The sequence below is a fragment of the Aliivibrio finisterrensis genome (assembly GCF_008933155.1).
GTDB lineage: Bacteria > Pseudomonadota > Gammaproteobacteria > Enterobacterales > Vibrionaceae > Aliivibrio > Aliivibrio finisterrensis.
Window position 1 is genome coordinate 173,015 of the sequence record NZ_WBVP01000005.1, and the last position, 96,711, is coordinate 269,725.

91 protein-coding genes and 1 tRNA gene are annotated in these 96,711 nt (G+C 40.0%); 61 read left to right on the top strand and 31 right to left on the bottom strand.

The genetic code is table 11. The features are described from left to right. Positions 1-128 precede the first annotated feature (128 nt). From F8B77_RS06700 to flhB, 9 genes are all read left to right on the top strand, one after another. The gene (locus tag F8B77_RS06700) at positions 129-1,349 is read left to right on the top strand and encodes a flagellar hook-length control protein FliK (RefSeq protein ID WP_151654715.1); all 1,221 of its coding nucleotides are present in this window, start codon (positions 129-131) and stop codon (positions 1,347-1,349) included. A gap of 66 nt (positions 1,350-1,415) precedes the next feature. After that, positions 1,416-1,901, top strand: a complete 486-nt coding sequence (gene fliL, locus F8B77_RS06705; RefSeq protein ID WP_151654716.1) for a flagellar basal body-associated protein FliL — start codon at positions 1,416-1,418, stop codon at positions 1,899-1,901. Positions 1,902-1,908: 7 nt separating this feature from the next. Continuing rightward, positions 1,909-2,943, top strand: coding sequence for a flagellar motor switch protein FliM (gene fliM / locus F8B77_RS06710; protein WP_130044143.1), 1,035 nt, complete (start codon positions 1,909-1,911; stop codon positions 2,941-2,943). Positions 2,944-2,964: 21 nt separating this feature from the next. Beyond that, positions 2,965-3,354 (top strand): flagellar motor switch protein FliN, encoded by a 390-nt coding sequence (fliN, locus tag F8B77_RS06715; RefSeq protein ID WP_151654717.1) that lies wholly within the window; start codon positions 2,965-2,967, stop codon positions 3,352-3,354. Positions 3,355-3,386: 32 nt separating this feature from the next. Then, positions 3,387-3,773 carry a flagellar biosynthetic protein FliO gene (gene fliO, locus F8B77_RS06720; RefSeq protein WP_130048993.1) on the top strand — a complete coding sequence of 129 codons (387 nt, stop codon included), beginning with the start codon at positions 3,387-3,389 and terminating at the stop codon, positions 3,771-3,773. After that, positions 3,760-4,629 carry a flagellar type III secretion system pore protein FliP gene (gene fliP / locus F8B77_RS06725; RefSeq protein WP_130048994.1) on the top strand — a complete coding sequence of 290 codons (870 nt, stop codon included), beginning with the start codon at positions 3,760-3,762 and terminating at the stop codon, positions 4,627-4,629. The genes fliO and fliP overlap by 14 nt, the downstream gene beginning before the upstream one ends. A 9-nt stretch (positions 4,630-4,638) precedes the next feature. Further along, complete coding sequence (gene fliQ, locus F8B77_RS06730) at positions 4,639-4,908, top strand: flagellar biosynthesis protein FliQ (RefSeq protein WP_151654718.1); 270 nt, start codon at positions 4,639-4,641, stop codon at positions 4,906-4,908. Positions 4,909-4,946: 38 nt separating this feature from the next. After that, positions 4,947-5,729: a flagellar biosynthetic protein FliR gene (gene fliR, locus F8B77_RS06735; protein ID WP_151654719.1), complete on the top strand. Its 783-nt coding sequence runs from the start codon at positions 4,947-4,949 to the stop codon at positions 5,727-5,729. Positions 5,730-5,759: 30 nt separating this feature from the next. Then, positions 5,760-6,890 carry a flagellar biosynthesis protein FlhB gene (gene flhB / locus F8B77_RS06740; RefSeq protein ID WP_151654720.1) on the top strand — a complete coding sequence of 377 codons (1,131 nt, stop codon included), beginning with the start codon at positions 5,760-5,762 and terminating at the stop codon, positions 6,888-6,890. A 31-nt stretch (positions 6,891-6,921) separates the two neighbouring features. Here the strand turns inward: flhB and F8B77_RS06745 are convergent, their stop codons facing one another. Continuing rightward, positions 6,922-7,599 (bottom strand): flagellar brake protein, encoded by a 678-nt coding sequence (locus F8B77_RS06745; protein ID WP_151654721.1) that lies wholly within the window; start codon positions 7,597-7,599, stop codon positions 6,922-6,924. 257 nt (positions 7,600-7,856) lie between these two features. Here F8B77_RS06745 and flhA point away from each other — a divergent pair, with 257 nt between their 5' ends. The 22 genes from flhA (at position 7,857) to F8B77_RS06855 (ending at position 28,716) form a co-directional block, all read left to right on the top strand. Continuing rightward, positions 7,857-9,950 (top strand): flagellar biosynthesis protein FlhA, encoded by a 2,094-nt coding sequence (gene flhA, locus F8B77_RS06750; RefSeq protein ID WP_151654722.1) that lies wholly within the window; start codon positions 7,857-7,859, stop codon positions 9,948-9,950. Between the two features lie 32 nt (positions 9,951-9,982). Beyond that, on the top strand, positions 9,983-11,491 hold the full coding sequence (flhF, locus tag F8B77_RS06755) for a flagellar biosynthesis GTPase FlhF (protein ID WP_151654723.1): 1,509 nt from the start codon (positions 9,983-9,985) through the stop codon (positions 11,489-11,491). Then, a complete protein-coding gene (locus tag F8B77_RS06760) occupies positions 11,488-12,378 on the top strand; it encodes a MinD/ParA family protein (RefSeq protein WP_151654724.1) in 891 nt (296 codons plus the stop codon). The genes flhF and F8B77_RS06760 overlap by 4 nt, the downstream gene beginning before the upstream one ends. Next, positions 12,371-13,102 carry an RNA polymerase sigma factor FliA gene (locus F8B77_RS06765; protein ID WP_151654725.1) on the top strand — a complete coding sequence of 244 codons (732 nt, stop codon included), beginning with the start codon at positions 12,371-12,373 and terminating at the stop codon, positions 13,100-13,102. The genes F8B77_RS06760 and F8B77_RS06765 overlap by 8 nt, the downstream gene beginning before the upstream one ends. A 48-nt stretch (positions 13,103-13,150) precedes the next feature. Then, complete coding sequence (cheY, locus tag F8B77_RS06770; RefSeq protein WP_151654780.1) at positions 13,151-13,519, top strand: chemotaxis response regulator CheY; 369 nt, start codon at positions 13,151-13,153, stop codon at positions 13,517-13,519. A gap of 33 nt (positions 13,520-13,552) precedes the next feature. Further along, positions 13,553-14,269 (top strand): protein phosphatase CheZ, encoded by a 717-nt coding sequence (locus F8B77_RS06775; RefSeq protein WP_151654726.1) that lies wholly within the window; start codon positions 13,553-13,555, stop codon positions 14,267-14,269. 9 nt (positions 14,270-14,278) lie between these two features. After that, positions 14,279-16,480 carry a chemotaxis protein CheA gene (locus F8B77_RS06780; RefSeq protein WP_151654727.1) on the top strand — a complete coding sequence of 734 codons (2,202 nt, stop codon included), beginning with the start codon at positions 14,279-14,281 and terminating at the stop codon, positions 16,478-16,480. 15 nt (positions 16,481-16,495) lie between these two features. After that, positions 16,496-17,629 carry a protein-glutamate methylesterase/protein-glutamine glutaminase gene (locus tag F8B77_RS06785; RefSeq protein WP_130048682.1) on the top strand — a complete coding sequence of 378 codons (1,134 nt, stop codon included), beginning with the start codon at positions 16,496-16,498 and terminating at the stop codon, positions 17,627-17,629. A 10-nt stretch (positions 17,630-17,639) separates the two neighbouring features. Further along, complete coding sequence (locus F8B77_RS06790) at positions 17,640-18,407, top strand: ParA family protein (protein ID WP_151654728.1); 768 nt, start codon at positions 17,640-17,642, stop codon at positions 18,405-18,407. Continuing rightward, complete coding sequence (locus tag F8B77_RS06795) at positions 18,407-19,528, top strand: chemotaxis protein CheW (protein WP_151654729.1); 1,122 nt, start codon at positions 18,407-18,409, stop codon at positions 19,526-19,528. The genes F8B77_RS06790 and F8B77_RS06795 overlap by 1 nt, the downstream gene beginning before the upstream one ends. Positions 19,529-19,556: 28 nt before the next feature. Beyond that, positions 19,557-20,051: a chemotaxis protein CheW gene (locus F8B77_RS06800; RefSeq protein WP_130044160.1), complete on the top strand. Its 495-nt coding sequence runs from the start codon at positions 19,557-19,559 to the stop codon at positions 20,049-20,051. Then, positions 20,051-20,512, top strand: coding sequence for a DUF2802 domain-containing protein (locus F8B77_RS06805; RefSeq protein WP_151654730.1), 462 nt, complete (start codon positions 20,051-20,053; stop codon positions 20,510-20,512). Before F8B77_RS06800 ends, F8B77_RS06805 begins: the two co-directional genes overlap by 1 nt. A gap of 286 nt (positions 20,513-20,798) precedes the next feature. After that, positions 20,799-21,413: a cytochrome c biogenesis heme-transporting ATPase CcmA gene (ccmA, locus tag F8B77_RS06810; RefSeq protein ID WP_130048686.1), complete on the top strand. Its 615-nt coding sequence runs from the start codon at positions 20,799-20,801 to the stop codon at positions 21,411-21,413. Continuing rightward, positions 21,414-22,082 (top strand): heme exporter protein CcmB, encoded by a 669-nt coding sequence (gene ccmB / locus F8B77_RS06815; protein WP_151654731.1) that lies wholly within the window; start codon positions 21,414-21,416, stop codon positions 22,080-22,082. It begins immediately after the preceding gene. 42 nt (positions 22,083-22,124) lie between these two features. After that, positions 22,125-22,877: a heme ABC transporter permease gene (locus tag F8B77_RS06820; RefSeq protein WP_130048688.1), complete on the top strand. Its 753-nt coding sequence runs from the start codon at positions 22,125-22,127 to the stop codon at positions 22,875-22,877. Positions 22,878-22,898: 21 nt separating this feature from the next. Continuing rightward, entirely contained in the window at positions 22,899-23,105 is a 207-nt protein-coding gene (gene ccmD / locus F8B77_RS06825) for a heme exporter protein CcmD (RefSeq protein ID WP_130044165.1), read from the top strand. After that, positions 23,102-23,587 (top strand): cytochrome c maturation protein CcmE, encoded by a 486-nt coding sequence (gene ccmE / locus F8B77_RS06830; protein WP_151654732.1) that lies wholly within the window; start codon positions 23,102-23,104, stop codon positions 23,585-23,587. Before ccmD ends, ccmE begins: the two co-directional genes overlap by 4 nt. Further along, positions 23,584-25,542, top strand: coding sequence for a heme lyase CcmF/NrfE family subunit (locus F8B77_RS06835; protein ID WP_151654733.1), 1,959 nt, complete (start codon positions 23,584-23,586; stop codon positions 25,540-25,542). Before ccmE ends, F8B77_RS06835 begins: the two co-directional genes overlap by 4 nt. Positions 25,543-25,545: 3 nt before the next feature. Beyond that, on the top strand, positions 25,546-26,097 hold the full coding sequence (locus tag F8B77_RS06840) for a DsbE family thiol:disulfide interchange protein (RefSeq protein WP_151654734.1): 552 nt from the start codon (positions 25,546-25,548) through the stop codon (positions 26,095-26,097). Then, positions 26,097-26,612 (top strand): cytochrome c-type biogenesis protein, encoded by a 516-nt coding sequence (locus F8B77_RS06845; RefSeq protein ID WP_151654735.1) that lies wholly within the window; start codon positions 26,097-26,099, stop codon positions 26,610-26,612. The genes F8B77_RS06840 and F8B77_RS06845 overlap by 1 nt, the downstream gene beginning before the upstream one ends. Beyond that, positions 26,609-27,823 carry a c-type cytochrome biogenesis protein CcmI gene (gene ccmI, locus F8B77_RS06850; protein ID WP_151654736.1) on the top strand — a complete coding sequence of 405 codons (1,215 nt, stop codon included), beginning with the start codon at positions 26,609-26,611 and terminating at the stop codon, positions 27,821-27,823. Before F8B77_RS06845 ends, ccmI begins: the two co-directional genes overlap by 4 nt. Positions 27,824-27,930: 107 nt before the next feature. After that, entirely contained in the window at positions 27,931-28,716 is a 786-nt protein-coding gene (locus F8B77_RS06855; protein WP_167512783.1) for an MlaA family lipoprotein, read from the top strand. Positions 28,717-28,794: 78 nt separating this feature from the next. On the opposite strand, the gene F8B77_RS06860 is transcribed toward F8B77_RS06855, so the two are convergent. Further along, entirely contained in the window at positions 28,795-30,129 is a 1,335-nt protein-coding gene (locus tag F8B77_RS06860) for an outer membrane protein transport protein (RefSeq protein WP_151654737.1), read from the bottom strand. Positions 30,130-30,668: 539 nt separating this feature from the next. After that, positions 30,669-31,907, bottom strand: coding sequence for an outer membrane protein transport protein (locus tag F8B77_RS06865; protein ID WP_151654738.1), 1,239 nt, complete (start codon positions 31,905-31,907; stop codon positions 30,669-30,671). Between the two features lie 910 nt (positions 31,908-32,817). Here F8B77_RS06865 and fadI point away from each other — a divergent pair. Then, positions 32,818-34,146: an acetyl-CoA C-acyltransferase FadI gene (fadI, locus tag F8B77_RS06870; protein ID WP_151654739.1), complete on the top strand. Its 1,329-nt coding sequence runs from the start codon at positions 32,818-32,820 to the stop codon at positions 34,144-34,146. Then, positions 34,146-36,245, top strand: a complete 2,100-nt coding sequence (gene fadJ, locus F8B77_RS06875) for a fatty acid oxidation complex subunit alpha FadJ (protein WP_151654740.1) — start codon at positions 34,146-34,148, stop codon at positions 36,243-36,245. Before fadI ends, fadJ begins: the two co-directional genes overlap by 1 nt. Positions 36,246-36,368: 123 nt before the next feature. On the opposite strand, the gene F8B77_RS06880 is transcribed toward fadJ, so the two are convergent. Further along, entirely contained in the window at positions 36,369-39,146 is a 2,778-nt protein-coding gene (locus F8B77_RS06880; protein ID WP_151654741.1) for an insulinase family protein, read from the bottom strand. 165 nt (positions 39,147-39,311) lie between these two features. Between F8B77_RS06880 and sixA the strand changes: the two genes are divergently transcribed. Then, complete coding sequence (gene sixA / locus F8B77_RS06885) at positions 39,312-39,782, top strand: phosphohistidine phosphatase SixA (RefSeq protein ID WP_151654742.1); 471 nt, start codon at positions 39,312-39,314, stop codon at positions 39,780-39,782. Between the two features lie 60 nt (positions 39,783-39,842). Here sixA and smrB read toward each other — a convergent pair whose 3' ends face one another. Then, the gene (gene smrB / locus F8B77_RS06890; RefSeq protein ID WP_130048706.1) at positions 39,843-40,376 is read right to left on the bottom strand and encodes an endonuclease SmrB; all 534 of its coding nucleotides are present in this window, start codon (positions 40,374-40,376) and stop codon (positions 39,843-39,845) included. 52 nt (positions 40,377-40,428) lie between these two features. On the opposite strand from smrB, the gene prmB reads away from it, so the two are divergent. Continuing rightward, positions 40,429-41,361 (top strand): 50S ribosomal protein L3 N(5)-glutamine methyltransferase, encoded by a 933-nt coding sequence (gene prmB / locus F8B77_RS06895; RefSeq protein WP_151654743.1) that lies wholly within the window; start codon positions 40,429-40,431, stop codon positions 41,359-41,361. Positions 41,362-41,961: 600 nt separating this feature from the next. Next, positions 41,962-43,047, top strand: a complete 1,086-nt coding sequence (gene aroC, locus F8B77_RS06900; RefSeq protein ID WP_151654744.1) for a chorismate synthase — start codon at positions 41,962-41,964, stop codon at positions 43,045-43,047. A 110-nt stretch (positions 43,048-43,157) separates the two neighbouring features. Here the strand turns inward: aroC and F8B77_RS06905 are convergent, their stop codons facing one another. Continuing rightward, positions 43,158-43,799, bottom strand: coding sequence for a trimeric intracellular cation channel family protein (locus F8B77_RS06905; protein ID WP_151654745.1), 642 nt, complete (start codon positions 43,797-43,799; stop codon positions 43,158-43,160). A gap of 105 nt (positions 43,800-43,904) precedes the next feature. Beyond that, positions 43,905-44,438 (bottom strand): MgtC/SapB family protein, encoded by a 534-nt coding sequence (locus tag F8B77_RS06910; protein WP_151654746.1) that lies wholly within the window; start codon positions 44,436-44,438, stop codon positions 43,905-43,907. Positions 44,439-44,611: 173 nt separating this feature from the next. On the opposite strand from F8B77_RS06910, the gene F8B77_RS06915 reads away from it, so the two are divergent. Together F8B77_RS06915 and F8B77_RS06920 are read left to right on the top strand one after the other, a co-directional pair. Next, positions 44,612-45,142: an elongation factor P hydroxylase gene (locus tag F8B77_RS06915; protein WP_151654747.1), complete on the top strand. Its 531-nt coding sequence runs from the start codon at positions 44,612-44,614 to the stop codon at positions 45,140-45,142. 7 nt (positions 45,143-45,149) lie between these two features. After that, positions 45,150-45,410, top strand: a complete 261-nt coding sequence (locus F8B77_RS06920; protein ID WP_151654748.1) for a YfcL family protein — start codon at positions 45,150-45,152, stop codon at positions 45,408-45,410. Positions 45,411-45,480: 70 nt separating this feature from the next. Here F8B77_RS06920 and F8B77_RS06925 read toward each other — a convergent pair whose 3' ends face one another. Then, positions 45,481-45,906, bottom strand: a complete 426-nt coding sequence (locus tag F8B77_RS06925) for an HIT domain-containing protein (RefSeq protein WP_151654749.1) — start codon at positions 45,904-45,906, stop codon at positions 45,481-45,483. 78 nt (positions 45,907-45,984) lie between these two features. Between F8B77_RS06925 and lpxM the strand changes: the two genes are divergently transcribed. Together lpxM and clcA are read left to right on the top strand one after the other, a co-directional pair. Next, positions 45,985-46,926: a lauroyl-Kdo(2)-lipid IV(A) myristoyltransferase gene (gene lpxM, locus F8B77_RS06930; RefSeq protein ID WP_151654750.1), complete on the top strand. Its 942-nt coding sequence runs from the start codon at positions 45,985-45,987 to the stop codon at positions 46,924-46,926. Between the two features lie 251 nt (positions 46,927-47,177). Then, on the top strand, positions 47,178-48,614 hold the full coding sequence (gene clcA, locus F8B77_RS06935; RefSeq protein WP_151654751.1) for a H(+)/Cl(-) exchange transporter ClcA: 1,437 nt from the start codon (positions 47,178-47,180) through the stop codon (positions 48,612-48,614). Positions 48,615-48,705: 91 nt separating this feature from the next. On the opposite strand, the gene rlmA is transcribed toward clcA, so the two are convergent. Then, positions 48,706-49,518 (bottom strand): 23S rRNA (guanine(745)-N(1))-methyltransferase, encoded by an 813-nt coding sequence (gene rlmA, locus F8B77_RS06940; protein ID WP_151654752.1) that lies wholly within the window; start codon positions 49,516-49,518, stop codon positions 48,706-48,708. A gap of 510 nt (positions 49,519-50,028) precedes the next feature. Here rlmA and F8B77_RS06945 point away from each other — a divergent pair. Further along, on the top strand, positions 50,029-50,757 hold the full coding sequence (locus tag F8B77_RS06945) for an oligogalacturonate-specific porin KdgM family protein (RefSeq protein ID WP_151654753.1): 729 nt from the start codon (positions 50,029-50,031) through the stop codon (positions 50,755-50,757). 213 nt (positions 50,758-50,970) lie between these two features. Here the strand turns inward: F8B77_RS06945 and F8B77_RS06950 are convergent, their stop codons facing one another. Both F8B77_RS06950 and F8B77_RS06955 read right to left on the bottom strand, forming a co-directional pair. After that, positions 50,971-51,471, bottom strand: coding sequence for a YfbU family protein (locus F8B77_RS06950; protein ID WP_130044192.1), 501 nt, complete (start codon positions 51,469-51,471; stop codon positions 50,971-50,973). A 103-nt stretch (positions 51,472-51,574) separates the two neighbouring features. After that, a complete protein-coding gene (locus F8B77_RS06955) occupies positions 51,575-53,329 on the bottom strand; it encodes a formate--tetrahydrofolate ligase (protein ID WP_151654754.1) in 1,755 nt (584 codons plus the stop codon). 215 nt (positions 53,330-53,544) lie between these two features. Between F8B77_RS06955 and F8B77_RS06960 the strand changes: the two genes are divergently transcribed. The 4 genes from F8B77_RS06960 to F8B77_RS06975 are packed head-to-tail and all read left to right on the top strand — an operon-like array spanning position 53,545 to position 57,267. Beyond that, positions 53,545-55,146, top strand: a complete 1,602-nt coding sequence (locus tag F8B77_RS06960) for an ATP-binding protein (RefSeq protein ID WP_151654755.1) — start codon at positions 53,545-53,547, stop codon at positions 55,144-55,146. A gap of 44 nt (positions 55,147-55,190) precedes the next feature. Continuing rightward, positions 55,191-55,865 (top strand): response regulator, encoded by a 675-nt coding sequence (locus F8B77_RS06965; protein WP_151654756.1) that lies wholly within the window; start codon positions 55,191-55,193, stop codon positions 55,863-55,865. 26 nt (positions 55,866-55,891) lie between these two features. Then, entirely contained in the window at positions 55,892-56,362 is a 471-nt protein-coding gene (gene ybaK, locus F8B77_RS06970) for a Cys-tRNA(Pro) deacylase (protein WP_130044196.1), read from the top strand. Between the two features lie 20 nt (positions 56,363-56,382). Further along, positions 56,383-57,267, top strand: a complete 885-nt coding sequence (locus F8B77_RS06975) for a patatin-like phospholipase family protein (protein ID WP_151654757.1) — start codon at positions 56,383-56,385, stop codon at positions 57,265-57,267. 90 nt (positions 57,268-57,357) lie between these two features. On the opposite strand, the gene F8B77_RS06980 is transcribed toward F8B77_RS06975, so the two are convergent. The 5 genes from F8B77_RS06980 to F8B77_RS07000 form a co-directional block, all read right to left on the bottom strand. Beyond that, complete coding sequence (locus F8B77_RS06980) at positions 57,358-58,554, bottom strand: DEAD/DEAH box helicase (protein WP_151654758.1); 1,197 nt, start codon at positions 58,552-58,554, stop codon at positions 57,358-57,360. 123 nt (positions 58,555-58,677) lie between these two features. Next, on the bottom strand, positions 58,678-60,204 hold the full coding sequence (locus F8B77_RS06985; RefSeq protein ID WP_151654759.1) for a tripartite tricarboxylate transporter permease: 1,527 nt from the start codon (positions 60,202-60,204) through the stop codon (positions 58,678-58,680). 16 nt (positions 60,205-60,220) lie between these two features. Beyond that, positions 60,221-60,721 carry a tripartite tricarboxylate transporter TctB family protein gene (locus F8B77_RS06990; protein ID WP_151654782.1) on the bottom strand — a complete coding sequence of 167 codons (501 nt, stop codon included), beginning with the start codon at positions 60,719-60,721 and terminating at the stop codon, positions 60,221-60,223. Positions 60,722-60,846: 125 nt separating this feature from the next. Beyond that, the gene (locus tag F8B77_RS06995; protein WP_151654760.1) at positions 60,847-61,824 is read right to left on the bottom strand and encodes a tripartite tricarboxylate transporter substrate binding protein; all 978 of its coding nucleotides are present in this window, start codon (positions 61,822-61,824) and stop codon (positions 60,847-60,849) included. 292 nt (positions 61,825-62,116) lie between these two features. After that, positions 62,117-64,210: a methyl-accepting chemotaxis protein gene (locus F8B77_RS07000; RefSeq protein ID WP_151654761.1), complete on the bottom strand. Its 2,094-nt coding sequence runs from the start codon at positions 64,208-64,210 to the stop codon at positions 62,117-62,119. Positions 64,211-64,517: 307 nt separating this feature from the next. Here F8B77_RS07000 and F8B77_RS07005 point away from each other — a divergent pair, with 307 nt between their 5' ends. Continuing rightward, positions 64,518-64,946 carry a hypothetical protein gene (locus F8B77_RS07005; protein WP_151654762.1) on the top strand — a complete coding sequence of 143 codons (429 nt, stop codon included), beginning with the start codon at positions 64,518-64,520 and terminating at the stop codon, positions 64,944-64,946. Between the two features lie 118 nt (positions 64,947-65,064). On the opposite strand, the gene purB is transcribed toward F8B77_RS07005, so the two are convergent. The 3 genes from purB to mnmA all read right to left on the bottom strand — a co-directional run bounded on the left by purB (position 65,065) and on the right by mnmA (position 68,256). After that, positions 65,065-66,435, bottom strand: coding sequence for an adenylosuccinate lyase (purB, locus tag F8B77_RS07010; RefSeq protein ID WP_151654763.1), 1,371 nt, complete (start codon positions 66,433-66,435; stop codon positions 65,065-65,067). 67 nt (positions 66,436-66,502) lie between these two features. Then, positions 66,503-67,120: a high frequency lysogenization protein HflD gene (hflD, locus tag F8B77_RS07015; RefSeq protein ID WP_151654764.1), complete on the bottom strand. Its 618-nt coding sequence runs from the start codon at positions 67,118-67,120 to the stop codon at positions 66,503-66,505. 11 nt (positions 67,121-67,131) lie between these two features. Then, the gene (gene mnmA, locus F8B77_RS07020) at positions 67,132-68,256 is read right to left on the bottom strand and encodes a tRNA 2-thiouridine(34) synthase MnmA (protein ID WP_130044209.1); all 1,125 of its coding nucleotides are present in this window, start codon (positions 68,254-68,256) and stop codon (positions 67,132-67,134) included. Between the two features lie 198 nt (positions 68,257-68,454). Here mnmA and F8B77_RS07025 point away from each other — a divergent pair, with 198 nt between their 5' ends. Further along, a complete protein-coding gene (locus tag F8B77_RS07025) occupies positions 68,455-68,727 on the top strand; it encodes a hypothetical protein (protein ID WP_065595803.1) in 273 nt (90 codons plus the stop codon). A gap of 94 nt (positions 68,728-68,821) precedes the next feature. Here F8B77_RS07025 and F8B77_RS07030 read toward each other — a convergent pair whose 3' ends face one another. Together F8B77_RS07030 and F8B77_RS07035 are read right to left on the bottom strand one after the other, a co-directional pair. Next, positions 68,822-68,995, bottom strand: coding sequence for a hypothetical protein (locus F8B77_RS07030; RefSeq protein WP_054776060.1), 174 nt, complete (start codon positions 68,993-68,995; stop codon positions 68,822-68,824). 102 nt (positions 68,996-69,097) lie between these two features. Beyond that, positions 69,098-69,718: a pseudouridine synthase gene (locus tag F8B77_RS07035; protein ID WP_130049184.1), complete on the bottom strand. Its 621-nt coding sequence runs from the start codon at positions 69,716-69,718 to the stop codon at positions 69,098-69,100. Between the two features lie 170 nt (positions 69,719-69,888). Between F8B77_RS07035 and F8B77_RS07040 the strand changes: the two genes are divergently transcribed. Next, positions 69,889-72,117 carry an NADP-dependent isocitrate dehydrogenase gene (locus tag F8B77_RS07040; protein WP_151654765.1) on the top strand — a complete coding sequence of 743 codons (2,229 nt, stop codon included), beginning with the start codon at positions 69,889-69,891 and terminating at the stop codon, positions 72,115-72,117. A 104-nt stretch (positions 72,118-72,221) separates the two neighbouring features. Here F8B77_RS07040 and F8B77_RS07045 read toward each other — a convergent pair whose 3' ends face one another. From F8B77_RS07045 to folD, 4 genes are all read right to left on the bottom strand, one after another. Then, positions 72,222-73,739, bottom strand: a complete 1,518-nt coding sequence (locus F8B77_RS07045; protein ID WP_151654766.1) for a SpoVR family protein — start codon at positions 73,737-73,739, stop codon at positions 72,222-72,224. Between the two features lie 9 nt (positions 73,740-73,748). Then, positions 73,749-75,017, bottom strand: coding sequence for a YeaH/YhbH family protein (locus tag F8B77_RS07050; protein WP_151654767.1), 1,269 nt, complete (start codon positions 75,015-75,017; stop codon positions 73,749-73,751). Positions 75,018-75,143: 126 nt separating this feature from the next. Continuing rightward, a complete protein-coding gene (locus tag F8B77_RS07055; RefSeq protein WP_151654768.1) occupies positions 75,144-77,078 on the bottom strand; it encodes a PrkA family serine protein kinase in 1,935 nt (644 codons plus the stop codon). A gap of 186 nt (positions 77,079-77,264) precedes the next feature. After that, the gene (folD, locus tag F8B77_RS07060) at positions 77,265-78,122 is read right to left on the bottom strand and encodes a bifunctional methylenetetrahydrofolate dehydrogenase/methenyltetrahydrofolate cyclohydrolase FolD (protein WP_151654769.1); all 858 of its coding nucleotides are present in this window, start codon (positions 78,120-78,122) and stop codon (positions 77,265-77,267) included. Between the two features lie 264 nt (positions 78,123-78,386). On the opposite strand from folD, the gene F8B77_RS07065 reads away from it, so the two are divergent. Then, positions 78,387-78,463, top strand: a tRNA-Arg gene (locus F8B77_RS07065). Positions 78,464-78,573: 110 nt separating this feature from the next. After that, positions 78,574-80,031, top strand: coding sequence for a protein adenylyltransferase SelO (locus F8B77_RS07070; RefSeq protein ID WP_151654770.1), 1,458 nt, complete (start codon positions 78,574-78,576; stop codon positions 80,029-80,031). Positions 80,032-80,068: 37 nt separating this feature from the next. On the opposite strand, the gene F8B77_RS07075 is transcribed toward F8B77_RS07070, so the two are convergent. Both F8B77_RS07075 and cspD read right to left on the bottom strand, forming a co-directional pair. Next, positions 80,069-80,611 (bottom strand): DUF4136 domain-containing protein, encoded by a 543-nt coding sequence (locus tag F8B77_RS07075; RefSeq protein ID WP_244298226.1) that lies wholly within the window; start codon positions 80,609-80,611, stop codon positions 80,069-80,071. 124 nt (positions 80,612-80,735) lie between these two features. Further along, on the bottom strand, positions 80,736-80,957 hold the full coding sequence (gene cspD / locus F8B77_RS07080; RefSeq protein WP_130044218.1) for a cold shock domain-containing protein CspD: 222 nt from the start codon (positions 80,955-80,957) through the stop codon (positions 80,736-80,738). 396 nt (positions 80,958-81,353) lie between these two features. Between cspD and clpS the strand changes: the two genes are divergently transcribed. Together clpS and clpA are read left to right on the top strand one after the other, a co-directional pair. Then, on the top strand, positions 81,354-81,674 hold the full coding sequence (clpS, locus tag F8B77_RS07085) for an ATP-dependent Clp protease adapter ClpS (RefSeq protein WP_130044219.1): 321 nt from the start codon (positions 81,354-81,356) through the stop codon (positions 81,672-81,674). Positions 81,675-81,716: 42 nt separating this feature from the next. Beyond that, positions 81,717-83,969, top strand: a complete 2,253-nt coding sequence (gene clpA / locus F8B77_RS07090; protein WP_151654772.1) for an ATP-dependent Clp protease ATP-binding subunit ClpA — start codon at positions 81,717-81,719, stop codon at positions 83,967-83,969. 93 nt (positions 83,970-84,062) lie between these two features. Here the strand turns inward: clpA and infA are convergent, their stop codons facing one another. The 3 genes from infA to aat all read right to left on the bottom strand — a co-directional run bounded on the left by infA (position 84,063) and on the right by aat (position 85,779). Then, positions 84,063-84,281 carry a translation initiation factor IF-1 gene (infA, locus tag F8B77_RS07095; protein WP_005420180.1) on the bottom strand — a complete coding sequence of 73 codons (219 nt, stop codon included), beginning with the start codon at positions 84,279-84,281 and terminating at the stop codon, positions 84,063-84,065. Between the two features lie 89 nt (positions 84,282-84,370). Continuing rightward, a complete protein-coding gene (locus F8B77_RS07100; RefSeq protein WP_151654773.1) occupies positions 84,371-85,063 on the bottom strand; it encodes an arginyltransferase in 693 nt (230 codons plus the stop codon). Between the two features lie 2 nt (positions 85,064-85,065). Beyond that, complete coding sequence (gene aat / locus F8B77_RS07105) at positions 85,066-85,779, bottom strand: leucyl/phenylalanyl-tRNA--protein transferase (RefSeq protein ID WP_130044222.1); 714 nt, start codon at positions 85,777-85,779, stop codon at positions 85,066-85,068. 197 nt (positions 85,780-85,976) lie between these two features. Here aat and aroA point away from each other — a divergent pair, with 197 nt between their 5' ends. The 7 genes from aroA (at position 85,977) to pyrF (ending at position 92,567) form a co-directional block, all read left to right on the top strand. Beyond that, complete coding sequence (gene aroA, locus F8B77_RS07110) at positions 85,977-87,257, top strand: 3-phosphoshikimate 1-carboxyvinyltransferase (RefSeq protein WP_151654774.1); 1,281 nt, start codon at positions 85,977-85,979, stop codon at positions 87,255-87,257. A gap of 158 nt (positions 87,258-87,415) precedes the next feature. After that, positions 87,416-88,090, top strand: a complete 675-nt coding sequence (gene cmk, locus F8B77_RS07115; RefSeq protein ID WP_130044224.1) for a (d)CMP kinase — start codon at positions 87,416-87,418, stop codon at positions 88,088-88,090. Between the two features lie 95 nt (positions 88,091-88,185). Further along, entirely contained in the window at positions 88,186-89,859 is a 1,674-nt protein-coding gene (gene rpsA / locus F8B77_RS07120; protein ID WP_130048233.1) for a 30S ribosomal protein S1, read from the top strand. Positions 89,860-89,918: 59 nt separating this feature from the next. After that, positions 89,919-90,200, top strand: a complete 282-nt coding sequence (gene ihfB, locus F8B77_RS07125) for an integration host factor subunit beta (protein ID WP_045102545.1) — start codon at positions 89,919-89,921, stop codon at positions 90,198-90,200. A 134-nt stretch (positions 90,201-90,334) separates the two neighbouring features. Further along, positions 90,335-90,619 (top strand): LapA family protein, encoded by a 285-nt coding sequence (locus tag F8B77_RS07130; RefSeq protein WP_130044226.1) that lies wholly within the window; start codon positions 90,335-90,337, stop codon positions 90,617-90,619. 7 nt (positions 90,620-90,626) lie between these two features. Continuing rightward, the gene (gene lapB / locus F8B77_RS07135; protein WP_151654775.1) at positions 90,627-91,796 is read left to right on the top strand and encodes a lipopolysaccharide assembly protein LapB; all 1,170 of its coding nucleotides are present in this window, start codon (positions 90,627-90,629) and stop codon (positions 91,794-91,796) included. A gap of 66 nt (positions 91,797-91,862) precedes the next feature. Next, entirely contained in the window at positions 91,863-92,567 is a 705-nt protein-coding gene (pyrF, locus tag F8B77_RS07140) for an orotidine-5'-phosphate decarboxylase (RefSeq protein ID WP_130086067.1), read from the top strand. Between the two features lie 83 nt (positions 92,568-92,650). Here the strand turns inward: pyrF and metG are convergent, their stop codons facing one another. Beyond that, positions 92,651-94,711, bottom strand: a complete 2,061-nt coding sequence (gene metG / locus F8B77_RS07145) for a methionine--tRNA ligase (protein WP_130048230.1) — start codon at positions 94,709-94,711, stop codon at positions 92,651-92,653. Between the two features lie 133 nt (positions 94,712-94,844). Here metG and apbC point away from each other — a divergent pair, with 133 nt between their 5' ends. Together apbC and udk are read left to right on the top strand one after the other, a co-directional pair. Then, positions 94,845-95,912, top strand: coding sequence for an iron-sulfur cluster carrier protein ApbC (gene apbC / locus F8B77_RS07150; protein WP_151654776.1), 1,068 nt, complete (start codon positions 94,845-94,847; stop codon positions 95,910-95,912). Between the two features lie 105 nt (positions 95,913-96,017). Further along, positions 96,018-96,665 carry a uridine kinase gene (gene udk / locus F8B77_RS07155; protein ID WP_130044231.1) on the top strand — a complete coding sequence of 216 codons (648 nt, stop codon included), beginning with the start codon at positions 96,018-96,020 and terminating at the stop codon, positions 96,663-96,665. Positions 96,666-96,711 lie beyond the last annotated feature (46 nt).

Consider the following 96,711-nt stretch of genomic DNA (forward strand, 5'->3'; position numbering starts at 1 on the left):
ATTCCCTTCTTCTTATTGTCCAGCGTTACACTAAATATAAAAGTGGCTTAATATTTGCTTTAAAATATTCAACGTTGGGCCACTACAGTGCTCGTCAAAAAATTCACACTCAATGTAGAGAATATACTATGAGCAGTCATGACTTATCCTTAAACAGTATCAATAAAACCGCACCAGTAAAAACAGATACTAAAACGGCTGCTGTAGAAAAAACAGAATCTGAAGGCTTTGTAGAAGAGCTTAAAGAAGTCATGGGATTAAAAGAAAAAGACGACGCCAAAAAAACAACGATAGACGAAAAAGGTGACGTAGAAAAAAGCGAAATGGCTGAACAATCGAAAGAGTCTGAAACTATTGAAACAAAAGAAGAAACAACAGAAGAAAAAGTAAGCCAAGGTTCTGAATTACTCTCTCGTTTAGATCAAGCGAATAGCACGTTGGTTGATAAAAAAGATGAAGCGAAAAAAGAATCATCTGACGATTCAGAACCACTAACTGATGCAGAAGTGATACTGACTCAAGCCAGTATTGCTGCTAAAGGTGAGAAAAACAGCAGTAAAACTGTAGCTGAAAAAACGGACCCTTTAAAAGAGATTCAATGGGGAAGCAGTGCTAAATCGCCAACTCAAGTAGAGGGCGAAACACAGAGCAAAGGTGAGGCATCAGGTAACAAAGAGTCAACCAAAGAATTATTAACCTCTACAGCACTTATCGGTAAGGAAAAAGCTGAAGCTGGAAAACTTGCTGAGGCAAAAAAAGCAAAGATCGATATCTCAGCACTTGGCATGACACAGATTGCTAATGGTGAAACGGTGAGTCTAACTGAAGCTAAAACGACAGATAGTTTTGCTCAGCAGCTAGCGACGGCATCAGGAGTAACAGCAACACAACAAGCAACCGCTGCTCAGAAAATGGATCCAGCAATGGCACCGCTGAATATTCGTCAAGAACAAGTCAGTGACGAAGTTGCTGAACGCATTAATATGATGATGGCAAAAAACTTAAAACATGTTGATATTCGTTTAGATCCACCAGAAATGGGACGTATGCATATTCGCCTAAACATGGGAGCAGATAGTGCAGGGGTTCAGTTTACGGTATCAAACCAACAAGCTCGTGATGCTATTGAACAAAGTTTACCGCGATTACGTGAAATGTTTGCTCAGCAAGGGATCCAATTGGCCGATACCTCAGTTCAGCAACAAAACTCTGGTGAGTCATCTCAATACGCTTATCAGAAAGAAGAGTCTTCTCGTCAAGGCTCTGGATTTAATGAAGAGTTTTCTGAAGAACAAGAGATTAACGTACAAGTACCAAAACCCAATGATGGGATTAGCTTTTACGCCTAAGAATTTTTAAAAAAAAGCATCATGATTTTAAAATAATAATTAACGATTTATCCAAGAGGAAATACAATGGCAAACCAAGGTGATGCACCTAGAAGTAAAAATAAACTCATTATTATCATCACATTGATTGTATTATTGCTTGTGGGTGGCGGTGCTGCTGCTTGGTTCTTCTTAGCGGGAGATACCAAAGAAGAGGCAACAGAACAAGACATTGCAGCATTAGAAGCTCAAATGCCAGCATTGTACTTAAACTTACCTCAGCCATTTATTTTTAATGTTACAGGCGATAAGCGTGATCGTTTAGTACAATTAAAAGTGCAAGTGATGATGCGTGGTATTGATAATGAAAGTATTACACAACAACACATCCCTTTAATTGAAAGTGCTTTATTATCGACTTTCGCTGCCGCAACGGTTGAGCAATTAAGAGAGCCTCGTGGTCGAATCGATTTACGCGAGCAGGCAACACGTGATATTCAAGATGCCTTTACTAAAATTACAGCCAAGCCTGTAGTTGAAAAAGTATTATTTACTGACTTTGTAATGCAATAGGTTCAATGTGACAGATCTATTATCCCAAGATGAAATTGATGCTCTACTCCATGGTGTAGATGACGTAGAAGATGATGTAACGGGTGGTCCTGAAGAAAACCTAGGTTCAATGAAGAACTTTGATTTCTCATCACAAGACCGAATCGTTCGTGGTCGAATGCCAACCCTAGAATTGATTAACGAACGTTTTGCTCGTCATATGCGTATTAGCTTATTTAATATGTTGAGAAAAACCGCCGAAGTATCAATTAATGGCGTATCTATGGTGAAGTTTGGTGAGTATCAAAACACACTGTATGTTCCAACTAGCTTGAATATGGTGCGTTTTCGCCCATTAAAAGGCACAGCATTAGTCACTATGGAAGCTCGATTAGTTTTCATTTTGGTAGAAAACTTCTTTGGTGGTGATGGCCGTTTCCATGCGAAAATTGAAGGCCGCGAGTTTACGCCAACCGAGCGACGTATTATTCAATTATTACTGAAAGTGATTTTTGAAGATTACAAAGAAGCATGGTCACCAGTAATGGGGGTGGAATTTGAGTATTTAGACTCAGAAGTAAACCCAACAATGGCAAACATTGTTAGTCCAACAGAAGTGATCGTTGTAAGTTCATTCCATATTGAAGTGGATGGCGGTGGTGGTGACTTCCACGTAGTCTTCCCATATTCAATGGTTGAGCCTATCCGTGAATTACTTGATGCGGGTGTTCAGAGTGACAAGATGGACACTGATGTTCGTTGGAGTAAGGCACTGCGTGATGAAATCATGGATGTGCCAGTTGAAATGAAAGTGAATCTTTTAGAGAGCCAAATTTCATTACGTGACTTAATGGATTTAGAAGCGGGCGATATTATCCCTGTTGAAATGCCAGAAGCCGCCACCGTATTTGTAGAAGAGTTGCCAACTTACCGCGGTAAAGTAGGTAAATCGAACGATAAATTAGCAGTACAGATCACAGAGAAAATCAAACGCCCAGATATGGTGAAAACGGATTTAGCCTTCCTAGGCAAAGACGTATTGTTTGATCTAGATGAAGAATAAGAGTAGAGAAGGTAGTGGATCATGGATTCAAATGAACAACAAATGGCTGACGAATGGGCAGCAGCATTAAGTGAAAGTGCAGAAGGCCAAGCGGTAACCGCACCACTGGAAGATTTAGAAACCAAAGCACCAGAGTTCAATGAAGATGAACGTCGCAAGCTTGATACGATCTTAGATATTCCTGTGACTATTTCTATGGAAGTAGGCCGTTCACATATTAGTATTCGTAACTTACTGCAATTGAACCAAGGTTCAGTCGTTGAACTTGACCGTATTGCAGGTGAATCACTGGATGTTATGGTTAATGGTACTCTTATCGCTCACGGTGAAGTGGTTGTCGTGAATGACAAATTTGGTATTCGTTTAACAGACGTTATTAGCCAAACTGAGCGTATTAAGAAACTACGTTAATCAGGAACCAATAGATGAATAAAAGGAAAGGTATGAAACAGCTATGGTTATTGGCATTGATGCCTTTTCCTTTATTTGCCGCAGATGCACCTAATGTCGATTTAGCGGCGACATTAGGCTCTTTGATTTTTGTTATCGCGCTGATTCTCTTTTTTGCTTGGCTATTAAAGAGAATGCGTTTTCCTGGTGTCACAGGATCTCCAGGTAGCAACATGAGTATTGTTAAGCAATTACCTGTGGGAACAAAAGAAAGAGTCGCAGTGGTTCAAGTTGGAGAGGAGCAGTTCCTTATTGGAATTACCTCTCAAAATATCAATATGCTAAGTAAACTTGAAAAACCGTTAGATGTCGGTGAATCGACGTTGACGCCATTTTCAACTCAACTAAGCCAACTGATGAAGAAAAATGCTAAAAACTAATTTAATTGCCGCCACTTTGGCGGTTTTTTCACTCTTATTCATGGCATCTTCGGCGTGGGCGGTAGATGACTTAGCAAGCGCTATTCCTGCAACAGCAGCCAGTGCGGAAGGCATGACTGTAACTGCTATGGAAAAGGACAGCGGAGCTTCTAAAACTATCGCTAAAGGCAGCAGTTCTGGTGGTGGGGTGCCTGCATTCACCATGACAACTAATGCTAATGGTGGTGAAGACTATTCTGTTAACCTGCAGATATTAGGGTTAATGACCATGCTAGGCTTTTTGCCTGCCATGGTTATTTTGATGACGTCGTTTACGCGTATAGTGGTGGTCATGTCGATATTACGACAAGCCATGGGTCTACAACAAACCCCATCAAACCAAGTTATCATTGGTATCGCAATGTTTTTAACCTTTTTCATTATGGCTCCAGTCTTTGATAAGGTAAATAACACCGCTATTCAGCCTTATATTAATGAAGAAATTACGGCACGTGAAGCTTTTGATGTTGCACAAGTACCAATGAAAGAGTTTATGCTGGCGCAAACGCGAGTGAAAGATCTGGAGACATTCGTCAATATGTCTGGAGTAGAGGCGCAAAACCCTGAAGATGTACCTATTACCGTTATTATTCCTGCGTTTATTACCTCAGAACTAAAAACGGCGTTTCAAATCGGTTTCATGCTTTTCTTACCTTTTTTGATTATCGATTTAGTCGTAGCCTCGGTATTAATGGCTATGGGTATGATGATGCTTTCTCCTATGATCGTATCGTTACCCTTTAAACTTATGTTATTTGTATTGGTGGATGGGTGGAACTTAATACTTTCGACACTTGCCGGAAGCTTTAGTACATAAGGAGCGAACATGACACCTGAAATGGCCATCGAGCTATTCCGTGGCGCGCTGTACATGGTACTGATCATGGTGTGCGCCATTATTATCCCAAGTTTGCTTATTGGTTTAGTGGTGGCGGTATTCCAAGCCGCGACGTCAATTAACGAACAAACGTTAAGTTTTTTGCCTCGTTTGATTGTCACCATATTAGCATTAATGCTGTTTGGTCACTGGATGACGCGAATGTTGATGGAATATTTTTACGAATTGATTGCTCGAATGCCAACAGTTCTTTATTAATCTAAATAACTTCAACTCGAGATAATTTAAGCGGACTTATGGAATACCCAAGCCAGATAGTATTAGATTTTATTGCTGCGTATTTTTGGCCTTATACTCGCATTTCAGCCATGTTAATGGTGATGTCAGTATTCGGGGCACGATTTGTGTCGCCTAGAATTCGACTCTATCTTGGCTTATCGATTACTTTTGCGGTTATGCCCGCCATTCCAGCCATGCCTCCTGAAATTCAGTTAATGTCTTTTCAAGGTTTTATGACGACAGCAGAGCAGATTATTATTGGCGTTGCTATGGGAATGGTCACCGTGTTTGTTACTCAAACTTTTGTTCTTCTTGGGCAAATTTTGGGGATGCAGTCGAGTTTAGGCTTTGCTTCAATGGTTGACCCTGCAAATGGTCAAAATACGCCATTACTTGGTCAGTTATTTATGTTTCTATCGATACTATTTTTCTTAGGAACTGATGGTCATTTAAAAATGATTAACTTTGTCGTGATAAGTTTTACTACGTTACCTGTTGGTGTCGGGAAATTGACAAGTGTCGATTATCAGTCAATGGCGGGTTGGCTTGGTATCATGATGAAAGCCGGGTTAAGTATGTCTTTATCTGGCATTATCGCTTTACTTACCGTAAACCTTTCTTTTGGTGTAATGACTCGTGCTGCACCACAGCTGAATATATTCTCATTAGGTTTTGCTTTTGCACTGTTGGTTGGTTTGTTACTGACGTCATATATTATTCTTGGTTTATTTACTCACTATGACTTGCATTGGGGCCGCGCCGAGGCACAAATATGTAGCATGATAAGGCTGGATTGCTAATGGTTAGGTTCAGACTCGTGGAGGTCAGCCATGGCTGAAAGTGACGGTCAAGAACGTACCGAAGACGCCACGGCCAAACGCTTGCAACAAGCCAAAGATAAAGGGCAGGTTGCAAGGTCAAAAGAGCTCGCTTCAGTCTCTGTTTTGGTGTGTGGTGCGGTTGCATTAATGTGGTTTGGGGAAGGCGTTGCCCAAGCACTCTTTTCTATCATGGAACGTTTCTTTTCTATTTCTAGAGAAGAGATTTATGACACTAATAAGTTACTTGAAATTGTAGGTGGTGGATTAGTCGCATTAACTTTCCCTGTTCTGCTTATACTTGTCACATTATTTGTTGCGGCCTTAATTGGTGCAGCAGGTCTTGGTGGTATTAGTTTTTCAGCAGAAGCGGCAATGCCAAAACCGTCTAAAATGAACCCGATGTCAGGCATTAAGCGAATGTTTGGCATGCAAAGTTGGGTTGAGCTTTTAAAATCGATCTTAAAAGTATCTTTAGTTAGTGGGATGGCTTTTTATCTGATTAATCAAAGTAAAGCAGATTTATTTCAGCTTAGCCTTGATACGTATCCTGCAAATATTTTTCATTCCCTTGATATCTTGCTGAACTTTATTTTATTGATCAGCTGTACCTTATTAATTGTGGTCGCGATTGATATTCCGTTTCAAATTTGGCAACACGCAAATCAGCTGAAAATGACCAAGCAAGAAATTAAGGATGAATATAAAGAGACAGAAGGTAAGCCTGAAGTTAAAGGTCGTATTCGTATGCTTCAGCGCGAGATGACACAACGACGCATGATGGCAGATGTACCCTCAGCTGATGTCATCGTGACGAACCCTGAGCACTATTCAGTGGCATTGCGCTATGATCAAAGCAAAGATGCAGCCCCTATTGTTGTGGCTAAAGGGGTCGATCACGTTGCGATGAAAATTCGAGAAATCGCAAGAGAGCACAATATTGATATTTTGCCTGCGCCACCATTGGCTCGTGCTTTATATCATTCAACAGAGTTAGAACAACAAATCCCCGATGGTCTATTTGCTGCTGTTGCTCAAATCTTAGCGTATATATTCCAGATGAAGCAATATAAGAAAAAAGGTGGAACTAAGCCTGAGCTCGATGAAAATACATTGACTATCCCAGATGAGTTGAAAAAGTAGTGAATACTAATTCGATTAGCCTTTCTTTTAGCTAGTCTATACTCCAATTTTTAAGAATAGATTGATGGTGAAGCATCTGTATGCTTGATTCATCAATACTATTTGAATCAAACATGATCCCAATTTTTGATTGTTTTTCTTTTGGGTCTACATTTTTTATGATGCCAGATACTGTAATAGAACTAACTCCACCAAGTTCAATCGTTACAGAGACCTCTTGATTAAGAAGGTTACTCGGGTTCAGTTTTGCTGGTAATGAAACAGCACAACCACCTGCTGAAAAATCAGTCATTACACCAGTTAGATTATGGCTTCCCACTGCTAAATTACATGAAAAATTGGTCTCAAGACGTTGATGAGTTCGGATCTGTCGCATGGAAATACTGCTAGGTGTATGAAGACAAATCATTTCCATAGGGCGATAAATCACAGAGTGTATCTGTGTTCTAAATGCAATAATATCACGATGCGTGGTATTGGTTATCGCTCTAAAAGTGACTTCAGATCCCTCTAGGTAAATTTTATTAAACTCTAAAGGTGGCGATATTGGGTATTCAAGAAAAACATACTGACCTTTTTTAAAGCCAATTAATGTGGATTGAACTTGAGCGGATTGACCGTTTGGGCAAGTAACCTCAAGGTTCACTCTACTTCCAATATCCATTTTATTAAGTACATTTTGATCTGTACTAAGCGATACATCAGCCATATAAGCACCAAGTAAATAAAGAAGGCTACGATTATACAAAGGAAGAAGTTAGTTGCAATAACGATTAATATTTTTCCTTAATAATTAAGTGCTTAATTCAATAGTTACCATCATTTATTAACTCGTCAGAAAATAGAACAAGTAAAGCCAAAAAAGTGACATTAACTTGGCTCGAAACTTGCTTTATTGGTAAGGTCATCCTGTTATCAGTTATTGATAATGATTCAATAATAAAGTCGAGTAAAGAAGCCGAAGTAATGAAATTTCAAATGCCACTCCCGAACAAGCTGTCTGCCTTGCAAGGTAAAACATTACCAGCTGTAGGTGCACCGATTTTAGTGCTGTCTACGCTAGCAATGGTGATCTTACCCATTCCGGCGTTCTTACTTGATTTAATGTTTACTTTTAATATCGCATTAGCAATGGTCGTGTTACTGGTTACTATCTATTCACGTAGACCTCTTGATTTTGCTGCTTTTCCTACCATTCTTTTGGTATCAACTTTACTCCGTTTAGCACTAAACGTTGCATCAACGCGAGTTGTACTTCTGCATGGACATGAAGGTCCTGGTGCAGCTGGTCATGTAATCGATGCGTTTGGTAACGTAGTTATCGGTGGTAATTACGCCGTTGGTTTGATTGTTTTCATTATCTTAATGATCATTAACTTTATGGTTGTAACCAAAGGTGCGGGACGTATTGCTGAAGTAAGTGCACGTTTTACCTTGGATGCATTGCCAGGTAAACAAATGGCGATAGATGCGGATTTGAATGCTGGATTAATCGATCAAGAGCAAGCACGAACACGTCGCTTTGAAGTAACCAAAGAAGCCGATTTTTACGGTTCAATGGACGGTGCGTCTAAATTCGTAAAAGGGGATGCCATTGCCGGTATTCTTATTCTATTTATTAACATCATCGGTGGTCTAGCCATTGGTATGAGTCAATTTGGTCTCGGTTTTGGTGAAGCAATCCAAATCTATACTTTGCTAACCATTGGTGATGGTCTAGTTGCTCAGATCCCATCGTTACTTTTGTCTATTGGTGCGGCGATAATGGTTACTCGTCAAAACACAGATGAAGATATGGGGGAACAATTAGTATTCCAACTCGTTGATAATCCAAAGGCGCTAATGGTGACCGCAGGTATTATGTTTGTGATGGGTATTGTGCCTGGGATGCCCCATTTCCCATTTATCTTACTTGCGATAATGACGGGTGCTTGGGCATATTACCTGAATAAGCAAAAAGAAAAAGAAGGTGATGATAAAAAAGCCACTCCACCAATGGAGATATCATCATCGCAACCAAAAGAGCTGTCGTGGGATGATGTTCAGCCCGTCGATGTGATTGGTCTTGAAGTTGGTTATCGCTTAATCCCAATGGTGGATAAAGAACAAGGCGGTGAATTGCTTGATCGCGTGAAAGGCGTACGTAAGAAGCTATCACAAGATTTTGGCTTTTTGGTCCCAGCAGTACATATTCGTGATAACTTAGAATTACCACCAAATGTATACCGAATTACATTAATGGGGGTCGCTGGTGGCGAAGCTGAAATTCGTCCAGATAAAGAGCTAGCGATTAATCCGGGTCAAGTGTATGGCTCTATTGAAGGTGAACCAACGTTTGATCCTGCTTTTGGTTTAGAAGCAGTATGGATTAATGGTGAACAACGAGAGCACGCACAAGCGCTTGGTTATACTGTTGTTGATGCTGCAACCGTACTTGCAACACACTTAAGCCAATTACTGACAAACAATGCAGCGCAATTACTTGGCCATGAAGAAGTTCAGAATCTGTTAGAGCTACTTTCACAAAGCTCACCTAAACTTGTAGAAGGCTTAGTTCCAGACCAATTACCATTAGGGGCTGTGGTTAAAGTACTTCAAAACTTGTTAAATGAAGCGATTCCAGTGCGTGATATTCGTACCATAGTTCAAACATTGTCGGAATATGCGCCAAAAAGTCAAGAACCTGACATTTTGACGGCGGCTGTTCGAATTTCACTGAAACGACTAATTGTTCAGGAAATCAATGGGATAGAGGCTGAAATGCCGGTGATTACACTAATTCCTGAGTTGGAACAAATATTGCATCAAACTATGCAGGCATCAGGTGGCGAGACCACAGGTATTGAACCAGGTCTAGCGGAACGTTTACAAGCTTCTTTAACTTTAGCAACTCAAGAGCAGGAGTTAAAAGGAGAAGCGGCAGTCTTATTAACTTCAGGCGTATTACGTTCAACGTTGGCTAAGTTTGTTAAGAATACGATTCCTAACTTACGAGTGCTTTCTTATCAAGAAATTCCAGATGAGAAGCAAATTAGAATTGTTCAAGCTGTTGGTAACTAATCGCGTCGACTTATTAGCGCAGGAATACGATATTGAAAATTAAACGATTTTTTGCAAAAGACATGCGTTCAGCTCTAGTTCAAGTAAAAGAAGAACTAGGAGTAGATGCAGTCATTATGTCAAATAAAAAAGTAACCGGCGGTATTGAAATCGTAGCTGCGATTGATCCGAGTGCATCATCATATTCAGCACCAGCTCCTGCATCTCGTCAAATAGCAGAAGATAAAGTGAATGTAGGCAAGGGTTCGATGACACGACGCTTTGCAAACATGATTAAACAATACGGTTCAAATGGTGCCTCAGCTGACGCTGAGCCAGTAAAAGCTGAGAGAGAAGAAGATAGCTTAGCTGCATTATTGAAACGTCAGTCGAAGTTTCAAGGACAAGCTCAACCTCAGTCTTCATCATCAAATACGAATTCTCATTCATATGGCTCATTGAATAGATCTTCAGCAAAGCTTGATACATCAGAAATGACTCGTGCGATTCAAAATAATCCTAATTTAGCGCACCTTATTTCTGATGATCCTATAAAGGGTCAAGAAGATAGAGTTCAACCTCGATTAGACCCTTCACGTTATGAAAAAGGTCGTCGTTCATTAACTGAATCAAATGAAGATTTAGAACATATGCGTTCAGAAATGTCGTCTATTCGCCGTCTTTTAGAGCATCAAGTATCAGGCTTGATGTGGCAAGAAGTAGAACGACGTGAACCACTACGCGCAATGTTAATTAAACGACTAGAAAGAATGGGTTTATCAGCAGAGCTTGCAGATCAATTAGCTTGTTACATTCCGGAAAATACACCATCAAAAGACACATGGTCAGCACTATTAAAGTTACTTGCAGAGCAAATCCCTACAGCAAAAGTAGATACCTTATCTCGTGGTGGAATTGTGGCGCTTCTTGGTCCTACTGGTGTTGGTAAAACAACCACTATTGCTAAGTTAGCAGCAAGAGCGGCAATGGAATACGGACCAGACCAAGTCGCTTTAGTCACAACGGATACTTTCCGTATTGGTGCTCAAGAACAATTGGCTATTTATGGTCGTATCATGGGTTGTCCTGTACGTATCGCAAAAGATGCTGATGAATTGGCATCGGTACTATATCAATTACGTAATCGTCGTTTAGTGTTAGTTGATACTGCAGGTATGGGACAGAGAGATGTACGATTAACCGAACAACTTGATACATTAATGGAAAACAGTGGCTCTCAGATCAGCAGCTATTTAGTGATGCCAGCGACGGCACAGCGCCAAGTACTGCAAGAGACCATTGATCACTTTAAACGTATCCCATTATCGGGTTGTATTTTAAGCAAGATTGATGAATCACTAAGTTTAGGTGAATTAATCAGCGTAACAATAGAAAATGGCTTACCAATAGCTTACATTGCAAATGGACAACGTGTACCTGAAGACATTGTTTTAGCTCAACCTAAATACTTAGTAGCAAAAGCGAATGAATTACTAGAAAAATCGACGGAAAAGGACCCTCATTTCTGGAATAGCGACATGCCAGAGGCAGACAACTTATGATTGATAATAATATATACGATCAGGCTAGTGGATTACGACGACTTACTCAACCGACAGAGACAAAAGTAGTAGCAGTAACGGGAGGCAAAGGCGGCGTAGGTAAAACAAACGTAACACTAAATTTAGCGCTATCACTTGCTCAGCAGGGAAAGAAAGTGATGGTGTTAGATGGCGATTTAGGGTTAGCTAATATTGATATAATGCTAGGTATTCGCACAAATAAAAATTTAGGTCATGTTTTAGATGGTGAGTGTGAGTTAGCAGATATTATCGTTGAAGGCCCATACGGTGTAAAACTTATTCCTGCTACTTCTGGTTCTAAATCGATGGCTGAGCTTAGTTCTGCACAACATGCGGGGCTTATCCGTGCTTTTAGTAGCTTAGAAGACGATATTGACGTGCTATTAATTGATACAGCTGCTGGTATATCGGATATGGTAACTAGCTTCTCGCGCGCAGCACAAGATGTACTTGTGGTTGTTTGCGATGAGCCTACTTCTATTACTGATGCTTACGCTCTGATTAAATTATTGAGTCGTGAACATAACGTACAGCGCTTTAAAGTGGTTGCGAATATGGTAAGAAGTTACCGAGAAGGCCGCGAACTGTTTGCTAAATTAACGTTAGTAACTGATCGTTTTTTATCTGCAAATATGGAATTGGTGGCGTGTATACCGCTTGATGAAAAAGTCAGATTATCTGTTAGAAAACAGAAAGTGGTTGTTGATGCTTACCCTCGCTCACCAGCTGCACTTGCGATGAAGTCGTTAGCAAATAAAGTGGTGACTTGGCCGGTACCAAAAGCGGCAAGTGGTCATTTAGAATTTTTTGTTGAGAAATTACTACGAACTGAAAATAGAAGTGAAGTAGAGGACGACTATGTCTGATGGCTTAACTTACGATCATAAAGGCAATGTGAATAGCCAGAAAGCATTTATAGAGCGTTATTCTGATTTAGTAAAACGCATTGCTCACCACTTAATGGCAAGATTGCCAGCAAGCGTGTTAGTCGATGACCTTATCCAGGCTGGTATGATCGGTCTGTTAGAGGCGCAACAAAATTATGACGGCAGTAAAGGTGCAAGTTTTGAAACTTACGCTGGTATCCGAATTCGAGGCTCAATGTTGGATGAAATCCGACGAGGTGACTGGGTTCCTCGCTCTGTTCATAAAAATAGTCGGATGATAAATTCAGCAATTAAAGAGCTTGAAGCTAAACTTTCTCGTGATCCGACCGATAAAGAGATAGCAGAACATCTAGAATTACCCTTAGAACAGTATTATCAGATACTTAATGATGTAAATTGCGGTAAACTAGTTGGCATGGAAGATTTAGGCGTCTCGGATGATGTAATCACAACAGAAGAACAAGCTGATGATAATATTCCATTTCAAGGTGTTGCTGACGAACACTTCAGAGTTGCTCTGGTGGAAGCGATTAAAACTCTTCCTGAAAGAGAAGCTCTGGTTTTATCTCTTTACTACGATGAAGAGTTAAACCTAAAAGAAATTGGTGCAGTTATTGGTGTTAGCGAGTCTCGCGTCAGCCAAATACACAGTCAATCAATGCAACGACTACGGGCCAAGTTATCAACTTGGACAGTAGAATAATTAAATCCCGTTACTTTGCCCTCACTGGAGGCGATTTTGAATAAAAACATGAAGATCCTTATTGTTGACGACTTCTCAACAATGCGCCGTATTGTAAAAAACTTATTACGTGACCTAGGTTTTAATAACACCCAAGAAGCGGATGATGGTTTAACAGCATTGCCAATGCTTAAAAAAGGCGGTTTCGATTTTGTAGTAACAGATTGGAACATGCCAGGGATGCAAGGGATCGATTTACTAAAGACAATTCGTGCCGATGACGAATTAAAACATTTGCCAGTGTTAATGATTACTGCTGAAGCTAAGCGTGAGCAGATAATTGAAGCGGCTCAAGCTGGTGTTAATGGTTACATTGTTAAACCATTTACTGCTGCAACATTAAAAGAGAAATTAGACAAAATTTTTGAACGTTTATAAGTAAATGTTGCTCGGTAAGGACTAGCCAATAAGATGATTTCATTAACTGACGCCAAGGAGCTTGTTGCTTTATTAGAAGCAGGCAAGCAAGAAGAAGCAGACCAGTTTGTCGCCTCATTCGCCGTTTCTAGTGAACCCCCAATGTTACAAGAAATAGGATCTTTAACTCGTGATCTTCATGAGTCATTAAAGAACTTTAAGCTTGATCATCGTGTGGTTGCTATTGCGAATGATGAGATTCCAGATGCACGCGATCGTTTGCAATATGTGATTGATAAGACTGAAATGGCAGCCAATAAAACCATGGATGCTGTCGACCGTTCATTTCCTATTGCTGACGAGTTGCATGAAGGGCTACTTCAAGTACGTCCTCAATGGAACAGCTTAATGAAAGGCAGAATTGAGCTTACTCAATTCAAAACGTTATGTCACAACATTGATGGTCTACTTACTCAAGTTGAAGGGAATAGTTCAGAACTACGTAATGAGCTGACTAACATCTTGATGGCGCAAGATTTTCAAGACCTTACCGGTCAAATTATTAAACGAGTAATTACGTTAGTTCAAGAAGTTGAAGACCGATTGGTTGATATTTTGACTTTGTTTAAAGTAGAAGAGCGACTTGGTGAACAAGACGAGCTTAATAAACCTTCCCAAGCTGAAGGTCCTATTTTAAACCCACATGAACGTGAAGATGCTGTTGCATCTCAAGATGACGTTGATGACCTATTAGCCAGTCTAGGATTTTAGAGGAACATTATGAGCTTTGAAATGGATGAAGACATCCTGCAAGATTTCTTAATTGAAGCAGGAGAAATTCTTGAGCTACTTTCTGAACAATTAGTTGAATTAGAACAACGTCCAGATGATTCTGATTTATTAAATGCTATTTTCCGTGGTTTCCATACTGTAAAAGGGGGCGCTGGCTTCCTTTCATTAACAGAACTAGTTGATGCATGTCATGGTGCTGAAAATGTGTTCGATATTCTTAGAACGGGTAAGCGTAAAGTTACTTCTGAACTAATGGACACCATTTTAGAAACTCTTGATAGCGTAAACGTAATGTTCAGCGCAGTTCAAAATGGCGAAACAGTAGAACCAGCGGAACAGCGATTGTTGGATCTGCTTCATCATTTAAGTAAGCCTGCAACCGAAGATGAAATAGCTGCTGCAACAGTAGAAGTTGCGGCTCCAGTTGTTGAAGTTGTAGTTCCTCAAGAACCTGTTGTTGAAAGTAATATTCATGATTCGGTAGATGATATTACTGAAGATGAATTTGAAAAATTACTCGATGAATTGCACGGCAAAGGTGCAGCTCCATCAAGTACTTCTTCTGCTTCGGCACCAGCAGCTTCAGCACCAGTGACTCCAGCAATGGATACAGTAGCTGATGGAGATATTACTGATGATGAATTTGAGCGTCTACTTGATGAGCTTCATGGTTCGGGTAAAAGTCCAACCAATTCAACAACAGCACCAACACCAGTAGCACCAACTGCCAATACTCAATCTGTTGATGAAGTATTGGCTGGTGATGCTGATCTTATGAGTGATGACGAGTTTGAAAAACTGTTAGATCAACTGCATGGTTCAGGTAAAGGACCAACAGATGAAGAACTTGATCAAGCAGTAAAACCAGCGGCAGCAATGGCTCCTGCAACTCCTGCAGCGGTAGTTCAAGAAGCACCAACGCGAACGACTGCTCCTGCACCAACAAGAACTCAAGCTCCAGCTCCAGAAGCAAAACCTGTAGCAAAAGCACCTGCTAAACCACAGTCTAAGCCTCAAGCGGAAAGCACCGTTCGTGTTGATACATCAACGCTTGATAACATCATGAATATGGTGGGTGAGTTAGTTCTTGTTCGTAACCGTTTAGTCAGTTTAGGTTTGAATAGCAATGACGAAGAAATGTCAAAAGCGGTTTCAAACCTTGATGTTGTTACTGCTGATATTCAAGGCGCAGTAATGAAAACTCGTATGCAACCGATCAAGAAAGTATTTGGTCGTTTCCCTCGAGTGGTACGTGATTTAGCGCGTACACTGAAAAAAGACATCGTGTTAGAAATGCGCGGTGAAGAAACAGATTTAGATAAAAACTTGGTTGAAGCGCTTGCCGATCCACTGATTCACTTAGTGCGTAACTCTGTGGATCATGGTATCGAAATGCCTGATGTACGTGAGAAATCAGGTAAAGAACGTACAGGTAAAGTGATTCTGTCTGCCTCTCAAGAAGGTGATCACATTCTACTTAGCATTATCGATGATGGTGGCGGTATGGATGCAGATAAACTTCGTGGTATCGCGGTAAATCGTGGCCTAATGGATAACGATGCAGCATCACGCTTAACCAATAAAGAGTGTTATAACTTAATTTTTGCACCAGGCTTTTCTACTAAGACTGAGATCTCAGATATCTCTGGTCGTGGTGTAGGCATGGACGTTGTGAAAACAGCGATTAATCAGTTAAATGGTTCAATCGATATCGACTCAAATATGGGTGAAGGCACTAAAATTGTCATTAAAGTGCCACTAACGTTAGCAATATTACCGACCTTAATGGTTGGCGTTGCTAATCAACCATTTGCCTTGCCATTAGCAAGTGTGAATGAAATTTTCCATCTTGATTTGTCTAAGACAAACATGGTTGATGGACAATTGACAACGATCGTGCGTGAAAAGTCGATTCCATTGTTCTTCTTACAAGATTGGTTAGTTCCTGGTTCTCGTCAAACAGAACGTACGGGATTAGGGCATGTGGTTATTATTCAATTAGGTGCTCAACGAGTTGGTTTTGTTGTAGATACCTTAATTGGTCAAGAAGAAGTGGTTATTAAGCCGCTTGATGAATTATTGCAAGGCACGCCAGGAATGGCGGGTGCGACCATTACTTCTGATGGTCATATTGCATTGATCCTTGATGTTCCAAATTTGCTTAAGCGTTACGCTGTTCGCATGCGTTAATGCACAAGGATACACATGGCAATAAAAGTATTAGTTGTAGATGATTCTAGTTTTTTTCGTCGCAGAGTAAGTGAAATCATTAATGCCGATCCTCGTCTTGAAGTTATCGACGTGGCGGTTAATGGTAAAGAAGCGGTAGAAAAAGCAAAATTATTGAAACCAGATGTCATTACGATGGATATTGAGATGCCTGTCATGGACGGCATCTCAGCAGTAAGAGAAATCATGAAGGCTTGCCCAACACCAACCTTGATGTTTTCTTCTCTTACCCATGACGGCGCAAAAGCAACATTGGATGCATTAGACGCAGGTGCTTTGGACTTCTTACCTAAGAAATTTGAAGACATCGCTCGTAATAGAGATGAAGCCGTTAGTTTATTGCAAAAGCGTATTGCTGAAATTGCTCGTAAAAAATTGTTTATGCGTCGTCCATCGGTGACAACGCAGACAACGCAAACGACAACGTCAACAGTTCGTCCTACTGTTCGTGCTACAGCATCAACGGTAGCGCCTGCTAAAAGTGTACCTGTTGCACCGGTAGCAGTCGCGCAGCGCTTTAAAGCAACCGGTAAAAAATATCAGTTAACCGCAATTGGGACTTCAACGGGAGGTCCTGTTGCATTACAAAAGATATTAACGGCAATCCCTGCTAATTACCCGCATCCGATTATTTTAGTTCAGCATATGCCTGCAACATTTACTGCAGCATTTGCGGCTCGTTTAAATAATTTGTGTAAGATCCAGGTGAAAGAAGCAGAGGATGGTGATGTATTAAAGCCAGGCTGTGCGTATCTTGCTCCGGGTGGTTTACAGATGATGGTTGATGGTCGTCCAGGCTCTTCTCGTTTGAAGATTTTAGACGGCGGTGAGCGCATGAACTACAAGCCTTGCGTGGATGTTACTTTTGGGTCTGCCGCGAAAGTGTATGGCGATAAAGTACTTTCAATGATCTTAACTGGAATGGGTGCTGATGGTCGTGAAGGCTGCCGAATGCTCAAAGCAGCAGGAGCAACCATTTGGTCTCAAGATGAGCAAAGTTGTGTTGTTTATGGCATGCCTCAAGCGATTGATAAAGCAGGCTTATCGTCAGAAAGTTTACCTCTAGAACGCGTAGCAGAAAGAATGCTCGTGGAAGTTGGATTGAAGTAGGAAAAGTATAATGGTTGTCTGGAGCATAGCGAACCAGAAAGGTGGTGTTGGTAAAACAACAACAACGATTACATTAGCTGGTTTATTGAACCAACGAAGTAAACGTGTCCTGATGGTGGATACTGATCCGCATGGGTCGTTGACTACTTATCTTGGCTATGACTCTGATGACTTGCCTTGCAGCTTATTTGAATTATTTCAACTGCCGACAATTAATAAAGCCACTGTTTCTCCGTTTGTATTAAAAAGTGACATTCCAGGGTTAGATATCATTCCAGCTCATATGTCACTAGCCACTCTTGACCGCGTAATGGGCAACCGTAGTGGGATGGGGTTAGTACTTAAAAGAGCATTGGCGGCATTAAAAGATGAATATGACTATGTATTGATTGATTGCCCTCCTATATTAGGGGTAATGATGGTTAATGCATTAGCAGCAAGTACTCGAATACTGATCCCAGTTCAAACAGAATTTCTAGCTATGAAAGGGCTAGAGCGAATGATGCGAACGTTAACGATAATGCAAAGAAATAAGCCTTCTCGTTTTGATGTTACTATTATTCCAACCATGTACGATAAGCGTACTAATGCGTCACTACAAACTTTAATGGATCTAAAGTCGACCTATTCAGATCAAGTGTGGGCATCCGCGGTGCCAATTGATACAAAGTTTAGGGACGCAAGTTTAAAAAGAATGCCGCCGTCATTTGTTTCACCCAATAGCCGTGGTGTTTTTGCATATAAAACGTTATTGAATTATCTAGAGAGATTGGCTTAATGGCTGACTTTAAAACATTTACCAGTGAAGAAGCACTTGATGATTATTTCTCATCACTGTTAGATGAAGAAGCTATTGAACTTGAACATGACGCTGAAGATAGCATTATGCCAGAGCCAGAGCCAGAGCCAGAGCCAGAGCCAGAGCCAGAGCCAGAGCCAGAGCCTATTTATTGGTACTCAGAGTCAGTAACTGTCAACACACCAGAGCCTCAATATCAACCGCAGTTCTCGCCAGTAGAGGATGATAACGACGTTTACCCGTTTGAATTACCTCAATTAGAGGACGTTCAACGATTATTAAGTCAATTAGAAAACGCACAATTAGAAGCGCAAGTTGAAATTGACGCTCTCATTTATAATGACGTACTAGTAGACACAACGGATGTTGAGTCAGCCATTGAAAAAGCTGAAACCGAAACTCAAGACGTTCTCGTTGCTTCTTCAAATATTGAAAGCGACTTGATTATTAAAGAGGAAGCTGAAGAAAAACTCGACTTATCAGCGTGGGATATTTCAGATAAAGTGAAGATTTCCTCTTCTTCTGAACCTCAGATTGGAGAAGTAGAACCCATTGTCGATAATGAGAGTGAAGAAGCTACTGAAACCCAGTTAAAAACCCAAGCAGGAAAAGCGCCACCACCAAGTGGGCTAGATTGGGAAAACGCAGAGCATCAAGAAGAATTTCAAGTCCTATTTTTTGAAGTGATGGGAGTTATGTTTGCTGTACCATTAGCGGAGTTAGGCGGTATTCACCAAATTACCGAGCTGAGTCACCTAATTGGTCGCCCGGATTGGTATCTTGGTTTGCAAACAAATAGAGAAATAAAAATTGATGCGCTTGATACTGCAAAGTGGGTGATGCCACAAAGCATCAAAGATGAAAACTATAAAGAAGATTATCAATACCTTGTTATGCTTGGTGAGAGCAAATGGGGTTTAGCGTGTAATGTGCTAGCTGGAACTGAAACCCTTACCAGTGATCGAATTCGTTGGCGAGAAACGGCAGGAAAACGTCCGTGGTTATCAGGAATGGTAAAAGAAAAGATGTGTGCCTTGATTCATGTTGAGGCGATGATTACGATGCTTAATGCCGGTTTGGACATTAAGGGAATAGAGTAAAATAACTCTAAGAGTACGAGGAAATAAAATGTCTCAGGTTAATGAAGTAGAGATCCGTAAAGATCAAGTTAATGACGAAGTATTACAGTGGGTAACGTTTCAACTAGAAGAAGAAACTTACGGTATCAATGTAATGCAAGTACGTGAAGTATTACGTCATACCGAAATTGCACCCGTTCCGGGCGCGCCAGATTACGTTCTAGGTATCATTAACCTTCGTGGTAATGTAGTCACTGTTATTGATACTCGTTCACGTTTTGGTCTAATGCAAGGTGAAATCACAGACAATACACGTATTATTGTGATCGAATCTGAGCGTCAAGTTATCGGTATCCTTGTTGATAGCGTGGCAGAAGTTGTATACTTACGTTCATCAGAGATTGACACTACGCCAAGTGTTGGTACGGAAGAAAGCGCTAAGTTCATCCAAGGCGTTAGCAACCGTGACGGCAAGTTACTTATCTTGGTTGACCTTAACAAACTTTTGTCTGAAGACGAATGGGATGACATGGCAAGCCTATAATGGTTGATATTTTAACTCAGCTCTCAGAGCTATTTGCAGCAACAGCAATGATCCTGGTACTTGTGGTTTATGTTTTATTAAACCGTAAAAACAAGCAGTTAGAATTACAATTAGCTCAAGCTCAGGCGCAAAACAAACAACTTCAAGATGAGCAACAAAAGCTACAAAAGCAATTTGTTGAATTCCGTACTGGCTCAATCAATTTGGGACAAAAAGTAGCGGATATGACTCAGTTAAGTCAACATTTTGATGATCGTTTAAATGAACTAGAAAATACAGATGCGGATAGCCGTTTGTATTCAAGAGCCAACAAATTGGTTCAGTTAGGCGCAGGAATCAATGAGTTGATGGAAGAGTGTGAGTTGCCTAAAGCAGAAGCCGAGTTAATGATGGCTTTACAAGCCAAAATAGCGGCAGGTAAAGGCTCTATGCCACCATTACGATTAGAAGACGAAGAATAACGGCTTTCTAATTTGCAGAACACATAGAAGCTCCTCATTGAGGGGCTTTTTTTTATTCACCTTATAGTATGTTGAACTGTAATTTAAAGTTAACTAACCATTAAGTAGTATATTGCTTTTGTGTGAAGCAACTTATTGATACCCATACAAATATAAGGGAATTGATAAAGTCAAACGATCGGACATACTTATTTACTTATCTATCTAAATAGATTTGTTTTATATCTAAGATTCCCCGTTTTTGCTGTGCTAGAATGCCCCTAATATTTTTCAACAATAGATACTTATGCTAGAAATTCGTAACGTTACCTGTATTCGAGATGAACGCGTTCTATTTGAACAATTGAGTTTTACTATCTCAGATGGTGAGTTAATTCAGATAGAAGGGCAAAATGGTGCAGGTAAAACAACCTTGCTTCGCATTATTGCAGGTTTAGGTTATGCGGATGAAGGCGAGATCTATTGGAAGGGTGAATCTATAAAGAAAAGTCGTGAAGAATTTCATAGCGATTTGCTTTTTTTAGGTCATCATACCGGCGTTAAACGTGAGTTAACTGCATTTGAAAACCTCACTTTTTATCAATCTATGCATAACCAATATGATGAAAATGCCATTTGGGATGCGTTAGCAAGAGTGGGTTTAGCTGGGCGTGAAGATGTTGCAGCAGGGCAATTATCTGCGGGTCAACAGCGTCGAGTTGCTTTAGCGAGACTTTGGCTTAGTAAACAAAAACTATGGATTTTAGACGAGCCTTTGACTGCGATTGATAAACAAGGGGTTAAAGTGCTTGAACAGCTATTTATGGATCACGCAAAACAAGGGGGCATTGTTTTGCTTACCACGCACCAAGATCTATTTACAGACAGTAATGAACTCAAAAAAATCAGATTAGGTGAATAGATGCTTGCTTCAATGACAACAATTATTCGACGTGAGCTATTAATTGCCTTTCGTCGTAAAGCAGATATTCTTAACCCTTTGTGGTTTTTTATTATCGTAATTACCTTATTCCCACTTAGTATTGGTCCTGAGCCAGTACTTCTAGCGCGTATTGCAGCAGGTAGTGTGTGGGTAGCCGCTTTATTATCGGCCTTACTTTCTTTAGAGCGATTGTTTCGAGACGATTTTTCAGATGGTTCATTAGAGCAGATGATGTTAATGCCAACTCCTTTGTCGGTATTAGTTTTAGCTAAAGTCTTTGCTCACTGGTTACTAACAGGTCTACCGTTAATCATTATTAGTCCATTGCTTGCCATATTGTTGTCTTTGGATTTTAATTCGTGGCTGGCTATCGTATTAACATTATTACTTGGGACGCCAACGTTAAGTTTTCTTGGTGCTGTTGGAGTGGCGTTAACCGTTGGACTACAAAAGGGTGGTGTTTTACTTAGCTTATTGATTCTACCTTTATATATCCCAGTTCTAATTTTTGCGACATCAGCAATTGATGCTGCTGGTCTCGGTATGGCTTATAATGGCCAACTAGCAATTTTAGGGGCTCTTTTTATGGGCTCCGCAACATTGACTCCATTTGCCATTAGTTCGGCACTGCGAGTGAGTGTTGAATAAATCATAATTATAATTTTATATTTGAGTAAGTGAGATAAACCAATGTGGAAATGGCTTCATCCTTACGCTAAACCAGAGAAAGCGTATCAATTAAGTACCACGCTATTGCCGTGGTTTGCGGTGATTTCAATTATCAGTTTAACCGTAGGTACCATTTGGGGACTGGCGTTTGCTCCTTCTGATTATCAGCAGGGTGATAGTTTTAGAATTATCTACATACATGTTCCTTCGGCCATTCTGTCAATGGGTGCTTATATGTCGATGGCAATTGCGGCATTTATTGGTCTCGTTTGGCAGTTGAAACTGTCAGACATGGCAGCAGCGGCAATGGCGCCGATTGGTGCTGTATTCACGTTCATTGCTTTGCTTACCGGTGCCGTTTGGGGTAAACCAATGTGGGGCGCATGGTGGGTATGGGATGCACGTTTAACGTCTGAACTGATTCTTCTTTTCTTATACCTAGGTGTAATGGCGTTATATAACGCATTTGATGATCAGCGTACTGCAGCTCGTGCCGCAGGTATTCTTGCCATTGTTGGTGTGATAAACCTACCAATTATTCACTTCTCAGTAGAGTGGTGGAATACCCTTCATCAAGGCGCAAGCATTACAAAGTTTGATAAACCTTCCATTTCTGCCGATATGTTGTGGCCTTTATTATTAAATATCATTGGCTTTGCAACTTTCTTTGGTTCTGTGACTCTTATTCGTTTTAGGAATGAAATTTTAGCAAAAGAGAGCCATCGTCCTTGGGTTAGAGCGCTAGTAGAACCAAAATCTACCGCGTCTAAATAACGAGAGAAGGGAATTATTGTTATGCATTTTGAAACTTTCAGTGATTTTTTAGCCATGGGCGGTTATGCCGTTTATGTATGGGGTGCCTTTGGTGCCACTTTTCTCTCCTTATTTTGGATTTTATTCTCTAGCTTAGGCAAGCGTCGTCAATTGCTAAAAGAGATTGAACAAAAAATGGCACGAGAAGAACGAATTAAAAAAGCAAAAACTATGGAGAACACACTATGAATCCAAGACGTAAAAAGCGCCTAGGATTGATCCTTGCTCTATTCTTTGGGGTCAGTGCAACCGTTGGTTTAATGATTTACGCATTGAATCAAAATATGGATTTATTCTATACACCAACTGAACTGGTTAATGGTAAACCTGATGGAACAAAACCAGAGCTTGGCCAGCGTCTTCGTATCGGTGGTATGGTTGTCGCAGGATCAGTAAAACGTGACAGTGATTCATTAGAAGTGTCATTCAAGGTTGCTGATATTGGCCCTGAAGTGACCGTAACTTATAATGGTATTCTTCCGGATTTATTCCGTGAAGGCCAAGGTATTGTTGCACAAGGTGTTCTTGTAGATGCAACAACGATTAAGGCTCATGAAGTATTGGCAAAACATGATGAAGAGTACATGCCACCTGAAGTTGCAGAAGCAATGAAGAAAACGCATGAACCACTTCAATACACAGAACAACAAAAACAAGGAACAGGTCAATGATCGCAGAACTCGGTCATTTTGCCTTAATTGCTTCTCTAGGACTTTCAATCCTATTGAGTATATTACCAATATATGGTGTGAGCCGTGGTAATAAAGCATTAATGCAAAGTGCAAGACCATTGTCATGGGGAATGTTCTTACTCCTTGGCTTATCATTTGGGATCTTAATGTGGGCCTTCTACATTAACGATTTCACTCTGCAATATGTAGCAAGTAACTCAAACAGCTTACTTCCTTGGTATTACCGTTTAACCGCCGTTTGGGGTGCTCACGAAGGATCTTTATTGCTTTGGGTTCTTATCCAAGCAGGTTGGACCGTTGCCGTAGCAACCTTCAGTCGTGGTATGCCACAAGAGTCGATTGCACGAGTATTAGCAGTAATGGGGTGGATTAACGTTGGTTTCCTACTTTTCATTATTCTAACGTCAAACCCATTCTTACGTACTTTGCCATTCTTCCCAATTGATGGTCGTGATTTGAACCCGCTTCTTCAAGATCCAGGTCTAATCATTCACCCACCAATGCTATACATGGGTTATGTAGGTTTCTCAGTTGCGTTCTCTTTCGCTATTGCTTCACTAATGGCGGGTCGTTTAGATACGGCTTGGGCTCGTTGGTCTCGTCCTTGGACAATCGCAGCATGGTCATTCCTAACGGTAGGTATCTCTTTAGGTTCATGGTGGGCATATTATGAACTTGGCTGGGGTGGCTGGTGGTTCTGGGATCCAGTAGAAAACGCATCATTCATGCCTTGGCTTGCTGGTACCGCACTAATGCACTCATTAGCGGTAACAGAGAAACGTGGCACCTTTAAAGCGTGGACAGTATTGCTGGCGATTTTAGCCTTCTCATTAAGTTTATTAGGCACATTCCTTGTACGTTCAGGCATCTTAGTATCGGTTCACGCCTTTGCTTCTGATCCTGCACGAGGCATGTTTATTCTTGGCTTCCTAGTCATGGTGATCGGTGGTTCATTACTGCTGTTCGCTCTAAAAGGTGCATCAGTACGAGTTCGTGGTAACTTCTCACTGTTCTCACGTGAAAATGCGTTATTAGCTAACAACATCTTATTAATGACAGCTTTAGTTGTTGTACTTGTTGGTACCTTATTACCGCTAGTACATAAACAACTTGGTTTAGGCTCAGTATCTATCGGTGCTCCGTTCTTTGATATGCTGTTTGCGTGGTTAATGATCCCATTTGCTTTCTTAATGGGTATTGGTCCTCTGATCCGTTGGAAGCGTGACAATTTAAGTCACTTAGCAAAACGCATGGTGATTACTGGTGCGATTACCATACCACTAGCCGCAATCTTCATGGTTATCTTTGCCGATAGATTCCAATTCATGCCATACCTTGGCTGGATGATGTCTATTTGGATTGTGATTTTACACGGCTTTGAATTATACGAGCGTGCAACTCATCGTCACTCATTCTCTGTAGGTATAACGAAACTGGGTCGCAGCCATTGGGCAATGATGTTTGCGCACATTGGTCTAGCCGTAAGTATTATTGGTATTGCTATGGTACAAAACTACAGCATCGAAAAAGATGTTCGTTTAGCACCAGGTGAACACATTGAAATGAACGGTTACCAGTTCTACTTTGCTGGGGTTCGTGATACTGACGGTCCTAACTACGATGGCTACACTGCTGATTTTGATATCACGTTAAACGGTAAGGCGATTAATACGCTTCATGCTGAAAAACGTTTTTACCAAACGGCAGGTTCAATGATGACAGAAGCAGCGATTGATCGTGGTTTCACTCGTGATTTATACATTGCAATGGGTGAGCGTTTAGATGACAACCGTTCATGGGCTGTACGTATTTACTACAAACCATTCGTACGTTGGATCTGGGCTGGTACATTATTTATGGCAATTGGTGGCATATTAGCATTATCTGATAAGCGCTACCGTTTCCGTAAAACAGATAAAAAACAGGAAGCTTAAATTATGAATAAGAAGTTTTTATTTGCACCTCTAGCACTGTTTTTAATTTTAGTTGCCGTGTTTGCTACTCAGTTAACACGCAACTCAAATGGTGATGATCCAACAAAGCTAGAATCAGTGTTAGTTGGTAAGCACGTACCTGAGTTTCGTTTAGAAGATTTAGCACAAGAAGGCAAACTATACGATCAAAGTATTTTTAAAGGGGAGCCTTTATTACTGAACGTATGGGCAACGTGGTGTCCAACGTGTTATGCCGAGCATCAGTACCTTAATACCCTTGCCACTCAAGGTGTTAAGATTATCGGTATGAACTACAAAGACGATAGAGCCGGTGCAATTCAATGGCTAACCGAGTTAGGTAACCCGTATTTAATCACTCTATTTGATGGTGATGGCATGCTGGGTATGGATTTAGGCGTGTACGGCGCACCTGAAACTTTCCTAATCGACAGCAACGGTATCGTTCGCTACCGCCATGTTGGCGATGTAAATGATCGCAATTGGAATGAAGTATTAAAGCCAATGTATGAGCAGCTTGTTGCGGAGGCTAAATAATGAATAGTCGCTTACGTAAATGGGGACTTCGTAGCTTTGCGGCTATCGCATTGAGTTTATTTGCGGTTCAAGCAAGTTACGCAACTATTGATTTGTATAAGTTTGATTCGCCAGAGCAAGAGCAGCAATTTAAAGAACTTGGCCAAACATTACGTTGCCCTAAATGTCAGAACAATAACATTGCTGATTCAAATGCAGAGCTTGCTCAAGACATGCGCCATAAGGTGTATGAAATGACCAAAGCCGGTAAATCAGACCAAGAAATTGTCGACTATATGATTGATCGTTACGGTAACTTTGTTACTTACGATCCACCGCTAACTGCTGGGACATTGGTTTTATGGCTAGGTCCGCTAGGTGTTCTTGTGTTTGGCTTTGGTTTTATTGTGCTTCGTAGCCGTAAATCAAAAGTGGTAACGGAAGATAATTCAGAAGAGTGGGATAACGAACATGAAGAACGTTTGAACGCCTTATTAAATGAGAATAAAAATGAAGATGGGAAGGTAAACAAATGATTTTGTTTTGGATTTCGACCTTAGCCCTAATTTTTGTTGGTGTTGTATTTATCGCGCTTCCGTTATGGAAAGCAAAAGCGCAAGACGATGATGCACGCCGAGATGAATTGAACAAAGCCTTCTATAAAGATCGCTTAGCTGAACTGAAAGAAGAAGACGCAGAAGGTCTTGTGAATAACCAAGATGAGTTAATCACAGAACTAAAGCAATCTTTGCTAGATGATATTCCCGCAACAGAGAAAGCACAACAAGACAGCTTGAATGCAAGATTATTTATCTTGCCTTCAATCATCATTTTTATTGTTATCTCGTATGGGCTGTATTTTAAATTTGGCAGCTTAGATAAAGTTGAAAAGTGGCAAGAAGTAAGTGCACGCTTACCTGAGCTATCTCAACAACTAATGAATCCAGAAGGTGTAGCGTTAAGTGACGCTGAAATGGCAAACCTGACTTTAGCATTACGTACCAAGTTGCACCATGAACCTAATGATGCAATGGGCTGGTTCTTGTTAGGTCGTATTGGTATGTCAAATCGTGATATTGATACCTCTGTGGGCGCAATGAAAAAAGCGTATGAATTAAAACCAACAGATGTTGATATCAAATTAGGCTATGCACAAGCATTAATGCTTTCAGGTGATGATGCGAAAGCGGATCAAGCCAAACAAATGCTTAAGCAAGTACTTCGTGGTGACTCGACCAATTTACGCGCTTTATCGCTACTTGCGTTCAGTTCGTTTGAACGTCAAGACTATAAAGGTGCAGTATCTGCATGGAAAGCAATGCAAATGTTGATTGGCCCTGATGACTCCCGCTATGAAATGCTAACTCGCAGTATCGAACGTGCCCAATCTAAGATGAATCCTGAAGCGAACATAGATAAGCAAGTACCTATTACTGTTAATTTAGGCAGCAATGTAACGCTACCTTCGCAAGGTGTTGTGATTGTATCGATCCATCCTGCTGATGGCTCTGCTATGCCAGTTGCTGCAGCTCGTATGCCACTTAGCCGTTTCCCGTTGAAAATCATGATGTCAGATGACAACAATATGATTGAGCAGCGTAAACTGTCTGATATGCCAAACTTTATTGTTCGAGCTCGTATCGATCAAGATGGTAACGTATCGACTAAAGAAGGCGATTGGTACGGTGAAAGTACAGTCAGCACATTAGGTGAAAATGTATCGCTTGAGATAGATAAGCAATATTAATATCTTTGAACAAGTGGCATACTACAACGGGTAAAGGCATTAAGCTTCTGCCCGTTTTTTTTGAATTAACTATAATCATATAAATAATACCAAGTCGAAGGTGTATTGTGTTGAAGAGAATAGGGATATCTTTTTCATTATTGTTTTTGATCGTAGGCTGCTCTCAAACGCCAGAACAAGATAATAATGAAGTAGAAACAACCGAAGTCGTAGAGGTAGAGCACGATGATTCTCATAGCGGTGATCCGTTAGAGGGATTCAACCGTGTAATGTGGGGGCTAAATTACGATATTTTAGACCCGTATTTAGTACGTCCTGTCTCGGTTGGTTATGTTGAATACACCCCAAGCCCAATTCGGATGGGCATAGCCAATTTCCTCGCTAATCTAAATGAGCCATCGAGCATGGTGAATAATTTACTCATGGGCAATGGCAGCGTAGCCATGGTTCACTTTAATCGATTTTGGTTAAATACAACATTAGGCTTGGTAGGCTTAATTGATATAGCCAGCGCTGCTGATATAAACAAACCAGGCAGTAAATCCTTTGGTGATGCGCTTGGTCATTATGGTGTTGGGAATGGACCGTACTTTATGCTGCCGGGTTATGGGCCTTGGACATTGCGTGAAGCAGGGGATTTTGTTGATGGCTTTTATATGCCTCTTTCTTACTTAAATTTCTGGCAAGGTCTTGGGAAATGGGGTTTAGAAGGAATGGAGTCTCGTTTTCAGTTGATCTCACAAGAGCCAATGCTAGAAGCCTCGCCTGATCCATACGCTTTAACGCGTGATGTTTACTTGCAACGCCAAGATTTTAAAGCCGAAGTTGAACCAGAAGTAGACTTAGAAGCAGAAGGTGATATTGACGATTACCTCGATGAGATAGATGAGTGATCAGCACCTTAAAGCGGTTTGAAAAAAGGCCTCAATAAAGAGGCCTAATGCAATTTCTATGTAGTCAGTCAGTTCTGATTAGAAACGGTAGTTCGCTTGAACACCTAGTAGCCATACGCTACCCGTTGTTTCGCCGTTGAAAGAACCTGCAATACCTTGTGCTTCATTATCTGATTCATAGCCACGAGATTCTGTGATAGGCGCATCTTTAGCAATGATATAAGTGAAACCAGCATCTAGTGATAGATTTTGTGACCACTCATAGCCAGCACCAATACTTAACCAAGTGCGATCCGTCTCAGGAATCGTGATAGTACGGTTTTTATCGCTAACCGCTGAGGTATCGTAAGCAATACCTGAGCGTAAGGTGATTTTTTGGTTTAGTTGGTAAGTACCACCTAGCGCGATGCGGTAGTTATCTTCCCAATGCTCTTCTTTAACCATTGTTGGCGCTTTACCATCATGGAAATCAGCTTCTAATTTTTCAAAGCTGCTCCAATCTGTCCAGTTAACGCTAGCGTGAATAGCTACGGTATCTGTTAGCTGATGAAAACTAGCTAATTCAGCTGTTGCAGGCATAATTAGTGCCATTGAACCTTGTTTTGTTAGGTTTTGGGCAGGGAACATTGCACTTAAAGGAATAAAGCCAACGCCTTCAGCATGGCCTTCAAGATCTAATTTTACTTCAGATTTATAGGTGAAACCAAGACGATTAGTTTCATTGATCTGCCAAGCTGTACCTACTTGCCAACCCAAAGCTTCATCTGTACCTTCCATGTATTTCAGAGTGGTTCCTTTTTTGATAGGTATGCCATTTAATGTGAAGTTTTGAGGAGCTGTTGCTCCAAAATGACCTTCACCCATCACATAACGAACACCACCGCCAATGCTTAATTGTGGCATCACTTGGTAAGCAATGTTTAGGTTTAGTTCTTTAGTGATGATACTTGCTGTATTACCAAAGTGGCTTGCTGCAAAGTTTTCATCAAGATCGGTTTCCATGCCGTAGTTAGTACCTAGCGCAACACCAAGAGCTAATTTTTCATTTACACGGTGTGATAGATAAAAGTTAGGGATCACAGCGCTGTGAGCGAAGTCTTCAGATGACGTATGTCCACTTTTTTGTGTTAGTGATTTAGAACCATCAACATATCCATTAACATCAACGTTAGGATCAACATAAATACCACCCACCGAAATCTGCGTACCTTCTAGGTAAGTCAGCATTGCCATGTTACGCCATTGTGCATCAGCACCGTCAGCCATTGCAGCTTCACCTGCGTACGCACGACCAAGACCAGTCGCTGAATACTCTGCCAATTGGAAGCCTGCTGCCATAGAAGTTGTGCTTGTTACTGAGCCTAATAGACCAAGTGCAATAGCAAGAGATAGGCGGTTTTTATTATTGTTCATTGATTTTTCCATATTGGTACAAGTGTACGCTGAATTTCGTGGTAATAAGTTGAAGTGGATAATACGTTCTAGAGTAAAAACTTCAAACAAAAAATTGATTTATTCGAGTTTTAAGAGCTTTTTTCTGTAAAAAGTTTCAGATTTAGCTAAATTTTCTGTATTTATCTGGTCGGATGTGTTATTTGGGCGTACAGGTGTATATCTTAAATGGTATTTGAGGGTATAAGTGTACGCTGAAAATTCAAGTAAGTTAGGGACTAGGAAGAGCAGGGTTCAGATCGCTTCGCTTGCAGGTTTCAGAGGTGATCGCTGAACGAACAGCATCAAAGAAGGTTCTCCCCCTTGGTTGATGAGTTATTGAGATCGATAAAGTAAATAGAAGGGGGAGTTAGAGGGGGTTGTTTGCTCTTATAGAGCGAAGCGTTCTAGTTAGCGCAGCGTATCGTTTCTAGTTTATATGGCATTGTTTTTAGATACGTGGCGATCAAAAAAGGCCAGCGTATGCTGACCTTTTGGTTTTACCCTTTTAAGAATAAATCTTAGAAGCTGTAGCTGTACTGAACACCAGCAAGAATTGCATCTGCGTGTGTTGTTGCTGTTAGATTCGGTGTCGGTGCTTTTGTTTCAGAAACACTAACGTCATCACCGATTAGGTAAGTGAAGCCGAAATCAACCGTGTGTTTTTTAGCAAAGTGGTAGCTGAAACCCCCAGAGAACCATTGGCGATCTGAATCAGGTACTGAGATTGATGTTAATTTATCTTGAGCTGAAGTGTCATACATGTAACCCGCACGTAATGTCCATGCATCGTTTAGGAAGTAAGTACCACCAATGGCGTAATGCATACCATCTTGCCATTCGTAGTTATTGATGTTTACACCTTCTTTAGTGTTTAGCTCATCAAATGCACTCCAACCAATCCACTGTACAGAGTAGTGAACCGCAAATTTAGTGTCTTTTATTTCGTGATAACCAGAGAACTCAGCCATACTTGGGAGTGGCATTAATAATTTTTGACCATCAATAGCATTACCACCAGCCATATTATTCATGTACATATCACCTTCAGCTTCGATCTCTGGGCTGTAGTGATACGAAAAACCAAAGCGGTTGCGTTCATCTAGTTCGTAAACTGTGCCTAAGTTCCAGCCAAGGCCAATACCATCAGCTTCAATATCTAAAGCAGTAGTGTTTCCCGTTCCTGCTAAAAGAGCCGATTCTCTTTTTAATTTCCCACTACCTTGAACGATATCTAAACCACCACCGATGCTAAATTGTTCATTGATACGGTAAGATACAGTTAATGCATAGTTAATGCTCTTGATTTCAGTGGTACCGCCATAGATGCTTGCACCATTTGTAGCACCGAAGCTATCATCAAAGTTATTAGTTGTACCAAAGTTAGAATAAATACCCGCACCAAATGCCCACTGGTCATTTAAACGGTGAACATAATAGATATTGGGTACAGGAGTACCACTGCTATTATTTTCGCTATCTAGGCTTTGTCCTGCATATTCAATATCAGTCACATCAATATCAGTTTTGATGTAGTTAACACCGCCTGAAAACTGTGATGAATCAAAAAGAGCCATGGCAGCGGCGTTACGTGACATTACTGATGCGTTATCAGCGATTACTGCATCACCAGAAAATGCACGGCCTAGGCCAGTTGCTGATTGTGCGTTTAGTTGGAAACCGGCAGCAGTAGCTTGTTGTGTTGCAAGAGTGATGGTTGCTGCTAGAAGTGTTTTTGAAAACAGACGCTTCTTATTCATAATTATTATATTCCATGTATTGTTATTTCCTTTCAATTCTGCGACTGAAAAGATTTTTTTAGTTGAGACTGAAATCTCGATGCCGAGATAATAACGATCAGATCATAGACGACAAATCCGACCACTGCTAAAAATTCATTAAAATTCGTGATCTGGTCGTGATTTGCTCGCAAATGCCGTTTCTGTTAACAATGCTAGAGTTAATGCTCTATTTTTTGTCTTGTTTTTTACTTGCCTCTTCCTTTGTAAGTCATTGATTAAGTTTAACTATTTATGTATAGCTGTTGTATTTAGAGTTTAAAATCTAAATTTGTGGTTTTCTAATGTTAAATTGATGAAAAATTTTAATTTTTTCATGGTTTTTGGGTGGTATGTTATAGGTAGGTTGTAAAGTGTTCACTGAGAGCATACTTAATTTGAATTTCATTAATTAAGCAGAAAAGTAGTAAAAGAACATAAAATTGATCTATTTCAATAAATGGATTGAGAATCACGTTATAGTTGATCTCGTTATCTGGTTGAGCAATCAACCCGTTGAGCAAGATAACATTTCCTTTTGAAGGCTGACTTTACTTTCTCCTTATCAGGTGAAACTGATTTTACAATTGGCTATTATCGTTAATTGTTTTTTATTCTGACCACATCGATTGATGTGGTTTTTTTTTATCAAAACAGTCAGTAGGTTACATTTTCATCGTTTAAATACTTATGTAGATTGGTATAACTTGGTGCTTTATTTGTCCCCTTTTTCTTATCTAATACCCTCATTTTTAACCAGTAAACAATAATTTCTGAGTGATTAATAATTCGCCGCTCACATTTCTACTATAACGCACTTCTCAAAATTAACAAATTGGTTACAATTTGAGGTCTGACCACTTATTAGGTTGATATTATGCAAGGAGATGCAATGTCAAACGCCAAATTATCAAAGACCTATCAGCCATTGACGACACGACAAGGTGATCGCATTGCGGTTGTTTCAGGTATTCGAACCCCATTTGCTAAGCAATCCACGGCTTTTATTTCTACGCCTGCGGTAGATCTCGGTAAGCTTGCCGTAAAAGCATTGATGGATAAAACAGACATAGATCCAAAATTGATTGATCAAGTTGTCTTTGGCCAAGTAGTGCAAATGCCAGAAGCTCCAAACATTGCTCGTGAAATTGTATTAGGCACAGGGATGGATATCGCAACCGATGCCTACAGTGTGACTAGAGCGTGCGCGACCAGTTTTCAAACCACGGCAAACGTAGTGGAAAGCATCATGGCTGGCACTATTGATATTGGTATTGCTGGTGGTGCAGATTCTTCTTCTGTATTGCCTATTGGGGTATCAAAAAAAATGGCCGCGACGTTGCTTGCCCTTAGCAAAACCAAAACCATAAGTCAGAAACTTTCGCTTCTTCGTACTTTATCAATGAAAGATCTTGCGCCTGTACCTCCAGCGGTAGCTGAATACTCAACAGGGATCTCGATGGGGCAAACCGCAGAGCAAATGGCGAAAACTCACGGCATAACACGTGAAGAGCAAGATGCGTTAGCGCACCGTTCGCATTCATTAGCGGCAAAAGCATGGCAAGAGGGGTTGATACAAGATGAAGTCATGACTGCTTTTCCAGAGCCGTATAAAACCTGGCTAGATCAGGATAACAATATTCGCCACGACTCAGATCTTGCAAGTTACGCCAAATTACGTCCCGCGTTTGATAGAAAATACGGTTCTGTGACTGCAGCCAACAGCACCCCCTTAACCGATGGTGGTGCAGCAATATTATTAATGAGTGAAAAGCGCGCCAAAGAACTAGGTTATGAACCGTTGGGCTATATTCGATCTTTTGCGTTTAGCGCGATAGATGTACATAACGATATGCTAATGGGACCATCTTATGCCACACCAATGGCTCTCGATAAAGCCGGTATTTCTTTATCGGATTTAACGCTTATTGATATGCACGAAGCATTTGCAGCACAAACGCTGTCGAACGTAAAAATGTTTGCATCTGATAAGTTTGCCAGAGAATGTTTAGGCAGAGATAAAGCCATTGGTGAAATAGACATGGATAAATTCAATGTGCTTGGTGGGTCAATTGCTTATGGGCATCCTTTTGCGGCAACGGGAGCCAGAATGATCATTCAAACATTGCGAGAACTAAAACGCCGCGGTGGTGGCTTTGGGTTAAATACCGCATGTGCCGCAGGTGGCCTAGGTGCCGCAATGGTTTTGGAGGCTGAATAATGACATTAGAAATAAATAACAGTGCTATTGAAGCAGTAGAAAACAGCAGTGCGTTTACTTGGTTTAAAGACGATGCCGGTATCGCTTGGCTGACGATTGATGTGCCTAATGAAAAAATGAACACACTAAAGTCAGCATTTGCAGAACAAGTGACTCAAGTACTCAATGACATAGAAGCACAACATTCAGATATTAAAGGCTTGGTCATTCAATCAGGTAAACCCGATAACTTTATTGCGGGCGCAGACATTAGCATGATAGCTAACTGTGAAAGCGCAGCAGAAGCGCAAGCGTTGGCTGAAAAAGGTCAGCAATTGTTTCAACGCATTGAAGATCTACCATTTGCTACCGTTGCCGCGATTCATGGACCTTGTCTCGGTGGTGGATTAGAGTTGGCACTGGCGTGTGATTATCGTGTGTGCAGTGATGACAATAAAACAAAATTAGGCTTGCCAGAAGTCCAATTAGGCTTGCTTCCGGGGTCTGGCGGCACACAGCGATTGCCTCGACTTATTGGGTTGCTTGCCAGTTTGGATATTATTTTAACGGGTAAGCAATTAAGACCTAAAAAAGCCCTAAAGTTAGGCGTTGTTAATGCCTCGGTACCACACACTATTTTGTCACGAACCGCCGCTGAATTTGCAGTAAAGAAAAAATCAAAAAATAAAGTAGCAACCAAAGAGTGGGGGATATCAAGAAACGCTCTTGGTCGTAATGTGATTTTCTCTCAAGCAGAAAAACAAGCGCAGAAAAAAGCACGCGGTAATTACCCTGCGATTGCGGCAATTTTAGATAGCATTAAATACGGGTTAGAAAAAGGGATTAAAAAAGGGCTTCAACGAGAAGCGGAGCAATTTGGTAAGCTTGCCATGACTCCTGAATCTGCTGCATTGCGTTCCTTATTTTTTGCAATGACAGAGATGAAGAAAGAGAAAGGCAGCGAAGCTGAGCCTAAAATCATTCATCGAGTTGGCGTACTAGGCGGTGGGTTAATGGGCGGTGGTATTGCTCATGTCTCTATTGCTAAAGCCAAAAAGAACGTCACCATCAAAGACATTAATAATGATGGCTTGCTAAATGCCTACCAGTACCATTACCAACGTTTAGATAAGTTAAGAAAACGCCGTATTATTAGTAAAGCTAAGCTGCAACAACAAATGTTGCAACTAACGGGAGTGACCGATTTTAACGGATTCAAAAAATTGGATGTGGTGGTTGAGGCCGTATTTGAAGATCTAACGCTGAAACAAGAGATGGTAAAAGCGGTGCAAGAGCAAGGAAAAGAAGACGTTATCTTTGCTACCAATACCTCTTCGCTTCCCATAGGCCAAATAGCCGAGGGTGCAGAAAAACCTGAAAACATTATTGGTCTGCACTATTTTAGCCCGGTAGAAAAAATGCCGTTGGTTGAAGTTATTCCGCATCAAACGACCAGTGATGAAACTATTTCTACCGTAGTCTCTTTAGCAAAACAACAAGGTAAAACGCCAATAGTCGTTAAAGATTGTGCTGGTTTTTATGTTAATCGGATCTTAGCGCCTTACATGAATGAAGCGGCAAGATTATTGTTGGCAGGTGAGCCGATAGAGGCCATCGATGAGGCTTTATTAGATTTTGGTTTCCCTGTTGGGCCAATTTCATTATTAGATGAGGTTGGTGTGGATATTGGCGCGAAGATCATGCCGATATTAGAAGCGGAACTGGGTGATAGGTTCCGCAGCCCTGACGTGTTCCAAACGTTAATCGATGATAAGCGTCTAGGTAAGAAAACTAAACGTGGTTTCTATGTCTACAAAGGTAAGAAGAAAGCGCCGGATCAAGATGTTTATTCACTACTTAACATTAAACCGCAATCTCAGCTAAGCAAAGATGAAATAGCCATGCGCTGTGTATTGCCTATGTTATCTGAAGCAAAACGCTGCTTAGATGAGGGCATTATTCGCTCAGAAAGAGACGGTGATATTGGCGCTATCTTTGGTATTGGTTTCCCTCCTTTCTTAGGTGGCCCATTTACTTATATGAACAGTATCGGTGAAGAAAAGCTAGTGGCGTTAATGAAGAAGTACGCTGATAAATATGGGGATAGGTTTTCTTTATAATACCAATTCAAATAGTGGTGTTTATTCTTATTAGAGATAATAAGTTCAACCTTTATTAGATGAGTTATAAGCCATCATAGTCAAAGATTATGATGGCTTTTTTTAATGTTTAAATTATTGGAATTACCCAAGATTCACGTCTTTCGCTCGCAATTGGAACTCATCAATAGAATCAATTTCTAACCCAACATCTAAGCGATCGTATTGTTCATGCTCGGTGCCTTGGCAATGCATGATTAAGCGATTCGCAGTTCTTGGTTTTAGTACGTTAACCACAAAACGCAGCATGTCAGTTCGCGTTAGCAAACTAAGTTCGTCAGCAACACGCTCTTTATGATCAAAATTTAAATCTTTATTGCCAATACAGGCCCATAAGCGCTGAGCTCGACCACGAAGATTAGTGTCGGGATCAGAGATTTGATCAATCAATCCTTGTTTACTGTTTTGCCATTGCTCTTCATTTAGCTCTAATAACACCATGTAGAAGGCGTTAAGAAACTCATCAATCGCATCTAATAATATGGCAGGAGGAGCCATCGGTGATTGAACGTATAAGATCAAGCCTGGGTGTTTGTTTAACGGTAAATTACCCGTCCCAACCATGTAGCCTAATTGCTGTTTGGTTCTAATTTCATGGAAAAAAGAAGCCGACATTAAATGGTTTGCTAACGTATAAAGCGCAAAACTGCGAGGGTCTTCTTGAGCTGATTGATAATAGACCAATAAAGCAGAATCAGAATGGTCACAAAATAGTTCACGCTGAAAGGTTCCGGATTCTCCTAACATAATCAGTGGTCGAAATGACTCTTCATAAGTTTGGTTTTGCATACGAAGTGCATTTTTTAGTGAGTTACCTAAGTCTAGAGCTTGTTGCTGTGACCAGTCACCATAGACAAACATCTCAACGTGTAACTCTGCAAACATCGCTTGAACAAAGTTAGGCAGATCATCGACCTCTATACTTTCTAATGCCTCAAGAAGGACAGGGTAAGGGGGATTGTTTGGTTGTAAAATCCCTGATAATGCATTGAAAAGTTGTGAAATAGGACGTTCTTTCGAAGCGTTGCTCCAGTGACGTATCAGTTGATTCTTAATGAAATCAAAACGATCACTACTAAACTCACGAGTAGTAAAGCGCTTTAAAATAACCTCTAATAATAAAGGCTGCTTTTGGCTAAAACCAGATAGTGCAAGAGTGACTCCACCTTGGTGACAATAGAGGTTGTAGCCCATTCCTGCAATTTCAGCTTGATAGGTTTGTTCACTCAAGGCATCCATCAGCATCTCGACACATAGGCGAGTTTTCACTATTTTTCGTGGGTCAGAAATGGAATGTGGGCTATCAATGGCAATATAAACCATGCCTTTTGGTACCCTAAATTCTTCTTCTTGCTTATGCCATAGACGAAAACCCGGTAAGTCTTCAATCAGCATTGGAAATTCGGTGGTATCTGTTAACGCTTGAGGTTCAAGATCGTAGCAAATATAAGGATTTTTCTCTGGAAGGAAAAGCTCAGGATGCGGCTCAACATTTTTCCAAAATGCCAATTGATTCTCTGTCAGTGGGTGAACTGAATAAGGGGTATGATACCACTTGTCTTTATGGTCATACTCTAACCCTTGAGCCACTAAGGTTACTCGCATTTTTTTTGGCGTCAGTTGTTCTAACAGATCTTTAATTTGCTGCTCATGGTAGCCTTCCATCATATAGTCGGCATACATAGCGTCTTCAGCATGATAGCGTTGTAAATTCATGACAAGATGGCTAACTAAATCAAGTGGCTTGCTTTTTTCTTGGAATTGAAAAGCTGACTCTAAAACGGCTTTTTTCTCACTGTATCGCCATTCATCAAAGCCTTGCTGCTTGATAAGTTCAATGTACTGATAAGTGAGTGTAATGATCTCATCAGTATGTTCGATGCCTTTTTCCGTTAAGTTATAAGCCAGAGTAAACTCGCGGAAGTTGCTACCACTCACACCACCACCAGCGGTTAGCGAATGGATATAACCGAGTTTTTTTAAATACAGCATTAAACTGCCTTCGCCTTCATAACCAAGCAGGTGACCAAGATAATTTAACGGTTTGGTTTTGTAAAAACGGTCTTGATTTGGCAAAGAAAAAGCGAGAGTTAGCTTTCGAACTTCTTTTAATGGTTCAATATTTATCCAACATGCTTGTTGGTCTTCTGTTACGTAAGCGACATCAATCGTTTTATATCCTAAATTTTGATTAGGGATGGCAGAGAAAGATTGAGTGGCTAAAAGCTCTAATTCACAAAGTGGACGATTCCCTAAAACCACAGCGGTCATTAAATCGGCAGAATAATGGTCTTGATAAAAAGCCAGCATTTCATCACGGATAGAAGAAGTGTCGTTATCGGCTAACGTATCGATGCTTCCTACTGAGAATTTAGCGAATGGATGCGCTTGATTAATGGTCTCTTTGTGTACCTGATAAATACGACGAACATCGTCTTTAAGTTTTAATTTATATTCTGAATCAACGGCTTGACGTTCTTTATCTACGGCTTCTTCGTTAAATAATGAGGCATAGAAGAACTGGCCAAAGCGATCAAGACCTTCTTCAAACGCATGGTGCGAAATTTCAAAGAAAAAAGTCGTGTGTTCAGTGCCTGTCCATGCGTTATTTGAGCCACCTTGCTGGTTAATAAATGAGTGAAACTCTCCCACTTTTGGGTATTTTTCTGTACCAAGAAACAGCATATGCTCTAAAAAGTGAGCAAGACCTGGGCGATGGTCAGGATCATCAAAGTGACCGACATTAACAGAAAGGGCGGCAGAAGAACGTGGAGCCGTATCGTCTTGAACCAGCAATACTCGCAATTTATTATCGAGTTCAATAAAACGATATTTTTTTTGATCATTTGGGCTGATATGCACAGGGTGCTCCTGTTTTAAGGCAGAGATGGGCAATTTAATACCCTCATTTTTATATTTATTTTTCTAATTATGGCGCTGAACCCACAGACTAGCAAACTCTCACTTTCCCCTTTTTGTTATTGCTTGCTACTATTGTGAGGTTAGTAATGATTTGAGAATGTATAAATGAAAGTATTCATAATGCGTCATGGCGAAGCTGAGATGTATGCGCCAAGTGATGAAGAACGTAATTTAACACCTCATGGCGAGAGTCAATCAGCCCAAATTGCACAGTGGTTAATGAAAACTCATCAAGTGCAGTTTGACTACGTATTGGTGAGCCCTTATGTACGAGCTCAACAAACATGGAATGCGATTAAGCCTATTCTTAATGTTGCCGATGCAAAGGTAGAAACGTCAGATGAAATCACACCATACGGTGATTCTGATGATGTGGTGGAATACGTGAAAGCACTAGGCAGTGTAGAAAACATAGAGAATATTTTAATTGTTTCTCATTTGCCGCTAGTGGGTTATTTGACGGCGGATTTTGTTCCGGGAATTATGCCTCCAATGTTTCCAACGTCAGCCATTTCTTGTGTTGAGTTTAGTTATTCAACAGGAAAAAGCGAACTATTGTGGTTGCAACAAGCATAACGACACGCTGTATTTCGGTATAAAAAAAGATCCCAAGCAAAAGCTTATGGGATCTTTTTTTTATCTATCAGGAATAGACAGTAAAACTAATATGGCACCTGCGCCACCAAACTCTAAAGGGGCCTGGTGAAATGCCATCACATCTGGGTGTTGAGCTAGCCACAAAGGCACTTTTTGTTTAAGAATATGTTTTCCAATTCCGTGCATAACACTGGCACAAGAAATATTCTCTTTTAAACAATAAGCAATCATTGAACCGAGTTCGCGCTTTGCTTCATCCTGTTTCATTCCGTGCATATCTAAAAAGACATCAGGGACATACACACCGCGACGTAATCGCTTCACTTCGTATTTTGATACGTCATCACGGGCATAACGAACAGGTCCATCTTCATTAAGAAGTGGCACAAATTCGTCAGAAAAGAAAAACTCTTCATTTTTCCCTTCTTTTAATGACTTTCTTTGCTGTTGTTGCTCGCTAAAGTTCTTACTCGGTTGATGGATTATGGTATCCTGTTGCAACTTTTTAGAGCCTTGTACTGCTTCACGGAACAGCGAAAGTTCGTCATCTGATAGGTGGTCGTTTTTGCTCATTTTAAGATTCCAATAATTAACAGCAGTATTATAACTTGTTTTGGGGGCAATTTTGGATAAGATTTTTGTAGAAGAGGCCGTTTCTGAGCTTCATACGTTACAAGATATGTTACGTTGGACGGTAAGCCGCTTTAATGCTGCGGGTCTTTTTTATGGTCACGGTACAGATAATGCATGGGATGAAGCGGTTCAACTTGTGCTTCCTACGCTGTATTTACCTATTGATGTTCCTGCTCATGTACGTGAATCTCGTTTAACATCAACAGAGCGTCTACGTATTGTTGAGCGTGTTGTTCGCCGTATTAATGAGCGTATCCCTACGGCTTATTTGACTAATAAAGCGTGGTTTTGTGGTCTTGAGTTTTTTGTTGATGAGCGTGTACTTGTGCCTCGCTCACCAATTGCTGAATTGATTGAAACGCAATTTGAACCATGGTTAACCGAAGATCCAACACGTATTATGGATCTATGTACGGGCAGTGGTTGTATTGCGATTGCGTGTGCTCATGCGTTCCCAAATGCAGAAGTTGATGCAATTGATATTTCTACTGATGCATTAATGGTTGCTGAGCAAAACGTTCAAGACCATGGCATGGAGCAACAAGTGTTCCCTATGCGTTCTGATCTGTTGCGTGATATTCCAAAAGATCAGTATAACTTCATTGTTTCTAACCCACCGTATGTGGATGAAGAAGACATGAACAGTTTACCTGAAGAATTTGAACACGAACCTGAGTTAGGTTTGGCTGCTGGTACTGATGGACTGAAATTAGTTCGTCGTATTCTAGCTAATGCACCAGATTACTTAATGGATAATGGTTTCTTGATTTGTGAAGTAGGTAACTCTATGGTCCACATGATGGAGCAATACCCACAAATACCATTCACTTGGATTGAGTTTGCAGAAGGTGGACACGGTGTATTTATGCTAACTAAACAGCAGCTTCTAGATTGTGCTGAAGAGTTTGTCCTATACCGCGATTAAGTCACTAAATTCGACTTATTATAATAAGCCTGATGTTCGCATCGGGCTTTTTTATATATCCTTACTTTGTGACATTGCAAAATCAAGCCGATTACGAAGGTTTTGTTGTTTTTCGCTGATGCTATTTTTACGTAATGCTTTTCTTACTAGACGGAGTAGTTTCATTTTTTTCTTAATCCTTAATGATATTTAGTAACAGGCAGGAATAATGCCAACTATTTATTGCTATCCTTACGTTAAAGTTCTCATCCATGTATCGCTTATTTTATCAATACTTTATGTCTTATTTTTAGTTTCTGGCTCATTAATGAGAAAAGTATTAATTATACGTTGTGATATTAATAACAGTAAAGAGGTGTTTTTGTAAAATGAGAGTTTTATCAGTTAAGGTTTTTTTTTGAATTAAGATCACAAATTGCCGCTTTTGACTTTTTAAATTATTTTTATGGCAAAGAAAATGATATCTAAGAGAAAGAGTGCGCTCACTAATTTAGAGAGAAACCATTACTAGGGGCTTTACTCTGATGTAGATTCAAGCCAATATGGATTGATTAAAGTTATGCTATTTATAGCCAATCAACAATATTTACAGAGGAAGTAATGGCTGGAAATTCTATTGGACAACATTTTCGAGTAACAACGTTTGGTGAAAGTCATGGCTTGGCTTTGGGCTGTATTGTGGATGGCTGCCCTCCAGGTCTGGAGTTGAGTGAAGTGGATCTGCAAATCGACTTAGATCGTCGTAAGCCGGGTACTTCAAAATACACTACTCAGCGTCGTGAAGCGGATGAAGTAAAAATTTTATCAGGTGTGTTTGAAGGCAAAACCACCGGAACGTCAATTGGGTTACTGATTGAAAACACTGATCAACGTTCTAAAGATTATTCTGAGATTAAAGATAAGTTCCGTCCGGGACACGCAGATTACACCTACCATCAGAAATATGGACAACGAGACTACCGTGGTGGTGGCCGTTCTTCTGCTCGTGAAACGGCAATGCGTGTTGCAGCTGGTGCTGTTGCTAAGAAATACTTGAAGCAAGAGTTTGGCATTGAAATTCGCGCTTACCTATCACAAATGGGCGACGTAGCGATTGATTCTGTTGATTGGAATGAAATCGAGAATAATGCGTTTTTCTGTCCTGATGCAAGCAAAGTAGAGGCCTTTGATGAGCTTATTCGTAAGCTAAAGAAAGAAGGGGACTCTATTGGCGCTAAAATTACCGTGGTCGCACAAGGTGTGCCGGTAGGGTTAGGTGAGCCTGTTTTTGATCGTTTAGATGCGGATGTTGCTCACGCTTTGATGGGTATTAATGCCGTAAAAGGGGTTGAGATTGGTGATGGTTTTGACGTTGTACAGCAGCGCGGTTCAGAGCATCGTGATCCATTAACACCTGAAGGTTTTAGCTCAAATCATGCTGGTGGTATTTTGGGTGGTATTTCATCTGGACAAGATATTGTGGCGCACATTGCCCTAAAACCAACGTCTAGTATTACGGTTCCGGGTGAAACGATAACTCGCAGCGGTGAAAAAACAGAATTGATTACCAAAGGCCGCCATGATCCTTGTGTTGGTATTCGAGCAGTACCTATTGCTGAAGCTATGCTAGCGATAGTGGTTATGGACCATTTAGTTCGTCATCGTGGTCAAAATTTTGGTGTACAAACAGAAACGCCAAAGATTTGATAAGGGATGAGGTATTAGTTTTTAGGAACGAATAATTCCACATAGAGCTAAAAGTATAGAGCCGGATTGACGATGATATCAATCTGGCTCTTTTTATTTGTATCTTATTTTTAATTTTTCTCAATCGTTTCAGGTTGATCCTCTGTGATATCTAAATGAAACACAGGTAAACACCAACCAAATTTTACTGCGGCAATACGAGCAGAAAAACCAATAACAATAGTCGCAATCGTTGTGATTAATTCATCAACACCAAAGTGAAGTAATCCTATGTATAGCACAGCGGATAGTAATGAAATTGAAGCATATAATTCTTTATGCAATACCATTGGCATCTGGCGACAGAAGAGATCACGCAGTAATCCACCAAACACGCCTGTTACAATGGCAGAAACAACGCATATTAGTGGGTGAAGCCCCATATCTAATGCCACTTGTGAGCCAATAATACTAAAAACAATTAAACCAATAGCATCTAAAAATACAAAGAAACGATGGTTTTTGGCTACCCATGGGCCGATCCATGTTGTTAATACGCCAGCAATACAGGTAATCACAAGGAATTGTGGGTTTTTCACCCAACCAACAGGGTAGTGACCAAGAAGAATATCACGAACAGTACCACCGCCAATTGCTGTTGCACTGGCAACTAACATTACACCAAACCAATCCATTTTTTTCTTACCAGCGGCTAATGCACCTGTCATTGCTTCAGCTGTGATCCCAATAATATAAAGAATTGTTAATAACATTTTCTAATACCGTGTCATATCATGATGGTCAAATAATAGGACGAGAATTTTATGGGATTAAACGAATAATGACGAATGAAAAAAACTATTCCGACATTTTTCAGATTAGTTTTTTTTATGCATTTTATCGAGGCTATGAGCCCTTGGTTTATGAGTTCTAATATTGAGTATTTTTTGATGCACGCCGCGACGAAGGCTTTTGAATGAATTTTCAAGCTTATCAATGCCGAGTAAAACAAAAAGAGCTAATAAAGTGATAATGACTGATTGCTGAATGTAGCCTAATGCAATCATCATCCCTAATGCTGCTAACACCCAAATAATGGCCGCAGAGGTTACACCATGAATTTTACCATCTAAAGTCATCATTACCCCTGCGCCAAGAAAACCAATTCCTGTAATAATTTGGCCTAGTACTCGAGCGTGATCCAGAGAGTTTACAGATAGGGACATTGCCATCGCTAAGAAAAAGTAAGTACCTGAAATAATTAGAATAGAGGTTCTTATTCCTACGGGTTTACCTCGAGTTTGCCGTTCAACGCCAATTAACAAACCATTGAAAGCACAAGCGGCAATAGCAGACCAAGAAAAAGGCCCTAAATCCAGTAATTGAGCAAGTTGTACAGTGATGTCATTCACAGGTGGTGAAACTCCAATCTAAAGGGGGAGAGATAACTTTGGAGAGTATCAGTTCACTCTTTTGACAGATAATGAATAATTTTGAGAAGGAGGATAAAAAAAATTTATCTAGATAGGCCTTTAGTATGTGGTGAGGTAGAATACGCTTCTATTATTATTGCTAAGTCTGTTGTATGCCTCACCAATATCAAGATTTAATCACTGTTTTTAATGCCACTTTTTTTGATTCGTTTAATACCAAGCTAGAATTGGGTGGTGATGAACCTATTTATCTACCAGCGGATAGTGAATTTAATTATCACCGTATTATTTTTGCGCGTGGTTTTTATCAATCAGGCATGCATGAAATTGCCCATTGGTGTGTTGCAGGTCCTGATCGTCGTCTATTGGAAGATTTTGGTTACTGGTATGAGCCTGATGGTCGAACAGAGCAAGTTCAATCAGAGTTTGAAAAAGTGGAGATCCGTCCTCAAGCCTATGAATGGATATTATCATTAAGTGCTGGGTTAAAATTTAATGTGAGTTGTGACAACTTAAATGGCGATTTTGAGCCAGATCGTTTAGCATTCATGGCTAAAGTACATAATGAAGTGATGAGCATTTTAGATAATGGATTACCTCCACGCGTAGAGGCATTATCCAACGCATTACGTGAGTTTTATCAAATAGCCCCACTTACCCAAGAACAATTTATTGTCCAATAGGAAAAAGATGATCATTGAATTTGAAGAAAAAATGCTTGAACTGATTGATGCTCGAATTGAAACTGCATCAGATGATGAGTTGTTTGCTGGTGGCTACTTACGTGGACACATTTCATTATCAGTTGCTAAGTGCGAAGAGCAAGAAATTGCTGATCTTGAGATACTAAAAGTACATATCAATGAAAGTCTTGAAGCCGCTAAATCTGAGTTATCTCCTGCTGATCGTATTATTGTAGCTGATCTATGGAATGAGCTTCAAAACGCATAATGTAAATAAGCGAAAATAAATCAAAAGGCAGTTCTGAAGAGATCTGCCTTTTTTATGGAGAGGAAAATCGTTATTGCTTGAATCCAGCCAATGCACTTAATCTATCTCGAAGTAGATCCACCAATTGAGTTTGATCTGACTGTGTTCTGATTTCTCCATTAGTATTTCCCCAAACTGGACCTGGCCATGCGATATCAGTGATAAAGCGTGCAATATGGTGAATGTGCAGCTGAGGAACTAAGTTACCTAGTGCTCCAATATTAATTTTATCTGGTGTGAAGTTATCTTCGAGCAGTTGAGCAACTGAACTTGATTCTTGAATATATTGAATTTGCTGCTCTGGGGTCATATGGTGAATTTCTTTTAAGTCTTCAATTCGAGGAACTAAAATCACCCAAGGACCGATATTTTCTTTAATGAGTAAAACAGAACATAACGGAAGATTGCCCAAAAAGATGCAATCTTGTTGCAAACGGGGGTGTAATTGAAAAGTCATTCGTATTTCCTTGGTTTCTATCAGTAATGCTTTGTTATATCATAATCGGTTAATAATAAAGAATAAGTGAAGCAATTCATGAGTGAAAAAGTTGATAAAAACGTTTATAACCCCACTTTTCAATGGGCATTTCTTCATCCTAAGTATTGGCCAACATGGTTAGGGATAGGCTTTGCTATTATTTTGGCTTTCATTCCATTTCGATTACGCGATAAGTTAGCTGCTAGTATCGTTAAGTTAGTACTTAAAAAGCCAAGTGGTGGTATTAAGCGAGCTAAGTTGAATATAGCGACCTGTTTTCCTGAAAAGTCAGAGCAAGAGCAAAAAAAACTGCTTGAAGATACTTACATCACAGGTGCACAGGTGATGCTTGGTTTTTCTGAGTTGCTTGTTCGTAGTCGTAAGCATAATGAAGGACGCGGGATTTTTGTTGGTGCAGAGAATCTATTCCCTCTGCTTGAGCAAAAAGAAAATATTATTATTTTAGCACCGCATGCTTGGGCTATTGATTTCCCTGCGATTCTTTTGGCTTCTCGTGGTTATCAAGTAACGACTATGATGAAACCTCAAAAGAACCCAATAACTGATTGGTTAATGCATGTTCAGCGTATGCAATATGGCGGTAAGATTTATGCTCGTAGTGCAGGGATTAAACCATTAATTAAAGCGATTAAAGAAGGTTATTTAGCTTATTACTTGCCTGATGAGGATCATGGTCCACAAAACAGTGTATTTGTTCCTTTCTTTGCAACACAGAAAGCGACGTTAAAAGGTTTTGGTAAACTAGCTCGTTTATCAAAAGCGAAAGTGGTTCCAATGTTGCCATCGTATAATGCAGAAACAGGGCAGTTTGAGATCATTACATTACCAGCGATTTCGGATTTTCCATCTGGTGATGAAGAGACGGATGCTCGTGCAATGAATATTGCTATTGAACAGCTGGTTACTGAGCGTCCTGAGCAATACATGTGGGTGTTAAACTTACTGCGTTCTCGACCTGACGGTAGTCGTTTATATTAACAATTAGTTATTCAAAGTATTTTTAAGCCCGTAGAATTTACCGTTCTACGGGTTTTTTATTTTAATGAACTTTGTGACGAAAAATGAAGAAGTGATTTATTTGATTTATATCAAAGGTCGATCTTGGTCATTTAATCAATCTAAGTTTTTGTAAATGGTTAGGGTCTATCCGTTGCCGAAGCGTATAATTATTTGTGTTCTTATTTTAATTACGCCGCCAATGCTCTTTATGTGCTAAGTTGATACGATAAATGCCAAAATCACCCAATTTTCGTTTTTTTCAAGGTGGGATGTTAAAGCATCGTACTACGCCAAAATGTCTAACCACACAAACTGATTATTATGCGCTGCTTTTCTTATCTGCATTAGTTGGTGGTATTGCCGGATCTGTTGTTGCTTTATTTGAAGCCTCAATTCGATTGTTCGGTGAACAGCGTCTCCAATTCATTCATTCATTTCCTTACTCTGAGTATTTAGCGCCTGTTGCTGCGGTATTAGCGGGGGCTGCGATGGCAGCTGTTGGTTTTTGGCTTACTTTTCGATTTGCACCAGAGACTGCGGGTAGTGGGATCCCTCATATTGAAGGGGCTCTTGATGGGACTCAAGAGATCCGTTGGGCTCGTGTATTGCCCATTAAATTTATTGCAGGCACATTAACGATTGGTTCAGGAATGGTGCTTGGCCGTGAAGGGCCATCAATTCAAATTGGTGGTGCTGTAGGTAGAATGATCGCATGTAAAGGTAAACGATTCAGTCATTCTTCTCATATATTAACAGCAGCAGGGGCGGCGGCAGGTTTAGCGGCGGCATTTAACGCGCCTCTTGCTGGCATTTTGTTTGTGGTTGAAGAGATGCGTCCTCAGTTTCGTTATAACATCACTTCAATAAAGTGTGTGACATTAGCCACAGCGGTAGCAACGATAGTGATGCGCTCTTTACATGGGCAAGAAGCATTTTTAACGATTCCAAGTTTTGATGTTCCACCATTACGTTCACTGATCCTTTTTGCCATTTTAGGGATTATCTTTGGCATTATTGGGGTGATTTTTAATAAATGGATTTTAAAAGGAACGAGTAAGGTTAAAGACTTCCACCAAAATAAATTGCCTCGCATTGTGCTGATGGGCGCAGCGTTTGGCGGCACTTTTGCTTTGTTGCATTTAGTGACTCCTAAACTATCTGGCAGTGGGATGGAAATCATTACTGAGATGTTTTATAGCCCAATGGCATGGATGATCATGGTTGGCTTCTTTGTATTACGAGTGATTGTTACCGTTGCTTGTTTTTCATCAGGTGCCCCGGGAGGAATTTTTGCCCCAATGTTAGCGCTAGGTACCTTACTTGGTTTATCTTATGGTGTGGTAATGTCAGTATGGTTTCCCGGTTGGATATCAAATCCCGGCGTTTATGCTATCGCAGGGATGGGAGCATTGTTTGCCGCTACAGTAAGAGCCCCTGTGACAGGTGTTATCCTTGTGGTTGAAATGACGAATAATTATCAGTTGATCTTACCGCTATTAGTGACAACACTTGGTGCGACGTTTATTGCTCAAGCATTGGGCGGGCAACCGTTATATTCTGCACTTTTAAAACAGTCTTTATTGAAAGATAAAGAGTTGAGGGCGGAGGAGAGTGGGTTGCAGAAGGTTGATCAAAGTATTGCTAATGCGAATACAGAAAATAAGTAATACCAATTCCAAGAATTATCATCTAATAAGTACCATTGGTATAACCATCTGAATTTTCATCTTTCAGATGGTTATAATAATGATAAACAGACTATGCTTTTTTATACACTCTAATCATAAAATCCGCTTTACAATCAAATTCTGACTTCTCTTGCAGCTCAGTTTTAAATTCAGCTGTTGCTTTCCAAGCAAATGGTGTCATATCTAATAAATGCAATGCTTCTAAGCCGTTCAAGCGCATATCGTAAGTTAATTTTTTCTCTTCAATAAGTTCAAAGTCAGTAAGAGCTTCTGCTGTTTCATCATGCAGGCGAACTTCACCATACACTCCTTCACGAAGTTCGAATAAATGATGGCTGGCTGGGGTAACAGTAATTAGATAGCCGCCATTTTTAATTGCGCGGTGTAATTCTTCTGCTTTACATGGTGCATAAATACGAACAACAGCATCTAGGCTTTGATCAGGGAAAGGCAAACGGTGGCTAGAGGCAACGCTAAATTGGCAATTTAGATAACGCTTGGCTGCGAACTTAATCGCGACTTTTGAAATATCCAATCCATAGATATTAGCATTTTCGCTATGTAAATATTCTGCAATTTTTGAGGTGTAATAGCCTTCACCACAACCAATATCAAGTAGGCTTGCTTCATTATTGGTCACATATTTTTGGCATAACTCGGCTACGTGTTGTTGCATAGGCTGATAATGTCCAGCCTCTAAAAAAGCACGCCTAGCTTGCATCATCTCTTTATTATCACCTGGATTTTTAGAACGCTTGTGATGAGCTGGCATTAGGTTTACATAACCTTCTTTTGCGTTGTCAAACTGATGGTTGTTTTCACAACGGTATTGATTGTTGGCAAAGCGCAACTCGTGTTGGCATAAAGGGCACTGATAAAACATAACCACACCTGAAATTAGATTGAGGCAGCAGTGTACTTCTTCATTTATCTAATAAAAAGAGCCAGCAGTGAAAATAATATCGGTGTATTTATTTTTTACCTCAAAATTAATAATGCGACTCACTTCAAATACAGTGCCTAATAGAAACTAACAAGACCTTTTTTGTTCTCTATCTAGAGTGATCTAGATCTCCCTATCTGTTAATTAGGGCGGATAAAAGTGTGATCTGACTTGGTAATAATCGAAATGTTTATAAATTATAAAATGAAATTTTACCATTAACTTATTGTTATAAAATAATTTATATTTTTTTATGTAGGCCATTTTTGAAGTTGGTCATAGTTTATTTGGTCTTTATTTTTTAGGGCGAATTAATAAAGCATAATTCATCTCAACGGATTCAGAGAAACATTTAAACGGATTACAAAATTTTTAGAGTTTGGTCTTTATGTATTGATGAACTTAATAGAAGAACCAAACCAAACAGTTTAAACATACAGGGTATATCACATGAAAAAATCAACACTAGCACTTATCGTTCCAGCAATTCTTCTTTCTGGTGCAGCAATGGCTGACTCAACTTATGTCACTGGTAACGTACAAGCACACGATAGTAACCTGCACGGTTCTGGTATGACATCTACACTAGAAGCGGGTCATACGTTTGATAATTCATTTGGTGGTTTAACACTATTAACCGAGTTTGATGGTATTCAAATAGGTTCACTAAAAGCACAAGAAGTAACGCACTCAGATGGGTCTAAATCAATGGAGAAATTTAACTCTCCAGCGTACGTAACATTAGGTGCAGAGCAATCATTCGCGATTGACGAAAACTTATGGATGGCTGTTGGTTACCACCACTTAATGGCTAACGGTAAAGAAGTACAATATCGCCCATTAGTGAAAATTGGTTATAACTTTGACAATGGTATTTCTATTTCTAACCGAACTCGTGCTCAGATTGATGCAGCAGATAAAAATGCGAATGACATGGATGTACGTTTTGATAACCGTATTGCTTATACACTACCAGATGCGGCAGTGACGTTAAGCTACAATAATGTGTATGTATTGGCTGGTGATGCTCATAATGGTGATTCACGTGATAGCTCTATGGACCACGAGCTTCGTGCTACATGGAACAAATCAGAAGGTGTTCAACCATATGTTGAGTATCGTAACCAAGCTGACAACTACAATAACGCATTCGTAATTGGTGCTTCTTACAGCTGGTAATATAGCTTTCTAAATAATGATGACACTTTCAATTCTATAAGGGGGGATTGTTAGCTGTAATTAATTAGAAAACCAAAATCCTCACTGATCCGTCAGTGGGGATTTTTTCTTTTAGATAAAAAGGTAAAAATAGTAAATTGCAGGCATAAAAAATCCCCGCTAGTGCGAGGATTTTAAATAGATTATTTATGCTTTAACTTATTTATATAGAAATTAAGCGTTAAAAATTTGCGCTAATTCAGTCGAGCATAAGTGATATTGACGTGGGCAGTTGCGCCATGTCGTTAGCATACGACGGTATTTATCCATCATCGGCATTTGACTGTTAAAGTGGTGATCGGCTTTATCAAACTGAGGGTATAAACCTTCAGAGCTTGTTAAGAAGCGAACGTAATTTACTTGTTGTGCTTCCGTAGCTACATCAAACCCTAAAAACTGAAGGCGACGAGCATCAACCTTTGCCTGACACTCAGGTACTAGCATGTTGTAAGACTCTTGCATTGCATGGTACATCTCCATGAAATCAATGATCTCACGACATTCTGCTTCTGTAATACAACCAAAATCTTTATCCAGTTCGCGGATCTGCAGTTCATAACCACGCTCAACAATTAACTGTTGGCGTTGGTATTTTGCTGCATTAGCAGGATCCATCTGTGACATTAAATAATACTGGTTTGAAAGAATTAAGCGTTGAGCATTTGTCATATCCATCAGGATAACCTCAAAAATTATAAGTAAAATTGTATAAAAAGTTGAAGCTAGATTAACAGTAAATGTAGCACATAGAATATGATCTATATTAAGTTATGTGATCTTAGCTGAGTCCGATGATGTTTCCGTCTGTATCAATGTCTAAATTCATAAAAGCAGGCTTTTCAGGTAAGCCAGGCATGGTCATCACATTGCCACACAATGCGTATATAAATCCAGCACCGGCACACAGTTTTAATTCACGAATAGGTACAATGAAATCGGTCGGTGCACCTTTAATGTTGCCATCGGTAGAAATAGAAGCGGGCGTTTTTGCCATACAAACAGCTAAAGATTGGTAACCTAATTTCTCAAACTGTTCTAATTGTTGTTGGGCTTTTTCTGATAATTCGATTCGTTCTGCACCGTAACCTTTTATTGCAACGGCATTTAACTTATCAAATAAGCTCATGTCATTTGTGTATAGTGGGGTAAATTGAGTGGTTTTTTTACAAGCTGCGATAACTTTTGAAGCGAGATCTTTTGCGCCTTCACCACCTTTTACGAATGCTTCACTGATAGAGACATCGACATTCGTTTCTGATGCTTGTGCTGAAATCCATTGTTGTAAGAAATTCAACTCTTCTTGAGTGTCTTCAGGGAAGCGGTTAATTGCTACAACAACAGGAAGACCATATTTAGCACAGTTATTAATGTGCCATTGTAAATTCTCTAGCCCTGCATTTAAGGCTTCTTGGTTTGGAGTGAATAGAGCTTTAGGCAAAGCTTGACCTGCTGATAACGGGAATAAGCCTGAGTTTGCTTTTATACCTCGAAGCGTTGCAACAAGCACTGCACAATCAGGTGCTTTTCCTGCTAATGGTGCTTTAATGTTGCAGGCTTTCTCTAAGCCCATATCTGAGCCAAAGCCACCTTCTGTAACCGTATAATCCGTTAGTTTTAAAGCGATATTATCTGCAATGATAGAGGAGTTACCATGGGCGATATTAGCAAAAGGACCCGAGTGAACAAAGGTAGGGACACCTTCTAACGTTTGCATCAAGGTTGGGTTAATAGCAAATTTCATGGTAACGGTCATTGCACCTGCGACTTGAAGATCTTCTGTAGTGATAGGTTCACCATCCAGGTTATAAGCCACGACAATACGGCCGATGCGTTGACGTAAGTCTTGAAGATCGGTTGCCAGTGCCAGAATAGCCATCAATTCAGAAGCGGCGGTAATATCAAAACCATCTTCACGTTCGTAACCATTAATGTTTTTTCCATCTTCATTTTTACCAATGGTCACCATACGAAGCGCACGATCGTTATGGTCCATTACTCGCTTCCAAACTACTCGGTTAGAGTCAATTCGTAATGCAGGAAGATCGTTCTTTTCAGAGAATAGTTCGTAACCTAGGCGTTGCTCATGGTAGATACGAGCATCAATGGCCGCAGAAGCTAAATTATGTGCCGCGGTAATCGCATGAATATCACCAGTTAGGTGTAAATTTAATTCTTCCATCGGAGCTACTTGGCTATAACCACCACCTGCAGCACCACCTTTTACACCAAATACTGGTCCCATAGACGGCTGTCGGATACAGGCACTAACGGATTCCCCTAATTTTGCTAGACCTTGAGCCAATCCAATAGTTGTTACTGTTTTTCCTTCGCCAAGCGGTGTTGGAGTAATCGCACTAACAAGAATAAGCTTACCATTTGATTTATCTTCAAGGTGTTTTAAGGCGTCAATATTGACTTTTGCTTTATAGCGACCTTGTGGGGTAATGTCATCATCATGCAGCCCTAAGTTTGACGCAATCGTTTTCATTCTGGTAAGTGTCGCAGTTTGGCAAATTTCAATATCGCTTTTCATAGTAACGGGAACCTTTTAGGGAAGAGTTAAAAATGCTGAAAAGAAGCGCGCTTTTTATACCACAGAACTTAGGTGATATTGAATTAATTCCCTAGGTTTGCTATTGAATAAATGGAAATATTTATTTGATGTGATCAAGAGTATGAACAAGGTTTAAGATTAGGTTAATGGATTGTGATACTCTTTGTTTGTCTATAGGGAAGTGTGAGGTGTGAATGTCTTGGCGTGATCTGAGTTTTCGACGTCGATTGTTAGTAGTGATGACCATTTCGGGTATCGGTAAATTACTCATTTTGTCTATTTGTGCCTTTTTGTACATCAAGCACTGGGAATCTCAAGACAGCGGAGATAAAGCATTAGGGGTTGCTCGGTTTCTTGCTCAATCGCCTATCGTTATTTCCGCCGTAGAGCAAAATTCACCGACATTAATTGAAGAGAAAATAGAGCGATTACGAACCTCTATTGGCGCTGCGTTTATCGTGGTTGGTAATAAAAAAGGAATACGTATTGCTCACCCAATTAAAGAGCGTATTGGTAAAGCGATGCAAGGTGGAGATAACCAACAAGCCTTACAGTTGGGAGAATCTTATATTTCCTATGCTAAAGGCTCCTTAGGTCATTCTGTGCGAGGCAAAACGCCAATTTTCGACCAGCAAGGTAATATTATCGGGGTAGTTTCTGTTGGTTATCTATTAACTACTATAGACAGCAAGGTATCTCATTTTCTTAGTTTCTTTCTTGGGATGGCGGTATTGGTGATTTTTGCTAATGCGATTATTGCCAACTTTATTGCAAGACGCTTTCAAAAGTCTATTTTTGGCTTTGAACCTGAAGCTTTTGGGCGTTTATACAAAGAGCAGCAAGTTACTTTGTCTACGCTACGTGAAGGCGTGTTAAGTATTGATGCCAATGGTAAGCTCAGATCTATCAATAAAAGTGCCTGTGACATATTAGGGATCGATCCTAAGCAATCGTTAAATCAGTTGTTTATTGAAGTGTTGCCAGACAGTGATTTAACTAAGCTTTTAGTAACACAGCAATCAGAACACGATATTGAACTGTTATTAAATGGTCAGGCTGTAATTGCAAATCGAGAGTTGATTAAAATGGATGGTGTCGTGATTGGCGCGGTATCCAGTTTTCGACGTAAAGATGAGATAAGTGAATTAACGACTCAGCTTTCTCAAGTCAAACAATATGCCGATTTATTGCGTTCACAAACTCATGAGCATCGAAATAAGTTAAATACAATTAGTGGGCTAATTCAGTTAGGAAAAATTGAAGAGGTGCAGCAGATCATTGGGCAAGAGAGTCAGCGTTATCAAAAACTGATTGAATTTTTACGAGAGAGTATCTCAGAACCGATGATTGCGGGTGTCTTACTTGGTAAAAGTGAACGCGCTAGAGAGCTTGGACTATTGCTTGATATTGAAGAAGGTACGCAATTAAGTGTGCTTCCTCTGCATATTCGAGCGGAGGATATGGTGACCATTATTGGAAATTTAATTGATAATGCCTTTGAGGCAACGTTAAGTAAACCCATGGGGGATTTTGCACCTATCGTGGTGAGCATTACTGATTTTGGCCAAGAAGTTATTATTGAGGTTGAAGACAAAGGATGTGGCCTACCACAGGCATTTACCTTTAAGCAGTTGACTCAAAGAGGAGTATCAACAAAATCAGATAAAGGTCGTGGTGTTGGTTTGCATTTAATTCAGCAACTAGTGGACCATTATCGTGGGGAGTTTACGGTCAGAAGTCGTGAAGGACAAGGCACATTGATGACTATTTATTTACCTAAAGAATTAAAGTCGTAGAAACGGCACTCTTATAAATATAAAAATGAACAAAAGGATATTGTGTGAGCAGTAAAATCAGTATTGTTATTGTTGAGGATGACATTGGTATTGCAGAAATACACCGTCGTAATCTCGAAAAAATTGATTCCGTCGAGGTGATTGGCATTGCTGCCAGTAAGGAAGAAGCGACTCTCTTGTTTGAGGTGCTAAATCCAGATTTGGTGTTATTGGACATTTATCTTCCTGATGGTAATGGCCTTGATATATTGCGTGAATTACGCCAGAAAGAGTCGTCCCCTGATGTAATATTAATTACCGCAGATAGAGATGTTAATACGCTGCAAGAAGCCATGCGTGGTGGTGTGGTAGATTATCTGCTAAAGCCTGTTATATTTAGTCGACTAGAAGACGCAATTAATAAATATTTAAGCCAAAAGCAGCAATTTATTAATCGTGTTGATATTGATCAAAGCATGGTAGATGCAATGTTGCACTCTACTACAGCACAGTCAGTAGCAAGGCTGCCTAAAGGCATTGATGGCGTAACCTTAGAGAAAGTTCGTCAATTATTTAGCCATGAAAAACAGTTAACTGCAGATCAGGCTGGAGAGTTAATTGGGGCAAGTCGAACAACTGCTCGCCGTTATTTAGAATATTTGATTAGCTCTGGAGAATTAAGTGCCGACCTCTCTTATGGCAGCGTTGGGCGACCAGAGCGAACATACTTTAAGGCATAGCCTATTTTTTAAGGTATTAACAACAAATGACACCAGCAACGAAATTATTAAAGAAAGCAAAAATAGATCACCAAGTGCTTGAGTACCATCATGATCCAAAAGCTCAAGCATATGGGTTAGAAGCGGCAGAAAAGCTGGGTTTGCCTCATGAAGAGGTATTTAAAACCTTAGTTGTTCAAGTGGATGAAAAAGAACTTGTTGTGGGCATTATTCCTGTTGCTGCTCATTTAAGCATGAAGTTAATCGCTAAAGCCGTTGGTGGAAAAAAAGCCAAAATGGCAGATCCCGCCTTAGTTCAAAAATCCACTGGATATGTGATGGGAGGCGTGAGTCCTCTTGGTCAGAAGAAACGATTGAAAACCGTGATCGATAATAGTGCTGAACAGTTTGAAACCATGTATGTCAGTGGTGGTAAAAGAGGGCTAGATATTGGCCTGGCTCCTAGTGCTTTACAACAAGTGTTAAACGCACAGTTTATGGATATTAAAGCAGAGTAATCATGGAAGGGAGAAGCCCTATGAAGAAAAAAACAGTATCACTTGTTCTTGGAAGTGGTGGCGCGAGAGGTCTTGCTCATATCGGCGTGATCCGCTGGTTAGAAGAACATGATTTTGAGATTGTATCTGTCTCTGGTTGTTCTATTGGTACGGTTGTTGGTGGAGTGTACGCAGCAGGAAAACTGGATGAATTTGAAGATTGGATGCGAACCATTACCAAGCTTGATATTGTTTCTTTGATGGATTTTAACTGGGGAAAAGGCGGGCTTATTAAAGGCGAGAAAGTAATGAACCGTTTGAGTGACATTCTTGGTGATTTGCATATCGAAGATTTAGCCATTCCTTATACCGCGGTAGCGGCTGATATTAGTAACGAAAAAGAAGTATGGCTGCAAAAAGGATCGTTATTGCAAGCCATTCGAGCGTCTATCTCATTGCCTTTATACTTAATGCCTATAGAGTTTAATGGCAAAACGTTAATTGATGGTGGTGTATTAAACCCAGTGCCGATTGCACCAACGTTTGGTGATCATTCGGATATCACTTTAGCGGTCAATTTAGCGGGTGAGATGACCCATAAACTTGATGATTTTGAAATTAATCAGGTGAATATTTCAGCACAAGAGCCAGAAGAAGATATGCCATTTCACCGAAAAGTCAGTGACTATTTTGGTTCGTTAACCGCAAAAACTTCAAGAATTGACTTAGGAATGTATGATATTGCCAACCAAGCATTTGATGCAATGCAGAGCACCATTGCAAGACAAAAGTTGGCCGCTTACCCGCCTGATATTACGGTTGAAATAGCGCGAGACGCGTGCGGTACTTTTGAGTTCGAACGTACGGCAGAGATGATCGATTTAGGCTATGAGAGAGCGGAACATGCTTTAAAACATTTGCTATAAGTGAACAATCGATATAAAAACGCCCAAACTTATTATTAAGCTTGGGCGTTTTTTATTTATCTTAATAAAGATGAAAACGTGATTAAGCGATTACGCTTTTGATTCTGGTTTTCTTTTTGGCTTAAAGTTCAAAATAGAAATAGGCACTTCTTTACGTGGCGCAAACCCTTCAATTTCTTTACGTACAATTAAGTGGCCAAGACGTTTTTCAATCATACATAGATTCTTAAAATCGTCTTTAGAAACAAATGAGATAGCCTCACCTTTTGCTCCCGCACGGCCAGTACGACCAATACGGTGCACATAGTCATCTGCCGGGAAAGGTAGGTCATAGTTTACTACGCGCGTTAGTTCATCAATATCAATACCACGAGCCGCAATACCAGTAGCAACTAAGTATTGTAATTTGCCTTCTTTAAAGTCATTCAGCACTTTTGCTCGTGCTTCTTGGCTTCGGCCACTGTGGAAAGCTTCAGCTCGAATATCACGTTTCTCTAACTGGCTTACTAGCTTCGCTGCACCATGCTTTGTCTCAATAAAGATCAGCGCTTGGTCCCAATTGTTTTCTTTAATTAGGTGGCTCAGTAGTGCCGATTTTTTATCTTTATCTACCGTTGTTAGCCATTGGTCAATCTGTGGTGCAGAGGTCGTTTTTGGCGAAATAGTAATTTCAATTGGGTTATTTACCGCTGTTTTTGCTAAATAACGAACTTGATCAGACAGTGTTGCTGAGAACAGCATGTTTTGGCGATCTAATGGTAAGCGCTCAATGATTTTGTTGATGTCTTCAATAAAGCCCATATCTAACATACGGTCGGCTTCATCAAGAACTAAGATCTCAATCTCATCAAAATGAATTGCACGCTGTGTGTACATATCAAGCAAACGACCCGGCGTCGCAACCAGAACATCAACCCCTTTAATTAGGCGTTCTTTTTGGTTTTTATAATCAACACCGCCATACATAGCTAATGATGCAATATCAATGTGCTTGCTGTACTTCTGAATGTTGTCTTCAACTTGAATTGCTAGCTCACGCGTTGGCGTTAAAATTAATGCACGAACACGTTTAGCTCGAACTTTAGTTTGATTTTCGCTGAGGATTTCTAAAATAGGTAATACAAAGCTAGCTGTTTTACCTGTACCTGTTTGCGCAGCAGCAATCAGGTTTTTTCCAGTAAGCGCAACGGGAATGGCTTTTTCTTGAATTGGAGTTGGGGCTTTATAACCCAGCTCGTCGATGGCTTTTAAAATTGGATCGCTTAACCCAAGTTTGGAAAATGGCATGTGAAATCTCAGATATATAAATAGAGGGCGATTGTAGCATGAAAAAAAGAAATGACAGCAGGGGAATAGGCACCAATGATCCTTTATCATTGGCGCCTATGTGTAGACGATTAAATTAATTGATTACGATTTTACCGCGAACTTAAGTCGGATAATTTTATTAACGAATGTCAGTACTATTGGAAGGATTAGTACGACGGCTGCGATTGCAGTAAAGGTAAAGGTAATTGGACGCTCCCATAAGAAACTTAACTCACCATCACTTATCATTAATGCTCGACGTAAGTTCTCTTCCATCATTCCACCCAAGATAAAGCCAAGTAATAAGGGGGCGAGGGGGAAGTTAGCTAGCCGAAGCGCAATAGCGACCATCGCAATTAAGATCATGATGAAAACATCAATTGTATTAAAAGAGACTAAATAAACCCCTGTGATTGAGAAGAATAAAACCATTGGCATCAATACGGTTCTTGGTATCGCAAGCAATTTTGAGATGTATGGAATCAAGGGTAAATTTAGGATAACCAGAACGATATTACCAAAGTACATTGAGATAATAACCGACCAGAAAATATCAGGGTGATCAACAAACAATCTTGGACCTGGCTGAATACCGTAAGCAATAAGGGCACCTAGCATGATTGCTGTCGTACCTGAACCTGGAATACCAAGAGTCAGTAGTGGAACAAATGACCCACTTGATGCGGCGTTATTTGCTGATTCAGGGGCTACCAACCCACGAATACTGCCTTTACCAAATTCTTCTTTTTTCTCTTTTGGTGCTAGATTTCGCTCCATACCGTAACTTAAAAATGCAGCAATGGTTGCGCCAGCACCCGGTAATACACCGGTAAAGAAGCCAAGAATGGATGAGCGAATCGCAACAGGCGCCACCTCTTTTACTTCTTCTTTGGTTATTTTCATGCTACCAAGATCTGACATTTTACTCTGTTCATCATCACGAGTGTCTTGCTCTGGTTTGAGTATTCCCATTAAGGTTTCCCCTAATGCGAAAGTTGCCATTGCCAGTAGTAAGAAGCTGAAACCATCCATTAAATCGGTTAAGCCGAAGGTAAATCGCTCTACACCAACCCCTTTATCGATGCCTACTGTTGAAAGCATTAAACCAAGTACAGTCATCATCCATGCTTTAATGACTTGACCTTTACCTGCAAACGCAGCAACAGCCGATAAACCGACTAACATTAGGGCAAAGTAATCGGAGGATTGAAAGCTTAACGACACTTTTGCTAGTGCTGGCGCAGCGATTAAAAGCATGATTGCAGAGAGTGTTCCGCCAGTAAAAGAGGAATAGGCCGCAAGTGCGAGAGCTTTACCTGCTTGGCCTTTTTGTGCCATTGGATAGCCATCAAAAGCTGTAACTACGGTTGATGAACAACCGGGAGCATTAATCAGTATTGACGAGGTTGAACCACCAAAAACGGCACCGTAATAAACGCCAGCCATTAAGATCATGCCTGATGCAGGGTCAAGTCCGTAACTGATAGGGATCATTAAGGCAATGGCAGAGATAGGGCCAAGGCCTGGTAACATACCAATGAATGTACCCACAAAACAGCCGATCATAACCATCATTAAATTGGTTGGCATAATCGCTGTTGATAAGCCTGCTAAAATTCCATCTAACATAATTAAGTCCTAGGGTTTACCAAGCAAGAAAAAGATAACCAGGTTCTAGATAGATATCTAAACCCTTAGTAAGAAGTAGCCAAAAGCCAGTAACAAATGGGAAGGAAGCACCAAATAATACTGGTTTGCGTCGCTCTCCTAATAAGTAGAAGCCAGCAAGCAGAAATAAACTCGTTGCTAATACAAAACCAAGCCAAGTTAATCCAATACCATACAGCACCATTAAAGTGATAAAACCAAATAAGAGTTTCCAATTAAAACCTAAAATGGCACCACTTTTCTCATCAGGTTGAGCTGAAACAATCAGTATGAGTGAGAGAAAAATGCCCGCAAAAGTGAGCATATAAGGTAAGGTTCGAGCAGTGAAGGGTTCGTATTCATCGCCGGGGAATAAAGGAATCAAACTGGTTTGGTATCCGTAGCAGAGGCAAACAAGTAGAAAAATGATAGCGCCAACACGGTCTCGGCAAAGTAGAGAAGATCTAGAGTACGGCATGAGTTCTCTCCATAAGTCCATTAAAGAAAGGTAGATTGAATCGGGTAAAGAAAGCTGCCTTGAACTAACGGTGCAAGGAGGATGTAGCAGGAACATTAATGAGTCATATCCGGGGAATCATTAATTATTCAAGACAGCTAAAGGTTTTACTTCAAGAAGCCAAGTTCACGCATTAGGTTACCCATTAGCAGTTCTTGCTCTTCAAGGAAGATATAAAAGTCTTTGTCTGCTTTGTAATTATCAATCCAACCATTACGGTCACGAACGACAGCCCATTGCTCCGTTTCATACATTTTATCAAAGGCTCCTCTGTACTCGTCGATTTTCGCTTGTGGCGTCCCAGGCGCTGCGAAGAAACCACGCCAGTTAGCAAAGACGGTGTCATTGCCGTATTCAGTCAGTGTTGGGATATCAGGTGCACTCTCTAAACGTTTTGGAGCTGTGATAGCCAGAATGCGAACTTGGCCACTTTTTGACATTTCAAGCACTTCACCTAGACCTGTTGAAAGCAGAGGTGTCTCCCCTGACAGTAAGGCAGCCATGGCTTTACCACCGGCATCATAAGCAATGTAGCGTACTTTTCTTGCATCAAATCCTTCGCCTTTAAAAGCAGCCGCCGCAACAAGGTGATCCATGCTGCCTCGTGCTGAACCGCCGGCAATTTTCACTGAGCGAGGATCTTTTTCAAAATCAGCAACGACTTGTTCCCAGCTTGTGTATTTAGAGTCTTTATTTACAACAATCGCACCGTAATCGGCAATAGTTGCTGCAATAGGCGTTAAATCACGGAATGATTGTGGAAAAATACCACTGAGAGAACGGATAACGATAGGTGTTGAGTTCACCATTAAGGTGTCAGGTTGGCGCTCTGCTGTTTCAATTAAATGTGCAATAGCTTTACCGCCGCCACCGCCAGAAAGGTTCTGATATGAGGCTTGCTCAATTATGTCTGATTTAAGCAATACATCACCGGTACCACGAGCAGTCATATCCCAACCACCTCCAGCACCACCAGGAATGATGAAGTGAATTTTTTCAAGTTCTGCCGCTATTGCTGAGCCTGAAAGTGCAAAAGAGGCTGCAATCATTGAAGCCGTGAACTGTTTTTTAAATAAAGTAAGCATGAATAACGTTTCCTTATGGTTCAAATCTCGCTGTAATTATCTTGTGAGACCTGATTGTAGAGTGAGCAACCTCTTTGGGTTGTTATCGTTCTATGTACATACTGCTTTTTCTTAGTTGTTGCGTAAATGTTATACACCTAGGTGGTTTTTGACTAGATAGAGGAGATAATGGCTATTTAGAACATAAAATGAATTTTGTTCATAAAGTTCACGCTACTTTTTGATAAAGAAAAAGCCATGCAATCGTTAAAAAGCATGGTTTAGGTAGGTTAAGACTTAGTATTGTTTAAACTTACTGAGTTTTAAAAGCGCTTAATTTCTGAGTTAATGAGTGGCTCTCTTTTGTTAGCTCAGCAGTATCATTTAATGAGTTATGCATATCTGAAAGCACTTCGTTAGCGGCTTCGTTAATGCTTGTTACATTACGATTGATCTCTTCAGAGACTGAACTTTGTTCTTCTGCCGCTGAAGCAATTTGATTATTCATATCATTTGCAACAAGAATAGCAGAGCTGATCTCTTGTAAGTTCTGTTGTGCAATTAATGTTTCTTCTCTTGTAGCTAATGCTTGTTTTTGACTGCTGTCCATTACCGTCACAATGCTTTGAGTATTTTGTTGTAGTATCACAAGCATACTATTAATTTCTTGAGTTGAGCTTTGAGTGCGGCTAGCTAGGTTACGAACTTCATCAGCCACAACAGCGAATCCACGCCCTTGCTCACCAGCACGAGCGGCTTCAATTGCAGCATTTAATGCCAGTAGATTTGTTTGTTCAGCAATTCCACCGATTTCAAGCAGGATTTTTTGGATATCATTACTTGATACGGCTAAGTTAACCACTTGCTCTTGAGCTTCATTAATGAACGATGCCAACTCTTCTACGGAAGCTGCTGCATTATTCATGATCTTTTGACCATCTTCACTGCTTGCTTGTATTTGACTTGCCGCTGTCGCAGCTTGTAATGCTGACGATGCTACTTCTTGAGCTGTTGCGCTCATCTCATTAATTGCCGTTGCTAATTGTGTTACTTCATTAACTTGGCTTTGAAGTTTTATTTGTGATTTTTCTGTTTCTGTCATGGTATTTGCCGATGACTGAGAAACTAACTCTGCGGTTTCTTTTGCATTGTGCAGTGTATTTTGAATCTTCTCAATAAAGGTATTAAACCAGAACGCCAATTGGCCGATTTCATCTTTAGAGGCAACATTAATACGTTGCGTTAAATCACCATCGCCTTGAGCAATATTTTCAAAGTGGTTGGTTAGATTAATAAGTGTTGTTCCGATACTTTTGGCAATAAAGAAAATCAGTATGATGCCAATAATAGATGACACTAGGCCACTTAATAAGCCATTAGAAAGTGCTTGTTGGCTTAGCTCATTACTAAAGTGATTAAAATCAGTAATTTCTTGTTGTAGCACTTCAGTTGGTATAGATACCATAACAATCCATGGCTTTGCGCCCGTATTGATTGTAGAAATAGCGGTTTTAAAATGTCCTATATTTTTTAGAAAAGAGGCGTTGTTGCGTGATTCTCGCTGAATATCATTCCAGTGATTTGCAAAATCATCTTTTACTTTTTCGCCAACTAGATTTTCATCTTGGCTAAAAGAAAGTAAGCGACCCTCCCAAGAGGCAATAGAAACTACAGCTCCAGGGATCCCAATGGTGTCTGCTGCTTGTTTACTAATAGCTTGAAAACTTTTGATGGACCAATCATAACCAAGAGATCCGACTATTTTGTTATTTGATCGTAATGGTAGGCTAATTGTCGTGATTAGCTCTTGGTTGCCTCTTACATTGTAATAATACGGCTCCATTACAAAGCTGTTACCTGTTTCATAAGGCGTTAAATGCCATTCATCAATACGCTCACCATTATCATTTAGTGACGTATTTTTAAAACTCTCCATTCCAAGAGCTTCAAAACTTGTGTCTGTCGGTGAGAAGAAGGGAGCAAGCACACCTTGTTTGTTAAGCGCTTTTTGAGTTAATTCAGAATCATCATAATTAAATCGGCTGTGCTCCCACACCATAAAGCCCGCAAAAACACTGTCATTTTGATTTTTTAATGAAGATGTAAATTGTCTAATTAGAAGCTGGGCATCTGCACTTGTATCATTTGATAACTCTAAAACTGATTTGAGTTGTTTTAAGTTGCTGATTACAGGGGAAAAAAGCCCATTAAGTTCTGCGCTTTGTTGATTGGCAATGGAGAGTAACTTATAGTCAATGTTATCTGAAAGCTGTGAGGATACATGCTCCGTGATGTCTTTATTAACTTTATCATAAGAAATAGTAGTAAAAAACATGGCGGTACTTAGCGTAATAAATATCGCAATTCCGGCACTAACAGCAATTCGAGTTTTGATGGATTTAAACATGATTTTTTAAATAATAAGTAAGGTTGTGTAATATATAGCGGCATTAAGTCAAATGTCATTAAGGTATTTTGTTGTTTATAGTTTGAAATAACTATTTTATGTAAGTGAAGGTAATTTATATGAATGTAATTGGTTGCCTATATTTATATCATTCATATTTTTTCGTATTACTATGTATATATTATGTGTGTATATTAAGTAATAATTTATTTAATGTGCTTTTATATATATAAAATAATGAACACTTCCCTAATGGCTTTCTGTTATTCTTATGCGGTTATAGTAACTATTTTATAGTGAGAAAAAAATGAACAAAAAATTGTTGGTACCTTTGTTGTTTTCTGTGGCTTTAATGGGGTGTGACGACGCAAATGAAGCGATTGATAAAGCACAAGAGGCTGCAAATAAAGCCGTAGATATGGCTCAAGAAAAGCTAGAGTCAGTAGATCTAGAAGCGATTAATATTGAACAATTTGGTGATGCAGCCAGCTCAGCATCTGAGCTTGCAGAGTCAATTGATGAAGCGTTAAATGCGGATTACAGTAACCCTGAAGCTCTAGTTGAAATTCAAGAGCATATTGCTAACGCATACAGTTGTTTAGTTGAGGCGTCATCAGAATCAAGTGCTGAGAAATTAGTAAATAAAGTGATGTCGACGATTTCAAACCAAGAAGCGCAGAGCTTAATTGAGAAAGGCATTGAAAGCGCAAAAGAAATGCAAGCGTGTGTGATGTAATTATACCAATCGTAGTAAAAACCGAATAAAAAAGCCCTGTAACAGTACGCTTTAAAGGCTTTTGATACAGGGCTTTTTAGTGCTTGTTAATCTATCTGGTTAAAAATAACCGTAAAGATTACAGCTTGTCAGTTAGCTCGATAGCTTGACCGATGTAGTTTGCTGGTGTCATCTCTTTTAGACGAACTTTCTCATCTTCAGGGATTTCTAAACCGTCGATGAATGCACGCATGCCTTCGCCGTCTACACGTTTACCACGAGTCAGTTCTTTTAGTTTTTCGTATGGCTTTTCGATGCCGTAACGACGCATTACTGTTTGTACAGGTTCTGCAAGAACTTCCCAGTTTTTATCTAGCTCAGCTTCAAGTGCAGCACGGTTGATCTCTAATTTGCTAATGCCTTTTAGAGTCGACGTGTATGCAATGATAGCGTAGCCACAACCAACACCTAGGTTACGAAGAACCGTTGAGTCAGTTAGGTCACGCTGCCAGCGAGATACAGGCAGTTTTTGTGCTAGGTGGCTAAAGATAGCGTTAGCAAGACCTAGGTTACCTTCAGAGTTTTCAAAATCGATTGGGTTAACTTTATGCGGCATTGTTGAAGAGCCGATTTCGCCTGCAATCGTTTTTTGTTTGAAGTGGCCAAGAGCGATGTAGCCCCATACGTCACGGTCAAAATCAAGTAGGATAGTGTTGAAACGTGCAATCGCATCAAATAGCTCAGCAATGTAATCATGCGGTTCGATTTGAGTTGTGTACGGGTTCCAGTTAACGCCTAGAGATTCAGTGATGAACTCTTCGCTAAATGCATGCCAATCAACATCTGGGTAAGCAGAAAGGTGAGCGTTATAGTTACCTACAGCACCATTGATTTTAGCTAGAATTTCAACGTTTTCGATTTGCTTGTATTGACGTTCCATACGGTATGCAACGTTAGCCATTTCTTTACCCATTGTTGATGGAGAAGCTGGCTGACCGTGTGTACGAGAAAGAAGAGGAACATCACGGTATTCGTTAGCTAATGCTTTAATAGCATCGATAACGTTACGGATTTCAGGAAGAATCACCGTATCACGTGCTTCTTTAAGCATTAGAGCGTGAGATGTGTTGTTGATGTCTTCTGAAGTACATGCAAAGTGAATGAATTCATTGATAGCATGAAGCTCAGGAACGTCAGCTACTTTTTCTTTTAGGAAATATTCAACAGCTTTAACATCGTGGTTTGTTGTGCGCTCAATGTCTTTGATACGCATAGCATCTTCTTCGCTGAAGTTTGCTGCGATGTCATCTAAGAATTGATTCGCTTCTGCGCTTAATGTAGCTACTTCCGCAATCGATTGCGCAGCTGCTAATTTTTGAAGCCAACGAACTTCAACAACAGTACGATACTTCAGTAAGCCGTACTCACTAAAGATGCTGCGTAGAGAAATTGTTTTACTTCCGTAGCGACCGTCTACAGGTGAAACAGCAGTTAATGCTGACAATTCCATGTAAATCTCCTAGATGTGTAATAAAGGTTAGTGGATAAAGCCTGCTTATTATAAACAGGCTTTAATTTTAAATTCGAGCTAAAATTATTTTTGCTTGCTCTACCATCTTTTTACGACCAAAAATTAAGTGGCGGCGTTTGCCCCCCGTTTGACGCCATAATACGGCTGAGCGAATACCAGAAAGTAATAATGCTCGAACCTTATGTTGTGTCATTGGTTGTTGTAAAATAGACGGTGTGCCAGTGACTTGAATGCGAGGTCCCATTGGGCTGATCACATCTAAGTAAATGCTGGCAATGTTGCTTAGCATTTGTTCGTCATGAATATCAAAATGTTCAAGTTGACGCTCAATGGTACTAATGCGTTCGCCAAGCTTGCTCATGCCATCGCGGTGGCCAGCAAGTTTGCGCTCTAGTGCCATTAAGCTGATCAGGTAGCGAGTTAACTCACTGCCTGATGGGGTATTGTCAAAGTCTTGAACCAGACATTCTAAACCAACGCGCAAGTTAGCTTCATTGCCGTATACGGCTAGCGTATTACTTGGGTTGGTTTCTAAAATAGATTGAATAGCAGTATCAAACGCAGCTTGATCACAGTGCCCATCTTTCGCGATTTTTTGTACTAGGCTTGCTGCTTGGCAGATGCCTGCAAATGCAATGGTTCTGTCAAATAAAGTATTCGCCACGTATTAGCTCCTTAAATACGCTCTTCAATAATACCGCCACCTAGACATACTTCGCCTAAGTAGAAAACAGCAGATTGACCAGGAGTCACTGCAATTTGCGGTTCGTCAAAAATCACTTTAATGTTTTCATCATCAACAGGGATGATCGTACAAGGGATATCGGTTTGACGGTAACGTGTTTTTACTGTGCAGCTCAATGGTGCTTTAATTACTTCGCGATCAACCCAGTGAAGTTGAGACGCTAGTAGGCCCTGAGATTTCAGTAATGGGTGATCTTTACCTTGAACGGCAATTAACACGTTACGTTTTAAATCTTTCTCACCAACAAACCATGGGTCTTCATTCCCGCCGCCGCCTTTGGTGCCGCCAATGTGTAGACCTTTACGTTGACCTAAAGTGTGATACATCAAACCTTGGTGCTGACCAATCACTTTGCCTTCAGGGGTTTCGATATTGCCTGGTTGTGCTGGTAGGTATTTACCTAAGAATTCAGTGAATTTACGCTCACCAATAAAGCAGATACCAGTAGAATCTTTTTTCTTCGCTGTGATCAAATCTTGCTCTTCAGCAATGCGGCGTACTTCTGGTTTTTCTAGTTCACCAACAGGGAATAGGCTGCGAGCAACTTGCTCAGAGCTTAATGTGTATAAGAAGTAGCTTTGATCTTTGTTTGAATCCAAACCACGTAGCATTTGTGGTTTAACACCATTTGCGATTTCTTCTGCTGTTGGGAAGGTACGACGAACGTAGTGACCCATTGCAATGAAATCAGCATCAAGTACTTCATCAGCAAACTCTAAGAAAGCTTTAAATTTGATTTCTTTGTTACATAGAATATCAGGGTTTGGCGTACGACCCGCTTTGTATTCCTCTAAGAAATATTCAAAAACGTTGTCCCAATATTCAGATGCAAAATTAATGGTGTGAAGGTGGATACCTAATTTGTCACACACCGCTTGTGCATCGGCTAAATCTTCGGCTGCTGTACAATATTCCTCGTTGTCATCTTCTTCCCAGTTTTTCATGAAAAGACCTTCAACTTGGTATCCTTGTTGCTGAAGTAGATAGGCTGATACTGAAGAATCCACACCACCGGACATACCGACGATGACTTTCTTTTGGCTGTTGTCTGACATTCTTTAACACCACTAATAAAACTTGAGGCAGATTCTAACAGAAAGAATATGCTGGTGACAGATCCGAGAGTAAAATCACATAATTATATTAATGACTTTGCTGTATATAGAGTACATATTGGGGAGCGAATTTATTATTTAAACTACTTTTTTAACCATTTATGGCATAGTAGACGAAATTATTAAGCGAGAAGTAAGATGACAGATCAACAAGACGATTTCATGACTGAAGAAACACTGATTGAAACCGTAAAGAATCAAATTGAAGATGGCAGCCCAATCGCGGTAAAAGAAACATTAATGCGCCTAGTGATGACGGGTAATCCGCGTGAAGAAGCGATTGAAATGATGGCGTGTGCACTTGCTATTGAAGTGTTTGATGTAATGAAGAATGGCGCAGAGTTTAATCAAAAGCGTTATAAAGAAAACTTAGAATCATTACCTGATATGAGCTTTATGGGCGATGAATAATCTCAATATTAATAGGCAGTAATTGTCTTTGATGTTGAAATAAAAAGGCCTGATAGTGTTGAAGCTATCAGGCCTTTTTGTATAAAGTAATACCTTAATCAGCACACCCTATTTCACCAGTTAACATACAGTTTTGCTGCTGTTTCTCTTGGTTTTTATAGTGCTCATTAGTTAATTCTGTCGAGTTAATGTCAGCTCTGTCTGCTGGAGCGCAAGCACTTAACAGCAGTACGCTAGCAATCCCTACTGCTTTAATCATAGTATTCATAATGATGCCTTTATTTTTATAATTGATGTGATCAGTCTAATTTAAAAAGCACCAAACAGGTAGCATAAATTAACGTTTCTATTACATATTAATCAATTGTTTTTAAAGTGATACTTCTTTCCATGTACCATGTTCTACATCTTTAATGGTCCAATCGCCCATTGAGTAGCGAATTAAACGCAATGTAGGAAAACCAATATGTGCTGTCATGCGTCGAACTTGACGATTACGGCCTTCAATAATCGTTATCGCAATCCACGTGGTTGGAATGGCCGCTCGAAATCGAACAGGAGGGTTGCGCTCCCATACGTCAGGCTCTGCCATTACTTCCACTTTTGCTGGAAGTGTCATGCCATCTTTTAGCTCTACACCTTGGCGAAGCTTCTCTAAATCTTCTTCAGTAGGAGCGCCTTCAACTTGTACCCAATAGGTTTTTGGCGATTTAGATTCTGGCTGAGTTAATCGCGCTTGCAGGACACCATCATTGGTCAAGATTAATAAACCTTCGCTATCGCGATCAAGGCGACCAGCAGCATAAACATCTTTTACTGAAATAAAATCTGCGAGCGTCTGGCGATGTTGGTCATCAGTAAATTGACTCAATACATCAAAAGGTTTATTAAAGATAAGGACTTTACGATCTTTTGGTGCAGGGCGTGGTTTTTGAGCCGTTTTTTTCTTAAAGGCTGGTTTTTTCCAATTAGGGGAACGCTTGAATGTCATGTTAACTACCTTGCAAAATTGTAAAGCTTTTGTGGCGTTTAGTTTTAAAGTTCGCCGCTTTTCGCTATAGTACGCGCGTGAAACAAGAGACTAATAAAAATAAAGTCGGTAAATTACAAAGCCTATTATACGTTTTGTTATGGGTTTTGTGGATTAAATAGGGAAATTAAATGACAACGCAAAAATCTACGATTATCTACACCATCACTGATGAAGCGCCAGCACTGGCGACGCATTCACTTCTTCCAATTATTCAAGCATTTGCAGCATCATCAGATATTGATGTTGATACACGCGATATTTCACTTGCGGGCCGTGTTATTGCAAACTTTCCAGAGTATCTTACAGAAGAGCAACGCATTGGTGATGCTCTTGCGGAACTGGGTGAATTAGCAAAAACACCAGAAGCAAATATCATTAAACTTCCAAATATCAGTGCATCAATTCCTCAACTTCATGCGGTAATTAAAGAGCTTCAAGCAAAAGGCTATGCTCTGCCTAACTACCCAGAAGAAGCAAAAACAGATGAAGAAAAAACCGTTAAAGCGGTTTACGATAAAATTAAAGGCTCGGCAGTAAACCCGGTACTACGTGAAGGTAACTCTGACCGCCGTGCGCCTGGTGCAGTTAAGCAATACGCTCGTAATAACCCACACTCAATGGGGGCTTGGTCTGCTGATTCTAAGTCACACGTTGCAAGCATGAGTGAAGGCGATTTTTACTCAAGTGAGCAATCAGTAACGATTGATGGTGCAACGAATGTAAGTATTGAGTTTGTGGCTGAAAATGGTGATATCACTGTTCTTAAAGAAGGGTTAGTACTAAAAGATAAAGAGATCATTGATGGCTCTTGTTTGAGTAAGAAAGCATTGGTTGAATTCTTTGAAGCGGAAACTAAAAAAGCCAAAGAAGAAGATGTGTTACTTTCTCTGCACATGAAAGCCACCATGATGAAAGTATCGGACCCAGTAATCTTTGGTCACGCTGTAAAAGTGTTCTACAAAGATGTATTTGAAAAACACGCAGCGACTTTTGAAAAATTAGGCGTTGATGCAAACAATGGTATTGGTGATGTTTACTCTAAAATCGCCTCACTGCCAGAAGCAGAAAAAACAGCGATTGAAGCGGATTTAGCTGCCGTTTATGAATACCAACCAGAACTTGCAATGGTTGATTCAGATCGTGGTATTACTAATCTCCATGTACCAAGTGATGTGATTATTGATGCTTCTATGCCGGCTGCACTACGTACTTCTGGTCGTATGTGGGGACCCGATGGTCAGCTTAAAGACACGAAAGCGATGATCCCAGATCGTTGTTATGCAGGTGTTTATCAATCTGTGATTGAATTTTGTAAAGCAAACGGTGCATTTGATCCAACAACGATGGGTTCTGTGCCAAACGTAGGCTTGATGGCTCAAAAAGCAGAAGAATACGGTTCTCATGATAAGACGTTCATTCTTCCTCAAGCAGGAACGGTACGAGTGATTGATGGTGCTGGTAACGCCTTGATTGAGCATTCTGTTGGTGAAGGTGATATCTGGCGTATGTGTCAGGCAAAAGACGCTCCAATTCAAGATTGGGTTAAATTAGCGGTAAATCGCGCTCGTGCTACAGCAACACCGGCTGTTTTCTGGCTTGATGCAAACCGTGCTCATGATGCTCAACTGATTAAGAAGGTAAATACCTACCTTGCAGATCACGATACAGCAGGTCTTGATATTCAAATCCTTTCACCTGTAGAAGCAACAGAATATACATTAGCGCGCATCATTAAAGGTGAAGATACGATCTCAGTAACAGGTAATGTGTTACGTGATTACCTAACGGATTTATTCCCAATTTTAGAGCTTGGTACATCAGCGAAAATGCTGTCTATTGTCCCTCTTATGAATGGTGGTGGTCTGTTTGAAACGGGTGCGGGCGGTTCAGCGCCAAAACACGTACAACAGTTCGAAAAAGAAAACCATTTACGTTGGGATTCTTTAGGTGAGTTCTTAGCGCTTGCTGCTTCATTTGAGCATTTAAGTGTGACAACAGGTAATGCAAAAGCACAAATCCTTGCAGACACATTAGATGCCGCAACGTCTAAATTCCTTGAAACAAATAAATCGCCATCACGTCGTGTAGGTGAGCTAGATAACCGTGGTAGTCACTTTTATCTTGCAATGTACTGGGCTCAAGAGCTTGCAGTACAAACCAAAGATGCAGAGCTTCAAGCTTACTTTGGTTCATTAGCTGAAATCTTAACGTCTAATGAAACTAATATTGTTGATGAGTTAAATGCAGCGCAAGGCGTAGCAGGGGATGTGGGAGGTTACTTCCAACCTGTTGTTGAACTAGCAGCGAAAGAAATGCGTCCAAGTGCTACATTAAATGCAGCATTAGCATCACTATAATTCATCGATTACATATAAATAGTCGGTAGATAAAATAAAGCCTTGAGATAGCGATATCTCAAGGCTTTTTCTATTTAACCGCTAGGGCGTTACTACGATTGGTATTAAATACTGGTATTGTAATAATTACGTTTTGGGCAAGAGCAGATAATTTCTGCGCGATTAAATGAAATAACCTCTTCTAGAACAACGTCAAACCCCCATAGACGGTGAAGATGCTTCATTACTTCTTCATGACCTTTATCTAAAGGGATACGGTTATGTGGAATATGACGAAGAATTAACGATCTATCCCCACGAACATCAACATTCCACACCTGAATATTGGGTTCAAGATTACTTAAGTTATATTGAGCCGCTAATTTTTCTCTGATCTCTCGATAACCACTTTCATCATGAATTGCGTTAATCTCGATATGTTTATTTTTATCATTATCTAAAATAGAAAATAGCTTAAATTCTCGAATAAGTTTCGGGGATAAATATTGGCTAATAAAGCTCTCATCTTTGAAGTTATGCATTGCAAAGTGAACCGCATCGAGCCAATCACTGCCTGCTAAATCAGGAAACCATTCCTTGTCTTCATCGGTTGGATCTTCACAAATTCGACGAATGTCTTGGAACATAGCAAAACCAAGAGCGTAAGGGTTGATACCACTGTAGTAAGGGCTGTTGTAGCTAGGCTGAGCAACGACATTTGTATGGCTGTGTAAGAACTCGAGAATAAACTTTTCAGATACTAAGCCTTCATCATAAAGATGGTTAAGAATCGTATAATGCCAAAACGTTGCCCAGCCCTCGTTCATCACTTGTGTCTGTTTTTGTGGGTAAAAATATTGACTTATCTTTCGAATAATACGAACTACTTCTCGTTGCCATGACTCCAGAAGAGGCGCATGTTTTTCAATAAAATATAGAATGTTTTCTTGTGGCTCAGAAGGAAAACGGATCTTTTCTTCGGTATTTTCTTCTTTGGCTTTTGGTACGGTTCGCCATAGGTCATTTACTTGAGACTGAAGGTAGGCTTCTCTGTCTTCTTGGCGGATTTTTTCTTCTGCAATTGAGATTTTTTCTGGGCGCTTGTATCTATCTACCCCATAATTCATCAAAGCGTGACAAGAATCGAGAATTTTTTCGACTTCATCAACCCCATACTTTTCTTCGCATTTAGAGAGATATTGTTGAGCAAAAAGTAAATAATCGACAATAGAACTCGCATCTGTCCATGTTTGAAAAAGGTAGTTGCCTTTAAAGAAAGAATTATGACCATAACAGGCGTGTGCCATGACTAAAGCTTGCATGGTAATGGTATTTTCTTCCATTAAATAAGCAATGCAGGGGGATGAGTTGATCACTATTTCATAGGCCAATCCCATTTGTCCGTGCTTGTAATTTTGTTCTGTTTGGATAAATTTTTTTCCAAATGACCAGTGATGATAATTGATAGGCATACCGACACTGGAGTAGGCATCCATCATTTGCTCGGCAGTAATGATCTCAATTTGGTTTGGATAGGTATCCAAGCGATAATGCTTAGCTACACGTTTAATCTCTACATGATACTGTTCTAGCATTTGAAAGGTCCAATCTGGCCCATCAGGTAGCTTTGTTGTCCTTTTCATTCTTGCCTCCTAAGCCAGTTGTTTTTGAAACAGCTCTCTAAATATTGGATAGATATCTTCAATTGAACGAATGTTTTTCATGGCGAAGTTATCGAACCCTTGTGTTACTTTTTCATACTCGGTCCAGAGAGTTTGATGATGACGTTTGGTGATCTCAATATAAGAGTAGTACTGACAGGTAGGTAAAATAGAAGCAGTCAGTAATTCTTTACATTTGGGTGAGTCATCAGCCCAGTTATCGCCATCTGATGCTTGAGCGGCATAGATGTTCCATTCGTTATTTGGGAAGCGCTCAGCAACAATCTTTTTCATCAGTCTAAGTGCGCTTGAAACCATGGTTCCGCCCGTTTCTTGAGAGTAAAAAAAGTCATGCTCATTAACTTCTTTTGCTTGGGTGTGATGGCGTATAAAAATCACTTCTACATTTTCATAGGTACGAGTAAGGAACAGATAAAGGAGTACATAGAAACGTTTAGCGATATCTTTGGTCGCTTGATCCATTGAGCCTGAGACATCCATTAAACAAAACATCACAGCTTGGCTTGATGGTATGGGTGTTCTTTCGTAGTTTTTATAACGTAAATCAAAAGAGTCGATATAGGGAACGTGTTTGATTTTTTCCCGTAACGCTTCTATTTCTTCCTGCATTTTTCGAATAGCAAGTGGGCGGCTAGGCTCGCTGGCTTTAATGTATTCTAACTCTTGCTCTAATTCATTTAGCAGTCTTTTTTTTCCTGCGGTCATCGCAGTACGTCGAGCAAGAGATTGCTGTAATGAACGAACAATATCGATATTAGAAGGAACCCCAGCGGTTTGATAACCAGCTCGGTGTGTTTCCCATTCAGTTATTTTTTGAACTTGGTTTTTCTCAAGATTAGGTAATTCAAGTTCTTCAAATAGAATGTCTAAGTATTCGTCTTTTGAGATCTGAAAACTAAATTCATCCTCACCTTCGCCATCTGCACTGGCATCTCCAGCACCTGCACCTCCACCATTTCCTCCTTGTGGTCGTTCAATTTTGTCACCTTTAATAAATTGATCATTACCAGGAAGAACTCGTTCACGAATGCCTCCTTGCCCTTGGTGAAAAACTGGCTCAGAAATATCCCCTTTAGGGATCGAAATGCTTTCACCGCTCTCAGTATTGGTTACTGAACGTTGATTTACAGCATCGGAAACCGCACGTTTAATTTGGTCTTTGTGGCGACGAATAAAGCGCTGTCTATTGACGGTGCTTTTCTTTTTGCCATTTAACCTTCGGTCAATAAATTGAGCCATAATATTGCCCTCCTAATTCATATCACCTCAATTAAGTTTTAATCTATTTATATAGACATCAACTTAGTCAAAATGTTATCGGTTTAGCCCATCTTGATGATGGGCTGTAACATCCTGTTATAATAATTATGACGATTTTCGAACACGTAAATACCATTCTGCTAATAGACGGACTTGTTTTTTGGTGTAGCCTTTTTCCATCATACGAGCCACGAAATCATCGTGCTTTTTCTGATCGTCAGTGGAGGTTTTTCCATTAAAGGAGATGACAGGAAGTAAATCCTCGGTGTTTGAAAACATTTTCTTTTCGATAACGACACGCAATTTTTCGTAGCTGGTCCAGGTTGGGTTTTGTCCATTATTATTGGCTTTAGCACGAAGTACAAAGTTGACGATTTCATTCCTAAAATCTTTCGGGTTGCTTATTCCTGCTGTTTTTTCAATTTTTTCGAGCTCATCATTGAGTGCTGAACGGTCAAAAAGCTGTCCTGTTTCAGGATCTCGATACTCTTGGTCTTGAATCCAAAAATCTGCATAGGTGACGTAACGGTCAAAAATGTTTTGTCCGTACTCAGAGTAAGATTCTAGGTAAGCGGTTTGAATTTCCTTACCAATAAACTCTACGTATTTAGGGACTAAGAAACCTTTAACGAACTCTGTGTATTTATCAGCAATATCTTGAGCAAATTGTTCTCGTTCAATTTGTTGTTCAATAACATAAAACAGATGAACGGGATTTGCTGCGACTTCGGTTTGGTCGAAGTTAAATACGCGTGAAAGGATCTTAAAGGCAAATCGTGTTGAAAGCCCAGACATTCCTTCATCAACTCCAGCAAAGTCACGGTATTCTTGGTAGCTTTTGGCTTTTGGATCTGTGTCTTTTAAGGTTTCACCATCATAAACGCGCATTTTAGAAAACAGTGAGGAGTTTTCGGGATCTTTAAGACGAGACAGTATCGAGAACTGAGCTAAAATATCCAAAGTACTTGGTGAGCAAGGCGCATGGAATAGTTCACTGTGTTCCAATAGCTTTTGATAGATTTTAATTTCTTCAGATACACGCAAACAATAAGGGACTTTTACGATGTAAACCCTATCTAGAAAGGCCTCATTATTTTTGTTATTTCTGAAGGTTTGCCATTCTGATTCATTCGAATGAGCTAAAATCATGCCATCAAAGGGCAGTGCAGATAAGCCTTCTGTGCCGTTGAAGTTACCTTCTTGGGTTGCTGTTAGTAGAGGATGAAGCACTTTAATTGGTGCTTTAAACATTTCTACAAACTCCATTAAGCCTTGGTTGGCTTTACACAAGGATCCTGAATAACTATAAGCATCAGGATCATCTTGTGCATAATGCTCCAATTGACGAATATCTACTTTACCAACAAGAGAGGATATATCTTGGTTGTTTTCATCTCCAGGTTCAGTTTTTGCTATCCCAATTTGCTCGAGAATTGATGGATGTATTTTGATTACTTTAAATTTAGTTATGTCGCCACCAAATTCATGTAATCTTTTTGCTGCCCATGGAGACATTATTGAGCGTAGGTTACGAGGTTCGATGCCGTATTCTTTTTTTAGTAATTCACCATCTTCTATTACATCAAACAAACAGAAAGGGTGATCATTTACAGGGCTTCGTTCTCCATTGGCACTTAATATATAAATAGGCAATTTCTGCATTAAGCTTTTTAGTTTTTCAGCAATCGATGATTTACCGCCACCTACCGGCCCTAATAAGTAGAGCACTTGTTTGCGCTCTTCAAGACCCTGAGCAGCATGCTTAAGATAAGACACAATTTGTTCAATTGGTTCTTCCATCCCGTAGAAGTCTTTAAAGCTCTCATAGCGAGAAATAACTCGGTTAGAAAAAATACGACTAAGCTGAGGATCAAGTGCAGTGTCTATGACTTCAGGTTCGCCAATCGCCATAAGGAGTCTTTCTGCTGCATTAGCATAAGCACTTTTGTCATTACTACATATGGCCAAGAAATCTTGCAGTGACATCTCTTCATCTTTTGCCGCTTCATAACGGGCTTGATAGTGGTCAAAAATACTCATATCCATTTCCTCTTGTCATCCGTTTTTTAATTTAGCTTCTATATAAGGTTAGTTACTAAACCCTTATTTTGTCCAAGAAAAAACTAAAAATAGCATGAAAATTAATCAAGAAATGTGGCAGTGCGCAGATATAAAAAAGGCGAACTTTGAAAAGTTCACCAGTTGATGATTTTATCATTAGTTCAGTTATTTACTGTGGAACTGCTCGCAGGCAAGTAATGTATTTTCAATAAGACTAGCAACTGTCATAGGACCAACGCCACCAGGAACAGGAGTAATGTAGCTTGCTTTTGTTTTTGCTACGTCGTATTCAACATCACCGATTAACTTACCTGAGTCTAAACGGTTGATACCTACATCGACTACGACAGCACCTTCTTTGATCCACTCTCCTGGGATAAAGTTTGGTTTACCAACGGCAACGACAATAAGGTCGGCTTGACGGATGTGATGCTCAAGATTTTTAGTGAATCGATGACAGGTTGTGGTTGTACAACCAGCAAGCAGCAATTCAAGCGTCATTGGACGACCAACGATGTTTGATGCGCCGACAACAACCGCATGCATTCCACGTACCTGAATATTGTAACGTTCAAGTAAGGTAATGATGCCTTTAGGTGTGCATGAACGCAATTTTGGAATGCGTTGAGAAAGTCGACCAACGTTATATGGATGAAAACCATCAACGTCTTTTTCGGGATCAATGTGCTCTAAAATTTTAGTGCTGTCCATTCCTGCTGGAAGAGGAAGTTGAACTAAAATACCATCAATCTCTGAGTCTTGATTTAGTGTGTCAATAATAGACAACAATTCAGCTTCTGTTGTGGTGGTTGGCAAATCGTAAGATTTTGAAATAAAACCAACTTCTTCACAAGCACGGCGCTTGCTTCCAACATAAACTTGAGAGGCTGGATCTTGTCCAACTAATACTACGGCTAGCCCTGGAGCACGTAATCCGGCTTCTACGCGAGCTTTAACACGAGCCCCAACTTCTGAGCGAACAGTTTGGGAGATAAGTTTTCCATCGATATTTTGAGCGGTCATAATAATCCTATACAAGGGCTTTGACTGATTGACGTTCGTATTGTCTCAGAATTAAATAGTAATAGCTAGACGCAAACGATTGCATCCCATGCTCATGAAGTCATAAAAATAACAGTATCCATAAATATGCTAGTGAGAATGAAGTTAAAGACTTATATTTAATCAAACAATAAGCAATCTGCTTTATTTTTCAGCATTCAGTAAGATAATGATAAGAAAAGGATTGATCTGTTTACGGATATTCGTATAATTCTACCCCATAGAGCGCCCTTAGCTCAGCTGGATAGAGCACCTCCCTTCTAAGGAGGTGGTCGAAGGTTCGAATCCTTCAGGGCGTACCAAATTGGAAAAGCCGCATTAACCTTATGGTTGGTGCGGCTTTTTTCATTTCTATCATATAATTTTTCAATGTGTTAGCGTTAGTTCATTACCCTGTTAATGGATTACTCTCATGTCTTTTTGGAATGCTTTTTCAATTACAACTCGTTACGCTGAATTACCTCGCAGTTTTTTTACTTATGTTCAACCAACGCCGTTGGAAAATACACGTTGGGTTATGTGGAACAGTAATCTTGCGGCACAGTTTGGTTTACCTGAAGATCCTGAGAGTAATACTGAGTTACTTCCTTCTTTTTCTGGTGAGCATGTCCCTACTGTTTTCTCTCCATTAGCAATGAAATATGCAGGCCATCAATTTGGTGGATATAACCCTGATCTTGGTGATGGGCGAGGATTATTACTTGCTGAAATTAAGGATAAAGAAGGAAACAGCTTTGACCTTCATTTAAAAGGAGCAGGGTTAACGCCTTATTCTCGATCTGGCGATGGAAGAGCAGTACTTCGATCTACTATTCGTGAATATTTGTGCAGTGAGGCTATGGCTGGGTTAAGTATCCCAACAACACGAGCATTAGGTATGATGACGAGTGATACCCCGGTCTTTAGAGAAGGCTATGAAACAGGAGCCTTACTTATCCGAATGGCTGAGACTCATGTTCGATTTGGTCATTTTGAGCATCTGTTTTATTCCAATTTATTGGCAGAGCAGAAATTATTGGCGGATAAGGTGATTGAGTGGCATTACCCTCAATGCTTAGCTGAAGATAAGCCCTATGCGGCAATGTTCGATGAAATCGCAGACAAAACAGCATATATGATTGCACATTGGCAGGCTGTTGGGTTTGCTCATGGGGTGATGAACACAGATAACATGTCGATCATTGGGCAAACGTTTGACTATGGCCCATTTGGTTTTTTAGATGATTATGAACCGAGCTATATTTGCAATCATTCAGATTACCAAGGTCGCTATGCGTTTAATCAACAACCGAGAATAGGACTATGGAATCTATCGGCATTAGCACATTCTCTTTCGTCATTGATTGAAAAATCAGATTTAGAATCCTCCTTAGAGAAGTATGAAACTCGCTTGGGTCATTATTTTAGTCAACTAATGAGAAAGAAATTGGGGTTACTTTCTAAACAAGAAGGAGATAGCCGATTATTTGAGTCGATGTTTGAATTATTGTCACAAAGCTCTGTAGATTACACACGGTTTATGAGAACGTTGTCTTATTTAGATGGTCAAGATAAGCAAACCATTATTGATTTGTTTTTAGATAGAGAGGCCGCAACACTTTGGATTGACCTATATTTGGCACGATGTGAGAAAGAAGAGAAGAGTGCTGAGATACGCGGTAAAGAAATGAGAAGGGTAAACCCTAAGTACATTCTTAGAAATTATCTTGCTCAACAAGCCATTAATAAAGCGAAAGACGGTGATTATAGTGAGATTAAGACATTATCTATGTTGCTGGCCTCTCCCTTTGATGAGCATCCTAGGTTTGAATCATACGCTCAATTACCACCTGAATGGGGAAAGAAAATGGAGATTAGTTGTTCATCTTAACTCATTGTTAATTTAATTTTTTATACACAATATAGTATTAGCTTGGATTCGAAGTTTTATTCAAGCTATGAAACATAAAGTGAAGTAATTCATCCATTGCTGTTTTACGATTATCCTCTGTGTTTGTGTAACCTTGCGCTAAGACACTCCAAGAAGAATTGATTTGGTTTGGTAGAAATACAGCAATAAATATACTGGCTTTATCCGCTTCATTCTTATTATCTAAAGGCTGTAAACCTGTCTGTAATCCTGTCTCATTTAAAATTTTCGTATCACTAATAGCACTCTCAATGCCAAGTCCATAGCCCACATAAAATTCAGCGAATGTAGGGTTGTCTGTATAAATAAATCCTTTCTCTGTTAATTCATTTTTTAGTGACTTGATGAAGCGTTGTTCAGTATTGTTTTCATTTAATGTGCTATTTAAATAATTGGCATTGATATTCGGATGCCAAGCAAATGTACGTTTGCCTGCGATGACATCATTAATGTTGCCAATGGTCACTAGATTTACAGTACTTTTTTCTTGATACGTTTCGGACACGCAGCCAGTAACAAAAGTGAGGAGTAAAAAAGACAAGAAATATTTCAAAGTGATAACCTATTTGAGGGGGAAGTAATTAGGGGTGAAGTTTTATGATTAAGATAGGTTCAAAAAAGGTGAGTAGTATTCCTCACCTTTAAGATAATGACTCGAGGTAAGGTTATTTAACCGCTTCACCTTCAAGTGGTTTAATTTCACTGGCGTGAAAACCTTTTGGCCCTTCGTGGATTTCGTAAGTAACAGATTGACCTGCCTTTAGTGTGCGGTAGCCATCCATCTCAATAGTAGAATAGTGCGCAAAAATATCACCATCTTCACCTTCAGGACAAATGAAGCCAAACCCTTTGGCGTTATTGAACCATTTTACTGTACCTGTTGCCATGCTATACATCCCTCTGCATTTTTTAATTACCTAGCATAATATTTATCAATTAAGAATCTGCTTAATTGATAACCACTACAAGTACACTGTATTAAATCTAAAGAGGGAGTCAAGAACATTTTGTTAACTTTGTTAACATTTGCGCTTAATATCATTTTTGCGATTAACATAATTATCAGTAATAACAATGTGATAAATTAAAGTGGTGTTAACTAAAAAAAGGCTCTATTCTTTAATTTGTTATCGATGATTTTCTATTCAATTAATAGGAAATTAAGTGATAAAGACTCTAAATTGACATCTTTTGTTTGATGTAACTCCTCGTCTAGATTAGGCTCAATAGTAAGGGGATACCTTGATGTATCAGAAATGCTATTTAACTAATCAGTTGTCAACATGAGTAAATTATATGAATGGATTTCTCCTGATTCAGATGTACTAGAATTGGAGAAAACAGGATTAAAACCACCAGCAATGTATAAAGTGGTTTTAAACAATGATGATTACACTCCGATGGAGTTTGTTGTCGAAGTTTTGGATAAATTTTTTTCCATGGATTTGGAAAAAGCAACACAATTAATGTTAACCGTGCATTATGAAGGGAAAGCAGTATGTGGGATTTTTACTGCTGAAGTTGCTGAAACTAAAGTTGCGCAAGTCAATACGTATTCGCGTGATAATGAGCACCCACTACTGTGTACAATGGAGCAAGTATAAGCTTGTTCGTTACACCATCTTTTGGTGTTTTGGGAGGTTCCTATGCTAAATAAAGAATTAGAAGCGAGTTTAAACAGTGCGTTTGCTCGTGCACGAGAAAAGCGTCATGAATTTATGACGGTAGAGCATTTATTACTTGCTCTATTAGAGAACCCATCAGCTCGAGAAGCTCTTTTAGCGAGCCATGCAGATTTAAAAGCATTGGCCACTGAAATTGATGAATTCATAACACAAACAACACCTTTAATTCCTGCCGATAATGAAAGTCGAGAAACACAACCAACATTAAGTTTTCAACGAGTCCTCCAACGCGCTGTTTTTCATGTTCAATCATCAGGCCGTAGTGAAGTTACTGGTGCTAATGTTCTGGTTGCTATTTTTAGTGAGCAAGAGTCACATGCCGCATACCTCCTTAAAAAGAACGACATTAGTCGATTAGATATTGTTAATTACATCTCTCATGGTGCTCCAGAGCATCGCGATGAACATACAGAATCAAATAATGTTGAAACGGCAGTAGAAGCAAGTTCAGAAGATAAATTAGAAAGTTTCGCAACGAACTTAAATCAAGTAGCGAAAAATGGAGGGATTGATCCTCTTATTGGGCGTGATCAAGAGCTTGAACGTACAATTCAAGTGCTATGCCGTCGTCGTAAAAATAACCCACTACTTGTTGGTGAAGCGGGCGTTGGTAAAACGGCTATTGCAGAAGGGCTTGCTTGGCGTATTGTTGAGGGGCAAGTTCCTGATGTAATTAAGGACTGCATTATTTATTCATTAGATATAGGTTCATTGCTTGCAGGAACGAAGTATCGTGGTGATTTTGAGAAGCGCTTTAAAGCCATCTTAAAGCAGCTTGAAAATGAAGAGCATGCGGTATTATTCATTGATGAAATACATACGATTATCGGTGCGGGTGCGGCGTCAGGCGGACAAGTTGATGCCGCTAACTTAATTAAGCCGTTATTAAGTAGTGGTAAATTGCGTTGCATTGGCTCGACGACTTATCAAGAGCACAGCTCTATTTTTGAAAAAGAGCGTGCATTAGCTCGTCGTTTCCAAAAAATAGATATTTTAGAACCATCGTTGGATGACACAACAAAGATCCTTATTGGATTGAAAAGTAAGTATGAGGAGCATCATGATGTTCGTTATACAAATAAAGCGCTTCGTGCAGCGGTTGAGTTATCAGCGAAATATATTAATGAGCGTCACTTACCAGACAAAGCGATTGATGTTATTGATGAGGCTGGGGCTCGTTGTCGTTTAACACCAGTCAGCCGTCGTAAAAAAACCATCAATGTTGCTGATATTGAGTCTATGGTTGCTAAGATGGCGCGTATTCCAGAGAAGTCGGTATCATCAAGCGATAAAGATGTTCTGAGAAAGCTGGATGATAAGCTTAAGATGTTGGTGTTTGGTCAAGATCAAGGCATCGATGCTTTATGTGAAGCGATTAAGCTAAGTCGAGCTGGTTTAGGTGCTGATAATAAACCTGTTGGTTCTTTCTTATTTGCAGGCCCTACAGGGGTTGGTAAAACAGAAGTGACGGTTCAGTTAGCCAAAGCGCTTGGTATTGAGCTTCTTCGTTTTGATATGTCTGAATACGGTGAGCGTCATACCGTGAGCCGCTTGATCGGTGCTCCCCCTGGTTATGTTGGTTACGAACAAGGTGGCCTACTGACAGATGCGGTAATTAAGCACCCACATTCTGTTGTATTATTGGATGAACTTGAAAAGGCACATCCAGATGTCTTTAACTTGTTACTTCAAGTCATGGATAACGGTACGTTAACAGATAACAACGGGCGTAAAGCGGATTTCCGAAATGTAATTTTCGTAATGACAACCAATGCAGGCGTTCAAGAAACGGTTAAGAAATCAATTGGTTTGATTCAACAAGATCATAGTACTGATGCGATGGCTGCGATTAAGAAAGTCTTTACGCCAGAGTTTAGAAACCGTTTAGATAATATTATTTGGTTTGAACACTTAAGCAAAGATGTGATTTCACTTGTTGTTGAGAAATTCATTGTCGAGCTTCAAGTACAGCTAGATGCTCGTGGTGTGTCAATGGAAGTATCAAAAGAAGCGAAAGCATGGTTAGCTGAGAAAGGATACGACAAGGCCATGGGCGCACGTCCAATGGCTAGAGTTATCCAGGAAAACTTGAAAAAACCAATGGCAAATGAGCTTTTATTTGGTGAATTAGTAGATGGTGGTACGGTTCGCGTTAAATTAAATAAAGGTGAATTAGCATTTGAATTTACCAGCGAAGCAGAAGCTGTGCATTAATTGATATCTAGATAATAAAAAACCCAGTCATTGACTGGGTTTTTTTATATTATGTTAAAGCAGACTGAAAATTAATCTGCTAAAAATGACAAATTAACGAGCACGGAAGACGATACGGCCTTTAGATAAATCGTAAGGAGTCATTTCAACTGTTACTTTGTCACCAGTAAGAATACGAATGTAGTTTTTACGCATTTTACCTGAGATGTGAGCTGTAACAACGTGACCGTTTTCTAATTCTACGCGAAACATTGTGTTTGGCAGAGTATCTAGAACCGTGCCTTGTAGTTCAATTGCGTCTTCTTTTGCCATTGAATCCTCTTTATATAGATAGCTTTGGCTGATTTTTAAGCGGCTAATAATGCCCTTAAAAATGATGTATGTAAAGTTTGGTGGGCATTTTACCCTTGCCAGACCATATTTACTAGCTTTTGGTTAGGTTTATATCGATCTTTATATTTCATTGCTGGGCAATCGTCTATTTGGTAACCAGGATAAAGCCAGTTCTTATTGAGCTCAATGCATAATTTTAACTGAATGAGTATAGATACGGTTCCAAGAGAAAGCGGGTGTAGAGGCTCAAAGAAGGTATACATAGCACTGATAGAATCGCTAAGAATGTCTGTGACAGCAATAGCAATTAGCGTGTCATTTTCATAAATATGAAGAAAGTGGTTTGGTAACCACTCGGCATGAGAAAATTCAAAGAATTGGTCTTTGTTTGCTGGGAACATACTGCCAGTTTGGTGACGAGTACTGATGTATCTGTCATATAGCTCGAACCATTCTTCATCCATCTCATTTTTTAACTTATAAGTGAATGACGATATTTTATTTAATATACGCTTTTGACTTTTGCTAGGTGCAAATTCCTTAGTATTGATGCGTAGAGGTTGGCAAGCGTTACAGGCATTGCACATTGGCTTATAAATCGTGCCTCCACTACGTCTAAATCCTAAACGAATAAGCGCCTGATAACCAAGAGGCGAATGCAGTTCTTGCTCCATTGCTACACCTAATCGTTCTTGTTGCCCCGGAAGGTAGCTGCAAGTGCCTTCCGGAGTAAGTCCGACTTGAAGAGAAAATTTACTCATGGCTACGGTTTATTCCCTATTGATTGTGGTGCATAACAGCTTGGTGCGACTAATTTGTCGGTAAGCTCTTCTAGTTTCATTTTAAATTCAGAGCGATTCATTTCAGTAGCGCCTAAACTTTCGAGGTGAGGGTTCATCATTTGGCAGTCAATGAGCTCACCACCGGCTGCGGAAAAATGCTCACAAAATTTCCATAGTGCGATTTTTGAAGCATTCGTCTTTAATGAGAACATAGATTCGCCACAAAATATCTGGCCAATCTGAAGTCCGTATAATCCCCCAATTAGTGTTTCATTTTCCCATACTTCAACAGAGTGACAATAACCTAATGCTGCTAGTTGTTTATACGCAAAGATCATTTCAGGCATAATCCAAGTTTCTTCGGGGCCTCTTGTTGATGCACATAATTCAATGATCTGTTCAGTTACTGTATTTATGGTGATGCGATAGTTGGATTTACGAAAATACTTTTTAAGACTCTTAGATGGCGAGAATTGACGAGGTAAAAAGACACCTCGAATCGAAGGACTCCACCATAAAATAGGGTCGCCTTCGCTATACCAAGGGAAAATACCGTGTTGGTAAGCATTGATAAGACGATTAGCAGATAAATCGCCTCCCATTGCAAGTAATCCATCAGGTTCGGTTAATGCACTTTCTATTGAAGGAAAAGCGCTGTGCATATCTGAATCAAGTTGTTGTAAATATATAGTCATAAATAAAAGAAATAAGTATTCATTATTTTTAAGTAAAGAGACGACATTGCCTCTGGTACAACGCTTTGGTTTTCGTTACTCTGAAGGAATGAAGAATAACAAAAAATAACAATGAAAGCTGAAACAGCTATGTCATCATGAGGTGAAATACCGAGCATAGCGTTATTATTTATTTGTATAGGAATTTTTACATAAACATGGAAAGCTTAACTCTTCAACCAATTTCCAAAATTGATGGTCAAATAAACCTACCTGGCTCAAAAAGTGTGTCCAATCGTGCATTGTTACTGGCGGCGTTGGCATCTGGAAAAACAAAACTAACCAACCTGCTTGATAGTGATGATATTCGTCATATGCTTAATGCGCTAAAAGCACTTGGTGTTGAATATACATTATCCGAAGATAAAACAGTGTGTGAAGTAACAGGCTTAGGTCGTGCTTTTGAACCCAATGAGGCATTAGAATTGTTTCTTGGTAATGCAGGAACGGCAATGCGCCCATTAGCGGCAGCGTTATGCTTAGGTAAGGGTGAGTTTGTCCTTACTGGTGAGCCTCGTATGAAAGAACGTCCAATTGGGCATCTTGTCACTGCATTAAAAGCCGCAGGCGCAGATGTTGAATATTTAGAAAATGAAAACTATCCACCGCTAAAAATAAAAGGCACAGGCCTTAGCGGAGGAACGGTTGATATTGATGGTTCAATCTCAAGCCAATTTCTAACTGCTTTTTTAATGGCTGCACCACTATCAACACAAGAGACGACCATTAATATTATTGGTGACTTGGTTTCAAAACCTTATATAGACATCACTTTGGATATAATGGCGACGTTTGGTGTTGAGATTGAAAATCAAAATTATAAAACGTTTGTTGTGCCTGCGAATCAAAAGTATGTTGCACCCGGTGACTTTCTTGTTGAAGGTGATGCATCATCAGCGTCTTATTTCTTAGCGGCGGCAGCCATTAAAGGTGGTTCAGTTAAAGTCACGGGAATTGGCAAAAAAAGCATTCAAGGCGATGTTCAGTTTGCTGATGCGTTAGCGGCTATGGGTGCTGACATTGAATGGGGTGATGATTATGTTATTGCTCGTAAAGGTGAGCTAAAAGCCGTGGATATGGATTTTAATCATATTCCTGATGCCGCGATGACAATAGCGACTGCAGCGTTATTCGCGGAGGGCACGACCTCTATTCGCAATGTATATAACTGGCGTGTAAAAGAAACAGATCGCTTAGCGGCGATGGCGACAGAATTAAGAAAAGTGGGTGCAGAAGTCGAAGAAGGTGAGGATTACATTACGATAACGCCACCGACATCATTAAAGCATGCAGCGATTGATACTTATGACGATCACCGTATGGCGATGTGTTTTTCGCTTGTGGCATTAAGTGATACACCAGTCACTATTAACGATCCGGGCTGCACATCAAAAACATTTCCAGACTATTTTGAAAAATTAAAAGAACTGAGTGTCTAATTAATTATCAATAAACAAGCTTAAGATTTGTTGATACTAGCCCTGTGTAAAAAAACACAGGGCTTTTTTAGTTTTTAATAATCTAGAGTATATAAATAATCTGACTTGGGTATAATGCGCCCGTAGAAACCAATCACAATAATTAATTGGAGAACTCCATGACAACTCATTCACCAGTCGTTACTGTTGATGGTCCAAGTGGAGCAGGTAAAGGCACATTGTGTATGTTACTTGCAGAAAAGCTAGGTTATAACTTATTAGATTCCGGTGCAATTTATCGTGTGTTAGCACTAGCTGCGATTCATCACGGAGTAGATTTAAACTCAGAAGATGGCCTTGTTCCTTTAGCCGCTAATTTAGACGTGCAATTTAAAGCGGAAGGCGAACTTGTTAAAGTCATTCTTGAAGGTGAGGATGTTTCGGCTGAACTTCGCAAAGAAGAAACAGGAATGGCGGCTTCAAAAGTTGCAGCGTTGCCACAAGTACGTGAAGCATTATTACGTCGCCAACGTGCATTTTCTGCTCAGCCTGGCCTAATTGCTGATGGCCGTGATATGGGCACAGTGGTGTTCCCAAGCGCTGAAGTGAAGATATTTTTAGATGCAAGTGCAGAAGAACGTGCGAATCGCCGTATGAAGCAGTTGCAACAGAAGGGGTTAGATGTTAAATTTGACCGTCTTTTAAGCGAAATCCAAGAACGTGATGATCGAGACCGCAATAGAGCTGTCGCGCCATTACGTCCTGCAGAAGACGCTTTAGTATTAGATTCAACTTCAATGAATATTGATGAAGTTGTCGCGCAAGCCATTACTTTTATTGAATCTAAGCTATAATGAAAACTTAGTTAGTTGCAAGGATGATAACTAACCTTACTATCAACCCCATGCGGTAGGATACCCATGGACGTTTAATATTGAAGATCAAATTAATGACTGAATCTTTTGCTCAACTCTTTGAAGAGTTTCTGAATGAAACTGAATTCCAACAAGGCAGCATCGTTAAAGGTACTGTAGTAGCTATCGAGAACGGTTTCGTTCTTGTTGACGCTGGCCTTAAGTCTGAAGCAGCTATCCCAGCTGAACAATTCAAGAACGCTGCTGGCGAACTTGAAGTTGAAGTTGGTTCTGAAGTAGACGTTGCTCTTGACGCTGTTGAAGACGGTTTCGGCGAAACTCAACTTTCTCGTGAGAAAGCGAAGCGTCACGAAGCTTGGATCCAACTTGAAAAAGCATACGAAGATGCTGAAACAGTTATGGGTGTTATCAACGGTAAAGTTAAAGGCGGCTTCACAGTTGAACTTAACGGTATCCGTGCATTCCTACCTGGTTCTCTTGTTGATGTACGTCCAGTACGTGACACTCTGCACCTTGAAGGCAAAGAGCTAGAGTTCAAAGTAATCAAACTTGACCAAAAGCGTAACAACGTTGTTGTTTCACGTCGTGCTGTTATCGAATCTGAAAACAGTGTTGAGCGTGACGAGTTACTTGCTTCTCTACAAGAAGGCATGGAAGTTAAAGGTATCGTTAAGAACCTTACTGACTACGGTGCATTCGTTGATCTAGGTGGCGTTGACGGTCTACTACACATCACAGATATGGCTTGGAAGCGTGTTAAGCACCCATCTGAGATCGTAAATGTTGGTGACGAGATCAATGTTAAAGTTCTTAAGTTCGATCGTGAGCGCACTCGTGTTTCTCTAGGTCTTAAGCAACTTGGCGAAGATCCATGGGTAGCTATCGCTAAGCGTTACCCAGAAGGTCACAAACTTTCTGGTCGTGTTACTAACCTAACTGACTACGGCTGCTTCGTTGAAATCGAAGAAGGCGTTGAAGGTCTAGTACACGTTTCTGAAATGGATTGGACTAACAAGAACATCCACCCTTCTAAAGTTGTTAATGTAGGCGACGAAGTTGAGGTTATGGTTCTTGAGATTGACGAAGAACGTCGTCGTATCTCTCTAGGTCTTAAGCAATGTAAAGCTAACCCATGGCAGACATTCGCTGAAGCGCAAGCTAAAGGCGACCACGTTACTGGTAAGATCAAATCTATCACTGACTTTGGTATCTTCATCGGTCTTGACGGCGGCATCGACGGTCTAGTTCACCTATCTGACATTTCTTGGAATGCTACAGGTGAAGACGCGGTACGTGAGTACAAGAAAGGCGACGAAATCTCTGCTGTTGTTCTAGCAGTAGATGCAGAGCGTGAGCGTATTTCTCTAGGTGTTAAACAAATGGAAGAAGACCCATTTAACAACTACCTAGCAGACAACAAGAAAGGTACTCTAGTAAACGGTACTGTTTCAGCTGTTGACGCTAAAGGCGCTACAATCACTCTTGCAGACAGCGTAGAAGGTTACATCCGTACTTCTGAGCTATCTCGCGACCGTGTTGAAGATGCATCTCTAATCTTAAGCGTTGGCGATAGCGTTGAAGCGAAGTTCACTGGTGTAGACCGTAAGAACCGCGTAGTTAACCTATCTATCAAAGCTAAAGATGAAGCTGACGAGCAAGAAGCAATGGCTTCACTGAACACTAAGTCTGAAGACGGTGGTTTCGGTAACGCAATGGCTGACGCTTTCAAAGCAGCTAAAGGCGAATAAGTAAATTTAAAGGGAGCGTAATGCTCCCTTTTCTTTCGATAACGTAGGAGAGGTCATTTATGACAAAATCTGAACTGATTGAACAACTGTGTAGTAAAAAGCCTCAACTTTCTGCTAAGCAGGTTGAAGATACAGTCAAGGAAATCCTTGAACAGATGGCAACAACGCTAGAGGGCGGTGATCGTATAGAGATTCGTGGTTTTGGTAGTTTTTCTCTACACTATCGAGAGCCTCGTTTAGGTCGTAATCCAAAAACTGGTGATAAAGTAGAATTGGACGGTAAGTTCGTTCCTCATTTTAAACCAGGTAAAGAACTGCGTGAACGTGTGAATTTCAGCTAATGTAAATTGGCATATAAAAACGGCATACTTTTTAGTATGCCGTTTTTTTATGTTCATTTTCAGTGCGTTTAGGTGTATCTTTAGAGCTGTAAAATAAGATATTGTTAGATGTTCATTAACTGGAGGGAATACCAGTGAAAATTGTTGTAGCTATTTTATTATTATCTTTATTTCTTATCTCATTAGCGGTCGGTGCACAAAACCAGATTATTGTTAATTTTAACTATTTGTTGGCACAGGGTGATTTTCAATTATCAACCTTGCTAGGAATATTCTTTGCGACTGGTTTTGGTTTAGGCTGGCTGATTTGTGGCAGTATGTATTTAAAAGTGAGTATGACGCAGCGTCGTTTACGTAAGCGTCTCGATAAACAAACTGCAGAGTTGAATAAACTGCGTTTAGATTCAACCAAAGGGTAGTGACTAAATGTTAGAACTGCTATTCCTATTATTACCTATTGCAGCCGGTTATGGTTGGTATATGGGTAATAGGAGTGCGACACAACAACGTCAAAGAGATACAAATCACCTGTCACGTCAATACGTGGCGGGTCTGAATCTATTGCTGTCTGATCAGTCAGATAAAGCAGTAGATCACTTTATCGAGCTCCTTCAGGTCGATAGCGATACGATAGATACCCATCTTGCATTAGGTAACCTTTTTAGAAGCCGTGGTGAAGTGGACCGCGCCATCAAAATTCATCAAAACCTCATCGCTCGTCCAAACTTAACGGTAGATCAACGAAATATAGCACTTCAACAACTTGCAAAAGATTATATGGTTGCTGGTATTTTGGATCGTGCCGAAAAAATATTTGAGCAGTTAGTGGACGAGCCTGATCATAAAGAAGCCGCTTTACTTCAGTTAGTTGCTATTCATCAACAAACAAGAGAATGGGAACAAGCCATTACCTTTGCTAATAGTTTAGTGAAAATGGGTAAGAAAAAGCTAAAACCCGACATTGCTCATTATTATTGTGAATTAGCAATGCAAGAGCTTGCTGATAGTAACTTAAATAAAGCAAAACAGAATTTGAAAAAAGCCTTATCTATTGATAATAACTGCGTTCGAGCATCAATAATGATGGCGAAATTATTAATAGAAGAAGAAAGCTATAAAGCGGCTGCAGCGCAATTAGAATCCGTTTTAGATCAAGATATTGATTTTATCAGTGAGGCATTGCCATTACTTGCAGAGTGTTATGAACACTTAGATAGAGAAGGTTCATTGCTTAACTTTTTAAAAGAAGCGATAGTAAAAGGCGCAGGGGCAAGTGCAGAGCTTATGCTGTCTAATTTAATAGCAAAGCATGAAGGTACAGCATTAGCTCAAGGTTATATGACTAAGCAACTGCTAAAAAATCCGACAATGAAAGGCTTCTACCGTCTTATGGGCTATCATGTTGATGAAGCTGAAGATGGTAGAGCAAAAGCCAGTTTATCGAGTTTACAAAACCTAGTTGGTGAGCAATTAAAAATGAAACCGAATTATCGTTGTTGTAAATGCGGTTTCTCTGCCCATCGATTATTTTGGCAGTGTCCATCCTGTAAAGGGTGGGGGGCAATTAAGCCTATAAAGGGTTTAGATGGTGAATAATGAAGAGGCGCTCTTAGTGCCTCTTTTTTTGAGTAAAACAAAATGAGCAATTCCAAAGGAGAGAAAATGAAAGACCAAAAGGTGATCGTTGCATTGGATTATGATAATCAAGCAGATGCATTAGCGTTTGTAGATAAAATTGATCCTAGCTCTTGCCGCTTGAAAGTGGGTAAAGAGATGTTTACTTTATTTGGCCCTGAGTTTGTAAAGGAACTTCATAAACGTGGTTTTTCTGTTTTTCTAGATTTAAAGTTCCATGATATCCCTAATACTTGTTCAAAAGCAGTGCGTGCAGCAGCTGAAATGGGTGTGTGGATGGTGAATGTTCATGCGAGTGGTGGTGAGCGTATGATGACAGCATCACGTGAAATTTTAGAACCATATGGAAAAGATCGTCCATTGCTTATTGGTGTAACTGTACTAACAAGTATGGAACAACAAGATTTAGCGGGTATTGGTTTAGATATCGCACCACAAGAACAAGTAAAACGTTTAGCGGCATTAACTAAAAATAGTGGTTTAGATGGCGTTGTATGTTCTGCACAAGAAGCTTCAATGTTGAAAGCTGACCTAGGTAAAGACTTTCAGTTAGTGACTCCTGGCATTCGTCCAGCAGGTGCTGATATCGGTGACCAAAAACGCATTATGACACCGGTTGATGCAATTACCTCTGGTTCTGATTATTTAGTGATTGGTCGCCCAATTACACAGGCAGAGAATCCATCACAAGTATTAAGTGAGATTAACCTGTCTCTAGCGTCAGTTTTATAAGTGTGTAATCGCTTATAAATAGATAAAAAAAATAGAGACCATTTGGTCTCTATTTTTGTTTGTAAGCTTCTTTTAAAAAAGAATTACATTACACGCATACCTGGTTGAGCACCTTCGTGTGGTTCAAGGATCCAAAGGTCTTTACCACCAGGGCCTGCAGCTAGGATCATGCCTTCAGACATACCAAACTTCATTTTACGAGGTTTAAGGTTAGCAACCATCACGGTTAACTTGCCTTCTAGCTCTTCAGGTTTGTATGCTGATTTGATTCCAGAGAACACTTGACGAGTCTCACCGCCAATATCCAGTTGGAATTTAAGTAGCTTGTTTGCTTTTGGCACTTCTTCACAAGAAATAATACGTGCAATGCGCATATCAACCGCTTCGAATGCATCAAACTCAATTTCATCTGCGATTGGGTCTTTATCTAGTTCAGTTTGGCTTGCTTTTTCTTTTTCCGCTTCAGCTTTCTCTTTTGCGGCCATTTCTACAGCTGCATCTTCTTTTGATTCTTCAACCATAGCTTCAACTTTCTTAGGGTCGATTCGAGCAAATAGCGCTTTAAACGTAGTGATTTCGTGAGACGTTAATGGTTGTGTAACGCCTTCCCACGTTAACGTTTCGTTTAAGAAAGCTTCAGTACGTGCAGCAAGCTCTGGCATTACAGGTTTTAGGTAAGCCATTAGGACACGGAACAAGTTAATACCTACAGAAGAAACTTCTTGTAGCTCTTGCTCTTTGCCTTCTTCTTTTGCTAATACCCAAGGTGCTTTTTCATCAATGTACTGATTTGCTTTGTCTGCAAGCGCGGTAATCTCACGAATAGCACGGCTAAATTCACGAGTTTCGTATAGCTCAGCAATACGATCAGCTGCTGCAATAAATTCATTGTAAAGCTCAGGCTCTGCAAAGTTATCTGCTAGTTTGCCATCAAAGCGTTTAGTAATGAAGCCAGCGTTACGAGAAGCTAGGTTAACAATCTTATTTACTACATCAGAGTTTACACGTTGAGTGAAGTCTTCAAGGTTTAAATCAAGATCGTCAATACGGCTATTTAGTTTAGCGGCATAGTAGTAACGTAGACACTCAGGATCTAAGTGATTTAAGTAAGTACCCGCTTTAATGAAAGTGCCTTTAGATTTAGACATTTTCGCGCCATTCACCGTAACATAACCATGGACAAATACATTGTTTGGCTTACGGAAACCTGCGCCATCAAGCATTGCAGGCCAGAATAGGCTGTGGAAATATACGATGTCTTTACCGATGAAGTGGTAAAGCTCAGTCGTGCTGTCTTTTTTCCAGTATTCATCAAAGTTTAGATCGTCACGTTTGTTACAAAGGTTTTTGAAAGAACCCATGTAGCCAATAGGAGCGTCTAACCAAACGTAGAAGAATTTATTTGTTTCACCAGGAATTTCAAAGCCAAAGTAAGGTGCATCACGAGAGATGTCCCACTGTTGTAAACCTGATTCAAACCATTCTTGCATCTTATTTGCTGTTTCTGATTGTAAAGAACCAGAGCGAGTCCATTCTTTCAGCATGCTTTCAAACTGAGGTAAGTCAAAGAAGAAATGCTCAGAATCTTTCATTACTGGAGTTGCACCAGACACTGCAGACTTAGGATTAATCAGATCAGTAGGGCTATATGTTTCGCCACAGTTATCACAGTTATCACCGTATTGTTCTTCTGCTTTACATTTCGGGCAAGTGCCTTTTACGAAGCGGTCAGGTAAGAACATTTCTTTTTCAGGATCGAATAACTGAGAAATAGTGCGGCTAGTAATAAAGCCGTTTTTCTTTAGCTCTAAATAGATATGAGAGGCTAACTCACGGTTTTCATCACTGTGTGTGCTGTGATAGTTATCAAAGCTAATGTCGAAGCCTGCGAAATCTTTCTGATGCTCTTCGCTTACTGCTGCAATCATTTCTTCAGGAGTGATACCCATCTGTTGAGCTTTAAGCATGATTGGTGTGCCGTGAGCGTCATCTGCACAAATAAAGTTAACGTCGTTGCCGCGTAAACGTTGGTAACGAACCCAGATATCCGCTTGGATATGCTCAAGCATATGACCTAGGTGGATTGAACCGTTTGCATACGGTAGGGCACATGTAACCAGAATTTTTCTCGGATCTGTAGCCATATCTTCTCTTTCGCTTAATGTGATGGGTGAAAATTTTAAGAGATAAATAGTACCTGAAGCGAGCTAGAAAGCATAGAGGATCAAAGACTCAATTAGTGCTAGGATGAGTAAAAATAATCAAGGAATAGGTAAGATGGCATTTACAACGATGGCTGAGATTAAAAATTGGTTAAATGAATTTACGCATTCGCAACTTTGTGAGGGATGGGCTGATATACCAAACTTGGTATCACTGACAGCTAACGGCACTGTTACTGTAACCCTCCCTTTTGTCTCTACTTCCTTAAAGCAAGAGCTATTGGCTTGGGCTGAGCAACAAAAACAGAGTTTACAACTGGATTCACTCTCTTTTGATGTGGTGACTAAACCAGCAACCTTAAAAACAGATAAACCTGCAGTTAAAGGGGTGAAAAATATCATTGCTGTTAGTTCTGGCAAAGGTGGGGTTGGTAAATCAACAACTGCGGTGAATTTGGCATTAGCGTTACATCATTTAGGCGCTCGAGTTGGCATATTAGATGCGGATATTTATGGGCCATCTGTTCCTTTAATGTTAGGCGTAGAAGATAAAAAACCAAACATTGTAGACAATAACCGCATGATGCCAGTAGAGGCTCATGGCATTTACAGTAATTCAATTGGTTATTTAGTAGATAAAGCAGAAGCGGCGGTGTGGCGTGGTCCAATGGCGTCAAAGGCATTATCTCAATTACTTAATGAAACATGGTGGCCAGAGCTGGATTATCTTGTTATTGATATGCCACCAGGAACAGGAGATATTCAACTAACGCTATCTCAGCAGATACCAACGACTGGAGCAGTAATAGTTACTACACCACAGGATCTTGCATTAACTGATGCGATTAAAGGAGTGAACATGTTTACGAAAGTAGATGTTCCTGTTATTGGCATCGTTGAGAATATGAGTGTGCATATTTGTTCACAATGCGGTTATGAAGAAGCCATTTTTGGAACCGGTGGTGCAGAGTTAATGGCGAAGAAGTATTCAATTCCATTACTTGGTAAGTTGCCATTGCATATAGATATTCGCAGTGAGACTGATTCAGGTACGCCAAGTGTTGCCGAAAACCTAGCGAGTGCCCATAGTCAGCTTTATATTCAGCTCGCAGAACAAGTATCTAGTCGATTATATTGGCAAGGAGAGGTTATTGCTGACCAAATAATGTTCAAGTCTTTATAGTGTCGGTGTTTAGCGTAATTATCGGTGGAAAGTATCGTTCGTAATCCCTATAATTAGGCGGTTTTATTTTAATAACCGCATCTCGCACACTTTTAGGTATCTTTTATGTCAGAGAACAGTAATCAAAACTGTATTATCGTAGGTATTGCAGGAGCATCAGCTTCAGGTAAGAGTCTGATCGCTTCTACTATTTATAACGAACTACGAGCAAAAGTTGGCGATCATCAAATTGGTGTAATAACTGAAGACAGTTACTACAAGGACCAAAGCCACCTGACCATGGAAGAAAGAGTCAAAACAAATTACGATCACCCAAGTGCTCTTGATCACGAATTACTTTGTGAACATCTTGAACAGCTTATGCGTGGTGAAGCGGTTGATATTCCAACCTATAGCTATACTGAGCACACACGTACTTCTGAAGTTGATGTGATGACTCCTAAAAAAGTGATCATTCTTGAAGGTATTCTGCTTTTAACTGATCCTCGTTTACGTAATTTAATGCACGCAAGTGTGTTTATGGATACGCCTTTAGATATCTGTTTATTACGTCGTGCTAGACGTGATGTAGAAGAGCGTGGTCGCACAATGGAATCTGTATTTGAGCAATATCAGAAAACAGTACGTCCAATGTTCATGCAGTTTATTGATCCATCTAAACAGCATGCTGATATCATTGTTCCACGTGGCGGTAAAAACCGTATTGCGATCGATGTATTGAAAGCGCATATTTCGCGATTACTTAAAGCGTAATATTATGATTTTGAAAAAGGCCAGCATAATTGTTGGCCTTTTTTTT

Coding starts and splice junctions, on each gene's coding strand:
- infA (WP_005420180.1), bottom strand. CDS start 84,281: ATGGCAAAAGAAGACGCAATTGAACTACAAGGCACGGTTCTAGATACT.
- fliL (WP_151654716.1), top strand. CDS start 1,416: ATGGCAAACCAAGGTGATGCACCTAGAAGTAAAAATAAACTCATTATT.
- F8B77_RS07000 (WP_151654761.1), bottom strand. CDS start 64,210: ATGTTTAAATCCATCAAAACTCGAATTGCTGTTAGTGCCGGAATTGCG.
- cmk (WP_130044224.1), top strand. CDS start 87,416: ATGACAACTCATTCACCAGTCGTTACTGTTGATGGTCCAAGTGGAGCA.
- udk (WP_130044231.1), top strand. CDS start 96,018: ATGTCAGAGAACAGTAATCAAAACTGTATTATCGTAGGTATTGCAGGA.
- fliR (WP_151654719.1), top strand. CDS start 4,947: ATGGAATACCCAAGCCAGATAGTATTAGATTTTATTGCTGCGTATTTT.
- fliQ (WP_151654718.1), top strand. CDS start 4,639: ATGACACCTGAAATGGCCATCGAGCTATTCCGTGGCGCGCTGTACATG.
- F8B77_RS07035 (WP_130049184.1), bottom strand. CDS start 69,718: ATGACATTCAAGCGTTCCCCTAATTGGAAAAAACCAGCCTTTAAGAAA.
- F8B77_RS06860 (WP_151654737.1), bottom strand. CDS start 30,129: ATGAACAATAATAAAAACCGCCTATCTCTTGCTATTGCACTTGGTCTA.
- F8B77_RS07025 (WP_065595803.1), top strand. CDS start 68,455: ATGACAGATCAACAAGACGATTTCATGACTGAAGAAACACTGATTGAA.
- F8B77_RS06765 (WP_151654725.1), top strand. CDS start 12,371: ATGTCTGATGGCTTAACTTACGATCATAAAGGCAATGTGAATAGCCAG.
- rpsA (WP_130048233.1), top strand. CDS start 88,186: ATGACTGAATCTTTTGCTCAACTCTTTGAAGAGTTTCTGAATGAAACT.
- fliP (WP_130048994.1), top strand. CDS start 3,760: ATGCTAAAAACTAATTTAATTGCCGCCACTTTGGCGGTTTTTTCACTC.
- cheY (WP_151654780.1), top strand. CDS start 13,151: ATGAAGATCCTTATTGTTGACGACTTCTCAACAATGCGCCGTATTGTA.
- ccmB (WP_151654731.1), top strand. CDS start 21,414: ATGCTTGCTTCAATGACAACAATTATTCGACGTGAGCTATTAATTGCC.
- F8B77_RS06840 (WP_151654734.1), top strand. CDS start 25,546: ATGAATAAGAAGTTTTTATTTGCACCTCTAGCACTGTTTTTAATTTTA.
- purB (WP_151654763.1), bottom strand. CDS start 66,435: ATGGAATTGTCAGCATTAACTGCTGTTTCACCTGTAGACGGTCGCTAC.
- rlmA (WP_151654752.1), bottom strand. CDS start 49,518: ATGTTTTATCAGTGCCCTTTATGCCAACACGAGTTGCGCTTTGCCAAC.
- clcA (WP_151654751.1), top strand. CDS start 47,178: ATGCCAAAATCACCCAATTTTCGTTTTTTTCAAGGTGGGATGTTAAAG.
- fadJ (WP_151654740.1), top strand. CDS start 34,146: ATGACATTAGAAATAAATAACAGTGCTATTGAAGCAGTAGAAAACAGC.
- F8B77_RS06990 (WP_151654782.1), bottom strand. CDS start 60,721: ATGGACTTATGGAGAGAACTCATGCCGTACTCTAGATCTTCTCTACTT.
- mnmA (WP_130044209.1), bottom strand. CDS start 68,256: ATGTCAGACAACAGCCAAAAGAAAGTCATCGTCGGTATGTCCGGTGGT.
- F8B77_RS07030 (WP_054776060.1), bottom strand. CDS start 68,995: ATGAATACTATGATTAAAGCAGTAGGGATTGCTAGCGTACTGCTGTTA.
- aroA (WP_151654774.1), top strand. CDS start 85,977: ATGGAAAGCTTAACTCTTCAACCAATTTCCAAAATTGATGGTCAAATA.
- smrB (WP_130048706.1), bottom strand. CDS start 40,376: ATGAGCAAAAACGACCACCTATCAGATGACGAACTTTCGCTGTTCCGT.
- F8B77_RS06700 (WP_151654715.1), top strand. CDS start 129: ATGAGCAGTCATGACTTATCCTTAAACAGTATCAATAAAACCGCACCA.
- F8B77_RS07100 (WP_151654773.1), bottom strand. CDS start 85,063: ATGAGTAAATTTTCTCTTCAAGTCGGACTTACTCCGGAAGGCACTTGC.
- metG (WP_130048230.1), bottom strand. CDS start 94,711: ATGGCTACAGATCCGAGAAAAATTCTGGTTACATGTGCCCTACCGTAT.
- F8B77_RS06800 (WP_130044160.1), top strand. CDS start 19,557: ATGTCTCAGGTTAATGAAGTAGAGATCCGTAAAGATCAAGTTAATGAC.
- F8B77_RS06780 (WP_151654727.1), top strand. CDS start 14,279: ATGAGCTTTGAAATGGATGAAGACATCCTGCAAGATTTCTTAATTGAA.
- F8B77_RS06915 (WP_151654747.1), top strand. CDS start 44,612: ATGCCTCACCAATATCAAGATTTAATCACTGTTTTTAATGCCACTTTT.
- clpA (WP_151654772.1), top strand. CDS start 81,717: ATGCTAAATAAAGAATTAGAAGCGAGTTTAAACAGTGCGTTTGCTCGT.
- F8B77_RS06865 (WP_151654738.1), bottom strand. CDS start 31,907: ATGAATAAGAAGCGTCTGTTTTCAAAAACACTTCTAGCAGCAACCATC.
- F8B77_RS06920 (WP_151654748.1), top strand. CDS start 45,150: ATGATCATTGAATTTGAAGAAAAAATGCTTGAACTGATTGATGCTCGA.
- F8B77_RS06950 (WP_130044192.1), bottom strand. CDS start 51,471: ATGGATATGACAAATGCTCAACGCTTAATTCTTTCAAACCAGTATTAT.
- cspD (WP_130044218.1), bottom strand. CDS start 80,957: ATGGCAACAGGTACAGTAAAATGGTTCAATAACGCCAAAGGGTTTGGC.
- aroC (WP_151654744.1), top strand. CDS start 41,962: ATGGCTGGAAATTCTATTGGACAACATTTTCGAGTAACAACGTTTGGT.
- fadI (WP_151654739.1), top strand. CDS start 32,818: ATGTCAAACGCCAAATTATCAAAGACCTATCAGCCATTGACGACACGA.
- ihfB (WP_045102545.1), top strand. CDS start 89,919: ATGACAAAATCTGAACTGATTGAACAACTGTGTAGTAAAAAGCCTCAA.
- F8B77_RS06905 (WP_151654745.1), bottom strand. CDS start 43,799: ATGTTATTAACAATTCTTTATATTATTGGGATCACAGCTGAAGCAATG.
- apbC (WP_151654776.1), top strand. CDS start 94,845: ATGGCATTTACAACGATGGCTGAGATTAAAAATTGGTTAAATGAATTT.
- F8B77_RS06805 (WP_151654730.1), top strand. CDS start 20,051: ATGGTTGATATTTTAACTCAGCTCTCAGAGCTATTTGCAGCAACAGCA.
- fliO (WP_130048993.1), top strand. CDS start 3,387: ATGAAACAGCTATGGTTATTGGCATTGATGCCTTTTCCTTTATTTGCC.
- aat (WP_130044222.1), bottom strand. CDS start 85,779: ATGACTATATATTTACAACAACTTGATTCAGATATGCACAGCGCTTTT.
- F8B77_RS06980 (WP_151654758.1), bottom strand. CDS start 58,554: ATGCCATTTTCCAAACTTGGGTTAAGCGATCCAATTTTAAAAGCCATC.
- lapB (WP_151654775.1), top strand. CDS start 90,627: ATGTTAGAACTGCTATTCCTATTATTACCTATTGCAGCCGGTTATGGT.
- F8B77_RS06845 (WP_151654735.1), top strand. CDS start 26,097: ATGAATAGTCGCTTACGTAAATGGGGACTTCGTAGCTTTGCGGCTATC.
- sixA (WP_151654742.1), top strand. CDS start 39,312: ATGAAAGTATTCATAATGCGTCATGGCGAAGCTGAGATGTATGCGCCA.
- F8B77_RS06995 (WP_151654760.1), bottom strand. CDS start 61,824: ATGCTTACTTTATTTAAAAAACAGTTCACGGCTTCAATGATTGCAGCC.
- flhB (WP_151654720.1), top strand. CDS start 5,760: ATGGCTGAAAGTGACGGTCAAGAACGTACCGAAGACGCCACGGCCAAA.
- F8B77_RS07040 (WP_151654765.1), top strand. CDS start 69,889: ATGACAACGCAAAAATCTACGATTATCTACACCATCACTGATGAAGCG.
- F8B77_RS06955 (WP_151654754.1), bottom strand. CDS start 53,329: ATGAAAAGCGATATTGAAATTTGCCAAACTGCGACACTTACCAGAATG.
- F8B77_RS07070 (WP_151654770.1), top strand. CDS start 78,574: ATGTCTTTTTGGAATGCTTTTTCAATTACAACTCGTTACGCTGAATTA.
- F8B77_RS06745 (WP_151654721.1), bottom strand. CDS start 7,599: ATGGCTGATGTATCGCTTAGTACAGATCAAAATGTACTTAATAAAATG.
- fliN (WP_151654717.1), top strand. CDS start 2,965: ATGGATTCAAATGAACAACAAATGGCTGACGAATGGGCAGCAGCATTA.
- F8B77_RS07055 (WP_151654768.1), bottom strand. CDS start 77,078: ATGAGTATTTTTGACCACTATCAAGCCCGTTATGAAGCGGCAAAAGAT.
- ccmA (WP_130048686.1), top strand. CDS start 20,799: ATGCTAGAAATTCGTAACGTTACCTGTATTCGAGATGAACGCGTTCTA.
- F8B77_RS06975 (WP_151654757.1), top strand. CDS start 56,383: ATGAAGAAAAAAACAGTATCACTTGTTCTTGGAAGTGGTGGCGCGAGA.
- flhA (WP_151654722.1), top strand. CDS start 7,857: ATGAAATTTCAAATGCCACTCCCGAACAAGCTGTCTGCCTTGCAAGGT.
- pyrF (WP_130086067.1), top strand. CDS start 91,863: ATGAAAGACCAAAAGGTGATCGTTGCATTGGATTATGATAATCAAGCA.
- F8B77_RS06785 (WP_130048682.1), top strand. CDS start 16,496: ATGGCAATAAAAGTATTAGTTGTAGATGATTCTAGTTTTTTTCGTCGC.
- F8B77_RS07050 (WP_151654767.1), bottom strand. CDS start 75,017: ATGGCTCAATTTATTGACCGAAGGTTAAATGGCAAAAAGAAAAGCACC.
- ybaK (WP_130044196.1), top strand. CDS start 55,892: ATGACACCAGCAACGAAATTATTAAAGAAAGCAAAAATAGATCACCAA.
- F8B77_RS06925 (WP_151654749.1), bottom strand. CDS start 45,906: ATGACTTTTCAATTACACCCCCGTTTGCAACAAGATTGCATCTTTTTG.
- F8B77_RS06820 (WP_130048688.1), top strand. CDS start 22,125: ATGTGGAAATGGCTTCATCCTTACGCTAAACCAGAGAAAGCGTATCAA.
- ccmI (WP_151654736.1), top strand. CDS start 26,609: ATGATTTTGTTTTGGATTTCGACCTTAGCCCTAATTTTTGTTGGTGTT.
- F8B77_RS07045 (WP_151654766.1), bottom strand. CDS start 73,739: ATGAAAAGGACAACAAAGCTACCTGATGGGCCAGATTGGACCTTTCAA.
- F8B77_RS06795 (WP_151654729.1), top strand. CDS start 18,407: ATGGCTGACTTTAAAACATTTACCAGTGAAGAAGCACTTGATGATTAT.
- folD (WP_151654769.1), bottom strand. CDS start 78,122: ATGACCGCTCAAAATATCGATGGAAAACTTATCTCCCAAACTGTTCGC.
- F8B77_RS06985 (WP_151654759.1), bottom strand. CDS start 60,204: ATGTTAGATGGAATTTTAGCAGGCTTATCAACAGCGATTATGCCAACC.
- F8B77_RS07005 (WP_151654762.1), top strand. CDS start 64,518: ATGAACAAAAAATTGTTGGTACCTTTGTTGTTTTCTGTGGCTTTAATG.
- F8B77_RS06835 (WP_151654733.1), top strand. CDS start 23,584: ATGATCGCAGAACTCGGTCATTTTGCCTTAATTGCTTCTCTAGGACTT.
- F8B77_RS06760 (WP_151654724.1), top strand. CDS start 11,488: ATGATTGATAATAATATATACGATCAGGCTAGTGGATTACGACGACTT.
- lpxM (WP_151654750.1), top strand. CDS start 45,985: ATGAGTGAAAAAGTTGATAAAAACGTTTATAACCCCACTTTTCAATGG.
- F8B77_RS06790 (WP_151654728.1), top strand. CDS start 17,640: ATGGTTGTCTGGAGCATAGCGAACCAGAAAGGTGGTGTTGGTAAAACA.
- F8B77_RS06960 (WP_151654755.1), top strand. CDS start 53,545: ATGTCTTGGCGTGATCTGAGTTTTCGACGTCGATTGTTAGTAGTGATG.
- ccmE (WP_151654732.1), top strand. CDS start 23,102: ATGAATCCAAGACGTAAAAAGCGCCTAGGATTGATCCTTGCTCTATTC.
- ccmD (WP_130044165.1), top strand. CDS start 22,899: ATGCATTTTGAAACTTTCAGTGATTTTTTAGCCATGGGCGGTTATGCC.
- F8B77_RS06775 (WP_151654726.1), top strand. CDS start 13,553: ATGATTTCATTAACTGACGCCAAGGAGCTTGTTGCTTTATTAGAAGCA.
- clpS (WP_130044219.1), top strand. CDS start 81,354: ATGAGTAAATTATATGAATGGATTTCTCCTGATTCAGATGTACTAGAA.
- F8B77_RS06945 (WP_151654753.1), top strand. CDS start 50,029: ATGAAAAAATCAACACTAGCACTTATCGTTCCAGCAATTCTTCTTTCT.